This window comes from Rhodococcus sp. RDE2 (assembly GCF_020885655.1).
Taxonomy (GTDB): Bacteria; Actinomycetota; Actinomycetes; order Mycobacteriales; family Mycobacteriaceae; genus Rhodococcus; species Rhodococcus pyridinivorans.
The window spans coordinates 5155295-5268512 of the sequence record NZ_AP025186.1 but is presented as its reverse complement, the minus strand read 5'-3'; the positions used below and the strand labels follow the sequence as shown (position 1 = coordinate 5268512).

Here is a 113218-nt window from a genome sequence, read left to right as displayed (position 1 = left end):
GTCGACGGTCAGTCAGCACGTCGCGCGACTCGAGAAGGAGATCGGACGCCGCCTGTTCGTACGCGACACGCACAACGTCGAGCTCACGGCGGACGGTGCCGACATGGTCGCCTTCGCCCGCGAGATCCTCGATCGCCACGATGCCGCCCGCAGACACTTCTCGGAGTCGCCGCTCAGCGGCCGGCTGCGTTTCGGGGTCTCCGAGGACCTGGTGCTCTACGAGCTGCCGTCGATCCTCGCCGAGTTCCGGCGCAGTCATCCCCGCATCGATCTCGAACTCACCGTGGATCTGAGCGAGGATCTCCAGCGCCGGCTCGACGACAACGAGCTCGATCTGGTCTTCGGCAAGCGCCGACCGGGTAGCCGCCACGGCGAGATGATCTTCCGCGAGCGTCTCGTCTTCCTCTCCGCCCCCGATTACGTCCTCGACCCGGACGAGCCGACACCGCTGGTGTCCTATCCGTCGCCGGCCCTGACGCGCGACATCGCGCTCGAGGTCCTCCAGCGCAGCGGGCGCGGCGTGCGCGTCGCGTGCACGACCGACAGTCTCAACGGCCTGCGCGCCGCGGCGCTCGCCGGACTGGGTGTGGTGCTGCACGCCGAGCGGCTCCCTCCGCCCGGTCTCGTCCCGGTGCGCGATCCCCAGCGCCTGCTTCCCGATGCGGGTGAGATCGAGTTCGTGCTCATGGCCCGTCGTTCCGTACTCAGTGGTCCGGAGGCGGCACTGCGGGCGGCCATCCTCGCGAATGCGGATCGCGTACGCGTGTGACGGTGTCGCGGATGGGTATTCCTGTGCCACGCCCGCTGGGGGCGGCAGTGCTCACGCCGCAGGAGGAACCGTGTCCACAGACGCGATCGTGTTGCTGAAGGAAGACCACAAGGAGATCAAGAAACTCTTTCGCGACTTCCGGAAAGCCGAGGGGGAGAAGGAGAAGGGCAAGATCGTCGACAGGATCATCGAAGCCCTCACCGTGCACACCTATCTCGAGAACGAGTGCATGTACCCCGAGATACGCTCCCTGCTTCCCGATCTCGAGGACGACATCCTCGAGTCCTACGAGGAACACCACGTCGCCGATGTGCTCGTCGTCGAACTGGCCGGAATGAAGCCCGACGCAGAGCGTTTCGACGCGAAGACGACGGTCCTGATCGAGAACGTCGAGCATCACATCGACGAGGAGGAGGACGAGTGGTTCCCCAAGGTGCGCGAGGCACTCGGCCGTAAGCAGTTGCAGGACATCGGTGCCCGCATGCTCGAGATGAAGAGGGACGCCCCGCGGTCGCCCGCACAGCCGTCCGCGCTGAAGAAGACGATCGACGCGGTGATCAGCTGATGGTGTGCTGCGGCCGGGCGAGGGAGGCGCCTCGTCCGGCCCGGCTCGCCCGGTAGGCGTCGCGCCGCGTCTCGACGAGCCACCCCGGCCACGGATCGACGAATCCGGGGCAGTGGACGGTCGGATCGAAGGACGGCTGCTCCGAATCCTTCTCGGACAGGCGACGACTCAGCGTCAGGCGTCCTGCCGCTTCCAGGGGGCCGCGGGCGGAGCCCACCAGGAGGGAGAATTCGAGCGGCGCTTCGAGTGCCTGCACGGAGGTCGTCGAGGACGGATGTCGTCCGCGCGGAACGGCGGTGATCCACCGCGGCGTGGGATCGCTGTCGGTCCGGTAGGCCATGAGCGTGCTGTAGCGGGCACTCGACCACGAGCGGGCCGGCAGCAACGCGACCCGGCCAGGTAGGTAGGCCGACGCGAGCAGGACGTCCCACGGACCGGTCTTCAGGGTGAAGCGCAACGCGAGGCCGAGCACGTCCGGCATCCCGTCCGGTGTGCCGAGGGCCCGCGACACCCGGGCGATCACCGGGACAGGGCGGGGGATCTGCCGCGGCCACCAGGACGAGTCGAGTTCGGCCATCCCTTCGAAGGTCGCGCCGCGGGGATGGAACACGCGTGCTCCGCGCAGCGCGGATCCCACTCGGAACGGCACGGACAGCGCCGACGACAGAGCAGTCATGGGGATGGCGTACCCGCCGGTCTGTCGGTTCAATCGCGTTCGTCACTCCCGACCCCGGCAGCGTCCGATTCGGTCACGATGGAATGTATGCGTTCACCGTTGCCGGACTATCTGACCGAAGTCCTCCGAGGATGTGCCGACAGTTCGGGCGCACTCGCCGATTACATCCCCGAACTGGCGAGGGCCGACCCGGACCGGTTCGCACTCACCCTCGTGACCGCCGAGGGTGCGATGTACTCCGTGGGCGACGACGACACCGAGTTCACGATCCAGTCGATCTCGAAGCCCTTCGTCTACGGTCTCGCACTGCAACAGAGAGGCTTCGACGCCGTACTCGACGTGATCGACGTCGAACCCTCCGGGGAGGCGTTCAACGAGGTCTCCCTCGAACGCAACACGGGCCGTCCGCTGAACCCGATGATCAATGCCGGTGCGCTCGCCGCACACGCCCTGGTGCTCGACGACAGGCCGGTCGAGGACTCGGTGGAGGACATCCGCTCCCTGCTGTCGTCCCTGGCCGGTCGCGACCTGGCGATCGACGAGAAGGTCGCGGCGTCGGAACTCGAGAACTCCTATCGCAATGTCGCCATCGCCAATCTCCTTCGGGGATACGAGGTTTTCGAGGACGATCCCGACGAGATCGTCGAGGGGTACATCCGGCAGTGCTCGGTGACGGTGACGACCAAGGACCTCGCGATGATGGCCGCGACACTCGCGGCGGGCGGCGTGCAACCCGTGACGTGCGAGGAGATCTTCTCGCGCGACGTGGTGCGTCAGGTGTTGTCGGTGATGGCGACCTGTGGGATGTACGACGCGGCGGGGGACTGGCTCTCCACCGTCGGCATCCCCGCCAAGAGCGGCGTATCCGGAGGAATCATAGGAATCCTACCGGGACAGTTGGGTATTGCAGCGTACTCGCCGCGCCTCGACGAGCACGGCACCAGCGTCCAGGGGGTCGCGGCCTTCGGTCGTCTCTCCCGCGACATGAACCTGCATCTGATGGACGCGCCGATGGTCGCACACTCGGTGTTGCGCAGAAGACATGTCATCGGTGAGGGTGACGAGTCTCTCACTCTTCTGGAGTTGCAGGGCGACCTCCAGTTCACCAGTGCCGAGGGTCTCGTGACGGCCGTGGTCGACGATCCGGTGGAGACGAAACGCCTGGTTTTCGACCTTTCCCTCGTCCGCACGGTCCTGCCTGTGGGCCGAAGGATGTTGCTGGAGATGATCGGTCGGCTCCATCGGGACGGTGTGGAGGTCGTCGTGATCGACCCCGAAGGGCATCTGCCCGATCCCGACACCGGCTACGGCTTCCGCCCGCAGGTCCATGCCTCGTGGGATGACCTGGAGGCGCAGGGGTGAAAGGGCATTCGGCACGAAAGTGACGTGAGGGACGGCTGTGAAATTTTCCGGAACCACGGGTGGCGTTCACGCCGAGCCCTGGGCTACGGTGTCGTGCGGTGTGCCTGAGGCCGGCGGCGAAAGACGCTCGTACCCCACGAAAGAAGATCCATCCATGCCGTTCCGTGAATCCCTCGTCGTCCCCGGAATCGTCCGGGTAGGAGGATGATGGCGTTGCTCACACGTTCGCCCTATCGTTGCCCCGGAGACGGCAGCGTGATCCACCACGCGTGCGCAGGACTGCTGACCTACTGGGAGCGGCCCGTCGAGGAGCACGTCGCCCGCACCTCGCTGGGCGACACCTACGTGCTCACCACGGGCCCTGCCACAGCACCGCCGATCGTGATGCTCGCGGGCGGCGATCTCCCGGCGGCCGGGCTGCGTCTGCTCGCCGAGCAGTTCGGCGAGCACCACCGGGCGGTGCTCGTGGACGTCCCGGGCCTTCCGGGTGCGAGCGCGGGCAGCCGGCCCGACAGCCGGATCCACGCCGTCTACGGCCACTGGCTGGTCGAGGTGCTCGATGCACTCGGCGTCGAGCGGGTTCCCGTGATCGGTCTCGGCTGGTCGGCATCGGTGGCCGCCGCAGTGGAGGATCCCGACCGGATCGAGAAGCTGGTGATCGCCGCGCCGCTGGGGCTCGTCCCGCGCGTCCGGTGGAACCGCGCCCTCATCCCCGGTCTGCAGTGGCGCAACGAGCCCAACCTCGAGAACACCGAGCGGTACCTCCGGGCACTCGCCGGGGGCGACTACCGACCCGACGAACAGACCCTGCGATGGTCCTGCCGCGTCGGCGCGTACTGCACGTCGCTGACGAACATGCCCCGCATCGATCGGGCCGTGCTGCGCCGCTGGCGCGGGCGTCCGGTCGAGGTCGTCGTGGGAAGCAAGGACCCCCTCGTACAGGTCGACGCGCTGAACAAGCTGGCAGACGACATGGGCGCGCATTTCGTGGCGCTTCCCGAGGCGGGTCATCTCCTCGCGGTCGAGACGCCGGCAGCCCTGGCGTCGATGGCCGCTGCTGCATCGGTAACAGAGAACTGAGGCCTGGGATCCGGAAAACCGGGTCGAAAGTGGCGATGCCGGGCTGCCCCCGACGGGCGTAGCTATCAGTCCGGCATCGCCACTTCCGGTCACCCTCCCAGTGGAACCCGAGCGTTCGGGTACCCACCTCAGGGCTGCGATAATCCCCGAATTATTACGGTTTGGTCACGGGGACACCTACGACCGTACCACCTGAATGCCGGGTCGTTGCAGATGTGTGTATCGGCGCGTCACACATCCGCGATTACGGGGACGCGATCACATCACGCCACGGCTCTGTCGGATCACGCCACAGCGGGGCTCCAGTCGACCACCACCGACCGTGCTCCGATGTATTCCAGCAGGTCACGGACCGGTCCGCCGAAGCGGAGCTGACGGGCGACCTCCAGTTCGTCGAGGTCGTCGTCCTCCGTGCCGACGAGGATCCCGTTGATCACGCTGCGGGCTGCGGACACGACGAGTGTCTCCTCCTCGGCCACCCGGACCGGTACATCGTTCTCGCCCGCCACCGCGCCGACCGCCACGGCCACGTAGTCCCTGTCCTCGTCCGCGTCGTGATACGCGACCAGACGGCCGTGAAGCACGGACTCGGGCAGGATGCGGTCGAGCGTCACGCCCGAGGGAACGCTCTCGTCCTCGGGACGGACGCTCGGACCGGATGCGGCCGGTGTGGCCGGGGATGCCGTGGGCTGCGCGGCTGCGTACAGGGGTACACGCCGAGACGTCCAGCCGAAGTAGGTTTCGCGTTGCGCATACATCGCACCTGCGCCTCCTCGATAGGACTTCGTCTCTACCTCCAGTGTGCTCCGGGCCACCGACACGTTTTGCAGCCCCGAAGGAGGCGTTCCGAGGGGTCGTACGAGCTAGTCGCGCGAGGCCCGGACGCCGGGTGAGACGAGCAGTCGGCCGAGAACCGCGAAGAGCGCGAGGATCACCAGCGAGCAGATCCCGGCGAGGGCGGCACCGCCCACGACCAGGGCGTAGTCGCTGCGCGCGAGACCGTCCACGATGGGCCTTCCCACCCCGCCGAAGCTCACTGCCGCGGCGATGGTCGCGGTCGCGACGATCTGCACGGCGGCGGTGCGCAGGCCGACAAGGATCAGCGGCAGAGCCACCGGGAGCTGGGCTCGCAGCAGGATCTGGGACGAGGTCATCCCCATCCCGCGGGCGGCGTCGGTCAGCGCCGGGTCGACCCCGCGGATCCCTTCGTAGGAGTTCAACAGGATGGGTGGGATCGCGAGTGCCACCAGCGGCACCATCACCGGAACGAGCCCGATCCCGTACAGCACGACCAGCAACACGAGCAGGCCGTAGGTGGGGAGAGCGCGTGCGGCGTTCGCTGTGAGCGACACGAGCACGCCGCCGCGGCCCGTGTGCCCGGTCCACAGGCCGAGCGGCAACGCGAGGAGCACCGAGATCACGAACGCGAGCAGGGTGTAGGCGAAGTGCTGGGCCAGTCGCGTCGGGATCCCGGACGCACCCGACCAGTTCGCGGAGTCGCCGAAGTACTCGGCCAGATAGTTCAGCAGCGTCGTCATCGGGACACCTTCGAGGTGCGGCGCATCCACGGCGTGGTGAGGCGCTGGACGAGCACGAGCACCGCGTCGACGACCAGTGCCATCACAACGGTCGCGATGATGCCGATGATCGCCAGATCGAGCCGGTCGAGTTGCACCGACGCGGTGAACAGTGCCCCGAAGGCGCCCATGCCGATGAGCGCTCCGACGCTCACCATGCTGATGTTCGCGACCGTCGCGACCCGCAACCCCGCAATGACCGCGGGGATCGCCAGAGGTAGGTCGACGGTGAGCAACCGGCGCGGTGTCGAGAATCCCATCGCCACCGCCGACTGGCGGACACTGTCGGGCACGGCACGCAATCCGTCGACGACGTTCGGGACGAGGCCCGCCAGCGCGTAGACGGCCAGCGGAAGGATCACGGTGGTCCGGCTGATCCCGGTGAACGCGATGAGCAGGACGAAGAAGGCAAGCGACGGAATCGAATACAGGACGCTGCAGACCGCGAGCACCGGGGCGTACACCCGCGGCCACCGCACGCACGCGAGGCCCAGCGGCAGAGCGAGGACGAGGCCCAGCAGCGACGCGCCGAGGGCCATGACGAGATGATCGCCGAGCAGTTCCCAGAACGTCCCGAGATAACCGGGAATCCGCAGGTTCACCGCGACTTCCGCATCTCGAGCGGAGACGGGGTGCCGGCCTCCCTGTGGTTGTGCGCCGCGCGGACCGCCGCGGCCACCTCTTCGCCACTGATCACCCCGAGCGCACGTCCGTCGTCGTCCACCGCCACGGCATGGCCCGACGGTGAGAGCACGGCCGCGTCGAGCACGACGCGCAGCGGATCCCGTCCGGGAACGAACGGCTTTCCGGCCGGCAGGAATTCCGCATCGGCACTGCCGTCGCGCCACCCCGTCGGGCGTCCGTCGTCGTCGACGACGAGAAGCCAGTCGTCGCCGACGGCGAGTTCGGCGGCATCGCGGGTGACGATCGGATCGGTGCGCAGCGGCAGGTCGGCGGACGAGAAGAACGACATGAGTCGCACACCGCGGTCGACGCCGAGGAATCCGGCGACGAAATCGTCGGCGGGGGAGGTGAGAAGCTCCTCCGGGGTCGCGTACTGGGCGAGCACCCCGCCCGGCCGCAGGACGGCCACGCGGTCGCCGAGCTTGATCGCCTCGTCGATGTCGTGGGTGACGAGCACGATCGTCTTGGCCAGCACCGATTGCAGGCGCAGGAGTTCGTCCTGCAGATCCTTGCGGACCACGGGATCGACCGCGGAGAACGGCTCGTCCATCAACAGGATCGGAGGATCGGCCGCCAGCGAGCGGGCCACACCGACACGCTGCTGCTGCCCGCCGGACAGCTGAGCCGGATAACGTTGCGCCAGTTCTTTTCCGAGGCCGACCCGGGTGAGCACGTCCATCGCGGTCGCGCGGGCCTCCTTGCGACTCGCGCCGAGCAACCGGGGCACGGTGGCGACGTTGTCGACCACCGTGCGATGGGGGAACAGCCCGGCGTGCTGGATGACGTATCCGATGCCGCGGCGCAGGATCCGGGGATCCTCGTCTCGGACGTCGCGGCCCCCGACGAGCACACGCCCGCCCGAGGGCTCGACCATCCGGTTGATCATGCGCAACGAGGTGGTCTTGCCACACCCCGACGGCCCGACGAACACCGTCAGGGTGCCCGTCGGGACTTCCAGCGAGAGTCCGTCGACGGCGACGGTCCCGTCGGGATAACGCTTCTCGATGTTGTCGAATGTGATCACGCGGCACCGACTTCCGTCAGTTCAGATCGTTCTGCTGCAGCCACTCCTCGGCGACGACGTCGATGTCGCGGCCGTCGGTGACCACCTGTCCGACCAGGACGACGAGGGTCTCGGTGGTGAGCTTGTCGGACACGGCGTCGATCTTCGCGACGTCGTCGTCGTCGAGATCGGCGCGATGCACCAGCGGGGTGACGTTCTGGGCTCCGAAGACCGACTCCGGGTCCTCCAGTGCCACAAACGGTTCGGTGCTCAACGACGGATCGGTGGTGAAGATGTTCGCGGCCTGCACGGTGCCGTCCGAGAGCGCGCGGATGGTGATGGGTCCGCCGGTGTCGGTGGGGACGAATTCGCGGAACTCGACCCCGTACACCTCACGCAGACCCACGACACCCTGCTGACGCGTCTCGAATTCGGGCGGTCCGCCGAGGACGAGTTCGCCGGCGACCGGCGCGAGATCGGCGATGCTCACCAGGTTGTAGCGCTGCGCGGTCTCCTCGGTGACGACGAGGGCGTCCTTGTTCTCGCCGGGTGCGGAGGCCAGGATCTCGAGCCCGTCCGGAAGGGCTTCGGACAGGCCCGCATTGACGTCCTCGGTCGTCGAGGCTGTGTTGTCGGGATCGACCCGGGCGAGCAGTGCGCCGTTGTACTCCGGGACGAGCGTGATGGCACCCGAGGCGACCTGGTCGTAGTAGATCTCGCGGCTGCCGATGTTGAACTGCCGGGTGACCTCGGCCCCCGTGCTCTCGAGTGCCTGCGAGTAGATTTCCGCGAGCAGGACGTTCTCCGGGAAGTTCGCCGAACCGACGACGATCGCGCCTCCGTCCGCTGTATCCCCGGCGAGGGGATCCTCGTCTCCACCGCCGGAACAGGCGGCCAGGGCGAATGCGGACACGGCGAGAAGTGCGGTGGTGCGTGCGAAGCGTTTCACGGGTTGCTCCCTCGGATGCGGCACGGTCGGTTTTCGACTCTATCCCGGCGGATACCCACTGTGCCGGATTTGTCACGAGTGGATCACCAGTCGTCGCCGGCACGCTCCGAGGTCGCGAGGGTGAGGATGCCGTTCTCGAGACGGTATCGGCTCATCGAGTCCAGTGCGGGGGCATAGGCGTGCACGGTCACCGCCGGGACGGGACCGTCGTTGACGACCTCGTGCACGTGCCGACCGTCGAATCGAGGCGTGGCACCCGCCGACAGATGGGTGCGGGAGAGCGTCACGTGTTGCCCGGGAAGATCTTCCGACCACGGCTGGTCGACGGTGTCCTCCCGGACCCGTCCCTGCGCGACGGCGAACGCACCGGCACTCCCACCGTGATCGTGAATCCCGGTGCGCTGCCCGGGAAGCCAACTCAGCAACCACACCTCGTAGTCGTCGGCGACGGCGAGCCGGGTGTACCAGCGTTCGGTCTCGTCGAAGCGGACGAGCGGCTGCCAGCGGGAGACGTCCGCGGCGATGTCACGGACGATCTCGGCGAGGTCGACGCGCACGGAGGGGGACAGAAGAGCAGCAGGCATCGTGGTTCCTCGAAACGGGAGCCGGACGGGACCGTAGGGTCGTCCGGGCAGAAGAAGTGGGTCGGGCCGGGATCAACGACAGGCGCGACAACCACAGAAACCACCAGCGATGCGGACGTAGTCCACATGAAGCCTGCGATGCCGCAGGGTCGCCGGAAGATGCATGTCGCTCACTTCAGCGGCCGGATGCGGCACTGTCAAGGTTTCCACTCGTGTGACGTTCGAAACAACCGGGCCGGATTGCGTCGCCGTACGGGCTCGTCGCGCTCGTCGCCGAACAGCAACGGTGCTGCGTACGGGCGGTCCGAGCCGAGCACGACGCGGTCGGGGCCGAGTCCGGCCGCCACGGTCTCGACGATCTCGGGACCGTACGACGAGGTGTCGACGAACACTCCGGCCGATGGGATCGTCGCCGGTCCGCCGCGCGCGGCCATCCGGTCGGCGTGCAGCGGCGCGAGTCCGGCGAGCATCGCGAACCCCACGCGCAGTCCGGGGAGGCGAGGGGCCCCGTACTCGTGCCAGGCGAACCACGCGGTGTGCATCTGCGCCACGTACGACACCATCGCCGGCCACCACGGCGGAGCCGACGGATCGGCCGCGGCGGGCCCGGGATGCACGAACAGGGGAGCACCGACGCGGTCGAGTTCGTCGAGGAGCGGGGCGCACCGCGCGTAGCCGTCGGCATCCGCCAACGCGGTGGCGGGAAGCTGGAGACCGACGCAGCCCGCCCCGAGCACCTCGCGCAGCGCTGCGGGATCGGGATCGTCGACCGACGCCGCCGCCCACGCCCCGAACGGGCGCGGCAGCGCCAGCACTCCCTCGTGGTAGGCGTCGAGCAGACCGGCCGCGTCGGCTGCGGGCAGCGATTCGATCCCCAGCGGGCTCGACAACGACACCAGTGCCAGGTCGATGCTGTCCTGCGCCGCGAGCTCGGCCCGCCGGGCGATCGAGTGATCCTCCGGTCGCACCTCGTACGGGGGTTCACCGTCGAGGTACAGCGTCCATCCGACGAGCCGCGGCGCACGGGTGCGTGCCCGTAACGCCGCGACGAGGGGTGCCGGCCAGACGTGCTGGTGGACGTCGACGCGGGGAGCGGTCATGCCGTCAGGATGGCAGACCGCCCGTCCGCTGTCCGCTGCCCGCGCTGCCTGCGTCGCCTACTGTCCTGCGCCGCGGGGAACCCATCGTTCGTGCAGCTGTCCGCGCCGGATACCCGGACTCGTCCCGGGCGTCGCGAGAGCGGGGGTGGGTGCCGAGTGACGGTTTCCGACCACCGGCTGCGATCCGGATGCCGGGTCGGCGTGGAACTGCTCGTCGTACTCCGACGGGGGATCGGGCAGGCGACGCGGCCGATCGATCCGGTACGGATCGTCGTGGTTCCTGCCCGTTCCCTTGAGCAGGCTGGTCGGCAGGTAGATGCTCGCGGTGATGCCGGCATTGGTGGACGAGTCGAAGGTCGGACGCAGACGCACCGTGATGCCGTGACGATCGGCCAGGCGCGCGACCACGAACAGACCCATTCGCCGTGCGGCACCCGATCCGGCTTCGCCGTCCGAACCCAGCCGCATGTTGATGTCGGCGAGTTCGTCTGCGGGAATACCGATTCCGCGGTCCGCGATCTCGAGGAGGAGACCACCGTCGACGGCGCGGGAGAACGCGAACGCCACGGTGCTCTCGGGCGGTGAGGCGCGCAGTGCGTTGTCGAGGAGCTCGGCGATCATGTGGACGACGTCGGTGACGGCGCTGCCGACCAGATTGCCGTCCGGTGCATTTCCGATGTTCACGCGCTGGTAGTTCTCGACCTGGGAGACCGACGCGCGCAGGACGTCGACGAGCGGTGTGTCGGGGACGCGGCCGAGGCGCTGGCGGGTACCGGCGAGGACGAGCAGCGAGTCGCCGGTGCGCCGCATGCGGGCGGCGAGGTGGTCGAGCGCGAACAGGTTCTGCAGACGCGTCGGGTCGCGCTCTTCGTGTTCGAGCGAATCGATCAGCGCCAGTTGCTGTTCCACGAGCGTCTTGTTTCGGCGGGCGAGCGTTTCGAGCATCTCGTTGACCTGGCGGCGCAGCTGGGCCTGTTCGCCGGCCAGACGCAGGGCGCCCTCGTTCATGCTGTCGACGGCGCGCGCCACCTCGCCGATCTCCTCGCGGGTGTGGACGCGGATCGGATCCAGTGTGACGGATTCGATCTCGGCGCCGTCCTTGATCGCAGCGAGTGCGGCGGGCAGATCCTGTTCGGCGGTGCGCAGGGTGTCGTCGCGCAGTCGGCGCAACGGCCGGACGAGCGACATCGCGATCACGATCGCCAGGGCGAGGGCGAGGGCGAGGATGATCGCGACACCGATGGCGTTCTTGAGGGCTTCGGTGCGTGCTTCGGCCGCGAGGTCGTCGAGGGCGGCCACGGCTCGGGTCGCGGAACCGGCGACCTCCTCCTGGTAGATCATGAGGCTCTCGAAGATCGACCCGCGCAGGGCGGCGACGTTGCCCGCTTCGTTGTCGAGGTTGGCCGTGAGGCTGCGGCGGTTCTCGAGCTGGGTCATCAGACCGTCGACCCGGGAGGAGTCGGCGGCCTCGTTCTCGACGAAGGTGTCACGGAGGACGGCCAGTCGCGCGGACTCGACACCGAGGGCGTTGTTCCACATGAGCAGGGCACCGTCGGTTCCGGCGCTCAGCGCGGAGTATGCGAGGACCTGGTCGAGCAGGGACCACTGGGTGTCCCACAGGTCGAGGAGTGTCGCGCTCTCGCGCTGGACGGTGGGGTCGTCCGTGGTGGTGGTGATGGCGCGGTAGGCAGCCTGGGCGCGGCTGACGAATCCTTCGGCGCGCTCGCTGGCCACGGTCGGCGCCAGGGTTCCCGACGACGCGCTGTCGAGCAGGCTCTCGCCCTCGGCGAGCATGCGGTTGATCATCGCCGCGATCTGCGGATCGAGATCCTTCGCGTCGATGTGGTCGCGCAGCGTCGCGGCGGATTCGCGGGCGACCTGGGCGCCGTTGTCGACGGGCAGTGACAGGATCGTCGCTGCGGCGGCGCCGGTGACACTGGTGGCGTAGTCGGCGAGGGTCGGCAGGATGGAGACGTTCTCGGCGGCGGCGCTGTAGGCGTCGTTCTCCTGGTAGAGGTCGTAGACGCGGAGCGAGCCGTACAGGGTCGCGGCGACGATGGGGACGGCGACGACCGCGGTCATCCTGCGCCACAAACGCCAGTTGTCCGGCGTGTGCTGCCGGAATTTCCTCATGAGACTCACAACGTTTCGCCCCCGAACCTCTCTACCTGCCTGAGTCGGCGGCCGGCCGAAACTGGACTTCGGCAAGTAGAGAATTTCGCCTTCGAAATTCGGGCCAGGGCGAATCACGGTTCGCTGCCGTCAGGACGTGGGTCAGAGTAGGTAGTACTTCGCTGCGCTCACAAGATCGCCGTCCAAGTCCGATAGCTGGTATTCGACCTTGCGTATACATCACGGTCGTGCGCTACGATGCCGCCGGAATTTCCCGTTCCGCCGGGTTTCGATGTCAGGGGGGCGCATGGATCTGCGACGGGTCGATCTCAACCTGCTCGTCGTCCTCGAAGTCCTGCTCTCCGAACGCAATGTCACGCGCGCGGCGCGGCGACTGAACATGTCGCAACCGGCGACGAGTACGGCTCTCGCACGGTTGCGCAAGCAATTCGACGATCCGCTTCTCGTGAAGAGCGGCCGCACACTGCGTCCCACCGCGCGGGCCCAGGCGATCGTCGAACCGCTCCGCGAGGTGCTGCGGACCCTCGAGCGTTCGGTACTGGCCGCGCCCGGTTTCGATCCCGCGACGGATTCACGCACCTTCACCATCATGACCGGCGACTACGCGGAGATCACCCTCCTGCGTCTGCTGGTCCGGGGGAGCACCCCGGCCAACATCCGTTTCGATCTGCTGCCGTTCAACGGTGCCGGTCTCGATGCCTTCCGCCGGTTCGAGATCGATCTCGCGGTGCTGCCGGAATACGTCCTCGAATCCCCGGAGTTCGAGAGCTGCCGGAGGCAGGTCGTGCTGACCGACAGATTCGTCGGGGCGGTCTGGTCCGGCCACCCGTACACCGGCACCAAGCTCACCCGCGAAGTGCTCGGCCGCTACCCGCTGCTGTCCTACGTGCAGTACTCCGACGACACCAACCTCGGCCGCGCCCTGCTGCGTGCAGGAGTGGTGGCCCGGATCGGCGCGACCAGCGGCAACCTCGCGGTTCTCCCGTATGCCCTGGAGAACACCCGCATGATCACCTTCCTGCCCGAGCGCATGGCCCGGCACCTCGCCGAGGCGGCGTCCCTGCGCATCCTGGAACCGACCTTCCAGCTGCCGCCCCTGCGCGAATTCGCGGTGTGGCACGCCGAGCGCGATGCGGATCCCGCGCACGCCTGGCTCCGCGCGCAGCTCGACCCGGTCGGGCGTCGCCGCGTCGCAGCACAGGCGGGCTGACAGCGACGAACGCTGCGAACCGGCCCGTTCGACGGGTCCGATCCGCAGCGTTCGAGTGGATCCGGCGAGGTCAGCGTCCCGATCGACGCTGGAGGATCACCGCGATGACCACGACGAGAATCGCGATCACTCCGACTGGCGCGACCCGCGTCGCGACCGATCCCTTCGCGTACTGCATGAGGTCGAGCGGTTCGGCCTCGGGCTGCGGGGGCGCGGCCGGGGAGGGAGTCGTCGACGGCGTGGGAGGCGTCGAGGTCATCGCCGGTGCCGGTGAGGCGCTCACCGGGCTGGGCGGAACCGACTCGTTCGGCCGCGCTTGCGCGGAGTCGTCGTCCCCGGCGCCGGGCCCGACGAATGCTCCACCGGCAGGCTCGTCGCCCGAACCCGCGGCGGTGAGCGGCGGGCTCGCCGGCACGGACTCGTTGGGCTGCGACTCGGCTGCCTCAGCGGTCGCCGCGGAGGAGGCCGCTGCTTCGGGTCCGAGTTTCTTCGACAGGCAGTCCGCGAACTGCTCGAGGATCTTCCCACCGACATCCGAGATCATCCCCCGCCCGAACTGGGCGGGCTTGCCGGTGATCTTCATGTCGGTGTTCACGATGCCGTCGGTGCGGTCGCCGTCGCCGGTGAGGGTGACGGTGATGGTCGCGGCCACCGTGCCGTTGCCCCGGGTGTCCTTCGCATTGGCCTCGATGACCGCCCGGCGGGCGCTCTCGTCCTTCTCGACGTACACGCCGGTGCCCTTGAACGTGAGCGCCACCGGTCCGAGCTTCACCTTGACGGTCCCGGTGAACGTGTCGCCGTCGACCCCGGTGAGCGTCGCGCCCGGCATGCACGGCGCGACCTTCTCCGGATTCAGCAGGGCGGTCCACACCTCGTCGACCGGGGCGGGAACGGACAGTGTGTGTTCGAGTTGCATGAGGTCCTTTCCGAACAAGTGGTCCGGGATCTCGGTGTTCGGCGTGGGAACGCCTAGACCCCGGAGGCAGTGGTGACCGCTCGTCGGGTGAGTACCCGGGCGAGGTGGCTCCGATACTCGGCGTCGGCATTCCCGTCGGTCATGGGAGCCGTGCCGTCGGTGGCGAGCTCGGCGGCCTCGCGGATCGTCTCGGCCGTCGCAGGCCTGCCGACCAGCGATTCCTCGACGCCGCGTGCCCGGACCGGGACAGCCGCCATGTTCGTGAGGGCGATCCTCGCCCGCTCGATGGTGCCGCCGGACGCCTGCAGGGTCGCCGCGACCCCGACGATCGACCACTGCTGGGCCGCGCGATGGAACTTCTCGTAGCGCGCCGACCAGCCCGTGTGCTTGGGAATCCGGACCTCGACGAGGATCTCTCCGGGTTCGACCGCGGTCGTGAAGTAGTCCTGGAAGAAGTCGTCCGTCGCGATGGTGCGACGCCCGGACGGACCGGCCACGGTGAAGGTCGCCTCGAGCGCCACGGCCGGCGCCGCGAGATCCCCGGCCGGGTCGGCGTGCACGAGCGACCCGCCGAACGTGCCGCGGTGCCGGATCTGGGGATCGGCGACGGTCGCCGTCGCCTCGGCCAGCAACCGCGCGTGTTCCGCGACGAGCGGGTCGTGCAGCACGTCGTGGTGGGTGGTGGTCGCACCGATCACCAGGGCGTCGCCGTCGTCGCGGATGCCCCGCAGTTCGGGGATCCTGCCGAGGTCGACGAGCACCGTCGGTGCCGCCATCCGCAGTCGCAGGACGGGCATGAGGCTCTGACCGCCGGCGATGACCTTCGCGTCCTCACCGGCCTCGGTCAGCGCGGCGACCGCTTCGTCGATGCTCGACGGGGCGACGTAGTCGAACGGGGCCGGAATCATTTCGTGCCTCCTCGGGCGTCGCGGAGCGCGTGCCAGATCCGCATCGGTGTACAGGGCATCTCGACGTCGGTGACGCCGAACGGCCGGACCGCGTCGAGTACGGCGTTGACGACGGCCGGGGTGGAGGCGATGGTTCCTGCCTCGCCGACACCCTTGACACCCAGCGGATTACCGGGTGCCGGGGTGTCGGTGCGATCGGTGACGAAGGGCGGCAGATCCACCGCGGTGGGCAGCAGATATTCGGCGAACGACGAACTCAGCAACGTGCCCGACTCGTCGTGCACCGCTTCCTCGTACAAGGCCTGCGCGATGCCCTGGGCGAGTCCGCCGTGCACCTGACCCTCGACGATGAGCGGGTTCACGACGTGCCCGACGTCGTCGACGCACACGTACTTGCGGATGCGCGCATGCCCCGTCTCGGTGTCGACCTCGATCGCGCACAGGTGGGTGCCGTGCGGGAACGAGAAGTTGTCGGGATCGTAGGTCGCCTCGGAGTCGAGGTTCGGTTCGACACCGTCGGGCAGGTCGTGCGCGGCGAACACCGCGAGCGCGACGTCGGTGAGCCCGACGGACTTCGCGGTGCCTTTGACGCGGAACTGCCCGGCTTCGAAATCCAGGTCGTCCTCGGAACATTCGAGCAGGTGCGCGGCGATCGGCCGGGCCTTGGCGACCACCTTCTCGGCGGCCTTCACGACCGCGATGCCACCGACCGCGAGCGAGCGGGAGCCGTAGGTGTCGAGACCGCGCGGTGAGCTCTGCGTGTCGCCGTGCAGGATCTCGATGTCCTCGAACGGGATTCCGAGCCGGTCGGCGACGATCTGGCTCCACGCCGTCTCGTGGCCCTGACCGTGGGCGGACGAACCGGTGACGACCTCCACCTTGCCGGTGGGGAGCATCCGGATGGCGGCGTGCTCCCAGCCGCCGGCGCCGTAGGAGAGCGAACCGAGCACTCGCGACGGGGCCAGGCCGCACATCTCCGTGAACGTGGAGACACCGAGACCGAGTTGCACCGGGTCGTTGCGCTCGCGTCGTTCGGCCTGCTCGCGCCGTAATGCGTCGTAGTCGAACAACTCTCGTGCCTTGGCCGTCGCGGCCTCGTAGTTGCCCGAGTCGTAGGTCAGACCCGCGACGGTGTCGAACGGGAACTCCTCGTGCTTGATCCAGTTCTTCTCGCGGAGCTCGAGGGGATCCATGGACAGTTCGACGGCGAGCTCGTCCATGATGCGTTCGATCGCGAAGGTGGCCTCGGGGCGTCCGGCGCCGCGGTAGGCGTCGGTGGGCACCTTGTTGGTGAACACGTTGGTGCACGCGAACCGGTACGAGTCGAACTTGTAGATGCCGTTGAACATGAACGCGCCGAGGATCGGCACGCCCGGGGTGACGAGGCGCAGGTAGGCGCCCATGTCGGCGAGCAGTTCCACCTTCAGGCCCGTGACGGTGCCGTCGCGGCGCGCGGCGAGGGTCAGTTTCTGGACCTGGTCGCGGCCGTGGTGCGCGGCGAGCATCGACTCGCTGCGCGTCTCGGTGTACTTGACGGGCTTGTGCAGGCGACGCGCGATGAGGAGCGTGAGCACCTCCTCCGGCGTGACCTGCAGCTTGCCGCCGAAACCACCGCCCACGTCGGGGGCGATGACGCGCAGTTTGTGCTCGGGGAGACCGAGGGTCATCGCGAGCATCAGCTTCAGCACGTGCGGGACCTGGGTCGCCGACCACATGGTGATCTGCGAGGCGGTGGGGTCGACGACGACCGACCGCGGTTCCATGAAGGCCGGGATGAGCCGCTGCTGCCGGAAGGTCCGTTCGACGACCACCTCCGCGTCGCGGATCGCGTCCTCGACGTTGCCGCCGCTGCCCGCCTCGGCGGAGTCGAACACCCACGTCGCGCTGACGTTGGTGCCGAGATCGGGGTGGACGAGGTCGCCGCCCTGCGCCGCGCTCTCGAGATCGAGCACGACCGGCAGGTCCTCGTAGTCGACGTCGATCGCGTCGAGGGCGTCGTGGGCCTCGTATGCGCTGCGGGCCACCACGACTGCGACGGCCTCACCCGCGAAGCGCACGGTGTCGACGGCCAGGGCCGGGGCGTTCGGGGTCTTCATGTCCTCGGTGATCGGCCACGCGCACGGCAGGCTGCCCTGCTCCTCGGCGAGGTCGGCCCCCGTGTAGACGGCGACGACCCCCGGCTTGCTCCGGGCCTCGGAGACGTCGAGGCCGGTGATGCGGGCGTGCGCGACCGGGCTGCGCAGGATCGCGGCGTGCAGCATCCCGGGGAGCACGATGTTGTCGGTCCAGCGAGTGCGGCCGGTGACGAGGTGCTCGTCCTCCTTGCGGCGGCGTGCCCGGCCGAGTTCGGATTCGCCGGTTCCCTCGTCGGTGGTGGGATCCACGGTGCTCGTCATCGTCATACCTCCTGCGTGGCGGCCGGGTTCTCGCGCAGTCGCTGGGCGGCGTCACGCGCAGCGGCCACGATGTTCTGGTATCCGGTGCAGCGGCACAGATTTCCTTCGAGGCCGTGCCGCACGTCCTCGTCGCTCGGATCGGAGTTCTCGGAGAGCAGGTCGATGGTCGCCATGATCATCCCGGGCGTACAGAAGCCGCACTGCAGGGCGTGCTTCTCGCGGAACGCCTCCTGGACCGGATGCAGGCTGCCGTTCTCGGAGAGCCCTTCGACGGTGGTGACCGAGTGTCCGTCGGCCTGTACCGCGAGCATCGAGCACGACTTGACGCTGTGGTCGTCGAGCAACACGGTGCAGGCGCCGCAGTTGCTCGTGTCGCAGCCGACCACCGTGCCCACCTTCCCGAGCCGATCTCTGAGGTAGTGGACGAGAAGCAGTCGCGGTTCCACGTCGTCCGTGTACTGCGTTCCGTCTACGGTGACAGTGATGCGCATCGGTCCTCCAAGTACCTCGCGTAGCGCAGTGATACAGATCACTGACACTCTGCTGCATATCGCGCGTAGAAAGGACCCGAATCGCCGAAATCGCCTTCGTGCTCGCGTCGATCGGAGGCGGAAGTCGTCACGAGAGGAACCGCATGACCCGTCGCCTCGAGGACAAGGTCGCCTTCATCACCGGAGTCGCGCGCGGTCAGGGCCGCGCCCACGCGGTCCGGCTCGCGCAGGAGGGCGCGCAGATCGTCGGTATCGATCTCGCCGGTCCGCTGCCGGGCGTCCCCTACGATTCCCCCACGCCCGACGACCTCGACGAGACCCGCCGGCTGGTCGAGGCGGAGGGCGCGAAGGCGCATCTGGTGCAGTGCGACGTCCGTGATCTCGACGGCACGAAGGCGGTGCTCGACGAAGGTGCCGCGCAGTTCGGCGGGCTCGACGTCGTGGTCGCCAACGCGGGTATCTGCATCCCGCAGACGTGGGACGAGATCACCCCCGAGAGCTTCCGCGACACCCTCGACATCAACGTCACCGGCGTGTGGAACACGATCACCGCGGCCGCCCCGCACCTCATCACCCGCGGCGGCGGTTCGATCGTCGTGACCAGCTCGCTCGCCGGCGTGAAGCTGCAGCCGTTCATGGTGCACTACACGACCAGCAAGCACGCCCTCGTCGGGATGGCGCGGGCCTTCGCCGCCGAACTCGGACAGCACGACATCCGGGTCAACAGCATCCACCCGGGCGCGGTGAACACCCCGATGGGATCCGGTTCGATGCGCGAACGCATCGCGCAGACGGCCGAGAGCAACCCCCGGCTCGGCGGCATGACCATGCCCTTCCTGAACAAGTACATGGCCGAGGCGGACGAGATCGCGAACATGGTCGCCTTCCTCGCGTCCGACGAGTCCGCCTTCGTCACCGCCCAGAGCTTCGCGATCGACGGTGGTGCTCAGTACTTCTGAGCGCCGATGTGCTCCTCGTGGGCATGGATCGGTCCGCGTGTCTCGGCGAGGCGGCCGCCGCCCCCGCCCCAGCGCAGCGCGATGATCTCGGCGGCGATCGACACCGCGGTCTCCTCCGGGGTGCGGGCCCCGAGATCCAGACCGATCGGCGACGACAGGCGCGCCAGTTCCTCCTCGGTCAGTCCCGTCTCCCGAAGACGCTCCATCCGGTCGTCGTGGGTGCGGCGCGACCCCATCGCCCCCACGTAGGCCACGTCGAGCCGTAGGGCGACCTCGAGGAGCGGGACGTCGAACTTCGGGTCATGGGTGAGTACCGTGATGACGGTGCGGGCGTCCACCCGTCCGGCTTCGGCCTCGGCCGCGAGATAGCGGTGCGGCCAGTCGACGATCACCTCGTGGGCGCCGGGGAAGCGGGCCTCGGTGGCGAACACCCCACGCGCGTCGCACACCGTCACGGTGTAACCGAGGAACGAGCCGAGCCGGGCCATCGCCGACGCGAAGTCGATCGCCCCGAACACGATCAGCCGCGGTGGGGGCTGGAAGACGTTGACGAACACCGACATCCCCTCGCCGCGACGCTCACCGTCGGTGCCGTAGTGGAGGGTGCCCGAACGTCCCACCTCGAGCAGGCCGCGCGCATCGTCGACGACGGCGTCGTGCATGCGGGACGAGGCGAGCTGTCCGTCGGCGCGGTCGCGCCACACGACCATCCGCCGTCCCCGTACCGCCGGATCGGGATGGGCGGTGACGGTCGCGAGCGCGACGGGTTCGCCCGCGCGGACGGAGTCGAGCAGGTCGGTGAAGGCGGGGAAGGACGCGGCGTCGATCCGTTCGACGAAGACGTCGATGATGCCGCCGCAGGTCAGGCCGACGGAGAACGCGTCGTCGTCGGAGACCCCGTAGCGCTGCAGCACCGGCTGCCCGTTGTCGATGACCGACCGGCCGAGTTCGTAGACGTCGCCTTCGACGCACCCGCCCGAGACACTGCCGGTGACGGTGCCGTCCTGCGCGACCAGCATCGATGCACCCGGTCCCCGGGGCGCCGAGCGGAAGGTCGAGACCACGGTGCCCACCGCGACGGCCTCCCCGTCCCGGTACCGCCGGTCGAGCTCGTCCAGAATTTCACGCACGTCGAACCTCCTCGAGAAGTTCTTCCAGTGTCGCGAGGCTGTGTCCCGCGAGCAGACGATCGATGTGCGGCAGGGCCGCGGAGATACCCGACTGGATCGGTTCGTATCCGGCGCCGCCGGCGTGCGGGTTCACCCACAGCACGCGGTGCGCGAGGCGATGCAGTTGCGCCATCCGTTCCCCGAGCAGCGAGGCATCGCCGCGCTCCCAGCCGTCGGAGAAGATCACGACCACCGCGCCGCGCGCGAATCCCCTGCGCCCCCAACGATCCAGGAACGCACCGAGCGTGTCGCCGAGACGTGTCCCGCCGGCCCAGTCGGGAACCGCACGCGAGGCCCCGGCGAGCGCGATCTGCGGGTCGCGGGCACGCAGCGCCCGCGACAGTCGGGTCAGCCGCGTGCCGAGGGAGAACACCTCGGTGGACGACGGCGCGGCACGCGTGACGACGTGCGCGAACCGCAGGAGCGCGTCGGCGTAGGGAGTCATCGAGCCGGATACGTCGATCAGCAGCACCACCCGGCGCGGTCTCGTCGCCCGTGCCCGGTGCCGCGGCCGGACGGGTTCGCCGCCGTTCGCCAGCATGTCGCGCAGGGTGTGCCGCGGGTCCACCGGCCCGCGGCGGGAGGGCTTCGACCGCAGTCCCCGGCGCGTCGGGGGTCGGGGCTGCAACCGCGCGAGGAGTTCGGAGAGGTGAGCGCGTTCGGCGGTCGTCAGTTCGGCCACGTCGCGGTGCCGGAGGACGTCGGAGTCGTCCGCCGCGACCTGCAGTCGTGGCGCGTCGTCACCGGAGTCGCCGTCGGCTCCCTCACCACGGGTCAGCGCGGCGATCCGCGCGGTGCGGGTGCGTTGCCCGTGGGTGCGCGAGCCGGTGGGGACGGTGTCGCCGAACCAGTGGACGAAGGTCGCGTCGTAGCGGGCCGTGTCGTCCGGGGTGCGGCACAGCGTGGCGCGGCCCGCCCAGTAGATCTGCACGGGATCCCCGACGTCGACGTGCGCGAGGGCGTCGAGATAAGTGGCGGTGGCGTCGAGGGCGACGGGCAGTCCGGCGGCGGCGAGGGCGCGGCAGAAGCCGGCCAGCCCGACGACCGGACCGGGGGCGGTTGTCATCCGGCCCTCGAGAGGTCGAGCCCGGCGCGGGTGACGCGGTCGATGTCCTCGCGGTACTTCAGTACGGCACCGAGTGTCGCTGCGGCGGTCGCCGCGTCGAGGACGTCGCGGTCGAGGGCGACCAGTGCGCGCGCCCAGTCGAGGGATTCGGCGATCCCCGGTGGCTTCAGGAGGTCCTGTTCGCGGAGCGAGCGCACCGCGCGGGCGATCTGTTCGGCGAGCGGGTGCCCCAGACCGGGCAACCGCCGCTGCAGGATCGCGACCTCGCGTTCGAGATCGGGATGCTCCACCCAGTGGTACAGACAACGGCGCTTGAGCGCGTCGTGCACCTCACGGGTCCGATTGGAGGTGAGCACCACCAGCGGGGGAACCTCCGCGCGGATCTCGCCCAATTCGGGGATCGTCACCGCGTTCTCGTCGAGCAACTGGAGCAGGAACGCCTCGAACTCGTCGTCGGCGCGGTCGATCTCGTCGACGAGCAGCACGCACGGCGAGTCGGTGAGCGCCTGCAGCAACGGGCGGACGAGAAGATAGCGCTCCGTGTAGAGGGAACGCTCGGCGGTGTCCGCATCGACCACGCCGTCGCTCGCCGCTTCGAGCGACCGCAGATGGAGCAACTGTCGGGGAAAATCCCAGTCGTAGAGGGCCTGCGAGGCGTCGATGCCCTCGTGGCACTGCAACCGGACCATCGGCAGATCCAGGGCCTGAGCGAGAGCCGCTGCGAGCGAAGTCTTCCCGGTTCCGGGTTCGCCTTCGCAGAAGAGCGGCCGGCCCATACGCATCGCGAGGAAGACGACGGTCGCCAGTCCGTCGTCGGCGAGATATCCCGTGGTCTCGAGAGCAGCCGAAAGTTTCTCGGGTGAATCGATGCGCGTCGCGTCGCCGGTCATGAAGCGAGCCTAGATGCTCACCCGTCTCCCGACCGGCGACTGCGACAACTATCGGCTCAACCGTCGGCGTGCGCGAGCGGCGCGAACTCGCCGGTGAACAGTGTCGCGCATCCGGGGCACAACGTCGTCGGATGGGTGGCCCAGCCGTTCATCCGGGCATGGAGCTCTGCCTGCAGCCTGTTCTGTGCGGCAGTGCGGTAGCAGTGATCGCAATGGTCGCAACGGAAGACCCACCGGCCACCGGAGAGCGGGTCGCGGTGCGGCATCATGTCCACCTCGATATCAATCGGACTCGATATCGGTGATACCGATCGAACTCGGTATCGGCGAATCGATGTCGTGGAATGGTCGGATCGTGCCGGTTCCTCTCAGGGCACCGACTTGCCCATGACGCGGGCCCACCATCCGTCCAGTGGGCTCGGATCGGGCCAGCGGATCGTGTCGTCTGCGATGTGGGTCGGCCGGGATGCCGTGTCCTGCTGTCCCTGTCCGGTATTCGGTGAATCGTGCTGTGCATTGCGCACTGAGGTCACCCCTTATTGCTATCGGTGCGTCACTTGGTGGACGCACTCCTACGCACCTCTGAGGCGTTCTTGAATGTTAGCCCGGTTCTCCTGAACCGGCCCGGTCTTTCTGCTGTTTGCGCAGGTAGAGGAGGTCTAGGAAGTATGTGGCGGGGGAGGGGGCCTGCTGTCCAGAGTGGAGCGCAGACGGTCGTTGTCCTCCCTGAGGGCCGCGTTGTTCGCCTCGAGTTCGAGGATCCGGGCGATTCCGGCGATATTGATTCCGGAGCCCACCAGTTCGACGATCCGTTGGACGATCTCGAGATCGTTGTCGCTGTAGCGGCGCGTTCCGCCTGCTGTGCGTTCGGGGTTCAGCAGCCCTCGGCGTTCGTACAGGCGCAGGGTCTGCGGGTCGAGTCCCGACAGTTCGGCGGCCACCGAGATACCGTAGACCCCGCGCCGGGCGCGTAACGGATCTGGCGTCATCGTTTCCTCCGGAGTCGGTGTTCTCGGGTCGCGCCGCGGTCATCCGCGGCCTTGACCGAACCTTATCACAGGGCCATAATAAATCTGTGTCTACAGACACAGATAATCGAACAGAGTGTGGCCGTCACGAACGGCCGGACAGTCGGAGGTGACAGACCGATGTTGATGCGCACCGACCCGTTCCGCGATATCGATCGCTTCACGCAGCAGGTGCTCGGGACCATGGCACGGCCCGCGGTGATGCCGCTCGATGCATGGCGAGAAGGTGACCGTTTCGTCGCCGAGTTCGATCTCCCGGGCGTCGACGCCGACTCGATCGACCTCGATGTCGAACGCAACGTGCTCACTGTGCGCGCGGAACGTCCGGAAGTCGACCGGGACAAGGAATTCGTCTCCACCGAGAGGCCGCGCGGTGTCTTCACTCGTCGGTTGTTCCTCGGTGACACCCTCGACACCGATCGGATCGAAGCGCAGTATCGCGGTGGTGTTCTGCGCGTGACGATTCCGGTCGCAGAGAAGGCGAAGCCCCGCAAGATCTCCGTGATCGACGCGGAAAGCAACGGACAGGCCGCGATCGAGAAGTGAACCGCTACGGCGAACCGGGCCCGGGAACCATCCCGGGCCCGGTTCGGCTGCGTCCACTACGGTTTGAGTCCGATCTTGATGGCGCCGTCCTGCTTCTTCTGGAAGATCTCGTACGCGTGCGGTGCGTCGTCGAGCGGGAGGCGGTGGGTCGCGAAGTCGTCGACCCCCAGCGGATCCTCGTCGGTCAGCAGCGGCAGGATCTCCGGGACCCAGTTCAACACGTTGGCCTGACCCATGTGGAGACGGATCTGCTTGTCGAACAGGGTGAGCATCGGCATCGGATCCGCCGCCCCGCCGTACACACCGCTCAGCGAGATCGCGCCACCACGCCGCACGACGTCGATCGCGGTGTACAGCGCGTGGAGACGGTCCACTCCGGCCTTCTCCATGAACGGCTCGGCGATCGCCGGCGGCAGGAAACCGGCGGCACTCTGGGCGAGCTTCGCGACGGGCGAGCCGTGCGCCTCCATACCCACAGCGTCGATCACCGAATCGGTGCCGCGCCCGTTCGTCATGTCACGGATCATGTCGCCGGGGTTGTTGTCGACCTCGCGCAGATCGACGACCTCGATACCGCGGGAGGCCGCGCGGGCCAGTCGCTCGGGAACCATGTCCACGCCGATCACGCGGGCACCCTTGTGCGCCGCGATGCGCGCGGCCATCTCACCGATGGGGCCGAGGCCGAGCACCGTGACACTGCCGCCGTCGGGGATCTCCGCGTATTCGACGGCCTGCCACGCGGTGGGCAGCACGTCGGAGAGGTAGACGAAACGGTCGTCGGCCGGTCCTTCCGGGACCTTGATGTGGGTGGCGTCGGCATGGGGGACGCGCAGATATTCGGCCTGCCCACCGGGCACGCTGCCGTAGAGCTTCGAGTAGCCGAACAGTGCGGCACCGGTGCCCTCCTCACGGACCTGAGTGGTCTCGCACTGCGAATGCAGGCCGTGGGTACACATGAAGCACTGGCCGCAGCACACCTGGAAGGGGATCACCACCCGGTCGCCGGGCTTCAGTTTCGTGACGCCGGAGCCGACCTCCTCGACGATGCCCATCGGTTCGTGACCGAGGATGTCGCCGGGAGTCATGAAGGCTCCCAACACCTCGTACAGGTGCAGATCGGAGCCGCAGATGTTGGTGGTGGTGACGCGGATGACGGCGTCACCGGCCTCCTGGATCGTCGGATCGGGCACCGTATCGACGCTCACGTTACGGCGCCCCTGCCATGTCACTGCCTTCATGTCGCTCCTCGGCTCCTCGGGTGCAGGAATGTCGGGCCGTGCCCGGCACGTGTCCCTCGATGCCTACCCCCGCTCGGCGCGGGCAAACGCTGCCCGCGAGCGGGTCCCTGCCGCGCCGCACATGTTTGCGCGTGCCGGAGGAGAGGTATGTCGCCACAGAACCGAATCACCGCGACACATGTCTGTGGCCGCTCTTGCGGGAGCGCAGCCGCACAGAAGGAGGTCAGGTGACCATTTCGGACCCCGAACACCACGGAAGTCAGGATCCCGAACCTTCGCGCACCCCGGATCTCGAGCCCAGTGGCGGCGTGGCGCCCGGATCGACGCCCCCCGATTCGGGGACGACGTCCGGGCTGTCCGCCCCGGAACCCGACACGAGGAAGCGATTCCCCATCAGCGGGTGGCTCACGCTGCTCGCCGTCGCGGTGATCGTGATCATCTTCGTGGTCGCGATCTTCGGCATCCTGTCCTGACGGTTCGGCCGGAGCCGCGCCGCGGAGCTTTTCGTCAGCGTCCGCGACGCGGTAGCCGCACGACCTGCACGAAGAATTCGTCGATCTGCTTCACGGCACCGATGAACTGGTCGAGATCGACCGGCTTGGTGACGTACGCATTGGCGTGCAGCTTATAGCTGCGGAGAATGTCCTCCTCCGCCGACGAGGTCGTGAGCACCACGACCGGGATGTCGGACAGTTCCGGATCGGACTTGATCTTCGTCAGCACCTGCCGGCCGTCGTATTTCGGCAGGTTCAGGTCGAGCAGGATCAGATCCGGGCGCGGCGCACCCTCGTGGGCGCCCCGGCGGTACAGGAAGTCGAGTGCTTCCGCCCCGTCGCGGACGACGTGTAGGGCGTTGCCGATCTTGTTGTCCTCGAATGCTTCACGGGTCATCAGCTCGTCGCCGGGATCGTCCTCGACCAACAGGACGTCCACCGGTCGGGCAGCGGGATAGGTCACGATCGTGCTCCTCATGACGTTGTCCCCTGCTTCTGCTCGACGGGGCGTGATGCGGTTCCGAGGGTGAAGCAGATTCGAGTGCCCTCGGTATGAGTATCGCCATACTCGGTGTCGATCCAGATTCTTCCCGCGTGATACTCGACGATTTTCTTGCTCAGCGCCAGTCCGATACCGGTGCCCTGGTAATCGTCGCGAGGATGCAGCCGCTGGAAGATGACGAACACCTTCTCGGCGTACTCGCTGTCGATCCCGATGCCGTTGTCGGTGACGCAGAAGTGCCACTGCGGACCGTCCGACTCGTCCTCGACTTTTTCGCACTCGATCCTGATCACCGGGGTGCGATCGGGATGCCGGAACTTGATGGCGTTGCCGACCAGGTTCTGCCACAGCATCGTCAGCAGAGTGGGGTCGCCGGTGAGTTCGGGCAGCTCGTCGGGGCGTTCGATCCGCGCCTGCGTCTCCTCGACGGACGCGGAGAGATTGAACAACGCCTTCTCGAGCGGCCGGCCGAGGTCGACCCGGACGTAGGCGTCGTGGACACGTCCGACCCGGGAGAAGGCGAGCAGATCGCTGATCAGCACCTGCATACGTTTCGCACCGTCCACGGCGTATTCGACGTACTGCCGTCCGCGATCGTCGAGGACGTCGCCGTACCGCTTCTCGAGCAGTTGGCAGAAGGACGCGACCTTCCGCAGCGGTTCCTGCAGATCGTGCGACGCGACGTAGGCGAACTGCTCGAGTTCGGTGTTCGAGCGGCGGAGTTCCTCGGCCTGGGAATCGAGATCCTCGGTCTGTTTCGCGAGCAGCGCCTGCTGGTTCCGGGAATCCGCCAATGCGTCCGCGATACGACCGCGCATCGTCTCGACATCGAGGGCGAGTGCCCGGATGTCCTTCGGTCCCTGGGGGTAGATGTGCTGGTAGAAGTTCTCCTCTATCGCGACTCGGCGGCTGGCCCGGCGGAGCCTGGCGAGCGGCACGGCGACGAGGTTGTGGACGAGGACCACCGTGGCGAGGCCGGTGAGGATGAACGTGATCACCATCGCGATCAGCACCGAATTGCGGATGGTGCGGGACTTCGCGAGTTCGTCGAGGTCCTTCGCCAGGACATCGGAGAGCGCGTTGTTCTCCTGGGCGAACATCGACCGGATCTCACCGAAGGCCAGCCGGTCCTGCTCGGCCAGGGCCGGGTCGACGGGACGCGGCTCCCCGGGAACGACGGTCTCGATGATCGGCTCTGCGTACTGCGTCCGCCACTGCACAGCGGCGGCTTCGATGGTGTCGATGTCGGCGAGCAGATCCGGATGCTCGGCGAGGAGCTCGCGAAGACGACCGAGCGCGACCTGCTGGTTCTCCTGACCTGCGCGGTACGGCCCGAGGAAGACGGGTTCGGTCGTGAGCGCATACCCGCGGACCGCGGTCTGTTGATCGAGCAGAGCGGTCTGCAAGGTGAAGGCCTGCGTCATCGCCGGCTGGATCCGCTCCGTCACCTCGTCGGTGATCTGCACGGTGCGCTGGATGAAGATCCCGCCCACGATCGAACCGACGACGGCGAACACCGCCAGGAGCGCGAACGCCAACTGGAACCAGCTCTGCACGGCCAGCCGCGAGGAGATGCGCTCGATACGCGGTTCGGGAACCGAGGGATCCCTCACCGCTGCACCGTCGCTCCGACATCGGCGGAACGCACGAAACCGATCACATCCACCCCAGCTTCCCGGTCCGTGCCCGATTCGCGCCTACGGGTGACGAATCCCGACGGCGGTGCGGTCCCGGACCTGTCGGTCTGCGAACACACGTATGGACGGGCTGTCTGTTGAACCCGAATGCGAACTGTAGCCGACCGGTGGAGCCGTTCCGATCCGGCCACGGGCCGAACCGGCTGCACCGAGTGCCGGAACGCGATTAGGGTCGGTCGCATGACACGACGAGTGAGTGTGTGGGGTGGCGCGTTCTGGCTCAGTCGGAAGGTTCGCGAGCAGGCGCTCGATGCCGCCCGCGAACTGGAGGAGCTCGGGTACTCCCGGTTGTGGACGTCCGGCGGATTCCAGGACGGTTTCCCCTCCGTCTACGGTGAACTGCTCGCGGCGACGACGACGCTCGAGCTGGCGAGCGGCATCATCAGCATCTGGCACGCCGACCCGGAGACCACGGCTGCTGCGGTCGCCGATCTGGAGTCGCGGTATCCCGGTCGTTTCCTGCTGGGCGTCGGAACGAGTCACGCCCCCGTCGTCGACGCGCGGGAGAACACCAGCTACACCAAGCCCTACAGCCGGATGGTCGAGTACCTCGACGGCCTCGATGCGGCGTCGACGCCGGTGCCCACCGATCGCAGGGTCCTCGCGGCGCTCGGCCCGCGCATGCTGAAGCTGTCCGCCGGGCGCGCGGCAGGAGCCCATCCGTACTTCGTTCCGCCCGAGCACACGGCGGTTGCGCGTGAGGCCCTCGGCTCGGAGCCGTTGCTCGCGCCCGAGGTGGCCGTCGTCCTCGAAACCGACGAGACCGTCGCGCGTGGCATCGCCCGCGAGTACATGCGCGGTTATCTCGCGCTGCCGAACTACTCGAACAACCTGCGTCGTCTCGGGTACACCGACGAGGACCTCGCCGACGGTGGCAGCGACGCCCTGATGGACGTGCTCATCCCGTGGGGTGATCTCGACAGCGTCGTCGCCGGCATCGAGAAGCACTATGCCGCCGGTGCCGACGAGGTCGCCATCCAGGTGCTCACCGCGGATCCGTTCACCTTCCCGAGCGAGGGCTACCGGCAGCTCGCGTCCGCGCTGCTGAGCTGAGGCCACCGAACCCCGAGGCCACCGGACCCCGAGGTCACCGGATCGATGCGGCCGCTCAGATCGGCCGCACCGTGAGAATCTGGGACATCGTGCCGATCGGGCCGGTCGCATCGTGCAGCACCGTGCTCGTCAGGCCGATGCCGTCGGCGCCGAACGAGACCGACGTATCGAAGCCGACCCATTCACCACGGGGTTCGGCGAACAGGTGCGCGGTCAGATCGAGATTGGGGAAGGCGACCGTCCTCGGATCGGCACGCACCGCCATGCCGTTGGCAATGTCGAACAGGCCGGCCGTGGCGGCGAGATCGCTGACCTTCTCGCCCTCCACGAGCGGCAGATCGGTACGCACCCAGAACGAGGCCCGTCCGGGTGCGGTCGAGACGCGACGCACCTCCACCGAGTCGATGAATCCTCCCGGCCACAGAGTCGTCGGGTCCCAGGGTTCGCAGTCCTCGGGCGACGGAATCGGCTGCAGCGTGCTGCCGGCGATCTCCGCGGTGGGACGGGTCTGCATCAGCCACGCGCGCGCACGCACGATCGCGCGCCCGTCGTAGGCAAGGGTCGCTTCCACGAGTTCGATGGTGCGTCCGGGCCGCAGGACCTCGACGGTCGTGACGACGGGACCGACGGGCACGGTGCCGAGGATGTCGTACGACAGGCGTCCGATCGCGAGGTCGTCGTCGCGTCGCGCGTCGCGGTCGCATTCGACGACGTGGGCGATCAGCCCGAGGGCGGGCGCGATGTGCTGCTCCGCCTCGTTCCATGCTCCACCGACGTGTTCGGTGGCGCGGAAGGAGGTCTGGCCGAGTCGTTCGAAGTAGTTCATGCGGTCTCCGTTCGTGCCGGCTCTGCCGCGAGAGCCGAGGGGGTCGCGGCGAGAGCTGCCAGTGCCATGCGTCGCAGCACCGCGCGGGTGCCTTCGGGGGAACGCGGGTCGGCACTGTGCGGTGTCGAGTTGATGAGTCCGAAGGTCGCGTGTGCCATCGTGCGCGCGTCGGATTCGGGCAGTGCGGGGTCGATGCGGCGCAGGACGTCGACCCAGATCTCGACGTAGCGACGCTGGGTCACCCTCACCTCCCGCTGCCCCTCGTCCGGGAGGGACGTGAACTCGCGGTCCTGCACGCGGATGAGATCGGGCTCGCCCAGCGCGAAGTCGAGATGGAAGTCGACCAGGCCCTCGAGGGCGTCGCGCGGGTCGGGCGTCGTCTCGGCGACCTGCGTGCCACCTGCGAGGAGGCGGCGGCTGATCTCGACGAGGATCTCGACGAGCAGGGCGTCCTTGTTGGGGAAGTGGCGGTACACGGCGGGACCGCTGATCCCCACGGCTGCACCGAGATCTTCGAGGCGGACCCCGGGGAATCCGCGTTCGGCGATCAGGTGCGCCGCGGCACGCAGGAGGTCCCGTCGGCGTTCCGCCTTGGCGAGGCTACGCCGCGTCGGGCGTCCCGATGCGGTCGAGACGTCGATCGCGGACTCGGTCATGAAAATCTCCGCTCGGTGTGGTCTGGACAACTCGGTTAATCATAACTAACCTAGATTTCAGTTAATGGCGATTAGTCGATCTACCGAGGATGGTGTCCGTGACAACCGCTGAGACGGCCTCGACAGCCAGCCGCGACCAGCACGAACAGCTGGTCGGAGAGCTCCGAGACAAGCTCGCTGCCGCAGCCCTGGGTGGCAGCGAGAAAGCCCGGGAGCGGCATGTCGCCCGCGGCAAGCTGCTTCCCCGCGACCGCGTGGACGAACTGCTCGACACGGGCAGCCCGTTCCTCGAACTGTCGCCCCTCGCCGCCGACGGCATGTACGACGACGAGTGCCCCGGCGCCGGCATGATCGCCGGCATCGGCCGTGTCGCCGGCCGCGAGTGCGTGATCGTCGCGAACGACGCCACCGTCAAGGGCGGCACCTACTACCCGATCACGGTCAAGAAGCACCTGCGGGCGCAGGAAGTCGCGCTGCAGAACAACCTGCCGTGCCTGTACCTCGTCGACTCCGGCGGCGCCTTCCTGCCGCGGCAGGACGAGGTCTTCCCCGACCGCGAGCACTTCGGCCGCATCTTCTACAACCAGGCCACCATGAGCGCCAAGGGGATTCCGCAGATCGCTGCGGTCATGGGCTCGTGCACCGCCGGCGGCGCCTACGTCCCCGCGATGAGCGACGAGGCCGTCATCGTCCGCAACCAGGGCACCATCTTCCTCGGTGGCCCGCCGCTGGTGAAGGCCGCGACCGGCGAGGTCGTCACCGCGGAGGAACTCGGTGGCGGCGACCTGCACTCGAAGGTCTCCGGCGTCACCGATCACCTGGCCGAGGACGACCGCGACGCGCTGCGCATCGTGCGCGACATCGTCTCCACCTTCGGTCCGCGCAACCCGCGCCCGTGGGACGTCGAACCCACCGTCGAACCCGAGGCCGACCCCACCGGGCTGTACGACGTGGTGCCCACCGACTCGCGCATCCCCTACGACGTGCACGAGGTCATCGACCGCGTCGTCGACGGCTCCTCGTTCCACGAGTTCAAGGCCGAATACGGCAAGACGCTCGTCACCGGCTTCGCCCGCATCCACGGCCACCCGGTCGGCATCATCGCGAACAACGGTGTGCTCTTCGGCGAATCCGCCGTCAAGGGAGCGCATTTCATCGAACTGTGCGACAAGCGCTCGATCCCGCTGGTGTTCCTGCAGAACATCTCCGGCTTCATGGTCGGCCGCGACTACGAGGCCGGCGGCATCGCCAAGCACGGCGCGAAGATGGTCACCGCCGTCGCGTGCGCCCGGGTGCCGAAGCTGACCGTCGTCATCGGCGGTTCGTACGGCGCCGGCAACTACTCGATGTGCGGTCGCGCGTATTCGCCTCGCTTCCTGTGGATGTGGCCCAACGCCCGCATCTCCGTCATGGGTGGCGAGCAGGCCGCCTCGGTGCTGGCCACGGTGCGCTCCGACCAGCTCGACGCCTCGGGCAAGCCCTGGACGGCCGAGCAGGAGGAGGAGTTCAAGGCTCCGATCCGCGCCCAGTACGAGGAACAGGGCAATCCCTACTACTCGACCGCGCGCCTGTGGGACGACGGCATCATCGATCCCGCAGACACCAGAAAAGTTCTCGGACTGGCACTGTCGGTGTGCGCCAACGCCCCGCTCGAGCCGGTTTCCTACGGCGTCTTCCGGATGTGAGTGCACCCATGACTGATACGACTCGGATCGACACGGTGTTGGTCGCCAACCGCGGTGAGATCGCGGTGCGCGTCATCCGCACCCTGAAGGCGATGGGCATCCGCTCGGTCGCCGTGTTCAGCGAGGCCGACCGCGACGCCCGGCACGTGCAGGAGGCCGACACCGCGGTGCTGCTCGGACCCGCCGCGGCGCGTGAGAGCTACCTGGTGATCGACAAGGTCATCGACGCGGCGCTCGCCACCGGTGCACAGGGCATCCACCCCGGCTACGGATTCCTCTCGGAGAACTCGGCTTTCGCTGCCGCGTGCGCCACCGCCGGTATCGCCTTTCTCGGTCCGTCCGCCCACGCGATCGAGACCATGGGCGACAAGATCACCGCCAAGGCCGCGGTGTCGGAGTTCGGCGTTCCCGTCGTGCCCGGAATCTCCCGGCCCGGACTGAGCGACGACGAACTGATCGCGGGCGCCGAGGAAGTCGGCTACCCCGTGCTCGTCAAGCCGTCCGCCGGTGGTGGCGGCAAGGGCATGCGCCTCGTCGAGGACCCGAAGGATCTGCCCGCCGCGCTCGAATCCGCCCGTCGCGAAGCGGCGTCGGCATTCGGTGACGACACCCTCTTCCTCGAGCGGTTCGTCCAGCGCCCCCGGCACATCGAGGTCCAGGTCCTCGCCGACGCGCACGGCAACGTCGTCCACCTCGGTGAGCGCGAGTGCAGCCTCCAGCGACGGCACCAGAAGGTCATCGAGGAAGCGCCCTCGCCGCTGCTCGACGAGGCCACCCGCGCCCGCATCGGTGAGGCCGCGTGCAACACCGCGCGCAGCGTCGACTACACCGGCGCCGGCACCGTCGAGTTCATCGTCTCCGCCGACAAGCCGGACGAGTTCTTCTTCATGGAGATGAACACCCGACTGCAGGTCGAGCATCCGGTCACCGAGATGGTCACCGGCCTCGATCTCGTCGAGTGGCAGGTGCGCATCGCCGCGGGCGAGCCGCTCGGCTTCACCCAGGACGACATCACCCTCACCGGCCACGCGATCGAGGCCCGCGTCTACGCCGAGGATCCGGCCCGCGGCTTCCTCCCGACCGGTGGTGAGATCGCTGACGTCGTCGAACCCACCGGCCCCGGTGTGCGCGTCGACTCCGGTATCCGTGCCGGCACCGTGGTCGGCAGCGACTACGACCCGATGCTCGCCAAGGTCATCGCCCACGCCGACGACCGCGCCGGCGCGCTGCGACGCCTCGACCGGGCGCTCGCACAGACCGCCGTGCTCGGCGTCGTCACCAACGTCGACTTCGTGCGGTTCCTGCTCGCCGACGACGACGTCGTGGCCGGTGCGCTCGACACCGGACTCCTCGACCGCCGGGTCGGCGACTACACCGCCCCCACGACCGCCGATTCCACGCTCGTCGCCGCGGCGATCCTGCGGTGGCTCGACCGCTGGGCGGGCGACACCACCGATCCGTGGGCAGTGCCCGACGGATGGCGCGTCGGTGCCCACCGGCCCGTCACGTCGCGGCTCACCTCCGGCGACCGCACCGCACACGTGCGCCTGACCGGAAGCCCGGCGGCCGGTGTCGCCGAGGTCGAGGACGGCGAGACCTACCGGTTCAGCGCCGTGCTGCACGGCGCTGATCTGGCGGTCGTGCTCGACGGCCGGCGTCACAGCTACCGCGTCGGCGAATCCGACGGTGCGGTCTGGCTTTCCGACGGCCACGGCAGCGTCGCCGTCCGCGAGGTGCGCGAGGCATCGGTGCGTGGCGACGACGCGCACGCCGGCGACGCCGACATCACCAGCCCGATGCCCGGCGCCGTCATCGCGGTGTCCGTCGCCTCCGGCGACACCGTCACGGCCGGGCAGACGCTCGTCGTCGTCGAGGCCATGAAGATGGAACATTCGCTCACCGCCCCCATCGACGGCACCGTCGAACTGTTCGCGGCCGCCGGTGAGCAGGTCAAGGTCGATCAACTTCTCGTGCGAGTCACCCCGCACGCCGACACGGAAGAGGCACAGTGATGACGGAATACCTTGCTACGGGTCAACTTCCCGACGAGTACGAGCAGCTGCGCAAGACGGTCGCCGACTTCGCCCGCACGGTGGTCGCGCCGGTCGCCGCCAAGCACGACGCCGAGCACTCGTTCCCCTACGAGGTCGTGCAGGGCATGGCCGAGATGGGCCTGTTCGGTCTGCCCTTCCCCGAGGAGTACGGCGGCATGGGCGGCGACTACTTCGCGCTGTGCCTCGCGCTCGAGGAACTCGGCAAGGTCGACCAGTCCGTCGCCATCACCCTCGAGGCCGGTGTCTCGCTCGGTGCGATGCCGATCTACCGATTCGGCAACGAGAAGCAGAAGGAGGAGTGGCTGCCGCAGCTCGCGAGCGGTCGCAACCTCGCTGCCTTCGGTCTCACCGAGCCGGGTGCGGGCAGCGACGCCGGAGGCACGAAGACCACCGCCAAGCTCGAGAACGGCGAGTGGATCATCAACGGCAACAAGCAGTTCATCACCAACTCCGGCACCGACATCACCTCGCTGGTGACCGTCACCGCCGTCACCGGTGTGCGGGAGAACGGCAAGAAGGAGATCTCCACGATCCTCGTGCCGACCTCCACGCCGGGCTTCACCGCCGAACCCGCCTACAACAAGGTCGGCTGGAATGCCTCCGACACGCATCCGCTCACCTTCGCCGACGCGCGGGTGCCCGAGGAGAACCTCCTCGGCGAGCGGGGCCGCGGCTACGCCAACTTCCTGCGCATCCTCGACGAGGGCCGCATCGCGATCGCCGCGCTGTCGACCGGAGCCGCGCAGGGTTGCGTCGACGAATCGGTGAAGTACGCCAAGGAGCGCGAGGCCTTCGGCAGCCCGATCGGCAACAACCAGGCCATCGCCTTCAAGATCGCCCGCATGGAGGCACGTGCGCACGCCGCACGCACCGCCTACTACGACGCCGCCGCCGCGATGCTCGTCGGCAAGCCGTTCAAGAAGCAGGCCGCGGTCGCCAAGCTCGTCGCGTCCGAGGCCGCGATGGACAACGCGCGCGACGCGACGCAGATCCACGGCGGCTACGGCTTCATGAACGAGTACGCCGTGGCGCGCCACTACCGCGACAGCAAGATCCTCGAGATCGGTGAGGGCACCACCGAGGTGCAGCTCATGCTCATCGGACGGGAGCTGGGACTGTGAGCGAGACCGACACCACCGTGGAGAAGCGGATCGTCCAGCGCGGCCTGTGGTTCGAGGAATTCGAGCTCGGCGCGATCTACGAGCACCGCCCCGGCCGGACGATCACCGAAGCCGACAACACGCTGTTCACGACGCAGACGATGAACACGCAGGCGCTGCACCTCGACGCCGCCTACGCCGCCGAGACCAGTTTCGGTGAGCGTCTGGTCAATTCGATGTTCACGCTCTCGACCATCGTGGGATTGTCGGTCGCCCAGCTCACGCAGGGCACGATCGTCGCGAACCTCGGGTTCTCCGAGATCTCCTTCCCCAAGCCGCTCTTCCACGGCGACACGCTCTACGCCGAGACGAAGATCGTCGACAAGCGCGAGTCGAAGAGCCGGCCGGGGGAGGGCATCGTCACCCTCGAACACACCGGTCGCAACCAGCACGGCGACGTCGTCGCCGTCGCCGTGCGCAAGACTCTCGTCCAGAAGAGGCCCACGACATGACCTGGGAACTCCCCGGCCCCGCATGGCTTTTCTGTCCCGCCGATCGTCCGGAGCGCTACGCCAAGGCAGCCGAACGCTCCGACGTGGTGATCATCGACCTCGAGGATGCCGTCGCGCCGGCCGACAAGCAGGCCGCCCGTGAGGCGCTGATCGCCACCCCGCTCGACCCCGAACGCACCGTGGTGCGGGTCAACCCGGTGGGCACGGCCGACCACGAGGCCGATCTCGAGGCGCTGCGCCGCACGTCGTACACGCGGGTCATGCTGCCCAAATGCGAGAGCGGCGACGAGGTGCGCTCGCTCGCACCGCTCGAGGTGGTCGCGCTCATCGAGTCGCCCCTCGGGGTGCTCGCGGTGGAGGACATCGCCGTCGCCGAGAACACCCTCGGAATGATGTGGGGTGCCGAGGATCTCGTCGCCGGACTCGGTGGCAACGCGAGCCGTCGCGCCGACGGGACGTACCGCGCGGTCGCGCAGCACGCCCGGTCGGTGACCCTGCTCGCCGCGAAGGGTCACGCCCGCTGGGCGCTCGACTCGGTGTATCTGGACATCAAGGACACCGACGGTCTCCACGAGGAGGCCCTCGACGCCGTGGCGGTCGGATTCGACATCAAGGTGTCGATCCATCCGAGCCAGGTCGACGTCGTCCGCCGGGCGTACGCGCCCACCCCCGAGGAGGAGGCGTGGGCGCGACGCGTTCTCGAGGCCGCCGAATCGGAACGCGGCGTCTTCGATTTCGAAGGGAGGATGGTCGACGCCCCGGTGCTGCGCCACGCCGAGCGCGTGCTGCAACGAGCGTCGGCCGCTGCCTCGGCATGACCGCGCCTCACCGGGGACGGTGACGCAACAACTGAGTGAGACGGTGGGCGCTGTCGAGCAGCGCCTCACCGAGTTCGGGCACACGATCGGGCCGGAACCGGCTCTCCACGCCGGTCAGACTCAACGCCCAGGTCGGGGCGCCGCGGTGATCGAACACCGCGGCGCCCATTCCCCAACTGCCCTCGACGATCAGCGCCGGATTGACGGCGTAGCCGGCCAGCCGTGTCGCCTCGATCCGCTTCTCCAGTGCGGGTCGCGCATGGTCCGGTCCCCAATTCTCCGTGAGATCCACCCGCGACAGATACGCCTCGATGTCCTGATCGGGCATGTGCGCGAGGATCGCCAGCCCCGCCGACGCCACTCCGAGCGGGAACCGGATCCCGATGTGGAGCACGTGCGAACGCAATGGGAAGCTGCCCTCCTCCATTGCCAGGCACACCGTCTCGTCGCCTCGCCGCGCGGAGAGGAAGACGCTCTCGCCGGTCGCGCGCGCCAGATCGCGCAGCACGTCGCCCGCGAGATCGGTGATGTCGTAGCGCACGGAGGCGAGCGATCCCAGCAGGTAGAGCTCGGGTCCGAGGGTCCAGCGTCCCGAGGCCGGATCCCGGTCGACGAGTCCCTCGTCGGCGAGCGAGCTGAGCAGCCGGTGCACCGTGGGCCGGGCGAGATCGGTGGTGCGGGCGACCTCCGAGGTCGTCACCCCTTCCGGTTCGTGCGACGAGACGGTGCGCAGCAGGGCGGCGATCCGCGTGACCAGTTGACCCCGTGCATCGGACGACATGCCTCGATTCTACGTCCACTCAGTGAACGCATATGGGGTCTCCGTTCGATGAACGACCAATTTCCGAGAGATTACGGCAGGTACTTGTGTTCGCCACCTGCAGACTCTTTAGTAGAAACCGAGAATGTGACCGCGTTCATCCAGTGGACGTGATTGGTCCAGCGGGGCCCCGCGGCTCCCCCGGAAACCTGAGAGGTGAGAGTTGGCAACGAAAGTGTTCGAGACGGCGGCGGAGGCCGTCGCCGACATCCGTGACGGTGCGACGCTCGCGGTGGGCGGATTCGGACTGTGCGGTATCCCCGACATCCTGATCCAGGCCATCGCCGACACCGGGGCGACAGACCTCGAGGTGTTCTCCAACAACTGCGGCGTCGACGGCCACGGCCTCGGAATCCTGCTGGGCAGCAAGCGCATCCGCCGGGTCACTGCGTCGTACGTCGGGGAGAACAAGGAATTCGCCCGGCAGTACCTCTCGGGTGAGCTCGAGGTCGAGCTGACCCCGCAGGGCACTCTCGCCGAGAAGCTCCGCGCCGGTGGCGCGGGCATCCCCGCCTTCTTCACCCCCGCCGGCGTCGGCACGCCCATCTCCCAGGGCGGACTGCCGTGGAAGTACAACGTCGACGGTTCGATCGCCGTGGCGTCGCCGGCGAAGGAGATCCGCGAGTTCCGCGGCAAGCGGTACGTGCTCGAGGAGTCCATCACTGCCGACTTCTCGCTCGTGCACGCCCTCAAGGGCGACACCGAGGGCAACCTCGTGTTCAACAAGGCCGCGATGAACTTCAACCCGCTCGCCGCGATGGCCGGTCGCGTGTGCATCGCCCAGGTCGAGGAACTCGTCGAACCCGGCGAGATCGATCCGGGCGAGGTGCACCTCCCGGGAATCTTCGTGAACCGGGTCGTGCACACCGGTGTCCAGGACAAGCAGATCGAAAAGCGCACCGTCAGCGCCGCGAAGGGAGCGTAGAACATGACCACAGCTGTCGAGACACAGGGTTGGACGCGCACGCAGATGGCCGCGCGCGCCGCGCAGGAACTCTCGCCGGGGGAGTACGTCAACCTCGGTATCGGCCTGCCGACGCTGATCCCCAACTACCTGCCCGAGGGTGTGCACGTCACCCTGCACAGTGAGAACGGCATCCTGGGCACCGGGCCGTACCCGACCGAGGACGCGGTCGATCCCGATCTGATCAACGCCGGCAAGGAGACCGTGACCGTCAACCCCGGTGCTGCCTTCTTCGATTCGGCGCTGAGCTTCGGCATGATCCGCGGCGGCCACATCGACACCGCGGTGCTCGGTGGTATGGAGGTCTCGGCCACCGGCGACCTCGCCAACTGGATGGTGCCCGGCAAGATGGTCAAGGGCATGGGCGGAGCGATGGATCTCGTCCACGGCGCCCGCAAGGTCATCGTGCTCATGGAGCACACCGACAAGCAGGGCAACCCGAAGATCGTCTCGGAGTGCTCGCTGCCGCTCACCGGCGAGGGCGTGGTGCAGCGCATCATCACCAATCTCGCGGTGATCGACGTGACCGCCGACGGCCTCGTCCTCACCGAGTGCGCCCCCGGCGTCACCGAGGAACAGGTGCGCGCCGCGACCGGAGCACCGCTCACCCTTCCGTGACGACCGGCCGGTTCCGCCTGCGGAACCACCGGAAGATCCATCTTCTCCGCGCGACCCCGGTCTCGGACTCCGTCTCGAGCCGGGGCCGCGTCGAGTTCAGGGCCGTGCGGGCCTCCTCGCGACGACGGGCCCGTTCGAGCTTCCACACCTCCACCATCTCCTCGGCGTCGACCTTGTGGATCGGTACGGGCAGGCCGCTCGGGAAACGCAGGCAGTCGGCGATCCGCCGGTTGAGATCGGTGACGATCTCGCGCACCACCTTCTCGCTGGGAGCCGAACCGACCGTGTCGGGCAGCCGCTCGATCTCGCGCCGCAGCTGCAGTTCGGGCGGCAGCAACGCTTCCGTCGACAGACCCTCGCGCGCCAGATAACTCTTCACCCACCACAGCTCGTCGTCGCCGTGATCGGGGATGGGTTTGCCGTAACCGGGCAGATCGTCGAAATCGCCCCGGTCCTGCGCCACGCGGATCTGCCGTTCGATCCACGTCTCGAACGTCAGATCCCACCGCTTGCGCTCGGTCACACATCCAGGATGCCAGCGCGGGCGCCCGTCACGCGTGCGGAGCGAGGTGTCCTAACCTGAGCCACGTGGAAGGACAGCGCGAGTCGCCGGTGCATGCCCGCCCGCCGGGCGACGGGGTGGACACCAACACGGTGCTCGGCAAGGTCGTCACCGTGCTGTGGGCGTTCACTGCCGACGACCACGTTCTCACCCTCGCCGAACTGGGCCGACGCACCGGTCTGCCGAAGGGGACGCTGCACCGCGTCGTCACCGATCTCGTCGCCGTCCGGCTGCTCGACAAGGATCCCGCGGGCTACCGCCTGAGCGGTCAGCTCTTCGAACTGGGTCTGCGCGCCTCCCTCGAGCGGGGACTGGTCGAGGTCGCCATCCCGTTCATGGAGGACCTGTACGAACGCACCCACGAGACCGTGCACCTCGGTGTCCCCGAAGGCGTCGAGGTCGTCTACGTCTCGAAGATCGGCGGACATCGCCCCGCGTCCACGCCGTCCCGGATCGGTGGGCGAATGCCCATGTACTGCACCGGGATCGGCAAGGCTCTTCTCGCGTTCTCCCCGCCGGAGCTGCTGGCCGAGGTGGTCGAGGCAGGGTTGGCGCGCAAGACTCCCCGCACCATCACGACCCCCGGACGACTCGGGGCGAATCTCGCGACCGTGCTCGAGCGCGGGGTGGCGTTCGAATTCGAGGAGTCCGCGGTCGGTCTCGCCTGCGTGGCCGCTCCGATCCTCGATGCGGACGAGCGCCCCATCGCGGCCGTGAGCGTCACCGGTCCCGTCACCCGGTTCCGTCCGGAGAAGCACGAGGGCGCGGTGAAGGCCGCCGCCGCGGGGATCGCCGCCACCCACGCCCGCCGCGAGGCCATCCGCAAACTCTGAGCGCGCACGTTCCACTCACCGGAACGCACTCCTGTACGGGGGCGGACCTCGCCGCCACGATGGTCGTAATCCATCGAACGACGAGGACGTGATGACTACCAGCTCCAACACCACATCAGCGGCGGATCGCACCCGCATCGCCGGTGCGGCGGCCGATCGTCTCATCGAGGCCACACGCAGCTCCGCACCGTGCGGTCCGGTCCGCGACCTGCTCGGGGAGACCGACATCGACCTGGCGTACGCGGTGCAGCAGCAGCTCACCGACCGCAGGCTCGCCGAAGGTGCCCGCATCGTCGGACGCAAGATCGGCCTGACCTCCCCGGCGGTGCAGCAGCAGCTCGGTGTCGACCGCCCCGACTTCGGTGTCCTCTTCGAGGACATGGACGTCACCGCTCTCGACGAGGTGCCCAGTGAGCGCCTGCTGCAGCCGAAGGCCGAGGCCGAGATCGCGTTCGTCCTCTCCGCCGATCTCGACTCGGACGATCTCGACCTCGCGACCGTCCGCGCCGCCGTCGGGCACGCGGTCGCCGCTCTCGAGATCGTCGACAGCCGCGTCGCCGGCTGGGACATCAAGATCACGGATACGGTCGCGGACAACGCATCCAGCGGCCTGTACGTGCTCGGCTCGCAGACGCTCACCCTCGACGAGTTCGAGCCGATCGACGCCACCATGCGGATGTACGTCGACGACGAGCTCGTCTCCGAGGGCAACGGCGCAGCCTGCCTCGGCGATCCGCTGAACGCCCTGCTGTGGCTCGCACGCACAGCACGCGAGTTCGGGCAGCCCCTGCGCGCAGGGCAGGTCGTGCTGTCGGGGGCACTCGGCCCGATGGTTCCGGCGCCGCCCGGCGTCACGGTCCGCGCCGAGATCTCCTCGCTCGGCACCGTCACCGCGCGTTTCTCTTCCGAAAGCTCCACCGCACAGGAGAACTCATGACCACCAAGGTTGCCATCATCGGGTCGGGCAACATCGGCACCGACCTGCTCATCAAGATCAAGCGACTGGCCGACGCCGAACTCGAGACCGTCGCCCTCGTCGGCATCGATCCCGAATCCGACGGCCTCGCACGGGCGAAGCGCCTCGGCATCGACGCCATCTCGACCGGTGTCGAAGGACTCGTCGAGCACCCGCGCTTCGACGAGATCGAGATCGTCTTCGACGCGACCTCGGCGAAGGCCCACGAGTACAACGAGAAGGTCCTGCGCCCGCACGGGAAGATGCTCATCGACCTGACGCCGGCCGCGATCGGCCCGTACACGGTGCCGCCGGTGAACCTCACCGAGCACCTCGACGCTCCGAACGTCAACATGGTCACCTGCGGTGGCCAGGCCACCATCCCGATCGTCGCGGCCATCTCGCAGGTCACCAAGGTGCACTGGGCCGAGATCGTCGCCTCGATCTCCTCGAAGTCGGCCGGCCCCGGCACCCGCGCCAACATCGACGAGTTCACCGAGACCACCTCGCAGGCCATCGAGAAGATCGGTGGCGCCACGCGCGGCAAGGCGATCATCATCCTCAACCCGGCCGAGCCGCCGATGATCATGCGCGACACCGTGCTCGCGCTCGTCGGTGAGGACCGCAAGGACGAGATCGTCGCGTCCGTCGAGGCGATGGTCGCGAAGGTCCAGGAATACGTGCCCGGCTACACCCTCAAGCAGGAGGTGCAGTTCACCGAGGTCACCGAGTCCATGGAGACGCTCACCGACCACACCGGCCCCCTGTGGAAGGTCGCGGTGTTCCTCGAGGTCAAGGGCGCAGCGCACTACCTGCCCGAGTACGCGGGCAATCTCGACATCATGACCTCCGCGGCGCTGCAGGTCGCACGCGCCGTGGCGGCACGCAAGAAGGATCAGGTGACGGCATGACCGCGGCAACGACGACGACTCGCGAATTCGCAAGCGACGGAACGGCTCTGTACATCCAGGACGTGACCCTGCGCGACGGCATGCACGCCATCCGTCACCGCATCACGCCGCAGGATGTCGCGAAGATCGCCGGTGCGCTCGACCGTGCCGGTGTGGACGCCATCGAGGTCTCCCACGGCGACGGCCTCGCCGGTCACTCGCTGACCTACGGTCCCGGCAGCAACACCGACTGGGAGTGGCTCGAAGCCGCTGCCGGAGCGATCAATTCGGCCACGCTCACCACGCTGCTCCTGCCCGGTATCGGAACCGTCCACGAGCTGAAGCGTGCCTACGAGATCGGCGTGCGGTCGGTGCGCATCGCGACGCACTGCACCGAAGCCGACGTCTCCGCGCAGCACATCGCCGCGGCGAAGGAACTGGGCATGGACGTGTCCGGCTTCCTCATGATGTCGCACATGGCCCCGTCCGAGGAGCTCGCCCGCCAGGCGAAGCTCATGGAGTCCTACGGCGCCGACTGCGTCTACGTCACCGATTCCGGCGGACGCCTCACGATGGACGGTGTCCGCGAGCGTGTGCGTGCCTACCGTGAGGTCCTGAACGAGACCACCCAGATCGGCATCCACGCGCACCAGAACCTGTCGCTGTCGGTCGCCAACTCCGTGTGTGCCGTCGAGGAAGGTGTCATCCGCGTCGACGCCTCGCTGGCCGGACACGGTGCCGGTGCCGGCAACTGCCCGATCGAGCCCTTCGTCGCGGTCGCCGATCTGCTCGGCTGGAAGCACTCGTGCGATCTGTTCGGGCTGCAGGACGCCGCCGACGATCTCGTGCGCCCGCTGCAGGACCGTCCCGTCCAGGTCGACCGCGAGACCCTCACCCTCGGCTACGCCGGCGTGTACTCGAGCTTCCTGCGTCACGCCGAGACCGCCGCGAGCATCTACGGTCTCGACACCCGCGACATCCTCGTCGAGATCGGCCGTCGCGGCCTCGTCGGTGGACAGGAGGACATGATCACCGACGTCGCACTCGACCTGCGCAACCGCACGGGTAACTGACCACCGGCCGCACCGAGCCGGAACAATCGCGTCGGGCGCGGCACGACCCACCAGGTCGTGCCGCGCCCGCGTGCATGTCTAGTCGGTCAGATCCCGGTAGTCCGGGTGCTTCTCGATGAACTTGTCGACGTACGAGCAGATCGCGACGATGCGCTTGCCGCGTTCGCGGACGTCGTCGAGGGCGAAGCCGACGAGCTTGCCTCCGAGTCCCTGACCGGAGTAACCCTTGTCGATCTCGGTGTGGTCGAAGACGAGGCGGCCGTCGTCGTCGAGGTGGTACTGGGTGTATCCGACGACGACGTCCTCATCCCGGACTTCGTACCTCTGCTTCTCGGCGTTGTGCACCATGGTCACGGACGAATCGCTCATGGTCTTCCTCTCACCGTCGACAAGCTGGTGTGTCCCACAGCATAGAGAACGGGCCGCGGCGAGGTGCCGCGGCCCGTTCTGCTGTGCCGGGTTATTCCGGCGGAGAGATGTGCTGGGCGAGGTACAGCGGCTCGCCGAGCTGCTCGATCAGATCGAGCTGGGTTTCGAGATAGTCGATGTGTTCTTCCTCGTCGGCGAGGATCTCCTCGAAGATGTTGGCCGAGGTGATGTCGCTGACCGAGCGCATGTACTCGGCTCCCTTCCGGAGCCGGTCGCGGGCCTCGATCTCCACCTGCAGGTCGGCCTCGAGCATCTCCTTGACGGTCTGACCCAGACGCAACGCGCCGAGGCGCTGGTAGTTGGGGAGTCCGTCGAGATAGAGGATCCGATCGGTGAGTCTCTCGGCGTGACGCATCTCGTCGAACGACTCGTCGCGAGTGTGCTTCGCGAGTTTCGCCCATCCGCGATTGTCCTGCATCTTCGAATGCAGGAAATACTGATTGATCGCGGTGAGCTCGGCGGTGAGTTGTTCGTTGAGCAACTCGATGACCTTCTTGTCGCCCTTCATGGCACCTCCCGGGGTGAACCATCAGGTTTACCGCCGGGTAGGGGCTGGCTACACGGCGGTCTCGAGTTCGATCGTCTCATTCCGCTCGCGAGCCTGCCGGATGATCGCCGAGATGTTCCGGACGCAGCTGCCACAATCGGTGCCGGCGCGGCACTTGGCGCTCACCTCGCGGGTACAGCGTGCTCCCGCAGCCACCTCTGCCTCGATGTGGTGGTGGGTAAGAGCGTGGCAACTGCAGACGATCATCAGAGCCACCTTTCTGCGACTGAGGGAACACTCACTTAGGTTGTCCAAACCTTACATCGGCTTAGGCTAGCCTAGCTTGTGATCGTAGTCACAGAAAGAGGGGGTCGGATCCGTGTTATACCCAGGTCCGTCCCAGGGGGTGTTACCGCAGCTACTGCTGTTGCAGGTGTTGCGAGACCACCTGGTTGATCCGGTGCAGACCGGGCGAGGTGAGGCCGGGGATCTGGTTCTCGATCGTGCGCACCAGCGACGAATCGTCGAGGACCTTCTCGCTCGACTGGATCAGGACGGTGCCGGCACCGGTGAAATCGAACTGCCGTTCCTCACCGGACTGCACACCGAAACGCCGCGCCCCGGCCGAGACGAATCCGGTGATCCACGATTCGTCGTAGTGATGGCTGGGGGACGGACAGTCGGCCCAGCCGACGAGCGCCTCCGGGTCGACCCGCAGCGGCGGTTCGGCGAACATCACCGGCCCGTTCGACGACGCGAGGAAGCGGCCCGTACCGATGAGGGTGAGGAAACCCGGAACGATCGACTGGTTGAGCGACAGCCCCGGTTCGAAGGCCAGCAGATTGGCCTGCCGGATCGTGAGGTTGCCGTCGTCGAGGTCGTACGAGTTGATGTCGTATCCGCGGTCGCCGATGATCAGCTTCCCGAAGCCTTCGGCCACGACGTAGTCGCCGAGATAGAGCGGAGCGGAGAACTGCTGGGCCACCATGTGCAACAGATGTCCCTGCAGTCCGTGGGTGAGTGCCGAGAACTGCACCTGGCCGTAGTACGCGATCATCGCGCCCTTCGACAGGAACCAGGGCGTCTGCAGATCGATGCAGTAGGCGTAGGGATTGCCCGGCACGTTGTCGCTGCCGCCGAAGCTCGACGGGTTCAGAACGGTACTCACAGCTTCTCCTCCGATGCCTGCACGTAGACGATGCCCTGTCCGCTGCATTCGAGTTGCATGGCCTCCCCGCCGGTGCGACCGACGTTCCGCCAGCTCATCGACGACTTCAGTTCGGTGCGGACCGGGCCGTAGGACGCCACGAACGCCTGCGGGTCGACGACCACCGGTGTCGGACCGCCCACCTGCAGCTCGAACACGCCGCCGTGGGCGAGCAGCACCGCCGCACCCTGGCCGGTCAGCTGGGTGGTGAACATGCCGGTGCCGGTCATCGCGCCCGTGGCGGCGCCGCGCAGCGCCCCGAGCAGACCGCCGCCGCCACCGCCACCACCGGAGGCCGCGGCCACCGAGACGACCGTGGACTGCAGACCGGTGGTGTGAGCGAGCAGGCGCGACGCCTCCACGCGTAGTTCCCCGCCCGCGGACATGTCGACGATGTGCGTCTCCAGACCCCGGAAGCCGTAGTGCACGACACCGTCGCCCTGCGCGAGCATCGTGGCCTCGTGTTCACCCTGCAGCATGCGTCCCGCCATACCGGCGAGACCGCCGAGACCGGGAGCGCCTCCCGTGCCGCCGGGAACGCCGTGGGGGGAGAACCGGACATTGCCGGTGTAGAACAGCATCGCGCCGCGACGCGCCACGACGGAACCGGACTGCCGCAGGTCGACGCGCACGACCTTGCCGTTGATCTTCGTGAAGCTCATCTGTTCCTACCGTTCCGCCGGCTGGATGGAGACCACGCCCACGCCGTCCCATTTGAGGGAGAACGCCTCGCCGCTGCCCTGACCGATGGCCGAGCGCCACGACACGTCGGTGACGAACGACTGCGTGAGCTGACCCTTCGCGCACACGAAGGCGTCGGGATCGACGACGAGGGGATATTGCGGCGACACCTCGAGATGGATGAGCGGGCCACCGGCCGAGAGCAGCGCGACCTGCCCGGTCCCCGTCACCGTCGTGGTGAACAGGCCCTGGCCGCTCATGCCGCCGCGCAGACCCGCGAACGTCACGTTCGTGTTCAGGTTCCCGCTCAGCGCCAGCAGCTGCTCGGACTCGACCTGCAGGGTCTCGTTGTTCAGCTCCAGCACCGTGACGTCCTGCGCCTGGTGCGCGAAGTAGACGACGCCCGTGCCGCTGCACTCCATGAGCGAGAGCCCCTCACCCGTCGCGCGCTGCCGCAATCCGGAGAGAACACCCTCGCCACCACCGAATCCGGCGGACTTGAAGCCGACCTGCCCTTCGTACGCCACCATCGACCCCGACAAGGCACGGACGGACGAATTGCTCAGGTGGGCTTCGATCACCCTCTTGGTCTTCACGACTAACCGCATGGCGGGAAACGATAGTCGGAAACGACTTCGGTGGAGTAGACCCCGGATAGCGGGGCCCACTCCACCGAAGAACTACAGAAGACCTACAGCCCCAGATCCTTGGCGATGATCGTCTTCATGACCTCGTTGGTACCGCCGTAGATGCGGGTCACGCGGGTGTCGGCGTAGAGGCGGGCGATGGGGTACTCGGTGATGTAGCCGTAGCCGCCGTGCAGCTGCAGGCACTTGTCGATGATGCGGCCGGCGGCCTCCGTCGCGAACAGCTTCGCGCGGGCGGCGTCGGGCACCGTCAGTTCGTCCCGGTCGTTGAGCTCGATCGCGTTGTCGACCATGATCTGCATGGCCTGCAGTTCGGTCGAGCACTCGGCGAGCACGAACTTGGTGTTCTGGAAGGACGCGACCGGCTTGCCGAAGACCTTGCGGTCCTTGGTGTATGCGATGGCGTGCTGGATCGCCGCGGCCGCGGTGGCGGCAGCTCCGAACGCGATGGTGAGACGCTCCTGCGCGAGGTTCTGTGTCAGGTACGAGAACGCCTCGCCCTCCTTGCCGAGCAGATCGGCGACCGGCACCTTCACGTCGTCGAACGACAGCTCGGCGGTGTCCGAGGTCTTGAGACCGATCTTGTGGAGCTTGCGTCCGACCGCGAAGCCCTCGCTCTTGGTGTCCACCACCAGGATCGACAGGCCGCCGCGGCGGTCCTCGGGGTTGTACGGCGAGGTGCGTGCCACGACGAGGATACGGTCGGCGAGAGCGCCGCCGGTGATGAACGTCTTCGCGCCGTTGAGGACGTAGTGGCTGCCGTCCTCCGAGAGCTTCGCGGTGGTCGCGATGTTGGCGAGGTCGGAACCGGTGCCCGGCTCGGTCATCGCGATGGCGAACATCAGCTCACCCGAGGCGAATCCGGGAAGCCAGCGCTGCTTCTGCTCCTCGGTGGCGTTCTGCATGATGTACGGCAGGATCAGGTTCGAGTGCACCGACGACGAACCGAACGACACACCGGCCGCCGACGCCTCCTCGGCGAGGATCACGTTGAACTTCAGCGAAGTCTCGCCGCCGCCGCCGTACTCTTCCGGAACCTGGATGCCGAGGAGCCCGAGTTCGCCCATGCGGTTGTAGAACTCGCGCGGAGGATGGCCGGCCTCTTCCCATTCGGGGTAGACGGGCACGACCTCCTTCGCGATGAAGTCGCGGACGGTCTGCCGGAACGCCTCGTGATCCTCGTTGTACAGCGTGCGCTTCACGCGTTGTCCTTCCAGGGATGGATGTGATTGTGGGGGTGCACCTTACAGTGCGTAGCTGCGCAGCACACCCTTGCTGATGATCGTCTTCTGGATCTCGCTGGTGCCCTCACCGATGAGCAGGAAGGGAGCCTCGCGCATGAGGCGCTCGATCTCGTACTCCTTCGAGTAGCCGTAGCCGCCGTGGATGCGGAAGCTGGCCTGGGTGACCTCGGAGCAGTACTCGCTGGTGAGGTACTTGGCCATACCGGCGGCGACGTCGTTGCGTTCACCCGAGTCCTTCAGACGCGCGGCGTTGACCATCATCAGGTGCGCGGCCTCGACCTTGGTGGCCATCTCCGCGAGGGAGAACGAGATCGCCTGGTGCTGGGCGATGGGCTTGCCGAAGGTGGTGCGCTGCTGGGCGTAGCGGGCGGCGAGCTCGAACGCGCGGATCGCGACACCGCACGCGCGGGCCGAGACGTTGACGCGGCCGACCTCGACACCGTCCATCATCTGGAAGAAGCCCTTGCCGGGCTCGCCGCCGAGGATCGAATCGGCCGAGGCCTTGTAGTTGTCGAAGACGAGCTCGGTGGTGTCGATGCCCTTGTACCCCATCTTGTCGATCTTGCCGGGGATGGTGACACCCGGGACGACCTCACCGAAGCCGGCGGGCTTCTCGACCAGGAAGGTGGTCAGATTCTTGTGGGGCTTGTCGGAGCCCTCCTCGGTCTTGACCAGGGCGGCGACGAGGGTGGAGCTGCCGCCGTTGGTCAGCCACATCTTCTGGCCGTTGATGACGTAGTTGCCGTCGGCGTCGCGCTTGGCCTTGGTGCGGATGGCGGCGACGTCGGAGCCGAGTTCGGGCTCGGACATCGAGAACGCGCCGCGGACCTCACCGGTGGCCATGCGCGGCAGGTAGTACTGCTTCTGCTCTTCGGTGCCGTGCTGGCGGATCATGTACGCGACGATGAAGTGCGTGTTGATGACGCCGGAGACGCTCATCCAGCCGCGGGCGAGTTCCTCGACGCACAGCGCGTAGGTCAGCAGCGACTCGCCGAGTCCGCCGTACTCCTCGGGGATCATCAGCCCGAACAGGCCCATCTCGCGCATCTGGTCGACGATGGCCTGCGGGTAGGTGTCCGAGTGCTCGAGTTCCTGAGCGTTCGGGATGATCTCGCGGTCGACGAAGGTGCGGACCGTGTCGAGGATCTCGGACTGGAATTCCGTCAGACCGAGGGTCTGGGCGAGGCGGGTCATGCGTGCTCTTTCTGGGAGATGCGGATGGTGCCGGAAGCTGCGAGGGCGTCGATCTCGTCGTCGGTCAGCCCGAGATGTTCGGTGAGCACCTCGGCGGTGTCGTCGCCGTTGGCCGGCGCGGGGCGGACCTCGGGGTACCGGCCGTCGAAGGACATCGGGGTGCTCGGGGCGTGGTAGCTGCCGATGCGCGGCTGGTCGAGCTTGTGGAACATCGGGTTGTCGGTCACGCGCGGGTCGGCGGCGAGCTCGGCGAAGGTGCGGTAGCGCTCGTGCAGGACCGACGTGCCGCCCAGAGCCTTCTCGACCTCGTCGGCGGTGTGGCGCGAGAACCAGGCGCCGAACAGGCTGTTGAGCACGTGGCGGTGCTCGAACCGGGTGCCCTCGTCGCGGAAGTCGACGCCCAGGGCGGATTCGAGTGCGGCCACGGCCTCGGCGGTGCCGGTGAGCTCGGTGAGATCGCGGAAGTGGCGCGGCGTGAGGGCGACGAGCATGAAGCGCGCGCCGTCGCTGGTAGCGAAGTCGGCGCCGTAGGTGCCGTAGACGGAGTTGCCGACCTTCTCCCGGACGGGACGGCCGAGCTGGGCCTCGGCGATGTAACCGAGGTTGCCGACGGTCGCGAACGCGACGTCCTCGAGCGGGAGCACGACCTTCGTTCCGGCACCGGTGATCTCGCGGCGGTAGACGGCCGAGGCGACCGACAGTGCCGCGTACAGACCGCACGAGACGTCCCAGGCGGGCAGCACGTGGTTGACCGGGGTCGAGACGTTCTCGGCGCCGGTGACCTGCGGGAAGCCGGCGGCGGCGTTGACGGTGTAGTCGACAGCACCGGTGCCGTCGGCGCGGCCGAGGACCTGCACGTGGATCAGATCGGGGCGGATCGCGGCGAGCTCGTCGTAGTCGAGCCACGAACGACCGGCGGCGTTGGTGACCAGCACTCCTGCGTCGATGATCAGGTCGCGGATCAGGTTCTGCGCGTCCGGGTTACGGAAGTCCGCCGCGAACGACCGCTTGCCCTTGTTCAGGCCGGCCCAGTAGATCGACTCGTTGTCGTCGGTGACCGGCCAGCGGCGGTAATCGGCAGCGCCGCCGATCGGGTCGACCCGGATCACGTCGGCGCCGAGCGCGGCCAGGGTCATGCCGCACAGGGGTGCGGCCACGAAGCTGGACACCTCGACCACGCGCACTCCCGCGAGGGGCGCAGTGGACGAGGGCAGCTCGTCGGTGGAAGCGGTGGAGTTCATGCTGGGCTCGCTCGTCGTCGCAGATTGTTTCGGGCACAGTCAGCATGCCCAGGTTTTGCCGCCGGGAACAGCACCGATCGGCTATCGCTCGGTTAGCGCAGACCAATACTCGATGAGGCCTCAATCTGCCTTGTGATGGGTCATAGGTTTCAGTGATCGATTCGTTCGCCTTCCGCTCTTTGCGTCAGGTGACATGGCTCACGTTCAATGCATGCAGACGCCAGGCGTGACGTTCTTCCGACAACGACATGCAGATTGTTCGTAAGTCGGCCATCCCGCTCGAGTTCTGAAGGGACTCCCCGTGACCACAGGCGAAATCGCGCACGACAAGCCGGCAACCGCCGGCGGACCCAGCGGGCCGGCGACCGGCTCGACACCTCTCGTGACCCCCGGCCGCGCGTGGAGCATGACCGGTCTGGTCATCTTCCTCTACGTCGTCAACTACGCCGACAAGGCCGTCCTCGGCATTATCGCCCAGCCTCTGGCGCGTGAGCTCGGCATGAGCTCCTCCCAGATCGGCCTGGTCGGTTCGCTGTTCTTCGTCACATTCACCGTCGGCGGATTCTTCGCCGGGCCGCTGAACAAGTACTTGACCCTCCGCTGGGCCCTGCTGGCTCTCGGCCTGATCTGGTCGGTGGTCATGCTGCCGCTGGTCGTCAGCGCGAGTTTCACGATGCTGGTGGTCACTCGCATGCTGCTCGGTCTCGCCGAAGGACCGAGCTCGGCTCTCATGCACACCGCCGCGTACTCGTGGCACCCGCCGGCCAAGCGCGGTCTGCCCGGCGCATTCCTGGCCGGTTCCGCCTCGGTCGCCAAGATCGCCCTCGCTCCCGTCCTGACCTTCATCACCGTCGAGTGGGGCTGGCGTGCCGCGCTGATCTCGCTGTCGATCCTCGGTGCGGTCTGGATGGGCTTCTGGCTCCTCGGCTGGAAGGAAGGCCCCTACACGACCAAGGCGGTCAAGGGCGCCGAAACCTCCGCTTCCGCCGCGCAGACCGAGCCGTCCGTGCCGTGGCGCAAGATCTTCCTCACCCGCACGTTCGTCAGCTGCGCGATCCTGATCATGGTCGTCTACGCGCTCACCACCGTCGTCCTGACCTGGCTGCCGTCCTACTTCGAGGTCGGCCTCGGCTACAGCGCCCTGCAGGCCGGCTCGATGTTCGCCCTGCCGTCCATCATCGGCCTGTTCCTCATGATCAGCTCGGGTACGGTCACCGACCGTCTCAGCGCCAAGGGTTACCGTTCGCGGGTCGTCCGCATCATCGTGCCCGCCGTCGGCGTGCTCATCTGCGGTGCCATCCTGGTCTTCCTCCCGTCCATCGGTACGCCGGCCCTCGCCGTCGCGGTCGTCTCCATCGGCTACGGCTTCGGTGCCATCGCGTTCCCGCTGATCAACGCCGCGATCTCCGAGCTGTGCCCGCCGCAGCAGACCGCCGGCACGATGGGTGTCTTCCTCGCCCTGATGGCCGTCGGCGGCCTCGTCGCCCCCTACGGCACGGGTGTCCTCGTCGACAACGCCGCCACTGCGGCGGAGGGCTACGCAACGGCCTTCCAGGTCATCGGTGCACTCGGTGCGCTCGCCGCGATCCTGGTCCTGTTCCTGGCGAACCCGGAGCGTGACCGCAAGATCATCCGGGCTGCGGCCTGACCAGTTCGGCATAGCTTCCGCCTAACGGACGCTTCCGCCGAAAGACTTTCCCCTACCGGCCGGGTGCATGGTCTCCTCGAATGTGAGGACCACCACCCGGCCGGTCGTCGTTTCCCACCACGGTTGCCCGGCAACCGTGTCCCGCAACAGCAAAGGACCGATTCGCATGCGCGATGCCGTGATCGTCGACGCCGTCCGTTCCCCCATCGGACGTCGCGGTGGTGCACTGTCCGAGATCCATCCCGTCAACCTGTCCGCACACGTGCTGACCGTACTGGCCGAGCGGACCGGCCTCGATCCCGCCACGATCGACGACGTCCAGTGGGGTTGCGTGAGCCAGGTCGGCGACCAGGCCGGAATCGTCTCGCGCAGCGGCGTGTTCGCGGCCGGATGGCCGGTCACCGTGCCCGCCACCACCATCAACCGGGCGTGCGGATCGAGCCAGCAGGCCGTGTCCTTCGCTGCCGCGACCGTCATCTCCGGTCAGAACGACGTCGTGATCGCCGGTGGTGTCGAGTCCATGAGCCGCGTGCCGATGGGCAGCTCCAGCAAGGACGGTCAGCACTTCCCACAGAACGTGCTCGACCGCTTCGAGGTCGGAGGCTTCAGCCAGGGCATCGGCGCCGAGATGATCGCCGAGAAGTGGGGCTTCTCCCGCACGCAGCTCGACGAATTCTCGTTGCGCTCGCACGAACTGTCCGCGGCCGCCACCGACGCGGGCGCGTTCACCGGTCAGATCGCCCCGGTCGGCGACTTCGCCACCGACGAGGGCATCCGCCGCGGCGGCACCGTCGAATCGCTCGCCAAGCTCAAGACCGTCTTCAAGGAGGACGGCGTGATCCACGCCGGCAACTCCTCGCAGATCTCCGACGGTGCCGGCGCCCTGCTCATCACCACCAGCGAATACGCTGCGGCACAGGGCTGGACCCCGCTCGCGCGCATCCACACCGCAGTCGTCGCCGCCGCCGATCCGGTCATCATGCTCACCGGCCCGATCCCCGCCACCGAGAAGGCCCTGAAGCGTTCCGGTCTGTCCATCGACGACATCGGCGCCTTCGAGATCAACGAGGCCTTCGCGCCGGTGCCGCTCGCATGGCAGGTCGAGACCGGCGCGAAGCCCGACCGTCTCAACCCGCTCGGCGGCGCGATCGGTGTCGGCCACCCCCTCGGCGGCTCCGGCGCGATTCTCATGACCCGCCTCGTGCACCACATGCGCGACAACGGTATCCGCTACGGCCTGCAGTCGATGTGTGAGGCCGGCGGCATGGCCAACGCCACCATCCTCGAACTTCTCTGAGCCGAAGGCTCTCCAAGATCTACTGATCTCACCTCACCCAAGCTGCTACGAATCCGAAGGAAACACCATGGAACTCAAGGGTCTGTCCGTCGCCGTCACCGGTGGAGCGTCCGGTCTCGGTCTCGCCACGGCACGTCGCGTCCTGGCTGCCGGTGGCAACGTCACCCTCATCGACCTTCCCGGCTCGAATGGTGAGGAGATCGCCAAGGAACTCGGCGACGGCGTCGTCTTCGCGCCGGGTGACGTGACCGATTCGGAGCAGTTCGCTGCGGCTCTCGACGTCGCGCACGAGCGCGGCGGCCTGCGCGGTGTCGTGCACTGCGCCGGCGCCGGACGCAAGATGCGCGTCCTCGACAAGGAGGGCAAGGCCGGTTCGCTCGAGGACTTCGAGTTCGTGATCCGCCTCAACCTCATCGGCTCGTTCAACGCGCTGCGTCTCGGTGCCGAGCGCATGGCCGAACTCGATCTCATCGAGGACGAGCGTGGCGCCGTGGTCATGACGGCCTCCGTCGCGGCCTTCGAGGGCCAGATCGGCCAGATCAACTACTCGGCGTCCAAGGCCGGCATCGTCGGAATGACGATCGTCGCCGCACGCGACCTCGCCAGCAAGGGCATCCGCGTCAACACCATTGCCCCCGGCATCATGGACACCCCGCTGCTCGCCCGCCTGCGCGAGGACGTCCGCAAGTCGCTCGAGGCGACCGTGCCCAACCCGTCGCGTCTGGGTCGACCCGACGAGTTCGGTCAGCTGGCCACGAACATCCTCGAGAACGGCTACATCAACGGCGAGACCATTCGCCTCGACGGCGCCATCCGTATGGCACCGCGGTGAGTCGGGCGTCGACGATGACTTCCGATTTCGCGTGGACGCAGCGCACGCTGTCGTACCCGGCGACGTCGATGGCGGTGTGGGCACCGAGTCTCGCCGCCGTCTACGGCGACCGGCCCGCAGTGGTCGACGGTGACCGTGTCCTCACCTACAACGACCTCGACGCGCGATCGGCGCAGTTCGCCGGTGTACTGCACGAGGCAGGTGTGCGCGCACGCGACGTCGTGCTCCTGCACCTGGGCAACTGCGTCGAGTTCCACATCGCCTACTACGGTGCACTCCGCGTAGGGGCGGCGGTCACGCTGGTCAATCCGCTCCAGCCCGAGCCGGGCCTGCGCCGCCAGATCGAGGAGACCTCCGCGGTGGCGGCGGTCACGCAGTCCACGCAGGCGGACACGCTGCTGCGGGCCGCGGAGGGGACGAGTGTCCGGTTGATCGCCGTCGTCTCCGACGCGGCGGTCACTGCGACGGGTGCCGTGCACTTCGGTGATGCGCTCGAGGGTCGTCCCCCGACCTTCGAACCGGTCGTCACCGGACCGGACGACATCGCACACATCGCGTACACCGGTGGCACGACCGGCATTTCGAAGGGTGTGCGGGTACTGCACCGCAACGTCGTCGGCAACGTCACCCAGATGTGCGCGTGGCGGTCCGGTCATCAGCTGGTTGCCGACGTCGACGGACGGATCTCGCTCGAGCCGATCGACGATCTGGACATTGCCGGCGTCATCCCGGGCCACGGATCGACGATCGTGGTATCCCCGCTCTTCCACGCGCACGCGCTGATCAACACTTCGTTCCTTCTCGCGTGCGGCCTGACCCAGGTGCTCGCAGGACGCTTCGAGCCAGCGCGGATGCTCGAGCTCATCGAGCGGTACGAGGCGAGTTACATCACCGGCAGCCCGGCTATGTGGCATGCGCTCGCAGAGCATCCGGATGTCGGGGTTCGGGATCTGTCGACGGTGCGAGTCGTGGCGTCCGGTGCGGCACCGATCGATCGGGTGACGCTCGAAGCGCTCGGCCGGGCATTCCCCAATGCGCGGATTGCGGAGGGTTATGGTCTGACCGAAGGCACCTGTGTCGTCACGTCGGCCCCGCTCGTCGCCGACGGGGGATACCGTCTCGGCAGCGTCGGATTGCCGATCTTCGACACGGAGGTGCAGATCCGTGCGCAGGGCGACCCGTCGGTCGTCCTCGGGCCGGACGAGCGCGGGGAATTGTGGGTGCGTGGCCCCCAGGTCACCGGTGGATACCTCGGGCACCCGGAGATCACCGCCGAGCAGTACGTCGACGGCTGGCTCGCGACGGGCGATATCGCATATGCGGATGCCGACGGCTTCGTGTTCATCGCCGATCGCGCGAAGGACATGCTGATCTACAAGGGCTACAACGTGTATCCGCGTGAGCTCGAGGAGATCCTGGTGACACACCCGAAGGTGTCCACCGCCGCAGTCGTCGGCCGTGAAGTGGGTGCGATCGGTCAGGAGCCGGTCGCCTTCGTCGTCCCCGTCTCCGGCGAGGAGCCCGACGAAGAGGAGCTGAAGGCATACGTCGCCGAACGGGTCCTGCCGTACAAGAAGATCCGCGAAGTGGTGGTGGTCGACGCACTGCCGACCTCCGCCGCGGGCAAGATCCTCAAGACCGATCTGCGATCGCGCCTGACGGTCTCCTGACCCGCACACGAGAAACCCCCGGCATCGGATGCCGCGGGTTTCTTCGTATGCGGTGGAAGGCGATTCGAGAGAATCGCTTCGGGCGCGGTTCCGGATGTACCCGTTCCGGGACCGCGCCGCGAAGATCAGGAGTTCTTCTTCTGTTCCTGCTTGACGAGTCCGCCGCCGATGATCAGACGCTGGATCTCGCTGGTGCCCTCGTACAGACGCAGCAGACGCACGTCGCGGTAGATCCGCTCGACAGCGACCTCGCGCATGTAGCCGCTGCCGCCGTGGATCTGCACGGCGAGATCGGCGACCTTGCCGACCATCTCGGTGCAGAACAACTTCGCCACCGACGGCGCGATGCGGCGGTCGGTCTCCTCCACCCAGGCCTTCGCGGCGTCGCGGACCAGGGCGCGGCCGGCCATCACACCGGTCTGCTGGTCGGCGATCATCGCCTGCACCAACTGGAAGTTACCGATCGGGGTACCACCCTGGGTCACCGCGGCCGCATAGGCCACCGATTCGTCGAGCGCACGCTGGGCCTGACCGACCGACAGCGCGGCGATGTGCACGCGACCACGGGCGAGGGAGACCATCGCGGCCTTGTAGCCGACGTCCTCGCTGCCGCCGACGAGCGCGGAGTTCGGCACCCGTACCCCGTCGAAGTGCACATCGGCGGTCCAGGCACCTTCCTGGCCCATCTTCGCGTCCTTGTTGCCCACCGTCAGACCCGGGGTGTCGGCGGGGACGAGGAAGACCGCGATGCCGGTGCCGTTCTCGTCCGCGGGGCGGGTGCGGGCGAAGACGACGAACAGGTTCGCCAGCGGCGCGTTGGTGATGAAGCGCTTCTCGCCGGTGATGATCCAGTCGTCGCCGTCGCGCACGGCCTTGGTGCGCAGACCCGACGGGTTCGAGCCGGCTCCCGGTTCGGTGAGGGCGAAGGAGGCGACGACCTCGCCGGAGGCGATGCCTTCGAGCCACTGCTTCTTCTGCTCGTCGGTGCCGAAGTTGACCAGCACTTGACCGGCGATGCCGTTGTTGGTGCCGAACATCGAGCGCAGAGACAGGGTCGTGTAACCCAGCTCCATCGCCAGTTCCGCGTCCTGCTGCAGGTTCAGGCCGAGACCTCCCCATTCCTGCGGGATGGCATATCCGAACAGGCCCATGTCCTTCGCGGCCTGGCGGATGTCCTCGGGAATCGCGTTGGTCTCGGCGATCTCCTGCTCGCGCGGCACGACCACGTTGCGCACGAACGCGCGGGTCTGCGCGAGGATCTCGCGGAAGTCGTCTTCGTCGACCTCGGGGGCCGGGATGGAGAGTGTCATGTCTACAACCTTCGTGCGGCCGCCGGGAGGTGTCCAATACGAATGGCGCCATTCCCGTATAGGCATTGTCGATGGATCGAGGCCGTTCCGCGGGCCGGATCGCCGTTATATTCGGAGCATCGACTTGTCTGGGGCCGTCCCGAGCCCCGCCGAAAGGAATCGTAGATGTCTCTGTTGGAGAACCGCACTGCCGTGATCACCGGTGGCGCTCAGGGAATCGGCTTCGCCATCGCACAGGAGTTCGTCGACGCCGGCGCCCGCGTCGTGATCGGCGACCTCGACCTCGATGCCGCCACCGCCGCCGCCGAAAAGCTCGGTGGCCGCGACGTCGCCCGGGCCGTGCGCGCCAACGTCGTCGAGTCCGCCGACTGGGACACCCTCCTCGCCGAGGCCGTCGACGGGTTCGGTTCGCTCGACGTGGTGGTCAACAACGCCGGTATCACCCGCGACGCGACGATGCGCACGATGACCGAAGAGGACTTCGACCTGGTCATCTCGGTGCACCTCAAGGGCACCTGGCACGGCACCCGCAAGGCTGCCGCGATCATGCGTGAGGCAAAGCGCGGCGCGATCGTCAACATCTCCTCGCTGTCCGGCAAGGTCGGCATGGTCGGCCAGACCAACTACTCCGCCGCCAAGGCGGGCATCGTCGGCCTGACCAAGGCCGCCGCCAAGGAGATGGCGCACCACGGCGTCCGGGTCAACGCGATCCAGCCCGGCCTGATCCGTTCGGCGATGACCGAGGCCATGCCGCAGAAGGCATGGGACCAGAAGATGGCCGAGATCCCCATGGGTCGCCCCGGTGAGGTCGACGAGATCGCCTCCGTCGCACTGTTCCTCGCGTCCGATATGTCCTCCTACATGACCGGCACCGTCCTCGAGGTCACCGGCGGCCGCTTCATGTGACGGTCCGCCCGTCACCTCACTCTCTTCCCGAAAGGTCATCATGCGCGAAGTAGTCATCTGCGAGCCGGTCCGTACCCCGATCGGCCGCTACGGCGGAATGTTCAAGTCCCTCACCGCAGTCGATCTCGGTGTCGCGGCACTGAAGGGTCTGCTCGAGCGCACCGGTGTTGCGCCCGAACAGGTTCAGGACGTCATCCTCGGCCACTGCAACGGCAACAGCGAAGCCCCGGCCATCGGTCGCGTCGTCGCCCTCGACGCCGGTCTGCCGATCACGGTGCCCGGCATGCACATCGACCGCCGCTGCGGTTCGGGTCTGCAGGCCGTCATCCAGGCCGCCTTCCAGGTCGGTAACGGCGACCACGATCTCGTCGTCGCCGGTGGCACCGAGTCGATGAGCAACGCGGCGTTCTACTCCACCGACATCCGCTGGGGCGGCGCCCGCACCGGCGTGCAGATGCACGACGGTCTGGTCCGCGCCCGCTCGACCGCCGGTGGCCGCTTCTACCCGGTGCCCGGCGGCATGATCGAGACGGCGGAGAACCTGCGTCGCGAGTACTCGATCTCCCGCGACGAGCAGGACGAGCTCGCCCTGAACTCGCACCTGCGTGCCGTCCACGCCCAGAAGAACGGCATCCTCGCCGAGGAGATCATCCCCGTCACGGTCAGCAGCCGTAAGGGCGACGAAGTCATCGACACCGACGAGCACCCGCGTCCCGACATCAGCCTGGAGACCCTCGCCAAGCTGAAGCCGATCATGGGCAAGCAGGACCCCGAGGCCACCGTCACCGCCGGCAACGCCAGCGGCCAGAACGACGCCGCGTCCATGGCGATCGTCACCACCCCGGAGAAGGCCGCCGAGCTGGGCCTGACCCCGCTGGTGCGGTTCGTCTCGTGGGGCGTCGCGGGTGTCCAGCCCAAGATCATGGGCATCGGCCCCGTGCCGGCCACCGAGGTCGCCCTCGCCAAGGCAGGCATCACCCTCGCCGACGTCGACCTCATCGAGCTCAACGAGGCGTTCGCCGCGCAGGCCCTCGCCGTGACCCGCGAGTGGAAGTTCGGCAAGGCCGACTTCGAGCGCACCAACGTCCACGGCTCCGGCATCTCGCTCGGCCACCCGGTCGGCGCGACCGGCGGACGCATGCTCGCCACCCTCGCCCGCGAGCTGCACCGTCGCGAGGCCCGCTACGGCCTCGAGACCATGTGCATCGGCGGCGGCCAGGGTCTGGCAGCGATCTTCGAGCGCGTCGCGTAAGCAGACAGCTCCCGGGTTCGGGGAGGTTGTGTCCGGTTTTCTTGAAAAACCCGGACACAACCTCCCCGAACTTCTTTCGTCGCAGGTGACCGACCTGGGGATGACCTCGCTTCGTCCACAACCGGGCCCCGACGCGGCGTCCTCGCGGGAGTCTCTGCCGCTGCCGTGCACGGCACTCGGTGGCTCGACCCGGATGTGGCGGCCGAACTGGTGCGCTCCGATCACGTCCGGTCGGTGCCGGGCATCTCGGTCCGGCGCGCTCCGAAGTTCGAAATCTGCATGGTGGACGGGATGGTCGCGACCACACCCGCGCAGACGGCCTTCGATCTCGCCCGACGAACGCCGCTCGACCGGGCTGTCGAAACGATCGACGCGCTCTGCAACGCGACCGGCCTGAAGGTTCGTGAGATCGAGGAACTCGCGACGAGAAGCAAGGGCGCACACGGTATCGGTGCCGTGCCGCGGGTGCTCACCCTCGTCGACGGGGGAGCTGCATCACCGCCCGAGACCCACACACGTCTGCTCCTCGTCCGTGCCGGTCTCCCCCCGCCGGAGACCCAGATCGAGATCTTCGACGGCGAGGCGTTCGTGGCACGAGCCGACATGGGATGGAAGCAGTGGCGGGTCCTCGTGGAGTACGACGGCGTGCAGCACTGGACCGACCCCACTCAGCGCACCCGCGACATCGACCGGTACGCGGTGCTGCCCGAACTGGGGTGGACGGTCATTCGGGTCGGCGCCGACCTCCTCTACCGGCGCCCCGAGGTCTTCGTCGAACGGGTGCGTCGTGCTCTGGGAGCGGCCGGGGCGCCCGTCTGAGCAGGACTTCGGGGAGGTTGTGTGCGTGCATTTCGAAGAACGCGAACACAACCTCCCCGAAGTTCCGGCGGGGCAACGCTATTCGGCGCGGAGGAGGTAGAAGCGGAAGAAGCCGAAGTCCTCGATGGGGAGCACGTCGACCTCGGTGAAACCGGCGTCGAGGGCATAGCGGCGCAGGGTCGCGGCACGCATGACGGTGCCCGTCGCGGCGCTCGGTGTGTGGCTCATACCGTCGGGGAGGCAGATGGTGAGGCTGTAGCCGTACATGAGCCGTTCGACGTCGTCTCCGGGTGCGGTGAAGGTGTCGGCCACCGCTTCGTCCATGACGATCATGAACCCGCCGGGTGCGAGCGAACGCCGCACGGCAGCCAGCACCTCGACCGGTTGCGGCATATCGTGGACGCACTCGAACGCGAAGGCCGCGTGGAAGTTTCCACCGGGCAGTTCGGACGCGTCGCACTGCGTGAACGTGACGCGCTGCGCCACATCGGCATTCTCCGCGAGGTTCGACCTGGCCATCTCGACCGACGGAGCGTCGATGTCGAAGCCCTGCACCTTCGCCTCCGGGTAGGTGCGGGCGATCGTGATCGTCGACCATCCTCCGCCGCAGCCGATGTCGGCGATCTGCGCGCCCGGCTGTCCGAGCACCTCGTCGACCTCCGGGACCGACCGCAGGGCATCGGGCAGCGCCTTCTCGAACAGGGGCCTGTTCGCGTCGGCCTGCGACTCGCACACGTCGCGGCCGAACTGGCTCCAACTCACTCCGCCGCCGCTGCGGTAGGCCTCGATCAGGCCGGGTAGTTGCATGGTCGCGCCGACGATCATCCGGGCGAGCGGCGCCATGTACGCCAGGTTGCGCGGATCGGTGAGCACCTCGCGACCGGCCGACGACAGAGCGAAGCGCGGGGGATCGCCGTCGTCGACATCGAGCAGACCGGTCACGGCCTGCTGTTCGAGCCACTCTCGGGTGTACCGCGGGTGGGTGCCGGTGCGTTCGGCCAGTTCGTCGGCGGTCACGGGTCCGTCGTCGGCGAGACTTCGGTACCAGCCGAGACGGTCGCCGATCAGGATCATGAGGGTGTCCATGGTGCCGAGGACGGAATCGAGGACGCGCTGCGCGTAGGCGTCGACGGAGTCGAGGTGGACGGGGGAGGTCGCCGAAGCGGACATACGGATCATCTCCCGAGGGCGGAAGTGGACGTCGTCCCCACTATCGTCGCGCCCGGATCCCCGGGTGTCCCCGCTTCGAGGAAGCCGATTATCACCGCTCCGACGAAACTACTCCTCCGAGCCGGACTTCTCGGACGCCCGCACGAAGTCGACGAAGGCACGTCCGGCCTTGGACAGCGAGGCCGGATCGAACACCAGTCCGTACGACTGCGCGAAGGTCGGTTCGCACGGGCGGACCACCGCGACATCCTGTACCGATTCGGCGAGCGACCGCTCGACGAACGAGCCGCCCAGACCGGCGAGCACCATCGGCAGGCGGGCCTCGCGATGATCGGTGAGCACGGAGATGGGCCGGCGCACCTCGGCCTGTCGCATCGCGTAGTCGATCGCGTCGCTCACTGAGCCACGACCGCGCGGCACGAATACCATCGGGATGTCGGGGAGTTCGGCCAAGGACAGCGGCCCCGGTGGCAGGTCGGTGCCGGGGGGATAGGCGAGCCAGTATTCGGTCTGTCCGAGTTCTATGATCTCGAGGCCGACCTCGTCCTCGACGGGCAGATGGGTGACGACGAACTCGCAGTGGCCGTCGTGGATAACCGATGCGGTGAACTCCTCCGCACGCAGATCACCGAGGCGCGCGGTGACCTTGGGATGGAGGCGGCGGAACTCGGAGACCAGGTCGACGATCGGGCCGGTCGCGAGAGCGGGGAAGACCATCAGATCCAGTCGGCCCGTCACCTCGGTCGTCGACACGGTGAGCAGCTCCTCGACTGCGGTCACATCGCGAAGGATCTGCCGGCTCGGGCCGATCAGTGCCTTGCCCGCCGCGGTGAGCACCATGCCGCGCCCGATGCGGTGGAACAGCTGTACACCCAGCTCGCGCTCGAGGCTGCGCAGTGCCTGGGAGACGGTGGGCTGGGCGACGCCGAGCTCGGCGGCTGCGCCGTTGATGCCGTCGTTCTCGACGACGGCGAGGAAGTACTCGACCTGACGGAACTCCATGTCGTCACGCTTCCCAGGAGGTGCCGGTGGTGGTCGCCACGAATGCGGCGGCAGCGGGGGACAGATCGCCGGGTCGCATCACCAGCCCGACCGGACGTCGGAACGGCGGGTCCAGCGGCCGGACGACCGCACCGGGGATCTGCTTCTCGGCGACGCGACGCGGAACGATCGTCCCGGCGGTGCCACGCTCGACGAACTGCCACAGAGCAGCCTGGTTGGCGCAGTCGACGACGACATTCTGCTCGCCGAGCAGTTCACCGGTGCGTGCGGCGCTCGCGCGGGAACCGAGGTCTAGGACCAGCGGGAAGTCGCGGACCTGGGCCCGGGTGACAGGGTCGGGAACGTCGGCAGCGAGATCGGGGTGCAGGGCGAGCACCATCTCCTGCTCGAGGACCGGGACGGTGATCATGCCGGCGTGCTCGACCGACAGGTCGGTGATGCCGATCTCCGCCTCGCCGCGGCGCAGCGCGGCGTGGACCCCGGGAGGTCCTTCGGCGTCGTTCACCCGTACGGTCAGGTTGGGGTAGCGCTGACGGAAGCGCTGGACGAACTCGATGACGGGGTGGATCGAGAACGTCGCGAAGGTGACGATCTCGACGCGGCCGGCCTCGAGGTCGCGCACCGCCGCGACCTTCTGTTTCGCCCGCTCGACGTCGGCCAGGATGCGCCGCGCGGCGACCTCGAGGACGCGACCGTCCTCGGTGAGGGTGAGCCGTCGGCCGGTGCGGTCGAACAGGGTCGTGTCGAGGCGCCGTTCGAGGGTGCGGATGGCCTGCGACAACGAGGGTTGCGAAATATAGAGTGCCTGAGCAGCTTTCGTGATCCCGCCGTGGTCGACGACGGCCACGAAGTAGGTCACGAGGTGCAAGTCCACCCGGTTATCGTAGGTGACGCCCCGAATCGTCCCGCACGGAACCGTCAGGAAGGGGTGTCGACCGGGCGCGGTACCTGCCATCCGCCGGTGAACGACGGCTCGCGTTTCTCGACGAAGGCGCGCATCGCGTCGGGCGCGTCGGTGGCGTGGTTGACCGCCTGCGAACGGGCCTCGTTCTCGAGGGCCTCGCGCAGTGTGAGCGACGACCCCTGCTCGAGCATCCGCGCCGACATGCTCACCGCGACCGGCGGGGCGGCGGCCAATCGCGCGGCCAGTTCGGCGGCCCGGCCGGCGAGGGCGTCGGGCTCGACGAGCTCGGTCACCAGACCCAAGTCGTACGCTTCCTCGGCGCTCACGACGTCGGCGAGCATGACCAGACGCTTCGCCTGGTGCAGTCCGACGAGACGCGGCAGGATCCACGACCCGCCGAAGTCGACCGACAGTCCGCGCCGCGCGAAGATCTGACTGAACTTCGCCGTCCGGGAGGCGACGACGACGTCGCACAGCAACGCCATGTTCCATCCGGCGCCCACCGCATACCCCTCGACCTGCGCGACCAGCGGCTTGGAGAACTCCGCGACGGCGAGCGCCGTCGCGTTGATCTGCCGCATGCGGTCGAGGGGATGGGTGGAGTCGCGCCGTTCCATGTCGGCGCCGGTGCAGAAGTCGCCCCCGGCGCCGGTGAGGATCACGGCGCGGACGGAGTCGTCGTGCTGGAGCGCGCCGAACGTCTCACGCAACGACCGCCACGCATCGAGGGTCATCGCGTTCTTGCGCTCCGGTCGACTCAGCGTGACCGTGGCGACCGAGCCGTCCTGCGCGACCAGCACGTCCGACATTTCTACTCGCCCTTCCAGACCGGTGCGCGCTTCTCGGCGAACGCCCGGGCGCCTTCCTTGGCGTCGGACGACGCGAAGACCGGGTCGATGAACTTGCGCTGCGCGACGAAGGCGTCGGGATCGGTGTAGTTGGCGGCCATCGCGACGACCTGCTTGGTGGCCTTCACGGCGAGCGGACCGTTCGCCGCGACGCGGGCGGCGAGTTCCTTTGCCACGGTGAGTGCCTCACCGGGCTCGGTGACGCGGTTGACGAGACCGTGCTGGTGGGCGACCTCGGCGGTGAGCGGATCACCGGTGATGGCCAGTTCCATCGCGAGCGGGTAGGGCAGGATCTTCGGCAGGCGCAGCAGGCCACCGGCCGCCGCGGCGAGTCCGCGCTTGACCTCGGGGATACCGAACTTCGCTTCGCGCGATGCGACGATCAGGTCGGCGGACAGCGCGAGCTCGCATCCACCGGCCAGGGCCCAGCCCTCGACGGCGGCGATGAGCGGCTTGCTCGGCGGTGCCTCGGTGAGGCCACCGAAACCGCGGCCGGGGATCGACGGGCGCTCCCCGCGTGCGAACGCCTTCAGATCCATTCCGGCGCAGAACGTTCCGCCGGCACCGGTGAGGATGCCGATGGTCAGGTCGGGGCGTGCCTCGAACTCGTCGATGGCCGCGGCCAACGCCTCCGAGACCTCCAGGTTCACGGCGTTCTTGGCCTCGGGGCGGTTGAGGGTGAACACCGCGACGCCGTCGGCGAATTCGGTGAGGACAACGCTCATGTCAGTTTTCCTTCGTATGGGTCGGAGTGGAGAGAGTCCAGTGGGCGGGAGTTCCACCGTCGGAACGGATGTCGCCTCTATCGGCGAGAACGAGCAGATGGGCCTGGGTTTCGCGGACGGCGAGTCGCTGCAGCCGGGGATCCATCACATCGATAGGACGCGACCACGTGACGCGGGTCGTGATCTCCCACGCCGTCGACTCGGGCCTGGACGCGATGGCATCGCGGATCTCGTCGAGACGGACCTCGTGGTGGTCCATGAGTTGGCGTGCGCGTTCGGTGACTCCGCGGAACCGGTACTCGTGGGCGGGCAGCACCTCGCAGTCCGGCAGAGCCGTCGTCGCATGCAGCGACAGCAGGTAGCGGTGCAACGGGTCGCCCAGTTCGCCGGGGCCGGAGGAGATGTTGGGGCTGATGCGCGGGAGCATGTGGTCGCCGCTGAACAGCAAGTCGCGGTCGCGGTCGACGAAGGCGAGGTGACCGGGCGTGTGGCCGGGGGTCCACACCGCTTCGATGTTCCACCCGGGCAGATCGAGTCGATCACCATGAGCGAGAACGACATCCGCGCTCTCGCCTCGGGGGAAGCGGACGAGTTCGAAGCGGGCGGCCTCGACGACCTCGGGCGGTGCGCCGAGTCCGGTGAGGTCTACGCGCCATGCTTCCTTGTCGGCGGCGACGTCCTCCGGGGTGAAGTGCCCGAGGGCGGCGGCGTCGGCGGCGTGCATCGCGATCACAGCGCCGGTCGTTTTCTTCAACCGGGGTGCCAGACCGAAATGGTCGGGATGCAGGTGAGTGATCGCCGCGTAGCGCACCTCGGTGATGTGGTGGCCGGTCGCGGCGACACCGGCCACGAGGGTGTCCCACGACTCCTCGGTGTCCATGCCGAGATCGATCAGGGCGAGACCGTCGTCGAGTGCGAGCGCGTACGAGAGTACGTACCGCAGCGGGTTCTTCGGCATCGGGACGGGGATCGACCACAGTCCCGGGCGTACCTCTTCCACGGGCGGCAGAACTCCGGCGGCCCATGCTTCGCGCTGGACGGTGCCGAGGTCCTCGGTGACGATCATGGTGTCGTTCCCTCCTGCACGGGAGCGAATTCGTTGCGCAGTGTGCGCTTGAGGATCTTTCCGCTCGCGTTGCGGGGCAATTCGTCGACGAAGTGGATGTGCCGGGGCTTCTTGTAGGACGCGAGTCGCTCCACCGTGAACTGGAGGAGTTCGTCCTCGGTCGGGCGGGATGCGCCCGGCGCGACCCGCACGACGGCTGTGACGGCCTCGCCCCAACGGTCGTCGGGAACACCGACGACGGCGACCTCGGCGACGGCCGGGTGTTCGGAGAGGACGGATTCGACCTCGATCGGGTAGACGTTCTCGCCACCCGAGATGATCATGTCCTTCACACGGTCGGTGACGAACAGGTAGCCGTCGGAGTCGATGTGTCCGGCGTCGCCGGTGCGCAGAAAACCGTCGGCCGTGAACAGGGCCGCGTTCTCGGCGTCGCGACGCCAGTAGCCCGACGTGTTGTTCCGCGACCGGCAGACGATCTCGCCGGTCTGGCCGTCGGGAAGCGGTTCGCCCGTGGCGATGTCGCGGATCTCGACCTCGACGCCGGGGAGCGGGCTGCCTGCCGAACGCAGCAGGTACGAGCGGGATCCGTGCGGGTCGTGGTCGTCGGCGCGCAGAGCCGTGAGGGCACCCATCGTCTCGGTCATGCCGTAGCGCTGCACGAAGCGGCAGCCGAGAGTGTCCATGGCGCGGGCGAGCTGGGTGGGCGTGATGGGGGAGGCGCCGTAGGCGACCAGGCGCAGTGTCGACAGGTCGTAGTCCGACAGGTCGGGCATCTCGACGAGCATGTTGATGACCGACGGCACGAGGAATGCGTGGGTGATGCCGTGCTCGGAGATGGCTGCCGCCACGAGGTTCGGGCGCATCTCGCCGAGCAGCACCAGGTGCAGGCCGGCAGAGAGCGACGTGCTCATCCACCCTGCGCCGGCGATGTGGAACAGGGGCAGTGCGTCGAGCGACACCGAGTCCTCGGTGAATTCGTACAGCGCGAAGTTCTGCGGCTCGTTGAACAAGTTGTGATGCGTCGCCACAACACCTTTGGGACGTCCGGTGGTGCCCGAGGTGTAGAGCTGCAGCAATTCGGTCCCCGCGTCGTCACCGAAGCCGGGGTCGATGCCGTCACCGGAGGCCACGAAGTCCTCCCACGAGCGTGCGCCGGGAACGGTGGAGGCGTCGCCGACCACGACGATCTGTGCGTCGGGCAGGACCGCGGCGGCAGCGCGGGCCGATGTGGCGAACTCGTCCTCGACGATCAGGACGTCGAGCTGCGCGTCGTCGGCGATGTCGGCGATCTCGCCCGGGTTCAGGCGCCAGTTGAGGGGGGTGAACACCAGTCCGGCCTTGGCGCAGCCGACGAACGAGGCCGCGCCGGGAAGGCCCATGCGCAGGAGCGCGCCGATGCGCCCGGAGGTGACCGGAACCGTCGTGAGTGCCGAGGCGACCCGGCTGGTGAGGGTGTCGAACTCCGAGTAGGTGAGTGTCGTGCTGCCGGAGCTGACCGCCGCGCGATCCGGATGCTCGACTGCCAGCTGCCGAATTCGGTTGGGAAGGTGCAACTCGCTCACATCACGCTCCTGATCGACACGGCCGACGCGCGGACATGCCGTCCACGCCGGTCCAGTCGATCACGACCGTGACTGCTGCCACAAAGACCTGCAGCCGTACGAAACGTTAGGACAAACCTATGGGCGCATATCGAGACCGACGTCGTGTGCGAGGTCCGGTGGGAATCTCGCACACGATGCCGGTCTCGATGCGGTCGATCAGTCGATCTGCAGTTCGCCCATCCGGGCCCACTCGGTGCCCGGGATCTCCGTGTTGAGGATGCGCGGGGTCTCGCTCAGTGCGGGCCGCATCGCGTCGAGTCCCTTGCGGAAGTGATCGGACTTCACGTGCTCGGCTCCGGCGTCCCCGTCGCGGAACGCCTCGACGAGAACGAACTCGGACGGATCGTCCACGCTGCGGGACCAGTCGAACCACAGGTTCCCGGGTTCGCTGCGAGTCGCCTCGGTGAACTCCGCGGTGGTCTCGAGCCAGCTGTCCTGGTACTCGGGCTTCACCTTGAAACGGACCACGATGAAGATCATCTTGCCTCCGGTCGGTAGATGTTGGAGGGACGGATCGTCCCTTCGTCGAACATATCGCCGTACTCACCGGTGAGGGCGTCGAATCCGTGACCGAGCGGCAGACCCCCACGAGGCAACCCGACACGTCAGCGACGTTCCGTCAGCCGCTCGTAGGACACCCGCCACACCCATTCGACCGGTCCCTGGCGGAATCGGCCGAGCCACCAACGGGATCCGACGACCATCACCGCTCCCACCGCGATGTACACCGCGATCGTGAACGGGACCCGCATGGCGGGGTCCACGGTCTTCGCCAGACCGAATCCCCAGTCGTAACAGAGCACCGACGCGACGATGTTCTGCAGGATGTAGCAACTCAGCGCGGTCCGCCCGATGCGTTCACAGGCGGTGCCGACCGTGCCGGTGGTGGACCTGCCGATGTAGAAGTGGGCGATCCACGCCAGCAGGCCGAGCGCGACGAACGGGGCGATGCCGTAGCGCGCTGCGAATACACCTGCGGCACCGCCGAACAGACCCACGGCGAGGTCGAGCGGTGCTGCGATCGCCCCGACCACCATCAGCCGCCGGCGCAGCACCGCACCTCTGCTGTCGAACAGCCCGGAAGAATACAGTGCGGCGCCGGTCAGGAACAGCGCGACCGTCATCGGGATCACGAAGATCACCTCGGCGCGGAACGCAGCGGCGTTGTCCACGCGGAAGACGATCATGTCCCACCAGGTGGCGGTGGTCAGCTCGGGGATCTCCGCATTCGGCGGTGAACTGGCGAGCGCCACGACGAGCGCGGTCACGGCCAGCGCGTGAACAGCGACGGCCGTACCCGCGACCCACAGCCGCACACGACGGGAGGAGATCACGAGCCCGCACACGAGCATGGACGTCAGCGCATACCCCATGAGGATGTCGAACTCGGCGACGAGCAGGTAGTGCACGACCCCGTCGACGAAGAGCAGGGCGGCGCGTACCCGGTAACCGCCGGGCCACGGCCGCCCCGCTCGCTGAGCGGACGCCGCCTGCACGGCCAGGCCGATCCCGAACATCAGTGTGAGCAACCCGAGGAACTTTCCCTGCGCGAGTTGCATGAGGATGCGTTGCGGCCACGGATCGGTGCCGATCGAGGCGAGATATCCGACGATCCCGGCGGGGTCGGTGAAGATCCAGACATTGGCGGCGAAGGTGCCGAGGATGGCGATCCCCCGGGCCACGTCGAGGGCGAGGATACGTTGCTGTCGCGTCGTCGAACCGGTGACCGTCATGATCCTCACCATGCGATGCGGCGGGGTCGGCGCGCGTCGGCCGACCGGGGGATGACGGGTCCTCCATGCGGGTGACCCGCGTTCGGTGATCTCCCCGAGAGCAGACATCGGCGAGGAGAACAGAGCAGGAACTGTCGGGTCCCGTGAGCCTCGGTGATGTGAACATGGAGCCATGCACGAAACCCCCACCGAACTCGCCGAACTCCAGGTGCTCCTCGACACGTCGCTGTCCCGGTCCACATCCCATCTGAGGTCGATCGTCGACGCGTCGCGGACCCTGACGGCCGAGCAGCTCGTCGAGGTGCTCACGGGCATGTGCGTCCTCTCGCTGGCGACGGTCACCGCCGGCGGGGAACCGCGCATCAGTGCTGTGGACGGACATTTCCTGCACGGCAAGTGGTACTTCGGCACGGCCCGCAACGCCGCCAAGGCCCGGCATCTCGCCGCGCGTCCCGCGGCCAGCGCGGCGCACATGCGCGGGGAGGACCTCGGCGTGTTCACACACGGCCACGTGGAGATTCTCAACCCGCGCGGCGGTGAGCCGGCCGACGACTGGCCCGAACTGCTCGCCTACCTTCAGTCGTTCTACGGCGGGGACGCGTTCGACTGGAGCGAGGAGGTGGTCTACTACCGCCTGAACCCGCACTGGATGACCGTGTACGCGCCCGATGTCACGACACTCGTCGATCGGCGCTGATCCCTCTGTGCGAGGGGACGATCAGTCCGGAAGCGAACTACCACCCAGCGCGCCGCGCAGATGCTCGGTCTCGGTGGGCAGGCTGTCGGGAACGAACGTCCATCGGCCTCCCGTCCACGGATCGGCCAGCTCCCCGTCGACGGGAAGCTTCTGCGCCTCGTCCCACAGGATCTCCGCGACCCGATCGTCCGGGGGATCACCCGCGAGGACGACCGAGACCCGGCCGGCACTGCCGGTACGCGCGATCCGGACGATCTCGAGCAGGCCGTCGTGGTCGTAGCCGTAGGGGAACCCGGCGAGGACCAGCAACACGGGTGAGGCGGTCTCCGCGTCGACCTGCCGGGCGAGCGCGTCGAGGTCCGCCGCGTCGGCCAGCCCCCGGAGTCTGGCGGGGACCCGCGACCGGTCGTGGACGGGCGGTCCGGCAAGTCGGGCTGCGGTGAGGGGTTCGAGTGCGGGCAGCGTCCGCCCGGGATCGACGAGGTGCAGCAGGGTGTCGGGCCGGGCCGTGAGCAGCCGCACGACCACGGACGACACGACGGGACCGAGGTCGGCGGGGTCGCCGTCGATCCACAACGGTCGCGTGAGCGGTGCCGGCAGGCACAGGGGGATGCGCAGCGGACCCAGATCGGGCGCCGTCACCTCACCCACCCGCACGCCGTCGCTCGGCAGGTGCACGTGCATCCAGGCCGGGGAGATCCAGGATGCGAGTGCGGGCGGCAACGTCGCGTCGACGGTGAGCAGTTCGGCGGCGAGCACCGCGCTGTCGTCGCGGTAGCGGGCCTCGGCGACACCGACGAGCTCGTCGTAGCGCTGCTGCGCACGCGCCCGGGCACGGTCGGCCTCGGGCTCCATGCGCCGGGCGGGATCGGCCACCGCTGTCGAGAGTTCGTCGTCGAAACGGTGCTGGGCGAACTCCGCACTCGACGTGTACGCGGCGGCCGATCGGGCGGCGTCCTCGAAGATCCGCCACAGCACCTCGAGAGGTGAGAGGCCGATGACCGGGCCGGGCCCTGGAGCGGCCACCTTCTCCGCGTCGGAGGGTGACTCGACCTCCACCCCGTGCGCGGTGAACATCTCGGCGAGTCCACCGGCGTATCCCTGGCCGAGGGCGCGGATCTTCCATTCGTCGTGACGACGGTAGATCTCCCAGCACAGCAGCGCCGTCTCGGTACCGACCGCCGGTTCCACGTGAAACGACGCGAGGACGGTGCCCGCCGCGTCGGACAGCGAGGTCGACACCGCTGCGGGTCGCTCGCAGCCGACCGCACACAGCACGCGTGCGCCGGGACGGACCGCGTCGACGTCGAGGACGATCACCTTGCCCTCGAGCCGAACGCCCGCCGTCGTCGGTTGGTTGTAGAACACGACGTCGTCGGAGGACGCCACCTGCAGGCCGTCGTCCACGACGAACGCGCACACGTCCAGAGGGACGGATGCGGTCGCCGTGAAACGGGCCGTGCGGGTCGGCAGCGGGGCGTTGCGCCCCGCTGTGAAGAGTTCGCCCACCGGTCAGACGGCCAGGAACCGGCCCAGTTGCGGCGCGGCCTCACCGGGATGCTTCGCCTGCATGCCCTCGCCGATGGCCTGCAGCTTCCATTCGCTGCCCTGGCGGTAAACCTTCGCCATGACCATGCCCGTGAACGGCATGCCGCCCTGCAGCGTGTAGCGGGCCAGCTCGGTGTCGATCGTGCCGTCGACGAGACGGCAGAACGCGTTCTGCACCTGCTCGAAGGTGTGGCCCTTGTAGGAGGTCACGATGAACATCACCGTCGTGACATGGGCGGGGACCCGCGTGAGGTCGACGAGCATCACCTCGTCGTCGCCCTCACCGGCACCGGTGAGGTTGTCGCCCTGGTGCTGGACCGAGCCGTCCTTCGACTGCAGCTGGCCGTAGTACACGACGTCGGCGATCTGGTTGTCGGCGAACATCACGGCCGAGGCGTCGAGGTCGATGTCGGCGGAACGGTTGCCGAACAGGCCACGCTTCTCCACCGGATCCCAGCCGAGCCCCATGCGCAGGAAGGTCAGCGCGACGCCGCCGTCCTTGCGGAGGGTGACCTTCTGGCCCTTCACCAGGCTTACCGGGCGGTTCTTCGTGAGGCTGACCTCCGCAGGCTGTGCCGGAGGTGTCTGCTGTGCCGGAGGTGGTGTCTGCTGCACGGGCGGTGTCTGCTGCACGGGCGGAGCCGGAGCCGGCGTGGGAGCGACGGGCTGAGGTGCGGCAGCAGGCTGGGCGGGTGCGTCGTCGACGCTGACCCCGTGATCGGTCACCAACGCCGCGAAACCGCCCGCATATCCCTGGCCCACGGCGCGGACCTTCCACGCGCCCTGGCGCCGGTACAACTCCAGCGCGATCACGATGGACTCGGAGCTCAGTCCGTCGATCCGGTACTCGTACAACACCGTTCCCGCACTGTCGGACACGCGCGCGGTGGGCGGTGCGAACCGGCCGAAGCTGCTCGACGCGTCGTCGAGGGTGATCACGGCACGTACCTGATCGATGTCGGCGGGAACCTGCGCGAGCGACACCGCAAGCGAGGCCGCCTGTCCGGGCACGCCGGGAACGAGACGCACACCCGGCCCGGTGGGCTGGTTGAAGAACACGAAGTCGGCGTCGGAACGCACCTTGCCGTCGGCCTTGACGAGCAGTGCGGACAGATCGGCGGGCGTGGTCAGCTCGAGCGAGACGACGACGTCGGACGCGGTGAGCGGTCCGTTCTGACCCTTGGAGAGCGGAGTCGGCAAGAGATGTGTCCTCACTGTGTCGGTGACCGGGCACCTTCTACTCTACGAAGCGACCGGAAGACGAGCGGATCGGGCGAACCAGGCGAGGATCTCCTCCCCGGCGGTGACGCCCGCGGCGTCGGTCACCGAGACGGTCGGGTGACGCCAGTCCATCAGTTCGAGTTCGCCGTGGCGAGGCCGGATCGCGGCGTCGGCGGCCTTCAGCATCTCCGCATCGAGCGCACCGTCGCCTGCGGCGAAGACCGGAGCGTCGTCGGCGAGCACCCCGCGGTCGCGGAGCCTGCGGTGCACCTCGGCCACCGCGCGGCTCTTGCACACACTGTTCGGCATCGTGTAGATCTTCCGGCCCTGCTGCGAGGCGTTCCAGCCGCGCGTCGAACACCACTCGTGCCAGTCGTCGAGAAATCCCGCCGGTTGCGCTGCGACATCGACGACGAGGTAGCAGAACAACTCGTCGGCGATGCGGAACTTCGACACCCAATCCTCGGAGATACGGCGACGCAGTTCGGTCGTCACCTCGTCGAGGCTCGCACCCCCCTCGCGTACCGCTGCTTCCACGGTCCTGCGCCAGTGCGGGTCGAGATGCCCGTCCTCGAGGATCGACCCACCGTTGCTCGCGATTGCATAAGGCCACGGACCACCGGGGAGGTCGATGCGGCGGAACTGTTCGGGTGTGCGCGTGGTCGTCGGCACCAGCGCGACCTCGTCGGCTAGCGTCCGAAGCTGTTGTGCCGCAGCGTCGGTGACGTACGACAGCGGTGCGCTCTCGTAGTACTCGACACAGAGTAGATCCTGCGTGTCGAACTGGTCGCCGGTCATCGCGGCGCGCGAATAGATGAGGGTGCGGTCGAGATCGGTGGCGACCAGTGCGGGCGCGGTGCCGGTCACGGGCGGGGTGTTCACGGCAGGTCCTTGATCAGTCCCATGCAGGAGTAGGCCAGGTCGGGAACCTCCTCGACGGGAACGTCGCGAGCGGCCGCGAGCATCCGGATATGGGCGTGCTCGTCGGCGGTGATGTCGCGCACCAGAACCTTCCAGGGAACGCGGCGCAACAGCACGCGGGTGGTCTCTCCGACACCGGGTTTGACGAAGTTGACGCTCGAGATGCCGTACTGCGCCCGCACCCGCTCGACGGACTCCCAGCCGGCCCAGGTGGGGGTGCGGTCGGATTCGAGCACTGCCTGCGCGGCCGATGCGACGTCGCCGCACGTGTCGAACTCCGCGGCGACGGCGTCCAGCAGATGATTCGACACGTCGTCCGCGGCCAACTCGGCGTAGAACTTGGCGCCGTGGAACTCCCCGGGGCCGATCAGGCTGTCGTTGAGGACCGTTCGTGAGACCAGTCCGGAGACGGTGGAGTTCAGGCAGGCGGAGGCGATGAGAAAGTCGTCGCGCGTGCCGTAGGTGCGGACGCAGTGGCCGGGGTCGGCGAGTACCGCGAGATCGTCGGACAGGACAGGACCGCCTCGCGCGGTGTATTCGGCGAGCGCAGCGGACAGTTCACGCGCGATCGCGCCTTTGCCCGTCCAGCCGTCGACGAAGACGACCGACGCGGGAGCGTGCCGCGCGGTGATGTGGTCGAGAGCGGCGGAGTCGATTCCGCGGCCCCGGACGATCGACACGGCGTAGTGCGGCAGCGTCAACCCGTGGTGGTGCAGCGCCCACCGGCGGATCAGGATGCCGATCGGGGTGCCCGCCCGCGCGAGCGACACGAGGGTCAGGTCGGTTCCGCGTTCGGAGAGAAGCAGTTCGGTGACCGTGCCCACCGCGTGCGCCAACCGGCTCGCTGTGCCGGCCAGTGCCTTGTCGAACAGTTCGCGGTAGGCGGCGTCGGGTTGGTACTCGATCGGCAGGGACTCCGCGTAGTGCGCGAGACCCGCCTGGATCCGTGCCTCACGTTCGGCGATATCGCCCTCGAGGTCGGCGTGGGAGAGGTCCTTGAGCAGCCACGTCACCTCGTCGGGCGCGTAGGAGCCGAACTCGGGTCCGGTCAGTGGCACGGTCATACGGTCTCCCTGTGGGTGCGCAGCACCGTCGGATCGGTGGCGGGCACGATCACGACGAGGACGTCCTCGCCGGCAGCGGTGAGCACGTCGAGAACACCTCCCGGTGCGCGCAGACGGTCGGTGTCGGCGGGCGAATCGATGACGAGGATCAGCTCGGCGCGGACCTCGGTCGGCGTGGGCCACTGCGCGTTGTAGAGGAAACGCGGCACCTCGTTCTCGAACTCGCTGTCGATGTGTTCGGGGGCGGTGAAACGGAATCCGCGGCGCAACGGATATCCGTCGACGTCCATCACGTGGACGGGGGAGCGGGTCGTGGTCTGGAACCGGGCGGGGGTGCCGCGTTCGACGAGTGCCTCCGCGAGTCGCAGCGGCAGGTACATCAGTTCCTCGTGTCCGACGACGACGGCGGGTCGCCGGGCGTCGCGTACGTCCGCGATCGTGTCGGCGAGCGTCGACAGAGCCGCATCGAAGGCCGCCGCGTCGGTGCGCAACATCCCGTGCCGCCCGCCGTCGGGCACATGGGACGGCCACGTCGCGTGGAGGAACCGGACGTCGCCGCGTCGGTCGTCCACCGGATTGAGGAGAGGGTCGGGCAATGCTGCGACCCGCGCGACGAGATCGTCGGGGACGACGGATCGTCCGGCGGCCAGGCTCACGTGCTCGATGCTCGTGCCGAGTTCCGCCGCGACCTCCGCTGTCCGGCCCCGATCCTGTTCCGAGCGCATGTCGACGAGGGAGGCGAGCACGTAACGATCACGCGGATGATCGCGGTGCAGCGCGCGGATGGCATCGAGGGCTGTTGCTCCCGTGGAGATTTCGTCGTCGACAAGTACGAGCGGCGCGGCGTTGGCGAACAGTGCGCCGGAGGTCGGCTGGAGCAGATGGAAGGTCGCGTGCGAGTGCCCCTCCTCGAATCCGGTGAGCACCTCCGCTCCGGGGACCTGGCGTCGCGTCGAGTGCAGACAGCATGCGGCGTCGAGGGCGTCGGCCACACAGTGACCGAGACCCGTTGCGGTCTCGGCGAATCCCATGACGACGGCGTCGGATGCTGCATCACCGAGAAGGTCGGCGACGAGCCGGCCGAGCCGGCGGCCGGCACCGCGGACCGCGGCAGGCTCGGTGGGGATGTGCTTGCCGAGAACTGTGGAGACGAGCAGGTGCGCACGTCGTGGATTGCGTCGCAGCCCGGGCCGGACGAGCTCGGGAACCGTGTAGCCGCACGACGACTCCACATGTTCGAGAGCGAAACCGAGCTCTGCGGTGGCCCAGGGAATATCGAGAATGTCGGTCATCGGTCCACCAGCGCCGTCAGCAGGTCGACGAAGGTGATCCCCTTACGGGTGACACCGAACACCGAGGCGCGCAACAGGGTCTGCTCTGCCCACGTGCGGTGGGGTCGCCGTTCGTTCATCTTGTTGCCGTATCCCGAGGCCTGTACACCACCGGTGTCGCGATCGAGGATGTCGGTCGCATCGTGGAACTCCTCGTGGGTCACGGCCGACAGGGCATGCACCGCAGCGACATGCGACGGATGGATGACGGTCTTGCCCTGAATGCCGTTGGCACGGTCGAGGGCGATCTCGCGCAGCAGACCGTCGAGGTCGCGGCTGACGAGCTGCTGACGGAACAGCACGGCGTCCTGCTCCTCGAAGGGCGTCGAACGCAGCATCGGACGGAACATGCGTTCGTGATCGGCGAAGTACTCCCAGACGGGCCCGGTGATGACGAAACCCGTTCCGTCGGTGCGTCCGAGGTGGTTGACGACGTCGGCGATCACGTCGACGACGACCCGCACGTCGTAGATCGTCAGGTCGCGGTCGCGCCGGATACCGAAGGTCGCGCACATGTCGGTCGCACCGATCCGGACGGCGAGGACGCGGTGGCGATGTTCGGCGAGGATGCCGGAGATCGCGCGCAATTCACCGTCGCGGGTCTCGCGGTGGACGACCTCGGCCGACTCGATGACGGGCATCGCGTAGAGGTGACGGCCGAGCAGTTCAGACGCCGCGGCCACCGCCTCGAGGAAGGCGGGGCCGGTGTGTGCGGTGAACTTGGGCACCACGAATCCGGTCAGCACGGCCTTGCCGGCGCCGAGCATCGACGCGATCCGCCCGACGCCGTCGGCGGTGCGGACACGGACGAACAACATCACCGGCGACGGTCCGCGTTCGGCGAGCGCATCGAGCGTCGCGACTGCGTTCTGCAGGCCCTGCTCGACCTCGTCGTCGGCGACGGCGTCCTCGAGGTCGAGCACCATCGACGTCACACCCTCGGTCGCACGCTTCGAGATGGTCGCGACGAGATCGCCGCGCGTCGCGGGTACGTAGAGCGTGGCGCCGAGAGCGGTCGCCAGGCGGTCGCGATCGTCGCTGTGCCCGAACGGCTCGGGACGGTGCAGGAACAACTCCTCCATCGTCGCGCCGTCGAGATGCCGAAAGTGCTGCATGGCGCGCACTTCGGTAAGCGTGGCCCCCCTCATGCGTTCTCGGTCCGTCCTCTCATCCGATCGACCACTCCTGCGATGAAGGTAGACACCGCATCCAAATCTCTGACGTAGGCCCAGTAGTCGGGGTGCACACCGGTGAGTGCGTCGACGGCCCTGTCGATCCGGCTCAACTGCGAGTCGAGAACCGAACCCCATTCTGCGGTGAGACCGCGTTGCACGGCCAGGTGTTGTGCGTCACGGAGGCGGAACCGTACCTCGTCGACCTTGGCCCCCGGATTCTGCCGGACGGAACGCAGCGTGGCGAGTCGTGCGGTCACGGCGTCGACGAGTTCCTCGGCGCGCGACAGTTCGGCGCGGATCGCCGCGACCAGCTCGAGCGCTTCCTCGGGGCGGCCGTCCTTCGCCGCCGCCCGTGCGCGTCCGAGCTGGTCCTCGGCGCGAGCGAGCAGTTCGGCGGCCTGTTTCTCGTTCCCGGACAGGTCGGCGGAGCTGGCCGCATTGAACTCGCGCAGCAGCGCGGAGAAGGCCGGGGCGAGACCTTCCGCGCGGGTCCGGACCGCTCCGATCCTGGTGGTGACCGAGGCGAGGGTGCGAGCGGCCTCGTCGCGGCGCCCCGGTGCTGCGGCGAGCGCGTCGAGCAGAGCAGTGGTCGCCTCCTCGACTCGGAGGGCCGCCGTGCGGATCGCGCCTACGCTGTGCGCTGCATCAAGGCTGTTCAGGGCCTTCTCGAGCGCTTCGGTGGCGGATCGGACCGACGGATAGTTCACAAAGGCAACAAAATCCGGGGTCTGCGCCGCGGCGAGGGTGTTGCGCGCTTCGGTACGCATCCGGTGCGCCAGCTCGGGCACCGTGTTCGCCACGGCCGTCATGTGCTCGAGGTGCCCCCGGTTGTTTCCGAAGAATTCATCAAGTGTTCGTGTTGCTTCGGTTATCTGCCGCAGTGCCTGCTCGTAGGCCGGAGCAGGTGCGAGCGGTTGTTCCGGATCCGTTACTGCCAGTTGGAGATACGTCTCACCGGCGCGATAACACGCCTGACGGATGGGATCCCACTGACGGAGCAGGTGCCGTTCGGGTTCGAGCTCGTAGGACGCGGCCACACCGGCCTCGATGACGGACTGGCGCTTGTCCATGTCGAGGAACGCCGCGACCATCGCATCGTGTGCACGACGAGCCGCGGGATCTTCCGTGTTTCCCCCGCCGAACAGGCGGCGCGTCCATCGGCTCGCCACAGAACCGAATGGTACTGGGCGCACGTCCACCGGGCCGATCCGTCACCTTTCCGCCGGTCGGAACTGTGGTTCGTGCGGGTCACGGAAGTAAGGCGCGGGACCGGGCATAGTGGATATGGGCGTACCCCACGGCAACAACTAGTGTGGGGAGAAACGCACACCGGGCGTGCCCTATACCGGTACGTCGACCGTTGGAACGATCGAAAGGACCCCGCATGGGCGTCAGCTTGACCAAGGGCGGAAACGTCTCCCTCACCAAGGAAGCTCCGAACCTGACGGCAGTTTCCGTCGGCCTGGGCTGGGACGTTCGCACCACCACCGGCACCGACTTCGACCTCGATGCCAGTGCCATCGCCACCGGGGCCGACAAGAAGGTCGTCTCCGACCAGCACTTCGTCTTCTTCAATAACCTCAAGTCGCCCGACGGTGCCATCGAGCACGCCGGCGACAACCGCACGGGTGAGGGCGAAGGCGACGACGAGATCATCAACGTCGACCTCGCCGCCACACCGGCGAACATCGAGAGCATCTTCTTCCCGGTCTCGATCTACGATGCCGATTCCCGCAGCCAGTCGTTCGGCCAGGTCCGCAACGCGTACATCCGCGTCGTCGACCGCGCGAACGGCAACGAACTCGCTCGTTACGACCTGTCCGAGGACGCCTCGACCGAGACCGCCATGGTCTTCGGCGAGCTGTACCGCAACGGTGCGGAGTGGAAGTTCCGCGCCATCGGCCAGGGTTACGCGTCCGGTCTCGCGGGTATCGCCCGCGACTACGGCGTCAACGTCTAGTTCGTTTCTTCCGGGTTCCGGCTTCGGTCGCAGTACCGAAGCCGGAACCGACGTGCAGTAACCACCCTGCAACGCCCTGATTTCGATTAGAAAGGCCACGCTTCGTGGTTCTGCGAATATTCGGTGCATCCTTCGCGGTCACCGTCGTCTCCCTCGTGGTCGCCTTCCTCTACGGCGGCCCGCAAGCTCTGTTCCTCTGCGTGATCCTCGGCATCCTCGAGGTCTCGCTGTCGTTCGACAACGCGGTCATCAACGCGACCGTGCTGCGGCGGATGAGCGAGTTCTGGCAGAAGATCTTCCTCACCATCGGCATCCTCATCGCCGTCTTCGGTATGCGTCTGGTGTTCCCCCTCGCGATCGTGTGGGTGGCATCCGGGCTCGGCCCGATCGCCGCACTCGACCTGGCACTCAATCCGCCGCCGGACGGAGCCGCCTACTTCCCGAACGGCGATCCGAGCTACGAGACCCTGATCACCGAGGCGCACCCGCAGATCGCAGCGTTCGGCGGCATGTTCCTGCTGATGCTGTTCCTGCACTTCATCCTCGAAGAGCGCGAGATCAAGTGGCTCGAATGGCTCGAACGGCCGCTGGCGAAGGCCGGGAAGCTCGAACAGCTCGAGGTCGTCGTCGCGACGGTGCTGCTGCTCATCACGGCCACCGTCATTGCTCCGGACGACAAGGTCTCGACCGTCATGATCGCCGGCGCGCTCGGCATGATCACCTACATCGCGGTCAACGGACTCGGCGAGATGTTCCACATCCCCGAGGAAGGCGAAGAGTCCAGCGGCGGTCCGAGCGGCCTCGCGAAGGCCACCGGTAAGGCCGGCTTCTTCCTGTTCCTCTACCTCGAGGTCCTCGACGCGTCGTTCTCGTTCGACGGTGTCATCGGCGCCTTCGCCATCACGTCCGACCCGATCATCATCGCCCTGGGCCTCGGCTTCATCGGCGCGATGTTCGTCCGCTCGATCACGATCTTCCTGGTGCGCAAGGGCACGCTGTCCGACTACGTGTACCTCGAGCACGGCGCTCACTGGGCCATCGGTGCGCTGGCACTGATCCTGCTGTACTCGATCGGCACCCACGTGCCGGAGGTCATCACCGGCCTCGTCGGTGTCGCCCTGATCGGTGCGGCATTCGCCTCGAGCATCTACCGCAACCGCAAGATCGCGGCGCGGGAAGGCGAAGATGCTGTGAAGACCAGCATCCCCTGATCCTCGACAGTTCGAACCACATGCCGATGGGAGCCCTCGATCCGACACCTCGGATCGGGGGCTCCCGTCGCTTTCCCATCCCGTGCGCAACCGCGCGCAGCCACTCCGACGAAAGGCTCGACATGGCCATCGACTACAACAAGAAGCCCGAGCAGAACGCCGGCGGCGTCAACCTGAGCAAGATCAACCTCACCAAGGAATCCCCGACCGTGAGCCTGTCGAAGGCCGGGTCCGGGCAGGGCGTCACGCGGGTGAACCTCAACTGGTCGCGCGGTGAGCAGAAGAAGGGCTTCCTCGCGAAGCTCACCGGTGCGAGCGGCGGCGTGGACCTCGACCTCGGCTGCCTGTTCGAACTCGCCGACGGATCCAAAGGTGTCATCCAGGCGCTCGGCAACAGCTTCGGCGCGCTGAACACCCCGCCGTACATCCACCTCGACGGCGACGACCGCACCGGCTCGAACACCGGCGGCGAGAACATGCACATCAACCTCGAGCGCCCCGAACTGTTCAAGCGGGTGCTGATCTTCGCGATGATCTACGAGGGTGCGCCGAACTGGGCTGCCGTGGACGGCGTCGTGACGCTGACCCCGCCGTCGGGTCCGCAGATCGAGGTGCGCCTGGACTCGCCGAACAACGGCGCGCGCATCTGCGCGATCGCGATGCTGCAGAACACCGGGCAGGGCATCACCGTCGAACGTCTCGTGCAGTACATCGACGGCAGCCAGTCCGACCTCGACCGCGCGTTCGGGTGGGGCATGCAGTGGCAGGCGGGGCGTAAGTAGGCGCACCCCAGAAATCGTTCCGGCCTGGTGGCCGGTCACGGGAGATCCCGTCGGCGTATGCCGGCGGGATCTCGGTGGTTCCGACCCCGCTCAGCGGGGTCGAAGACACCGAAGTACGTGCCCGCTCCTACGAGGCGAGATGTCGGCTGTCGGAGTCTCTGCTCGTACTTGCTTCACTGCGTGGTGCAGTGACCTTGATCGGCGGCACAGCGGCCGCCGGTTCGTCCCTCCACAACCGTGCGACCTTGCGCCGATAGATGCGGCCGAAGGTCTGCATGATGATGAACCGTGGGACCGTGGGGACGACGTGAAGGATCACGTCGCGATCCTCCGGGGTCGCGCCGTCGACGATCCAGGGTGCTTCGGCGCCCAGTTCGGCGACGCCCTTCGGCTTCACGAAGTACTCGTTCTCGACGTCGCGGTATTCGGATGTGGTGATGGTCGCGGCGACGACCGGCATCATCTCCGATTCCTCACGCTGCAGATGGGGCAACAGGACTTCGTTCAATCCGGCCAGGGCGTCGAGTACGTGTGTCCGTGCAGACGCGTCCCGACCGTATGCTCGGGCAGCTTCTTCCAGGACGCTCATAGCGGGGGTGATCTGCCCGTGATCGGTCTCCATTCGGTCGAGCAGAGCCCTTGCGGAGGGATTCTTCGCACGGATCAGCGGCCACAGTCCGGCGTCCTCCGCGCTGTGATGCAGGTGCAGAGCGTGCATCAGCCATCCGATGTGCTCGGCGAGTGCTCGTCGACGTTTCCCGTCCGGAAACGGTTCGGTTTCCAGTGTCAGCCGGAGTCGTTCCAGGTCGCGGCGCAGAGCGCTGTGGACGATTCCCATGCTCCGTGTATCGGCGGGCTCATGCTGATCGACGTTCATGGCCCTCTCCTGTTCGTCGTGTGTGTCGAATGGTCGATGGGTGGATCTGATTGGGATTCAGTGGATTACATTCCAATCCGATGTTCTCCGATGATCTGTATGTACATCGCGGTCGCACTGTCGTGCGAACGGAACCGGAGCGCTTGTTGCTTCACGACCCGACGACATTCGGGATGCGATGGCGTGCTGCGCGGTAGCAATCCTGATATATTCGGTTCAATCAGGTTGTACTCAAAGTATCGGAGTGTGAGTGGCCGAAGTCAAGAGGCCGTACGACGCCTCCGGCAGGCGCGAACAGGCCCGTGTTCGACGCCGTGCTGTGGTCGTGGCTGCCAAGGAATTGTTCGAACGCGACGGATTTCGAGCCACCACCCTCGCCACGGTCGCCGACCGTGCGGGCGTCTCGGTGAAGGGTCTGTACAAGACTTTCGGGAGCAAGGCGGCTCTGGCGAAGGCAGTTTTCGATTTCGTGATCGCCGGTGACGACGAGCCGGTATCGGTTGCCGAACGTCCGGAGCAGCAGGCGATGCTTGCCGAGCCGGATGTGCGCCGCAAGATCGACATGTTCATTCACGCACTGGCACACCGGCAACACCGCTCGGCGAAGGTGCAGATCCTCATCCGCGACGGACGACACGTGGACGACTCCCTCACCCCGGTCTGGCAGCAACTGAGCGAGGAGGGGCTGGCCGCGGCGACGATGGTCGGCAGGTACCTGATGGCGACGGGTCAGCTCCGCGACGACATCGAACACGACGAGGTCCGCGATGTGCTGTGGAACTACCTGGTGATCGACACCTACGAACGCTTGGTCCTCGAACGGGGATGGACACTCGACCGGTACGCGGACTGGTTGGCGCGCACGGTTATCGCCGCACTCTGCCCGCAGGGTTAGGGCATTTCGAAGGGGACTCTGTCGGTACTTTGGTCTGGGGAGGTCAGCTTCGGTGGAGAGCGAGGACCGGAATGGTCCGCACGCCACGGGTCTTCTCCTCGTACTCGGCGAAGCCGGGGTAACGACGGGCCTGCTCGGCATAGATACGGTCGCGCTCGGCGCCGGTGATCTCTTCTACCGTGACCTCGAAGGTCTCGGTGCCGATCTCGACCTCTGCCCGTCCCGCGGTGGTGAGGTTGTAGTACCAGGCCGGATGGGAGGGGGCACCCCCTTTGCTTGCGAAAACGTACATCGTCGCGGCATCCTCAGGATCCGGCAGATACAGCGTAGGAGTCACCGTCTCCCGGCCGGTCTTGCGGCCACGATGGTGCACGAGCGCCATGGGCGCTCCCTCGAAGTTGCCGCCGACGCGGCCTTCGTTGGCCCTGAATTCGGCGATCACCTGCGCGTTCCAGTCGTCGGACGTACTCATGGGACGAATCCTCCTGGCTACTGCGGTCGGCTATGCACCACCGTAATGATGTCGAAAGCCACGGGGTCCGGAACGAGGAACTATGAGCGATCGGCGGTCGCTGCAAGTCCCTCAACAGGCGGAGTTCGTCGTCACCGGGAGAACTGGCAGAGGCCTGGTACACGACCAACTGATGCCCGAGTGCGCTGCGAACGTCGGATGCGTTGTACTCGGGGACGAGATCGTCGATGGCGGCATGTCGGAACTCCGTGGCCTCGTGCGCTTTCCCTCGCGCATCATGCCGACTCCACAGTTCGCGGAATCCCGGCCCGCATCGTGTATCTCGAGAACGAGAGCACGGACGCCGTCGACCGAACCAGTGTGACTGGAAGCGAGTTAGAGATTCGCGACGCAGAGCGAGGCCGTAAGAGGGCCGATCTGGACAAGGGTCATGCCGACCTGTCGGTCGCGGCCAAGAGTTCGCGCAACACGCCTTCCTGGAACGTCCGCGCTTGCCGGCCCGAGGGTGGCGACTCACCGGAGCGTGCTGTGATGGACTGCTCGATCGTCTCGGCGGGCTGGTAGCCGCCCTCGAGTAGCCGCCGGCCGGCGTCGACTTTGGACAACCACCTTCCGTAGCGGTGTCGGACCAGCGCGCGGCAGGCTCCGAGGACCGCGTCATCGGAGCCGGGTGCAGGTTGGTCGTCGGCCGGGCCGGGCAATGCCATCCACCAGTCCAGCGAGTCGACCAGTAGGCTCCGTAGCTCCTCCGGCGGTAGCTCGGCGAATGTCTCCGAGGCCGGCGGCCCCGCCAGGACTCGGCCGCTCTGGCGCAGGATGCTGCGGTCCAGTCCGTACCAGAACGTCCCGTCGGCTGCCGGGCGGTCTGCAGGTCGAAGGGTCTGCCGGAAAGCCATGGCCGGACCGTCGTTCAACTCGAGTTCGAAGCCCGGTTCTCCGGTGCCCGACTGTGCGGTAGCCACGGTGTGGACGACCAGTTCCAATCCCCGGGCCGGACATGGCAGGGCGTTGTGCCGCAGTCGAGCGATCAACTCCCGCTTGACCGCTTCGCTCAGCGGGTCGCGGCAGAGCAGGGCGATGTCGATGTCACTGCGGCCGGGGTGGAAGGCGTTCAGGGCTAGTGATGGCGCTCTTTGATCCTGGATCTGGCGCACTTTGTGTGAAGGCACTGCCGCGCTGCATCATTCGAGGTGGATAACGCGTTTCCGCAGCAGGTCCAGGTTCGCCCGCCCGTACATCTGCCGTTTGAGCATCTTGATCCGGTTCACATGGCCCTCGACCGGACCGGAGTTGTGCACGAGCGTCAGACCGGCAGTGACCGCCTCAAGGTCTCGGCGTAACCCGGTGACGAACGACCGAAGCGCAGGTGATCCGGTGGCATCGACATCGGTCATCCACTCCGTGAGATCGTGTCCACGACGTTCGACCATGATCCCGGCGAAACAACGAATGTGCTCACGCACGGTCGCCAGTGCAGGACTGCGTTCACAGATCTCTGTGAGGAGCTGACTGTCCTTGTCGGCGAGGTCGTCCGGCCGGCAGGTCAGCCACATGGTGACCTGCCGGATGCTCGGCGTCCGCGATAGAGTCGGACGGGCTCGTTCTGCTGTCCGAAGCGGCTGAAGAAACCGGCGGACGGTCTGCGCGCTGCCCCGATAGCCGCGTTCGGTGATCTCCCGGGTCAGCTGCGCAGCATCGGTGCATCCGGCGGCGAAGCGTTCCCGTAAGTAGGGCTCATACCCAGTGAGCAGCGTCGCTCCGGACATTCGGCTGGTGGCCAACAACTCGTCGATGTCGGGTGCGTGGACGAAACGACGCACGGTCCTGCGATTGAGATTCAGCTTCCTAGCAATGCCCGAAATCGACATTCCCTGGGTGTGCAGCTCATGTACGGCCGCGTGGCGTTCGCAGGTCCGGACCACCAATCTGCCGTCGGGCGCCTCGGCGATGACCGCGTCGTCGCCGAGGCGGTCGGTCGGCGCAGAAAGTTCTTTCCTGTGCCGGATCACGGTCTTCTCCACGGCGCCGATCAGGTTGCGCCACAGGTGCCATCGGTCGGCGACCTGCACCGCATCGGGTGCCCCGATGCGGACGGCGTCGGCGTAGGCACCGGCCCTGTCCCGGCACACGATCTCGGCCCCGGGATGGGCCTGCAGCCAGGTCGAGACGGTGTCGCTGGTTCGATCGGGCAGCAGATCAATCGGTCGGCCCGAGGTCAGATCCACGACGACGGTTCCGTAGACGTGGCCACGGCGCAGCGCGAAGTCGTCGATCCCCAGGATCGGTGTGGTCTCGATCGGCCGATCTGGGATCGCCCGCACGACACGCAACAGCGTGTCCCTGCTGACGTGTATCCCGAGTCGGGCGGCGAGGCGGGCACCGGCGCGGCCGGCCACCGCCAGTCCGATCGCCTCGATCATCGTGTCGAGCACTGTCGTCCGTCGAGCCCAGCGCTGCGTCAGTCCTGGTACCTGCTCGGCGAATGTCGTTGCATCACAGCTGTCGTAGTCGCAAAAGAATCTGCGGACGACAAGATCGAGGATGACCGGATGTGCGCCTATCGCCGTGTCTGCGGGGCGGCGCCGATAGCGTGAGTGCACCCGGCGCGACGCAGTGCCGCACTTCGGGCACCACCCCTCGTTGCCTCGTGGATGCGCCGTGATCCGGATCGTGGAATCGGTCCGGTGAACGGCGTCGATGACGATGTTGTTCAGGTGCGGTAGGAGGGATGTCAGGGTCGCGAGGTCACACCGAAATGATCTTGGTGCATCGTTGATACTCGCTGATCAGCGGTATGTCGTCGCCTTCACGCAAAGTGCGCCAGATCCTTGATCCTGCTCAGACCTGCTCACCGAAAGTGCTCACCCGTGTGGCTCCGCCGATGAGGGCGGGTCTCCTTCGATGCTGGTGGTCTCTGACCACGCACCAGCACCCCGAAGGAGACCGCTTTCTCATGTTGACATGGGAGGAAGACGTGGAGATCCACGCACTGCACAAACGAGGCTGGACGATCTCGGCGATCGCCCGGCACACCGGCCGAAACCGGCGCACGATCCGCAACTATCTGAACGGCACCACCACCCCCGGCATCCGTAAACCCGCTGGTGAGGATCCGTTCGAACCGTTCGTCGACTACGTCACCGCTCGTCTGACCGAGGATCCGCATCTGTGGGCACGGACCTTGTGCGACGAACTCGAAGACCTCGGCTACACCGCCTCGTATCAGACGCTGACCCGCCAGATCCGGCAACGCAAGCTCCGGCCCGTCTGCCAAGCCTGCGCGTGCGCGACCGACCGCCCCAACGCGGTCATCGACCATCCGGCGGGGGCGGAAACCCAGTGGGACTGGGTCGAGCTGCCGAACCCACCCGCCTCGTGGGGCTGGGGCAAGACCGCATATCTGCTGGTCGGATCGCTCGCGCATTCGGGTCGGTGGCGCGGGGTGCTCGCCCCGGCCATGACCCAGCCGCATCTGATCGACGGCCTCGACCGGATCTGCCGAAAACTCGGCGGCCTGACCCACACCTGGCGATTCGATCGAATGTCGACGGTCTGTTACCCCGACAGCGGAAAAGTCACTGCCTCCTTCGCCGGGGTCGCCAAGTATTACGGCGTGTTGGTGGCGATCTGCCCACCGCGGTCCGGCAATCGCAAGGGTGTCGTCGAGAAGTCCAATCACACTGCGGCCCAGCGATGGTGGCGCACCGTGGCGGACGAGCTCACCGTCGAGCAGGCCCAGGCGAGCGTGGACAAATTCTGTAGTCGACGCGCCGATGCCCGGATGCGGGCCACCGCCGACGGCAAGGCCCCGGTGCGCACCGTCGCCGACCGGGAACCGTTGACGTCGATGCCGAGCAGTCCGTATCCGGTGGTGCTCAGCGAACCGCGCACCGTCTCGAGGCAGGCGTTGGTGGCCTACCGCGGCAACCGCTACTCGGTGCCCCCGGAACTGGCCGCAGCGCAGGTCACCGTCACCCGGCAGCTCGGCGACGAGGTGATCGACATCGTCACCGCCTCGCAGATCACCGTCGCCCGCCACCGGTTGGCGCCGGACGGGGCCGGCGCCGTGGTGCGCGATCACGGCCACGTTCACGCCCTTGAACAGGCCGCGATGGCCGGTGCCGCGGCCGGAGGCCGACCGCACCGCCGCAAAGAACGCATCCCACCCGGACCCGAGGCGCTCACTGCGGCAGCAGCATTGCGCACCAACACCACGGACCGCCACCCACCGTCGACGACACCGCGATCGACGGTGGTCGACCTGGCCGCCTACGAGCGCGCAGCCCGCGGAAGGAACACCCTCGTATGACCACCACCCCCGACACCACCGCGACCTCGGCAAGTCTTTATCAGCGTCTGCGAGGACACTTGGCGACGCTCAAGTTGCACGACGCTGCCGAAGCGCTGCCGTCGGTGCTCGACCGAGCCCAGAAGGACGGTCTGTCGATGACCGCAGCGCTCGAACAGCTGCTGTCGATCGAGGTCGACGCCACCGAAGCCCGCCGCCTCGCCGGGCGGTTGCGGTTCGCGTGCCTGCCCACCCCGGCCTGTCTCGAGGACTTCGACTTCGACGCCGCCCCCGGCCTCGATCGGGCATTGATCGCCGAGTTGGGCACCTGCCGGTTCCTCGAAACCGCGACGAACGTCCTGCTCATCGGGCCGCCGGGGGTCGGAAAGACCCACCTGTCGGTGGGCTTGGCGCGGGCGGCCGCGCATGCCGGTTATCGCACCTACTTCACCACCGCCGCCGATCTGGCCGCCCGCTGCCATCGCGCTGCGATCGAAGGCCGGTGGGCGACGACGATGCGGTTCTACGCCGGCCCGACGCTGCTGGTGATCGACGAACTCGGCTACCTACCCCTGCCCGGCGAGGCCGCCTCCGCACTGTTTCAGGTTGTCGCGCAACGCTATCTGAAGACCTCGATCATCATCACCACCAACCGGGGTGTCGGAGAGTGGGGTGAGGTCCTCGGCGATACGACCGTCGCCGCCGCGATGCTCGACCGGCTTCTGCACCGATCGGTGGTACTCAACCTCGACGGGGATTCCTACCGGCTGCGTGATCACCACGCCCGGTCGGAAAAGCTCCGTCAAGCCACCACCGGCACCCGGCAACCGCTACAGTGAACCCGCCCACGAGTGGGCACTTTCGACGAGCACAAGCGAGCACCTTCGCTGAGCCTCATCATGGATCGTGGATCACTCCGATTATCCGTCAAGATCATGCCGGGAAGCGATTTACGGCACAGAGGCCGTCGCGTGCTGGGCCGGCGTGCTGCCACCCGGGAAGGTCCTGTCGTCGGCACGAGGGGTCGGCCATCTCCCGGAACCCGCGTCATCAGGTCGGGGAGATGATCGGCATCCGCCGACGACTGTAGATATCCGGGAGCCATGGTTCGTGTCGATAGGCCGCGCGAGCAGGCCACCGAAGCGCCTCGATCCGCAGTCCGAGGGAAGCGACCAAAATTACTGATTGACACAACAAGTTCTTAGCCTGGATGCACCGATCAGGCTGATGTGATGGGCGAGTCGTAACGGCGAAATGCCCTGTCGTAGTGAAAGAATTGAACTTCTCACAGAAACAATTCGGCCACAACGAAGGGCATCTCGTAGATGCAACTCTCTCACACCCGGCCCGTCGCTGCGGCGAGGTTCGACGATCCGAATCTCGTGTCGACCGCTGGGCTGGTTCCGATCATGGGTCTGGCGCAGAACTGCGGCCTGCAGGCTCTCGCCGACGAACACCTCAGCGTTCCCACCGACAAGGGTGCTCACTCCGGCGACAAGATCGGAGCACTCGTCGCGGGAATGGTCGCCGGCGCGGACAGCATCGCCGACATGGCATTACTACGGCACGGGGCGATGGGAACACTCTTCGACCGCCCGTACGCACCGTCGACGCTGGGGTCGTTCCTGCGCACCTTCACCTTCGGGCACGTTCGGCAACTCGACGCCGTTGCCTCCCGGTTCCTGCGCGGACTGGCCACCAGAACTCCGCTGGTGGCCGGGATCGACACCGAACGCGTGCTGGTCGACATCGACGATTCGATCATCGAAGTGCACGGGCACGGCAAACAGGGTTCCGGATACGGCTATTCCGGGGTCCGCGGACTGAACGCGCTGATCACCACGGTCACCACCGACACCGCGGCCCCGGTGATCGTCGGACAGCGTCTGCGCAAAGGGTCCTGCGGATCAGCGCGTGGAGCAGCCCGGATGATCGCCGACACCCTGACCACCGTCGCGCACCTGCACACAGCTACCGCCGGCCCAGGGGCGCGAACCACGGCACAGGCCACGCCCAGACCGCTGGTGCGGGCCGACTCGGCGTTCTACGGATATCCCACCATCGGGGCGGCGCTGCGCGGCGGCGCCGACGTCTCGGTCACCGTGCGCCTGACCTCACCCATCAAGACCGCGATCGCCTCGATCGACGAGGATGCGTGGACTCCGATCGAGTACACCAACGCGATCTACGACCACGACACCGAACGCTGGATCTCGGCTGCCGAGGTCGCGGAGATACCGTTCACCGCGTTCGCCTCGAAGAAGAAGACCCACCGGGTTCCGGGGCGGTTGATCGTACGGCGTATCCCCGACCTGCGGCCGAAGAAGGACCAGGGCCAGGGCGAATTGTTCGACGTCTGGCGGTTTCATGCCTTCTTCACCACCGTCGACGCCACCGATCTCGATGCCGTCGCCGCCGACAAGCTCCACCGCCATCACGCGATCATCGAGCAGGTCCACGCGGACCTGAAGAGCTCCGCGCTCGCTCATTTGCCGTCGTCTCGGTTCACTGCCAATGCTGCGTGGCTGGTCTGCGCGGTGATGGCGTTCAACCTCACCCGCGCCGCGGCTACCGTCACAGGCGATCCGAAGCTGGTCAAGGCCACCACCGGAACTGTCCGGCGGACCATTGTGTCGGTCCCTGCTCGGATCGCGTCGTCGGCGCGCCGGTTGACGTTGCATCTACCCCAACAGTGGCCGTGGGAATCGGGGTGGAACGCCCTGTTCGACACGGTGTTCGGACGAAACCGACCGATTCTCGGCTAACAGACACTCCCTGCCCGCCAACGACTCGAAAGACCAGTGGAACAACCCGACATCGAAGGTCGGAAGATCGTCCATGTCCACACCCTGTCCCAAGTCGTGCAATGGAAGCCACGACGACAGCATCAGACGCTCGGTGCATTGAGGCTTAGTTCTTGGCGCAGTACATCGACCGTCTGATCCACCGTACGTTCGGCAAGGAATGGCGCGGCACGTGTGCCGAAACCTGTTGACAGAGAACGAATTTAACATTGTGGCTTCGTCTCGATGCATCTGATGTGGACCGACCGGTTCGGATGGGGACTGGAGGAGTTGGGGCGCTCTATTTCCGGGGGGAAGAACTGGGTCAGGAATAAGCGTTGGAGTTTGGCTGCTTACGTCAAATCCGTTCGGTGGTGCGCTAATTGCCATTAGCGCACCATCACCGTCGAAACCGCTGCTGAACGCGTTTTCCGGTGGGAACCTGTCCGAACGGGACGGTAGGCTCCCGAATCGTGCCCGATGACCTGCTGATGCGCCGCCCGGACCCCTCCGATGTCCCTGCGTCGACCTCGTCGGACTCGGCCGCGCCGCGCAGGCCGGCTACGACCCCGACATCGTCCAGCGGCTCGGTGGGCATTCATTGCGGGCCGGGTTCGTTACCCAGGCCTTCCGCAACGGCGCGAGCGCGCACGCGATCATGCGCCAGACCGGACACAGCACCCCCGCCATGCTCGAAACCTACGCCCGCGAACACGCCCCACTCATCGGGAACGCCGTGACAAATCTCGGATTGTGACCGCGATGACCAGCACCGACCGAATAGTCCACGGCCGCGACGAGCTTCACGATGCCACCCTGGGCCTACGCGTCCCGAGTCGCTACCGCCACGACTGGGCGCTGTTCGCCGACTGGTGCGCCGCTGCCGACCACCCGCCCATCCCCGCCACGCCCGACACCCTGGCGCTGTTTCTGCATGAGCACCCTGCCGCGGTCGCGACGCAGCGGCGCCGGCTCTCAGCCATCAACGCCGTCCACACCGGGCACGGCTACCCGCCGCCGGGGAGGACCGAGACGGTGCGCCGGCACCTCGACACCACCCGCACTTCGCGCCTCGACCGGCTCGCCCGCCTGTTACTGCAGCGAGCGACCGAACTACCCACCGAAGGGTGGCCGAGTGGACTGTTCGGCCGCCGCGATGCCCTGCTCCTGGTTCTCGCCGCCACTGGGATGACCTTCACCGACATCACCCGGCTGTGCCGCTGCGACATCCGATTCGACGGGGATACTCTCGTGGTCACCACCCGTGCTGGCGAACGCTTCCGTCTCACACCGGATCCCGAGACCGGCGACAACTACGCGGTCGAGATCTATCGGCGGTGAGCGGAGATTCAGGCGTTTCTCGACCAGTACCCGGGCACGCATCTGTTGCGTCATCACCTCACCGACCCGAGCGAGATCGTCACCGATCCGCTCGATACACAGCAGACCCGGCAACCGCTGCTGTGTCCGCTCGACCGATGGGGACACCTGCCGCACGCGCAACCGATGACCCCGCAGTCGGTATCGATGTCGGTACGGGCACACCTGTCGGGTCGCGCCCCGACGCGCCGGGTGCTACCTGTTCCTCCGCAGGAGGATGTCGACGCCTGCGTCGAGCCGGACATCGCCCTCGACCCCGACTACTACGATCGCGGCACAGCCGCCCGCCGCCGCGACCACGAAAGCCTCGACGACCTCACCGACGTCTTCGACGACATCGAAGCCCGCGCCGATGCACTACTTCAGGATCTGATGGAAGTGCTGGAGGGCCTGTAAGACGCCACCGGTCGGCCGGCCTCAGATCGGCTCTGGCGCAAGGGTTGCGGATCGTCCAGGTACCGGACGAGTTCGAACAGAGCGCTTACTCGCTCAAGCACGGTTACGGAAGGTACGCACGCGATTGCGCATTACGCACCGGGTTGCGCCTGTTCGTGGGCTCTGGCATCGTAGATGAAGCCCAGGGCAGTAGCTCTGGTGAAGTGAACCCGGCAGCCTTCCGGACGGTTGGTGAGCCGGGTTTCGCGTTTCTACCGCACCGTCACGGTCTTGGTAATCAACGGGCGGACCCGATCGGGCCACTCACCGCCTTTGGCCAGGCACCATGCGACCGCATCGGGAATCCACAGCATCGGTTCCTGCTTGGCGCGCAGATGGTGATAGGTCAGCTGCTCGCGGATCCCGTGCTTGCCGGCCGCCTCGAACAGGACCCGCCGGTCGGACTTGACGGTCGAATCGTCCTGCTCGAGGACCAGTCGAGACACCGGCAGCTCGGCAAGGTCCCCCACCAATGTCTCGAGGCAGCGCGGACGTCCGAGCCTGGGTGTAAGACCAGCAGCGTGATAGACGCGTACCTGCACATTCAAGGTCACCAATGCCGAGCAGATCGCACGCCGCCGAGAATCTCGTTCGGACTTGAAGTGGATCCGCTCCTGGCCTTTCATCCGTAACCCCGCCAGGGTGCGGCGGGCGTGCTCGAGGGACGACGGGTCCGCGACCGCAGCGACGACCATGATGCCGCGGACGGTGTTCTCGTCGATGAAGGCCTGCACGGGTACCGAGCCTGGAACGGACGCAACCGCCCCCGGCAGAAGGTCGGGCCCGCCTCCGATTCGGGGTAGTCGGCTCAGAAATGTCAGGGGGCTGCTCGCCCTCTACCGGTATGAGGCCAGCGCACCTACCGTCTGCCCCCGGGTGCCCTCACTCATCCCGGAATGTCATCGGCTGCGGGATATGCCGTGCCCCGGCGCGAGATATCCGTGCAGGTCACTCATCATGTACCCGACCTGCATCGACCGTACGGTGACGGCTGACGTAACGAGATCTCATCGGTCGGGGTGCTCTCGATCGCTTGATCCCCAAGTGATTACGACGTCGCTGTCGACGCCTCAGTCCCACCCGGCGTCGTCACCGCTTCCGCGGTCATCAGCCGCGCGATCTCCTCCCGATCGGCCTCCGACGGCAGGCCCCATCCGTCCCGGTAGCCGTACATCTCGCGCAGGGTGATCGCGTGCCGGTTGCCGTCGGCGATCTCGATGTCGTCGACGGTGATCAGGCCAGGATGCGCCACTCCCGTGGCCTGCGCGATCTTGAACACGTCTCGGCGTAGGGCTTCGATGTAGTCGGCGACGCGGTCGGCCTTGGTCGGGACGTCGAGTCCTCGGGTGAGCCAGCGGTTCTGTGTGGCGACGCCGGTGGGGCAGCGGTCGGTGTGGCATTTCTGGGCTTGGATGCATCCGATGGAGAACATCGGTTCGCGGGCCACGTTGACCATGTCGCAGCCGAGTGCCATGGCGACCACCGCGTTGTCGGGTAGGCCGAGTTTGCCGGCGCCGATGAAGGTGACGTCGTCGGTCAGGCCGGCCTCGGCGAACGTCGCGTAGACCCGGGCGAAACCGCTGCGGAACGGAAGCGAGACCGCGTCGGCGAACACCAATGGTGCTGCGCCGGTTCCACCTTCGCCGCCGTCGATGGTGACGAAGTCGACGCCGCGGTCGGTCTCGCTCATCCGCCGGGTGAGTTCGTCCCAGAAGGTCGTGTCGCCGACGGCGGATTTGATGCCCACGGGAAGGCCCGTCTCGGCGGCGAGCAGTTCGACCCAGTCGAGCAGGCTGTCGATGTCGCGGAACTCCGTATGCCGGGACGGGCTCACACAATCCTTGCCGACGGGGATTCCGCGGACCTCGGCGATCTCCGGGGTGACCTTGGCTCCGGGGAGCAGTCCGCCCAGTCCCGGCTTGGCGCCCTGGCTGAGTTTGATCTCCAGAGCACGGATGGGTGCCGATTCGACGACCCGCTTCAGCCGTGCGAGGTCGAAGTGGCCGTCCTCGTCGCGGCACCCGAAGTAGCCGGTGCCGATCTGGAAGATCAACTCTCCGCCGTTGCGGTGGTAGTTCGTCAGACCACCTTCGCCGGTGTTCTGCAGGCACCCGGCCGCGCCGGCACCTCGGTTGAGCGCCTCCACGGCGGCACCGGACAGCGAGCCGAAGCTCATCGCGGAGATGTTGACGAACGATTCGGGTCGGAAGGCGTGGGCACGCCCGCGCGCGGCGCCGAGGACCTTCGCGGACGGAATGGAGACCTTCTCGCCACCGTGCGGAGCGGCCGACGGTGGCAGGTCCGAGAAGGTGCGGTGCTTGATGATCGTGTACCCGTCGGTGTACTCGATGTCGTTGTCGCTGCCGAAACCGAAGGTGTTCGTGACGTTCTTCGACGACGCGTAGATCCACCTGCGCTGGTCGCGGTTGAACGGACGTTCCTCGTCGTTGTTCGTCGTGATGTACTGTCGCAGTTCGGGTCCCAGCGACTCCAGGGCAAAGCGCGCATGCCCGAGAATCGGGAAGTTCCGCAGCAGCGAATGTCGTTTCTGCACAAGATCGTAGGCACCGACGGCGGCCGCCGCAGCGGCCGGGATACCGAGCGTTTTCGACCATCCCATTCTCCGAGGGTACGTCCGATCAGTGGTCTCGGAGCGGGAACCGATTCGGGTTTGGCCGGGCGGACATCACGGGTACCCACCACGCAGAACTGTGCTCGGTGAGAGGTGAGCGAATGCAGAAGAGCGAACTGCAGTCCGACTACGACGAGGCAGACCTCGAGGTCGGGGACCGCAAGAAGGCTGCCGCCGGCGTCACCGGCGTCGCCGTGGCGATGAAGCGATCCCTCGAGCAGATGGGGCTGGTGCGTTCGGCCGAGACGCTGCTCGAGCTGAACCAGGCCGAAGGGTTCGACTGCCCGAGCTGTGCGTGGCCCGACCCGGATCCCGGTCATCGCAAGATCGCCGAGTTCTGCGAGAACGGCGCCAAGGCCGTCGCCGAGGAGGGTACCAAGCGACGCGCCGACCCCGAGTTCTTCGCCAGGTACAGCATCGACGAGCTCGCTTCCCACAGCGAACTGTGGCTCGGCAAGCAGGGCCGCATCACGCACCCGATGGTCAAGAGGTCCGGCGCCACGCACTACACCCCGATCGAGTGGGACGAGGCCTTCGCCCTCATCGGCGAGCAGCTGAAGTCGCTGGACAGCCCCGACCAGGCCACCTTCTACACGTCCGGACGCGCGTCGAACGAAGCAGCTTTCGTGTACCAGCTGCTCGCGCGGGCGTTCGGGACCAACAACCTGCCCGACTGCTCCAACATGTGCCACGAGTCCACGAGCATCGCGCTGCAGGAATCGATCGGCATCGGCAAGGCCAGCGTGACGCTCGACGACGTCCACAACGCCGAGCTGATCATCCTGCAGGGGCAGAACCCCGGCACGAACCACCCACGCATGCTCACCGCGCTCGAAGAAGCCAAGCAGAACGGCGCGAAGATCCTGACGATCAATCCGCTGCGCGAGGCGGGCCTGGTCAACTTCCGTAACCCGCAGACACCGCGCGGTGTGCTCGGGCGGGGAACGGACCTGTCCGATCTGCATCTGTCGATCAAGGTCAACGGTGACCTCGCGTTGCTGCAGGCGTTCGGGTCGCTGCTCGTCGAATGGGACGCGCTCGACCACGACTTCGTGCAGAACCACACCCGGGGATTCGACGAATGGGTCGAACACGTCCGGGACATCGACTGGGACGAGGTGGTCGCCGCGACCGGCCTGTCGCGCCAGCTGATCACCGAGGCAGCCCAGATGCTGCGCCGCTCGAAGGCGACGGTCTTCTGCTGGGCCATGGGAATCACCCAGCACCGCAACGCCGTGGCGACCATCAAAGAGATCTGCAATCTCGCGTTCGCGCAGGGCAACATCGGCGAACGCGGTGCCGGGCTCATGCCGGTGCGCGGACACTCGAACGTCCAGGGCGACCGCACGATGGGGATCTGGGAACGCGCGCCACAGAGTTTCCTCGATGCGATCGAGAAGGAGTTCGGTTTCGATCCTCCTCGTGAGAACGGTTACGACACGGTCGATTCGATCAAGGCGATGCGCGACGGCAGGGTGCGGTTCTTCCTCGGTCTCGGCGGCAACTTCGTGCAGGCGGCACCCGACACCGCTGTCACCGCCGAGGCGATGGCCGGCATCGACATGACCGTGCACATCTCGACGAAACCCAATCGTTCCCATCTGGTCTGCGGCAGAACGGCATTGATCCTTCCGACGCTCGGGCGCACCGACAAGGACGTCCAGGCCTCGGGCCCGCAGTTCGTGTCGGTCGAGGACACGACGTGCGCGGTCCATGCTTCCCGAGGACCGTTGAAGCCACCCTCCGAGCACCTTCGTTCGGAGGTCGCGATCATCACCGGCATCGCCGAGGCCACGCTCGGTGACCGTTACGGGATCGACTGGAAGGCGATGCGCGACGACTACGCGAACATCCGCTCGCACATCTCCCGCGTCGTCCCGGGCTGCGAAGGCTACGAGGTGAACGTCCGGCGTCCGGGAGGGTTCATCCTGCCGCATCCGCCCCGCGACACCCGGACTTTCGATACCGATTCGGGTAAAGCGGAATTCGCTGTCTCACCGGTGGAAGTGGTCCAGGTTCCGCCGGGGCATCTGCTGTTGCAGACGATGCGCAGTCACGACCAGTTCAATACGACCATCTACGGCCTCAGCGACCGCTACCGCGGCATCGAGGGCGGCCGTCGCGTCGTGTTCATGCACCGGGACGACATCGCCGCACTGGGTTTCGACGACGGAGACTTCGTCGACCTGTTCACACGATGGGACGGCGACGACCGCGAACGGTGCGCCACGAGGTTCCGGATCGTCGAGTACGACCTGCCGAGGGGAAGTGCGGCCGCCTACTATCCGGAGACCAACCCTCTCGTCCCGCTCGATTCGACTGCGCTGAAGAGCAACTGCCCCACCTACAAGTCGATCGTGATCTCCCTGACGCCCGCCGGAAGTCGCGACGACGAGTGCCCGGATGTGCTCGGAACCGCGCCCGCGGGATCGGACTGGTCGCACAAGACGACCCCGGAGCCGAAGCACCTGTCCTGACCGGCGGTCAGGACGCCTCGAATGCTCCTTCGCGCAGCAGTGTTTCGGCCGCGATGAAGGCTGCGACGCGACGTGTGACGGTGGGCGGCGCCGGTGGGTTGCCGTTCCACTGGTCGAACAGCGTGCTCAGGCTCAGTGCGATGCGCTCCGGCGACTCCCAGTGACGCCACGCATCGAAATCTTTCGTGAGCAAGAGTTTCCGCGCTGTTTCGAGCGGGGTGAGTCCGGCCCGGTGATGATCCTGGGCGGCATCGCGCAGCCACAGCCAGTAGTCGCGCAGTGCTCGGATCTCCGCCGCACCGCAGGTCGGCCCGTGCCCGGGTACGTACACGTCGGCGTCCCAGCCGAGCAGCCGATCGAGCGCCGACAACCAGTTGTCGAGCGGGCCGTGCCACAGGATCGGCGTCGACCCGATGAACAGCAGGTCGCCGGTGAAGACGACCCCGGCATCGGCCACACGGATGGCGAGGTCGCCGGCCGTGTGGCACGGTCCGAGTTGCTCGAGTTCGATCGTGCGGCCACCGATGTCGAGTGAGGTGGCGGTCGCGAAGGTGGTGTCGGGCATCCGTGGGGTGCGGTGCGGGAAGCGGGCGCCGCCGCGGACCCGCGCCATGTAGGCGCCGGCCGCACCGATCGGTCCGGGGACCTTCCGGATCAGGGAGCCCGTGCCGGCCAGCACCGTGAGGGCGCGCGGCGAAAGATCCTCGCGCATCCCCTCCAGTGCGGCGGCGCTGGTGGTGATCCGCGCATCGGGCGGCAGCGTGTCGTTACCCCACCAGTGGTCACCGTCGTTGTGGGTGTTCACCGCGTCGGTGATCGGAGCATCTGCGACGAGCGGTGCCTGCGCCTCGGCGATGCGTTGCGCCCACGCGACGTCCCATGCGGTATCGACGACCAGCGACGCCATGCCCGGTGCGACGACCAACCCGGTGTTGGCCTCACCCCAGCCGCCGGGGGTGCGCACGAACGCCCAGACCCCGTCGCCGACCTGCTGCAATCCACTCATGTCGACCTCCCGGCCCGCCACCCTACCGAGGTGTCCGTTTCGTGCGCCTTCGGCTCGGGTAGCCGACGATCAACCGTTATCCACAGGAGCCGACAGATATGAGACTCAGTACCGTCCTCGCGACCGCAGCTGCCACCACGACCACCGCGATCGTCGGATCGATCGCCTCCCAGGACACGAACTCCCGGTGGTACCGCAAGCTGCGCAAGCCCGGTTTCCAGCCTCCGGCCGCGGCGTTCCCGATCGTCTGGACGGCACTGTACGCCGATATCGCTGTCACCTCGGCTGTCACGATCGACGAGTACACCGACGCCGACGACTACGCCGGTCGTCGCAACTACATCGCCGCGCTCGCCACGAATCTCGCCCTCAACGCGTCGTGGTCGTGGGTGTTCTTCAAGTGGCATCGGTTGATGCCGGCCACCGTGGTGGCCGCACTGCTCGCCGCCAGTACCGCGGATCTGACGCGCCGGACGGCCGAGGCGAATCCGACTGCGGGGGCTGCGCTGGCTCCGTACTCGGCGTGGACGGCGTTCGCCACGCTGCTGACCGGACGGATCACGCAGCTCAACCGCTGATCCGCCGGCGCCGCGGGCGGCAGTGAGACAGTTCTTCGCAATCGGTCTCATCTATGCGACCGTCGGTAGATGACCGTTGCAACGGGGGCGTCGGAACAACAACCGCAGGAACTCGGGGCGTCACCGTGGGACTCCCAGCACCGGGAGTTCGACTACGACCTGGACGACATCGAGGGCGCGATCCCCGAGTGTCTGCGGGGCACGCTCTACCGGATCGGGCCCGGCCGCCTCGACGTCGACGGTCATCCGCTGAGTCATATCTTCGACGGTGACGGCATGGTCTCCCGCATCGACATCGGGCCGGAGGGGGTCCACTACCGGAATCGATACGTGCGGACGAAGAGCTTCGCGAGGACGAACGAGACACGTCGTCCGGCAAAAGGATTCAGCACACAGAGGATCGGCGGGTCGCTCGCCAACGCGCTGAGGTTCCCTGAGAATCTCGCGAACACGAGTGTGTTGTTGCACGACGACGTGCTCTACGCCCTCTGGGAATGGGGGCGACCGCACCGGCTCGACGCCGAGACCCTGCAGACCTACGGACCCGAATCCTTCGATGGCGCGTTGAAACGGCTCGGAGCATTCTCCGCGCATCCGAAGACCGACCCCGCGACGGGCGAGGTGTTCAACTTCGGGCTCGACTTCTTCCCGCGACCGATGATCCGCTGCTATCGACTCGATCGCGGCCGTCGCCTTCACGGACTCGCGACCATCCCGATTCCGAAACTCGGATTCGTCCACGACTTCGCGTTGACCGAACGGCACCTGGTGTTCGTGCTCGGGCCGTTGGTGGTCCGGAATCCGATCCCGGTCGCCCTGGGTCTTCGTCCCTTCGACGATGCGTTGTCCTATCGGCCGGAGCTCGGCACCACCATCGTCCTGGTCCCGCGCGACGGCGGCAGGCCGACCACCGTCGAACACGATGCGCTGTTCCATTTCCACGTCACCAATGCCCACGAAGACGGGGACCGCACTGTCGTCGAACTTGTCGCACACGATCCCACCGATGGCTGGAAAGGGTGGAACGGGCACCTACGCAACTATCGCGAGTCCGCGGGGCCGGCCTTCGGGGGCACCCTCACCCGGCTGTCCGTCGACCGGCGGACCCGCCGCGTCACTACCACCGAACTCGACGATCACGGATGTGAGTTCCCCCAGCTCGACCAGCGGTTCGCCACCGCCGAGCATCGCTACAGCTACACCGCATCGGCGTCGGCCCCGGAAGGCGATCCCGACTCGGTCACCACGATCGATCACCGCACGGGCATGGTGAGCCGGTACGCGGCCGCCGCCGGCGACACCGTCTGCGAGCCGTTGTTCGCACCGGGCGGCGACGCCGAGGGCGACGGCTGGTTGCTGACACTCGAGCACCAGCCCGCGCGCAGAGCCAGCAGACTCGTCGTCCTGCGCGCCGATCGGCCGGGTGACGGGCCCGTCGTGGCGGTGAACCTGCAGCACCACGTGCCGATGACCTTCCACGGCGCCTTCCGGATGGAAGGCACCGTGGCACCCGGCCGCCGGCGTTGAACCGTAGGCTGTTGCCTCTCGCACTGTCGAGAAACATCCCGGCTCCCCTCCGTTCGAGTGTTCCGGGGTGGGTATCACCAGCTGCAAATGTGTTGCACTTATAAGTGAAACTGGCTACGGTCGGAGTGGATGCAGGAGGTGTGGGCGATGGACGCAGTGATCGATCGTGGCGTGGGAAAGACGACGTTGACGGTGACATCGGATCAGGTGTCGCAGGCCGGAGCGTTCGACCCTGCGGATCTACTCTCGGTGGTGCCCGCGGAGCTGGCCGCAATTCTCACCGAAGTTGTGCAAATCGTCGCTGCGGGGGGCACGGTAACCATCGGTTCGATGCCGGAAGAGCTGACCACTACATCAGCGGCAGATCTACTCGGCATTTCTCGCCCGACGCTGATGAAATTGATCCGCGAGGGACAGATCCCAGGGCACAAGGTCGGGACCCACACGCGACTCCATACCGCTGATGTCCTCGCCTACAGAGATCGGCTGCGCGAGCAACAAAGGGCCGCATTGCAGGATCTGCGCGACTTCGAAGAAGCCGAGGGACTGGATTACTGACAGCCGGGAGACTCGTATGTGTATGTGGCGGTGGGGAGCCTATTGTCACACGCGTGAGTTCACGAGTGCCGAACGTGCTGCCGGACGCGAACGTGCTGTATTCGCGGACTTTGAGGGACTGGCTCTGTCTGCTGGCCAACAGATCGGGCCCTCCATTGTTCCACCTGCGTTGGACCGAGGACATCCTTGCGGAGTTGATATATCACTTGCGCAAGAAGCACCCACACTTCTCCGATCGCCAGATCGGAGGGGTGCGGGACAACATCATCAGAGTGGCTGTACACGGCCGAATCAAGGGATACGAGATCGATCCGGATCTGGCATATACAGACGAGTACGACGCGCACCTGCATGCCGCTGCCGAGCATGGTGATGTCCAATATGTCATCACCAGCGACAATGGATTCCACGACTTTGCGGTAGCTCATGACGAATTTCTCGGCTATGAGGTCTATACCCCGGACGACTTCTTGATGCTCGTCCACCGGGACGCGATCTCCACTGTCCGTGAAGCCCTGCTCGAACAGATCGTCTATCACCGCAGGCTCGGTCGACCCTTCAATCTGGCGGCTCGTCTCGAAGACGCACAGGCTCCAAACTTTGCTGCAGCGATCCGCAAGATGATGCAAGCACCGGCGGTGGCTAGAGCCCTCTCGTGTGTCCCTGAAGGTAGCTGAGACGACTCGGCTGATGCCGATCGGTTCTCACAGCCGCTACCGTAGCGTGAACCGGTGATGGGCGATGATGGAGGCATGCTGGAAACACCCGTCGTCATCGGTATCGGATCTATCTGCGTGGGGTTCGTCTTCTTCATGCTCGCCGCGACGGGCACGCGATCGCGCTGGGACAAGAAGATCACCATCACGCTCTTCGCGATCGCCATCGTCTTCATGACGATCATCCCGGTCATCGGGGCTGTGGGGTTCGCCGCCTGACACTCCGCGACGTCGCGGTGGAAGTGCTCGCACACCGCGGATCACCGTGGGAGTATCCACCGCAGGAAACCGAACAGGGGAGGTCGCGGTGGGTGGCGTCAGCGGTGAATTGAAAGACGAACTGACGAAGCGTCTTTCGTCGGTACTCGACGGCAGTTGGACGCTGCGGCGCATCGAACGGCTCACCGGCGGTGCCAGCCGCGAGACGTGGGCGATCACCGCGGCGTCGGCCACCGGCGACACCCGGGAGTTGATCCTGCGCCGCGACCCGCCGGGACGCGAGGACGCACGCAGGATCGCCATGGAAGCGGCGTCCTTCGACGAGGCCGCCCGCGTCGGCGTGCCCGTGCCCGACGTGATCGACCGCAGCGGCGACGAACCGCACCCCGGGATCGGCGCCTACCTCGTGATGTCGAAGGTGCCCGGCGAGGCACTGCCGCAGAAGTTGTTGCGCGACGAGAATCTGGCCGAGGTCCGCGCCGCACTGCCCTACGAACTCGGACGCATCCTCGCCCGGATCCACCGCATGGACATCGAGGCCGTACCGAACCTGCCGGAACACGACCCGCTGACCTCCCTGTTCGACGAGTACCTCACCAACGGCGACCCCGTGCCGACGCTCGAGGCCGCGTTCGCGTGGCTCCTCCGCAACCGTCCACCGGCGACCGGGAAGGCGTTCGTGCACGGCGACTTCCGCAACGGGAACCTCCTCGTCGACGCGGAGGGCGTGCGCGGGGTGCTCGACTGGGAACTGGCGCACGTCGGTGATCCGATGGAGGACCTGGGGTGGCTGTGCACCCGGACGTGGCGTTTCGGTTCGCCGCATCCGGTCGGCGGGTTCGGTTCCCGCGACGACCTGTTCCGGGGGTACGCCGACGAGTCGGGCGAGAGTCCCGATCCCGAGGTCGTCCACTGGTGGGAGGTCTACGGCTCGCTGCGGTGGGCGGTGATCTGCCGGATGCAGGCCACCGCTGCGGCGACGGGAGGCGACAACACCCTCGAACTGCTCGCCATCGGCCGCCGCGTCGCCGAGTGCGAACACGACTTGCTGGACCTGCTCGACGTCCCTCCCCACGACGAGACGGAGACTCCGCCCGCCACCCCACAGTTCCTCGGGGCACCGCCCATCGAGGAGCTGCTCGGGGCAGTGCGCGAGTTCGTCCTGGAGGTCGGGGCGGGCGCCGATGCGAAGACCCGCTACCGGAGCCGGGTGGCGGCGCACGTCCTCGGCATCGCCGCGCGGGAGGCCATCTTCGCCCCGGCGGTGCGGGAGACCTATCGGGTGCGGCTCGCCGGGCTCGGCTACCGCTCCGAAGCCGAACTCGCCCTCGGTGTGCGTGCAGGACGAGATCACCTCGACGACCCGCAGGTCGCCGAGGTGATCAGGGGGTTGGCCGCGAACCGGCTGAAGGTCGCGAACCCGAAATATCGCTGACGGATCAGTGCGTGGCGGCGACCTCCGCGCCGATGCCGGTCTCCGCGCGCACCAGCATCTCCGCGAACTTCTCGTCCTCGAGGCGGCCTCGTCCCCGACGCTTCTCGCCGACGATCGATCCGATCACGCACGCTGCAATGCCGAGCGGCATGGTGACGATCACCGGGAGCTGGATGGTCAGGGGAGCGGGGCCGCTGCCCATCCACAGGGCCTCGGTGAACATCAGGCTCACGACCGTCGAGACGAGACCGGTGAGCACACCCCAGACCGCGCCGGTGGCGTTGAAGCGCCGCCAGTTCAGACTCAGCACGAGAGCGGGCAGATGTGCACTGCCGGCCACCATGAACGCCATGCCCATGAAGAAGGTGATGTTGGTGTCGTCGCCGATGAGCATGGCCAGGCCGATGGCGAGGACGCTGAAGGACACGGCCCCGTACCGGGCGATGCGGGCCTGGGCCTGGTCCTCCCGGGCCTGCTCGTCCGCGTCGAGATTCTCGATCGGTTCCTTCCGCGTGACCGCCGGCCACACGTCGCGGGCGAAGGTGCCGGCCGCGGAGATCACGACACCGGCGACCACCGCGACGATGGACGCGAAGGCGACCGCGGCGACGAGTGCGAGCGCGATGGACCCACCGACCGTGCCGGCTCCGCCACCGAGTTCGGTGACGAGCACGGGTGCTGCGAGGTTGCCGCCGGGCCCGACGAGATCGGTGCCGTTCGGTCCGAGCACGGCCGCGGCGCCGAAGCCCATCACGATGACGATCAGATAGAACAGGCTGCACAGCGCGACGGTCCAGCCGAGCGAACGCCGTGCGGTCGTGGCCTCTGGGACGGTGAAGAACCGGATGAGGATGTGCGCCATCCCGGCGGTGCCCAGGGCGAACGCGAGCGCGTAGGAGACGAGGTTGATCGCGCTGGTCTGGCCGAAGATCAGGCCGGGGGACAGGATCGCGTCGCCCGCGACGGCGTTGTCGGTCGCGGCGTCGAGGACCTTCGGGAATGCGAACCCGAACTGCGCCAGGATGCCGAAGCACACGATGATCGCGAGCACCGACAGGATCGTCGACTTGATGACCTGCACCCAGGTGGTGGCGAGCATGCCGCCCACGAAGACGTAGATGCCCATGAGCGATCCGGCGACCACCACCGACAGCCAGAACGGGATGCCCGAGACGGATTCGAGGAGCACACCCGCGGCGACGAGCTGGGCGAGCAGCACGAAGGTGCCGGTGGCGATCGTGCTCAACGCGACCGCGACCCGCACGTTCCGTGAGTCGGTCCGGAAGACGAGGACGTCGGCGAGGGTGTACTTGCCGAGATTGCGCATCTTCTCCGCGAGGAGGAACAGCACCGGCAGGAACGAGATGACGGACGTGAACAGGATGACGGTGCCGTCGACGCCCTTGGAGAAGATCAGGCCGGTGGTGCCGAGGAAGCTGCCGGCGGAGATGAATTCGCCCGCGATGGCGAATCCGTTCTGCCAGCTCGAGATCGAGCGACCCGCGGCGAAGAACCCGTCGGCGCTCTTCGCGCGCCGGGACGCAGCGAAGGTCACCCACAGCGTCAGAGAGATGACGGCGCTGCAGATCGCGATGGCGAGATAATCGGCGTCACCGGTCATGATGCGACCTCCTCGGATGCGGGACGGTTCCGTTCGACGGCTGCGACGGCGTCGTCGACGGCAGGGCCGATGTAGGTGCGGGAGAGACGGAAATATGCCCAGACCAGCACCCAGGTTCCGGCGAACTGGGAGAACACCACCCACAGCGACAGCGGGATGCCGAGGACGTCGGTGGTTCCCAACTGGTCGGGGAATCCGATGAAGGCGACGAGGAAGGACGTGAACAGCACGACGGTGATGCCACCGAGCGTGTTGGTCACACGGGCGCGTCGGCGACGCAGTTCCGCGATCTCGGGAAGGTGGAGCATCCGCGTCCAGACGAACTCGTCCGTCGAGGATGCGGGGACGGCGCTGTTCACGGTGTCGGTCATGCCCGCACCGCCGCGCCGCGGGCGCTGTCGAGCGCGAAGAGGTTCTCGTCCCAACCGGCCTCGAGCGGGCCGAAGAAGTGGAAGCGCACCTGCTTGACCTTGTAGAGCCAGCGGCCGTCGATCTTGACGACCTCGTCGTTGTAGCGACCGGCCGCGATCGCGGGTGCGCCGTCGGTGACGCACGGCTGCCACAGGAACGAGCGCACGGTGGCGCGATCACCGTCGAGGTCGATCTCGAGGTTCGTGATGAAGTGCCAGAAGGAGGTCAGTCCGCCGTCGGCGAGTCCCGCGAAGAAGGTGCGCATCTCCTCCTTTCCTCGCGGGTGGGACAGGCCGTCGAACTCGCCGTCGTCGGTGAACAGCTCCATGAGCGCGTCCCAGTTGCCGTCGTCGAGGTGGCGGCAGTATTGCGCGTCGAGCTTCCGAATCGCCTCGAGGTCTTCGAGGCGGGTGATGCGGTCGAGCAGGGACGGTTCGGGATGGGGACTGGACACAGCAGATCCTCCGTTGTGCGTGGTTATTAACAACCGTTCATGTGAGCTGGACCATAACAAGGGCGGACATGCCCGTCAACGGGAGGGTTCTTGCTGGTCGGCGCGATGTGTGCCTACTGTGCAGGGATGAACAGCCGGTCGAACGGTGCCTCCTCGTCCATTCGGGAACGGATTCTCGAGACCGCGCTCGACGAGTTCTACGAGTGCGGATTCCACGGGGCGACGATGCGCAATATCGCCAACGCCGCAGGTTGCAGCGCTGCCAACGTCTACAACCACTTCGAGAACAAGTCGGAACTGCTCGTGGAAATTCTCCGTCGCGCGAGCGACGAGCAGTTCACGGCGACCCGCAACGCCCTGCGCAAGGTCGGCGACGATCCGGCCGAGCGGTGGCGCGCGGCGGTCGCGGCCCACGCGCTGTACACCGCGCGGAATCCGCGGGCCTGCCTCGTGGCGAATTCGGAACTGCGTTATCTCGGTCCGCTCGATCGCAAGCGTGTGGTGGGCTCGCGCGACGCGCAGGAACAGCTCTTCGTCGACATCGCGGAAGATGGTGTGGAGCAAGGACTTTTCACACTCGAGCGGGTACATCAGGGGGTCACCGCGGTGCTGACGATGTGCGCCGGCATTCCCCTCTGGTTCCGGGAGGACGGCCCTCTCTCGGCGCAGGAAGTCGCCGACGATTTCGCCGGATATGCGCTCAATCTGGCCGGATATTCGCGTTGAACCGTTGACGAGTCATAGGTGCCGTGCTGTACTGGGTGAACAAGCGTTAATGACCTACTCCGGTCCATCGAAGGAGTGCACCTCCCATGACTCACCGCCCCTCGCAGCCGCGCACCGATTCCCCGCGCTATCTCACCGAGGAACGCCTCGCGATCCGCGACCTCGCCCGCGACTTCGCAATGACGAAGGTGCTGCCCGTCGCCAACGAACTCGATCCGGTCCAGGGCACCATCCCCGACTCCCTCAAGAAGGAGATGGCCGAGATCGGCTTCTTCGGGATCATGATCCCCGAGGAACACGGCGGGCTCGGTCTCGGCGTCTTCGAGTACTGCCTCGTGGCCGAAGAGCTGTCGCGGGCATGGATGAGCGTGTCGGGTCTGCTCGCCCGCGGCAACGGCATGGGCGGTGGCTTCACCCCCGAGCAGGAGGCGGCACTGCTGCCCAAGGTCGCGCGCGGTGAGTACCTCGGCGCGTACGCCCTGTCGGAGGCCGAGGCCGGATCCGACGTCGCGAACATCTCGTGCCGGGCCGTGCGCGACGGCGACGAGTGGGTCGTCAACGGCACCAAGATGTGGTGTACCTACGCCGACGAGGCCGACTATCTCGTGCTCTTCGCCCGCACCGATCCGAACAAGGACCCGGCCAAGCCGCACCGCGGTATCAGCGCCTTCCTCGTCGAGAAGGAACGCGGCGTGTTCCCCGAGGGCATCTCGGGCACCAAGGTCCGCAAGATCGGGTACTTCGGGTGGAGCACCTGGGAACTGTCGTTCGACAATTTCCGCATCCCGGCGGACAAGATGCTCGGCGAGGAGGGCAAGGGGTTCTATCTCGCCGTCTCCGGCCTCGAGGTGGGGCGCGCCCATACCGCCGCCCGCGCGATCGGTCTCGCTCGCGCCGCACTCGAGGATTCGATCGAGTACGTGCACACCCGCCGCCAGTTCGGTCGTCCCATCGGTGATTTCCAGCATCTGAGGTTCAAGATCGCGAAGATGGCCGCCGACATCGAGGCCGCACGCCAGCTGATGTACTCGGTCGCCACCGACATCGACACCGGCCGGCGGTGCTCACTCGAGGCGTCGATGTGCAAGCTCGTCGCCACCGAGATGGCCGAGCAGGTCACCAGCGAGGCCGTGCAGATCCACGGCGGTGCCGGTTACACCACCGACTTCCAGGTCGAACGCCATTGGCGCGACGCGCGTCTGACGAAGATCTTCGAGGGCACCAGCGAGATCCAGATGCGCATCATCTCCGACGAACTCCTGGGAAGGCCCGAGCAGGCATGAGCGCACACACCGTCACCCGCCCGCTCACCGTCGGGGACCGCACCGCCTCGGAACCCCGTGCCGTGGCCGATGTCCTGACCGGCTCCGGTACGGTGGCACCGCCGAGCTCACCCGTCCTCGGTGCCCTGGCCGTCGCCTCGCTCGTCCCGCCCGTTCCCGGTGGCATCCCGTCCGGATTTTCCTGGAACGCACACGATCCGGTCTCCGACTCGGACGTCGTGTCCGCGGACACCGTGATCACCCGCGTATCCGGACGGACCGCGCGCCGCTACGTCCGGCTCGTGGACGCGACCGGCACGGTACGCGAATCCGGCACCGAGGCATGGGCCTTCGACGACGAACTGCCGTGGGTTCCCGAACTGGACTTCTGCACACCGGCCTGGGGTGCCCTGCTCGCCGAGAGCCTCTCCGAGGACCCGGAATTCACTTCGTCGCTGTCCACCTGGGACGGCACCATCGGACTGCGCAGCGGCGAGACCGAACTGCACCTGCGCATCTACAAGGGACGCATCGTCGACGTCACCCGGCGCACCCCGCACGGCGCGACGTTCACCTTCGTCGCACCCGATCACGCCTGGGCCGATCTCGTCCTGTCCGAGGAGAACGACTTCATGCGCCGCGCCATCCGCGGCGAATTCTCCTCCACCGGGGATGGATACGAGTACCTGCGCCTGACCAAGCCGCTCAACACGATCATCGGGCACGCCCGTGCCCTCGCCCGAAAGGCCCGCTCATGATCGAGGCCCGCTACCTGGAGATCGGCGGAGCACTCGGCTTCGTCGAGATCGTCACTCCCGACGCACGATCCGGCAACGCGCTCGACGCGACCGACCTGCCCGCCGTCCTGTGCATCCACACCGCCGGTCAGAGCGGCGTGCAGTGGCGCCATGTGGCCCGTGATCTCGCCGACCGCGGCTACCGGGTGATCGTCCCCGACCTGCCCGGCCACGGACGTTCCGAACCCGCACTCGGTGGTCCCGTCACGAGCCTGATCACCTACGGCGACTGGCTGTGCGAGGTGCTCGACGCGCTCGGCATCGACCGGCCGTTCGTCATGGGCTGCTCGATCGGCGGCAAACTCACCCTCGAACTCGCGACGCGCCCGGACCGTCCGCTGTCCGGCGCCGTCGCGATGGAAGCCGAACCCGGCCCGGGCCGCGTCAACGTCGCCGGTCTGCGCCGCGAACTCGAGGACGTCGCCGGACCGTCGCGCTCCGAACGCACCTATCTGGGAACTCTTGCATCCGTGGGTCGTTCGGTCCCGGAGGCGAAGGCGCACACGATCGCGCTCATGCACAAGCGGGAGGATCCGGAGATCTCGTCGTCCGACTTGATCGGCTGGGGAACCCACGACGTGCGCGACCGCCTCGACCGGGTGACCGCACCGATCCACCTCGTCGCCGGCGTCGACGACCCGTGGATCGACCCCGACGCCGTGGCCCGGGCCGCGGGCACCATCAACGACGCACTTCCCGGACGCGCCCGCTTCACAGCACTGGCCGGTATCGGGCACTATCCGATGGAGGAGATCGACGACTTCGCCGCGCTCGCCGACACCTGGATCGGTGAGCTGTGCCGGGTCGCTGTTCCCGAGGAGGCAGCGCTGTGACCACCACCCGCACCGACACCCTGCCCGCACTGCTCGACGGGCTCGTCGCCGCGAACCCGGATGCCCCGATCGCGTACGACATCGTCGACGACGTGGCGGTGGCCCGTAGCCGCGGAGAGTTCCGCGACCGGGTCGAGGCCGTGCGCAGCGAACTCGACGGTATCGGCCTGCGCGCCGGCCAGTGCATCGCGGTGATGTTGCCGAACTGGTCCGATGCACTCGTGTGGCAGTTCGCGGCGTCCGCGCTCGGCGCCCACGTCATCGGTGTCAACACCCGCTACAACACCCGCGAGGTCGCGCACATCCTCACTGCCGCGCGACCTGCCGTCGTGGCCGTGCCGGCCGCCTTCCACGGACTCGACCTGTTCGGCCGGCTCACCGAGGCCGCGGCGTCCGTCCCCGACGTGGCCACCCCGGTGGTCGCGGTGGTGCCCGGACCGGCGAACGCCTCGGCGTCCCCGGCCGACTTCGACCTCGGCGGCGGCGCATGGACGGCCGGTAGCGGCGACACGCGTGGCGCGAGCGCACCCGAGACACCCGATACCGCGACACTGACCCCGGCCGGGATCGACGACGATCCCGAGGACCGGATCGCGGTGGCGTTCACGACGTCCGGTTCCACCGGTGTGCCCAAGCTGGCCGCGCACCGCGGCAACGCGGTCGTCCGTCACGGACGCGCCGACGCCGTGATCATGAAGGTCGTCGAGGGCGACGTGGCGCTGTGCGTGCTCCCGGTCTCGGGTGTCTTCGGTTTCAGTACCGCGATGGCCGCGCTCGCCGGTGGGGGAGCGCTGCTCATGGAGACGGTCTTCGACCCGGATGCGGTCCTGCGCCGGATGCACGAGGTCGGGGTCACGCACGCGGTGGGCGCCGACGACCTGTTCGGCCGTCTCTACGATGCCTGGCACGACGGTGAACGCGTCGACCTGTCGGCACTGCGCTGGGTCGGTATCGCCGACTTCCTCGGCCGCTCCCACGAGATCGCCCGATGGCTGCGCGACGAATTCGGCACCCACACCTCCGGGGTGTTCGGTTCGTCGGAAGTGTTCGCTCTCGCGATGCTGTGGAACGCCGACGATCCGGAATCGGTGCGCTGGAACGGTGGCGGACGCGCGGTCGACACCGCGATCGAACTGCGGGTCGCCGATCCCTACGACGATCGGGTCCTCCCGGCCGGTGAGCAGGGCGAACTGCAGTTCCGCGGCCCGAACGTCGTCGACGCCTATCTCGGCAACCCCGACGCCGCCGCGCGCGCGTTCACGGCCGACGGCTGGTTCCGCAGCGGCGACCTCGCCGTCGACCTCGGCGACGGGGGTTTCCGTTACGTCTGCCGGATGGGCGACGTCCTGCGCCTACGCGGCTTCCTCGTCGACCCCGCCGAGATCGAGACGCGTCTGGCGGAGCATCCAGGCGTGGCCACGGCCAAGGTCGTCGGAATCACCGGCGACGGCGGCTACACCGAGGCGATCGGTTTCGTCGTCCCCACCGACGACGCACCCGCAGACACGACCTCGGAGACCCTTCGGGCCTGGTGCCGCGAGACCCTCGCGGCCTTCAAGGTGCCCACGGCGATCCACGTCATCGAACGGATGCCCACCACGGTCGGTGGCAACGGATCGAAGATCCGCGCCGTGGAACTGCGCGAGTGGGCCCGCGAGTGGGCGGGTTCCGAACGCGACTTCCGAACCGGATAGCGCCCTGCGTCGTCACGATCCGCACGCGGTCGCATCGCTCAGTTGCGGCCCATCGGTGCGGTCGTGGCGACGCGGCCCCTGGTGAGGATCGACAGCGACGCGGCGACCGCGCACAGGGACGCTCCGGCCCACCACGCGTAGGTGTAGGTGCCGAGGTTGTCGCGGATGACGCCGGCTCCGAAAGCGGCCGCCGCGGCACCGATCTGGTGGGAGGCGAACACCCAGCCGAACACGATGGTTCCGCGGTCGCCGAAGATCCGGCGGCACAGCATCGCGGTCGGCGGCACGGTGGCGACCCAGTCCAGGCCGTAGACCACGACGAACAGGATCATGCTGGGGTGCACGGACTCCTGCAGCAACCAGGGCAGCAGGAGCAGTCCCACGCCGCGGAAGGTGTAGTAGAAGGCCAGGAGTTTGCGGGGGTCGAACTTGTCGGTCAGCCATCCGGAGGCGATGGTGCCGACGATGTCGAAGATCCCGACGGCGGCCATGAGGCTCGCCGCGGTGGTCGTGGGCATGCCGTGGTCGTGGGCCGACGGGATGAAGTGGATGCCGACGAGTCCGTTGGTGGTGGCTCCGCAGATGGCGAAGGCGATCGCGAGGGCCCAGAACGCCCGGTGTCGCACCGCGAAGGCCAGCCCTTCGAGAGCCCGGGCGACGGCACCGCCGGTCGCTCGTGCCGGCGGCAGATAGGTCTCGGGGTCGGCTCCGTAGGGCAGGACGCCACGCTCGTCGGGATGATCGCGGATCACCGCCCACACCAGCGGGACGACGACGAGCGCCGCCGTGGCGATCACGAGGGAGGCCTGCCGCCACCCGACGTTCTCCGCGAGCGCGGCGACGGGAGGCAGGATCACCAGCTGACCGGTCGCGGAACCGGCCGTGAGGATGCCCATCACCAGACCGCGACGCTCGACGAACCATCGGTCGGCGATGGTCGCCGCCAGGACCAGGGCCATCGACCCCGTGCCGGTACCGATGAGCAGTCCCCAGAACACGAGCAACTGCCACGAGGCGGTCATGGCGACGCTGCCGGCGGCGCCGAGCGCCACGAGGAACAGTGCGGACGAGATGACCCGGCGCATGCCGAACCGATCCATCAGGGCGGCGGCGAACGGTGCGACGAGTCCGAACAGGACGAGATTGATGCTCACCGCGAGCGACATGACGCTCGTCGACCAGCCGAACTCGTCGTGCAGCGGCACCATGAGCGCGCCGGGTGCAGCCCGGAAGCCGGCGGCGCCGAACAACGCGAGGAAGGCCACCGCGGCGACCCACCATGCCGGGTGGATCCGGGCCGGGCGGCGGTCGCTGCGCTGGGCCGGGCGCACACTCATCACGAATTCACTTTCTTCGAGAAAGCAACAGGATGAGCAGACGATACCCAGCAGCTCGTCGTGGGAGACGAGCGGTCAGCTGCCCGAGCTCCCCGGCGTCCGGTAACTCGCGTCGCGGCCCGCGGCCTCGTCGACCTGTTCGGGGGTGAGCAAGGCGATCGGCGTGGAGCGCGCGGCGCCGGATGCGATGGTGCGGAGTTCGAGTGTCGCGGCCGCGATCTCGTCGGGCACCTCGCCGAGCACGTACAGATCGTGACCACCGAGCGCGAAGTGCACTGAATCGACCGTCCCGCCCACGCTTTCGACCATCCGGACGATGGCGTCGCGCCGGGACGTGCCACCGTCCGTGAGCAGACCGCGGGCACCGTCCGCGGTGTAGTTCACCTGCCAGAGATATCGCGGCATGATCGTCTCCTTTTCGGGGGATGTCGACCTCCATGGTCGGTCCTCCTCACGTCGTCGCGGACGGTTTCGCCGGTAATCGAGGCCTAGTCTCGATACGAAAGACCGCATCCGTCATCGAAAGGGAGTGCCGTGCCGAAACGACCCATGCCCGAGGCCGTCGCCG

At 67.4% G+C, this 113218-nt stretch carries 112 protein-coding genes and 3 pseudogenes (2 of these 115 cut by a window edge); 50 read left to right on the top strand and 65 right to left on the bottom strand.

Annotated features, from left to right (window positions below; all coding sequences use genetic code 11):
- Positions 1-769, top strand: partial view of a LysR family transcriptional regulator gene (locus LPH33_RS24585; RefSeq protein ID WP_060652732.1) — the 3' portion only. It extends 89 nt beyond the left edge of the window; the window shows 769 of its 858 coding nt (coding positions 90-858); its start codon lies off the left edge, out of view; it ends in the stop codon at positions 767-769.
- Between the two features lie 70 nt (positions 770-839).
- Positions 840-1334 carry a hemerythrin domain-containing protein gene (locus LPH33_RS24580; protein WP_060652533.1) on the top strand — a complete coding sequence of 165 codons (495 nt, stop codon included), beginning with the start codon at positions 840-842 and terminating at the stop codon, positions 1332-1334.
- Here the strand turns inward: LPH33_RS24580 and LPH33_RS24575 are convergent.
- Positions 1327-2010 carry a phosphodiesterase gene (locus LPH33_RS24575; protein ID WP_229566507.1) on the bottom strand — a complete coding sequence of 228 codons (684 nt, stop codon included), beginning with the start codon at positions 2008-2010 and terminating at the stop codon, positions 1327-1329. The genes LPH33_RS24580 and LPH33_RS24575 overlap by 8 nt on opposite strands.
- 87 nt (positions 2011-2097) lie before the next feature.
- Here LPH33_RS24575 and LPH33_RS24570 point away from each other — a divergent pair, with 87 nt between their 5' ends.
- Entirely contained in the window at positions 2098-3372 is a 1275-nt protein-coding gene (locus LPH33_RS24570) for a glutaminase (RefSeq protein WP_229566506.1), read from the top strand.
- 207 nt (positions 3373-3579) lie between these two features.
- Positions 3580-4452 (top strand): alpha/beta fold hydrolase, encoded by an 873-nt coding sequence (locus tag LPH33_RS24565; RefSeq protein WP_229566505.1) that lies wholly within the window; start codon positions 3580-3582, stop codon positions 4450-4452.
- A 284-nt stretch (positions 4453-4736) separates the two neighbouring features.
- Here LPH33_RS24565 and LPH33_RS24560 read toward each other — a convergent pair whose 3' ends face one another.
- The 8 genes from LPH33_RS24560 to LPH33_RS24525 form a co-directional block, all read right to left on the bottom strand.
- Positions 4737-5210 (bottom strand): hypothetical protein, encoded by a 474-nt coding sequence (locus tag LPH33_RS24560; RefSeq protein WP_060652535.1) that lies wholly within the window; start codon positions 5208-5210, stop codon positions 4737-4739.
- 105 nt (positions 5211-5315) lie between these two features.
- The gene (locus LPH33_RS24555; protein WP_229566504.1) at positions 5316-5990 is read right to left on the bottom strand and encodes an ABC transporter permease; all 675 of its coding nucleotides are present in this window, start codon (positions 5988-5990) and stop codon (positions 5316-5318) included.
- A complete protein-coding gene (locus LPH33_RS24550) occupies positions 5987-6631 on the bottom strand; it encodes an ABC transporter permease (protein ID WP_229566503.1) in 645 nt (214 codons plus the stop codon). The genes LPH33_RS24555 and LPH33_RS24550 overlap by 4 nt, the downstream gene beginning before the upstream one ends.
- The gene (locus LPH33_RS24545; RefSeq protein WP_229566501.1) at positions 6628-7737 is read right to left on the bottom strand and encodes an ABC transporter ATP-binding protein; all 1110 of its coding nucleotides are present in this window, start codon (positions 7735-7737) and stop codon (positions 6628-6630) included. Before LPH33_RS24545 ends, LPH33_RS24550 begins: the two co-directional genes overlap by 4 nt.
- Positions 7738-7753: 16 nt before the next feature.
- Entirely contained in the window at positions 7754-8665 is a 912-nt protein-coding gene (locus tag LPH33_RS24540; RefSeq protein WP_229566500.1) for an ABC transporter substrate-binding protein, read from the bottom strand.
- An 83-nt stretch (positions 8666-8748) separates the two neighbouring features.
- The gene (locus LPH33_RS24535) at positions 8749-9249 is read right to left on the bottom strand and encodes a cysteine dioxygenase (protein ID WP_229566498.1); all 501 of its coding nucleotides are present in this window, start codon (positions 9247-9249) and stop codon (positions 8749-8751) included.
- A gap of 197 nt (positions 9250-9446) precedes the next feature.
- Positions 9447-10349 (bottom strand): amidohydrolase family protein, encoded by a 903-nt coding sequence (locus LPH33_RS24530; RefSeq protein WP_229566497.1) that lies wholly within the window; start codon positions 10347-10349, stop codon positions 9447-9449.
- Between the two features lie 57 nt (positions 10350-10406).
- Positions 10407-12431 carry a sensor histidine kinase gene (locus LPH33_RS24525; RefSeq protein WP_229566496.1) on the bottom strand — a complete coding sequence of 675 codons (2025 nt, stop codon included), beginning with the start codon at positions 12429-12431 and terminating at the stop codon, positions 10407-10409.
- A gap of 337 nt (positions 12432-12768) precedes the next feature.
- On the opposite strand from LPH33_RS24525, the gene LPH33_RS24520 reads away from it, so the two are divergent.
- The gene (locus LPH33_RS24520) at positions 12769-13692 is read left to right on the top strand and encodes a LysR family transcriptional regulator (RefSeq protein ID WP_060652542.1); all 924 of its coding nucleotides are present in this window, start codon (positions 12769-12771) and stop codon (positions 13690-13692) included.
- A 70-nt stretch (positions 13693-13762) separates the two neighbouring features.
- Here LPH33_RS24520 and LPH33_RS24515 read toward each other — a convergent pair whose 3' ends face one another.
- The 4 genes from LPH33_RS24515 to LPH33_RS24500 are packed head-to-tail and all read right to left on the bottom strand — an operon-like array spanning position 13763 to position 18403.
- Positions 13763-14608, bottom strand: coding sequence for an SRPBCC family protein (locus LPH33_RS24515; protein ID WP_060652736.1), 846 nt, complete (start codon positions 14606-14608; stop codon positions 13763-13765).
- Positions 14609-14661: 53 nt separating this feature from the next.
- A complete protein-coding gene (locus tag LPH33_RS24510; RefSeq protein ID WP_229566495.1) occupies positions 14662-15516 on the bottom strand; it encodes an FAD binding domain-containing protein in 855 nt (284 codons plus the stop codon).
- Positions 15513-17912: a xanthine dehydrogenase family protein molybdopterin-binding subunit gene (locus tag LPH33_RS24505; protein WP_229566494.1), complete on the bottom strand. Its 2400-nt coding sequence runs from the start codon at positions 17910-17912 to the stop codon at positions 15513-15515. Before LPH33_RS24505 ends, LPH33_RS24510 begins: the two co-directional genes overlap by 4 nt.
- A gap of 2 nt (positions 17913-17914) precedes the next feature.
- Complete coding sequence (locus LPH33_RS24500; protein ID WP_060652545.1) at positions 17915-18403, bottom strand: (2Fe-2S)-binding protein; 489 nt, start codon at positions 18401-18403, stop codon at positions 17915-17917.
- Positions 18404-18546: 143 nt separating this feature from the next.
- Between LPH33_RS24500 and LPH33_RS24495 the strand changes: the two genes are divergently transcribed.
- A complete protein-coding gene (locus LPH33_RS24495; RefSeq protein ID WP_229566493.1) occupies positions 18547-19362 on the top strand; it encodes a mycofactocin-coupled SDR family oxidoreductase in 816 nt (271 codons plus the stop codon).
- On the opposite strand, the gene LPH33_RS24490 is transcribed toward LPH33_RS24495, so the two are convergent.
- From LPH33_RS24490 to LPH33_RS24465, 6 genes are all read right to left on the bottom strand, one after another.
- The gene (locus LPH33_RS24490; RefSeq protein WP_229566492.1) at positions 19350-20492 is read right to left on the bottom strand and encodes an XdhC family protein; all 1143 of its coding nucleotides are present in this window, start codon (positions 20490-20492) and stop codon (positions 19350-19352) included. The two genes, LPH33_RS24495 and LPH33_RS24490, sit on opposite strands and share 13 nt — an antisense overlap.
- A complete protein-coding gene (locus tag LPH33_RS24485) occupies positions 20485-21597 on the bottom strand; it encodes a vWA domain-containing protein (RefSeq protein WP_229566491.1) in 1113 nt (370 codons plus the stop codon). The genes LPH33_RS24490 and LPH33_RS24485 overlap by 8 nt, the downstream gene beginning before the upstream one ends.
- Positions 21594-22487, bottom strand: a complete 894-nt coding sequence (locus LPH33_RS24480; protein WP_229566490.1) for an AAA family ATPase — start codon at positions 22485-22487, stop codon at positions 21594-21596. Before LPH33_RS24480 ends, LPH33_RS24485 begins: the two co-directional genes overlap by 4 nt.
- Before the next feature lie 56 nt (positions 22488-22543).
- On the bottom strand, positions 22544-22756 hold the full coding sequence (locus tag LPH33_RS24475) for a hypothetical protein (RefSeq protein ID WP_229566488.1): 213 nt from the start codon (positions 22754-22756) through the stop codon (positions 22544-22546).
- Between the two features lie 99 nt (positions 22757-22855).
- Positions 22856-23020 (bottom strand): hypothetical protein, encoded by a 165-nt coding sequence (locus LPH33_RS24470; protein ID WP_229566487.1) that lies wholly within the window; start codon positions 23018-23020, stop codon positions 22856-22858.
- A gap of 126 nt (positions 23021-23146) precedes the next feature.
- On the bottom strand, positions 23147-23476 hold the full coding sequence (locus LPH33_RS24465; protein ID WP_026061371.1) for a MerR family transcriptional regulator: 330 nt from the start codon (positions 23474-23476) through the stop codon (positions 23147-23149).
- A 159-nt stretch (positions 23477-23635) separates the two neighbouring features.
- Here LPH33_RS24465 and LPH33_RS24460 point away from each other — a divergent pair, with 159 nt between their 5' ends.
- On the top strand, positions 23636-24061 hold the full coding sequence (locus LPH33_RS24460) for an Hsp20/alpha crystallin family protein (protein WP_064852052.1): 426 nt from the start codon (positions 23636-23638) through the stop codon (positions 24059-24061).
- Between the two features lie 56 nt (positions 24062-24117).
- Here the strand turns inward: LPH33_RS24460 and LPH33_RS24455 are convergent, their stop codons facing one another.
- Complete coding sequence (locus LPH33_RS24455) at positions 24118-25299, bottom strand: zinc-dependent alcohol dehydrogenase (RefSeq protein WP_229566485.1); 1182 nt, start codon at positions 25297-25299, stop codon at positions 24118-24120.
- A gap of 227 nt (positions 25300-25526) precedes the next feature.
- On the opposite strand from LPH33_RS24455, the gene LPH33_RS24450 reads away from it, so the two are divergent.
- The gene (locus LPH33_RS24450) at positions 25527-25772 is read left to right on the top strand and encodes a DUF6480 family protein (protein ID WP_229566484.1); all 246 of its coding nucleotides are present in this window, start codon (positions 25527-25529) and stop codon (positions 25770-25772) included.
- Between the two features lie 34 nt (positions 25773-25806).
- Here LPH33_RS24450 and LPH33_RS24445 read toward each other — a convergent pair whose 3' ends face one another.
- Positions 25807-26271 carry a response regulator gene (locus tag LPH33_RS24445; protein ID WP_229566482.1) on the bottom strand — a complete coding sequence of 155 codons (465 nt, stop codon included), beginning with the start codon at positions 26269-26271 and terminating at the stop codon, positions 25807-25809.
- Entirely contained in the window at positions 26268-27908 is a 1641-nt protein-coding gene (locus tag LPH33_RS24440; protein ID WP_229566481.1) for a sensor histidine kinase, read from the bottom strand. Before LPH33_RS24440 ends, LPH33_RS24445 begins: the two co-directional genes overlap by 4 nt.
- A 264-nt stretch (positions 27909-28172) precedes the next feature.
- Between LPH33_RS24440 and LPH33_RS24435 the strand changes: the two genes are divergently transcribed.
- On the top strand, positions 28173-29045 hold the full coding sequence (locus LPH33_RS24435) for an LLM class F420-dependent oxidoreductase (RefSeq protein ID WP_229566479.1): 873 nt from the start codon (positions 28173-28175) through the stop codon (positions 29043-29045).
- 55 nt (positions 29046-29100) lie between these two features.
- On the opposite strand, the gene LPH33_RS24430 is transcribed toward LPH33_RS24435, so the two are convergent.
- On the bottom strand, positions 29101-29871 hold the full coding sequence (locus LPH33_RS24430; protein WP_229566478.1) for a thioesterase family protein: 771 nt from the start codon (positions 29869-29871) through the stop codon (positions 29101-29103).
- Positions 29868-30527: a TetR/AcrR family transcriptional regulator gene (locus LPH33_RS24425; protein WP_059384396.1), complete on the bottom strand. Its 660-nt coding sequence runs from the start codon at positions 30525-30527 to the stop codon at positions 29868-29870. Before LPH33_RS24425 ends, LPH33_RS24430 begins: the two co-directional genes overlap by 4 nt.
- Positions 30528-30616: 89 nt before the next feature.
- On the opposite strand from LPH33_RS24425, the gene LPH33_RS24420 reads away from it, so the two are divergent.
- Genes LPH33_RS24420 through LPH33_RS24400 form a run of 5 tightly spaced genes read left to right on the top strand, consistent with a single transcriptional unit; the run spans position 30617 to position 36696 of the window.
- A complete protein-coding gene (locus tag LPH33_RS24420; RefSeq protein ID WP_229566476.1) occupies positions 30617-32212 on the top strand; it encodes a carboxyl transferase domain-containing protein in 1596 nt (531 codons plus the stop codon).
- Between the two features lie 8 nt (positions 32213-32220).
- On the top strand, positions 32221-34224 hold the full coding sequence (locus LPH33_RS24415) for an acetyl-CoA carboxylase biotin carboxylase subunit (protein WP_229566475.1): 2004 nt from the start codon (positions 32221-32223) through the stop codon (positions 34222-34224).
- On the top strand, positions 34224-35387 hold the full coding sequence (locus LPH33_RS24410) for an acyl-CoA dehydrogenase family protein (protein ID WP_229566473.1): 1164 nt from the start codon (positions 34224-34226) through the stop codon (positions 35385-35387). The genes LPH33_RS24415 and LPH33_RS24410 overlap by 1 nt, the downstream gene beginning before the upstream one ends.
- Positions 35384-35878 carry a MaoC family dehydratase gene (locus tag LPH33_RS24405; RefSeq protein WP_006550752.1) on the top strand — a complete coding sequence of 165 codons (495 nt, stop codon included), beginning with the start codon at positions 35384-35386 and terminating at the stop codon, positions 35876-35878. The genes LPH33_RS24410 and LPH33_RS24405 overlap by 4 nt, the downstream gene beginning before the upstream one ends.
- The gene (locus LPH33_RS24400; RefSeq protein ID WP_229566472.1) at positions 35875-36696 is read left to right on the top strand and encodes an HpcH/HpaI aldolase/citrate lyase family protein; all 822 of its coding nucleotides are present in this window, start codon (positions 35875-35877) and stop codon (positions 36694-36696) included. The genes LPH33_RS24405 and LPH33_RS24400 overlap by 4 nt, the downstream gene beginning before the upstream one ends.
- 7 nt (positions 36697-36703) lie before the next feature.
- Here the strand turns inward: LPH33_RS24400 and LPH33_RS24395 are convergent, their stop codons facing one another.
- The gene (locus LPH33_RS24395) at positions 36704-37477 is read right to left on the bottom strand and encodes an IclR family transcriptional regulator (protein ID WP_060652559.1); all 774 of its coding nucleotides are present in this window, start codon (positions 37475-37477) and stop codon (positions 36704-36706) included.
- Between the two features lie 202 nt (positions 37478-37679).
- Between LPH33_RS24395 and LPH33_RS24390 the strand changes: the two genes are divergently transcribed.
- Together LPH33_RS24390 and LPH33_RS24385 are read left to right on the top strand one after the other, a co-directional pair.
- Positions 37680-38441, top strand: a complete 762-nt coding sequence (locus tag LPH33_RS24390) for a CoA transferase subunit A (RefSeq protein WP_081314610.1) — start codon at positions 37680-37682, stop codon at positions 38439-38441.
- A 3-nt stretch (positions 38442-38444) separates the two neighbouring features.
- Positions 38445-39098, top strand: a complete 654-nt coding sequence (locus LPH33_RS24385) for a CoA transferase subunit B (RefSeq protein ID WP_060652561.1) — start codon at positions 38445-38447, stop codon at positions 39096-39098.
- Here LPH33_RS24385 and LPH33_RS24380 read toward each other — a convergent pair.
- Positions 39085-39621, bottom strand: a complete 537-nt coding sequence (locus LPH33_RS24380; protein ID WP_229566470.1) for a DUF1992 domain-containing protein — start codon at positions 39619-39621, stop codon at positions 39085-39087. The genes LPH33_RS24385 and LPH33_RS24380 overlap by 14 nt on opposite strands.
- 116 nt (positions 39622-39737) lie before the next feature.
- On the opposite strand from LPH33_RS24380, the gene LPH33_RS24375 reads away from it, so the two are divergent.
- The 4 genes from LPH33_RS24375 (at position 39738) to dmpG (ending at position 43411) form a co-directional block, all read left to right on the top strand.
- On the top strand, positions 39738-40493 hold the full coding sequence (locus tag LPH33_RS24375) for an IclR family transcriptional regulator (protein ID WP_229568502.1): 756 nt from the start codon (positions 39738-39740) through the stop codon (positions 40491-40493).
- A 91-nt stretch (positions 40494-40584) separates the two neighbouring features.
- Positions 40585-41430: a 2-keto-4-pentenoate hydratase gene (locus tag LPH33_RS24370; RefSeq protein WP_059384406.1), complete on the top strand. Its 846-nt coding sequence runs from the start codon at positions 40585-40587 to the stop codon at positions 41428-41430.
- On the top strand, positions 41427-42359 hold the full coding sequence (locus LPH33_RS24365) for an acetaldehyde dehydrogenase (acetylating) (RefSeq protein WP_229566469.1): 933 nt from the start codon (positions 41427-41429) through the stop codon (positions 42357-42359). The genes LPH33_RS24370 and LPH33_RS24365 overlap by 4 nt, the downstream gene beginning before the upstream one ends.
- Positions 42356-43411, top strand: coding sequence for a 4-hydroxy-2-oxovalerate aldolase (dmpG, locus tag LPH33_RS24360; protein ID WP_229566467.1), 1056 nt, complete (start codon positions 42356-42358; stop codon positions 43409-43411). Before LPH33_RS24365 ends, dmpG begins: the two co-directional genes overlap by 4 nt.
- Positions 43412-43489: 78 nt before the next feature.
- Here dmpG and LPH33_RS24355 read toward each other — a convergent pair whose 3' ends face one another.
- The 9 genes from LPH33_RS24355 to LPH33_RS24315 form a co-directional block, all read right to left on the bottom strand.
- Positions 43490-43780, bottom strand: a complete 291-nt coding sequence (locus tag LPH33_RS24355; protein WP_229566465.1) for a GNAT family N-acetyltransferase — start codon at positions 43778-43780, stop codon at positions 43490-43492.
- A 91-nt stretch (positions 43781-43871) separates the two neighbouring features.
- Entirely contained in the window at positions 43872-44348 is a 477-nt protein-coding gene (gene bfr / locus LPH33_RS24350) for a bacterioferritin (RefSeq protein WP_016693088.1), read from the bottom strand.
- Between the two features lie 48 nt (positions 44349-44396).
- Positions 44397-44594, bottom strand: a complete 198-nt coding sequence (locus tag LPH33_RS24345) for a (2Fe-2S)-binding protein (RefSeq protein WP_019290600.1) — start codon at positions 44592-44594, stop codon at positions 44397-44399.
- 151 nt (positions 44595-44745) lie between these two features.
- Positions 44746-45495, bottom strand: coding sequence for an AIM24 family protein (locus LPH33_RS24340; RefSeq protein ID WP_016693090.1), 750 nt, complete (start codon positions 45493-45495; stop codon positions 44746-44748).
- The gene (locus tag LPH33_RS24335; protein WP_229566464.1) at positions 45492-46196 is read right to left on the bottom strand and encodes an AIM24 family protein; all 705 of its coding nucleotides are present in this window, start codon (positions 46194-46196) and stop codon (positions 45492-45494) included. Before LPH33_RS24335 ends, LPH33_RS24340 begins: the two co-directional genes overlap by 4 nt.
- 6 nt (positions 46197-46202) lie before the next feature.
- Entirely contained in the window at positions 46203-46823 is a 621-nt protein-coding gene (locus LPH33_RS24330) for an AIM24 family protein (RefSeq protein WP_085468585.1), read from the bottom strand.
- A gap of 83 nt (positions 46824-46906) precedes the next feature.
- Positions 46907-48064, bottom strand: a complete 1158-nt coding sequence (locus LPH33_RS24325) for an acyl-CoA dehydrogenase family protein (RefSeq protein WP_016693092.1) — start codon at positions 48062-48064, stop codon at positions 46907-46909.
- Between the two features lie 42 nt (positions 48065-48106).
- On the bottom strand, positions 48107-49300 hold the full coding sequence (locus LPH33_RS24320) for an acyl-CoA dehydrogenase family protein (protein ID WP_016693093.1): 1194 nt from the start codon (positions 49298-49300) through the stop codon (positions 48107-48109).
- Positions 49297-50541, bottom strand: coding sequence for a CoA transferase (locus LPH33_RS24315; RefSeq protein ID WP_229566462.1), 1245 nt, complete (start codon positions 50539-50541; stop codon positions 49297-49299). Before LPH33_RS24315 ends, LPH33_RS24320 begins: the two co-directional genes overlap by 4 nt.
- A gap of 301 nt (positions 50542-50842) precedes the next feature.
- Here LPH33_RS24315 and LPH33_RS24310 point away from each other — a divergent pair, with 301 nt between their 5' ends.
- The 4 genes from LPH33_RS24310 (at position 50843) to LPH33_RS24295 (ending at position 55988) form a co-directional block, all read left to right on the top strand.
- Positions 50843-52189 (top strand): MFS transporter, encoded by a 1347-nt coding sequence (locus LPH33_RS24310; protein ID WP_229566461.1) that lies wholly within the window; start codon positions 50843-50845, stop codon positions 52187-52189.
- A gap of 166 nt (positions 52190-52355) precedes the next feature.
- Positions 52356-53486, top strand: a complete 1131-nt coding sequence (locus LPH33_RS24305) for a thiolase family protein (RefSeq protein WP_229566459.1) — start codon at positions 52356-52358, stop codon at positions 53484-53486.
- A gap of 67 nt (positions 53487-53553) precedes the next feature.
- Positions 53554-54318, top strand: a complete 765-nt coding sequence (locus LPH33_RS24300) for an SDR family NAD(P)-dependent oxidoreductase (RefSeq protein WP_229566458.1) — start codon at positions 53554-53556, stop codon at positions 54316-54318.
- Between the two features lie 68 nt (positions 54319-54386).
- The gene (locus LPH33_RS24295) at positions 54387-55988 is read left to right on the top strand and encodes an AMP-binding protein (RefSeq protein ID WP_420714505.1); all 1602 of its coding nucleotides are present in this window, start codon (positions 54387-54389) and stop codon (positions 55986-55988) included.
- A 125-nt stretch (positions 55989-56113) separates the two neighbouring features.
- Here LPH33_RS24295 and LPH33_RS24290 read toward each other — a convergent pair whose 3' ends face one another.
- Complete coding sequence (locus LPH33_RS24290; RefSeq protein WP_060652573.1) at positions 56114-57298, bottom strand: acyl-CoA dehydrogenase family protein; 1185 nt, start codon at positions 57296-57298, stop codon at positions 56114-56116.
- Positions 57299-57463: 165 nt separating this feature from the next.
- Here LPH33_RS24290 and fabG point away from each other — a divergent pair, with 165 nt between their 5' ends.
- From fabG to LPH33_RS24275, 3 genes are all read left to right on the top strand, one after another.
- On the top strand, positions 57464-58204 hold the full coding sequence (gene fabG, locus LPH33_RS24285) for a 3-oxoacyl-ACP reductase FabG (RefSeq protein ID WP_016695803.1): 741 nt from the start codon (positions 57464-57466) through the stop codon (positions 58202-58204).
- 40 nt (positions 58205-58244) lie between these two features.
- Positions 58245-59456, top strand: a complete 1212-nt coding sequence (locus LPH33_RS24280) for an acetyl-CoA C-acetyltransferase (protein ID WP_016695802.1) — start codon at positions 58245-58247, stop codon at positions 59454-59456.
- 165 nt (positions 59457-59621) lie between these two features.
- The gene (locus LPH33_RS24275; protein ID WP_229566454.1) at positions 59622-60275 is read left to right on the top strand and encodes an endonuclease domain-containing protein; all 654 of its coding nucleotides are present in this window, start codon (positions 59622-59624) and stop codon (positions 60273-60275) included.
- A 78-nt stretch (positions 60276-60353) separates the two neighbouring features.
- Here LPH33_RS24275 and LPH33_RS24270 read toward each other — a convergent pair whose 3' ends face one another.
- From LPH33_RS24270 to LPH33_RS24230, 9 genes are all read right to left on the bottom strand, one after another.
- Complete coding sequence (locus tag LPH33_RS24270) at positions 60354-61454, bottom strand: class I SAM-dependent methyltransferase (RefSeq protein WP_229566453.1); 1101 nt, start codon at positions 61452-61454, stop codon at positions 60354-60356.
- Positions 61455-61553: 99 nt separating this feature from the next.
- A complete protein-coding gene (locus tag LPH33_RS24265) occupies positions 61554-62447 on the bottom strand; it encodes a LysR family transcriptional regulator (RefSeq protein ID WP_229566452.1) in 894 nt (297 codons plus the stop codon).
- A 4-nt stretch (positions 62448-62451) separates the two neighbouring features.
- Complete coding sequence (locus LPH33_RS24260) at positions 62452-63321, bottom strand: LysR family transcriptional regulator (RefSeq protein WP_229566450.1); 870 nt, start codon at positions 63319-63321, stop codon at positions 62452-62454.
- A gap of 44 nt (positions 63322-63365) precedes the next feature.
- Complete coding sequence (locus LPH33_RS24255) at positions 63366-64160, bottom strand: enoyl-CoA hydratase/isomerase family protein (RefSeq protein WP_229566449.1); 795 nt, start codon at positions 64158-64160, stop codon at positions 63366-63368.
- Positions 64161-64162: 2 nt separating this feature from the next.
- On the bottom strand, positions 64163-64924 hold the full coding sequence (locus tag LPH33_RS24250) for a crotonase/enoyl-CoA hydratase family protein (RefSeq protein WP_229566447.1): 762 nt from the start codon (positions 64922-64924) through the stop codon (positions 64163-64165).
- 1 nt (position 64925) lies between these two features.
- Positions 64926-65990: an MBL fold metallo-hydrolase gene (locus LPH33_RS24245; protein WP_229566446.1), complete on the bottom strand. Its 1065-nt coding sequence runs from the start codon at positions 65988-65990 to the stop codon at positions 64926-64928.
- The gene (locus tag LPH33_RS24240) at positions 65987-67552 is read right to left on the bottom strand and encodes a long-chain-fatty-acid--CoA ligase (RefSeq protein ID WP_229566444.1); all 1566 of its coding nucleotides are present in this window, start codon (positions 67550-67552) and stop codon (positions 65987-65989) included. Before LPH33_RS24240 ends, LPH33_RS24245 begins: the two co-directional genes overlap by 4 nt.
- 198 nt (positions 67553-67750) lie before the next feature.
- Positions 67751-68074 (bottom strand): putative quinol monooxygenase, encoded by a 324-nt coding sequence (locus tag LPH33_RS24235; protein WP_229566442.1) that lies wholly within the window; start codon positions 68072-68074, stop codon positions 67751-67753.
- Between the two features lie 125 nt (positions 68075-68199).
- Positions 68200-69339, bottom strand: a complete 1140-nt coding sequence (locus LPH33_RS24230; RefSeq protein WP_229568500.1) for a DUF418 domain-containing protein — start codon at positions 69337-69339, stop codon at positions 68200-68202.
- Positions 69340-69499: 160 nt separating this feature from the next.
- Here LPH33_RS24230 and LPH33_RS24225 point away from each other — a divergent pair, with 160 nt between their 5' ends.
- Positions 69500-70024, top strand: a complete 525-nt coding sequence (locus LPH33_RS24225; protein ID WP_229566441.1) for a pyridoxamine 5'-phosphate oxidase family protein — start codon at positions 69500-69502, stop codon at positions 70022-70024.
- 21 nt (positions 70025-70045) lie between these two features.
- On the opposite strand, the gene LPH33_RS24220 is transcribed toward LPH33_RS24225, so the two are convergent.
- From LPH33_RS24220 to LPH33_RS24190, 7 genes are all read right to left on the bottom strand, one after another.
- Positions 70046-71533, bottom strand: coding sequence for a TerD family protein (locus LPH33_RS24220; protein WP_229566439.1), 1488 nt, complete (start codon positions 71531-71533; stop codon positions 70046-70048).
- 3 nt (positions 71534-71536) lie between these two features.
- Positions 71537-72772 (bottom strand): TerD family protein, encoded by a 1236-nt coding sequence (locus LPH33_RS24215; protein WP_229566438.1) that lies wholly within the window; start codon positions 72770-72772, stop codon positions 71537-71539.
- Positions 72773-72814: 42 nt separating this feature from the next.
- Entirely contained in the window at positions 72815-73591 is a 777-nt protein-coding gene (locus LPH33_RS24210; RefSeq protein ID WP_229568498.1) for an HAD family hydrolase, read from the bottom strand.
- Between the two features lie 80 nt (positions 73592-73671).
- The gene (locus LPH33_RS24205; protein ID WP_229566436.1) at positions 73672-74778 is read right to left on the bottom strand and encodes a cysteine protease StiP family protein; all 1107 of its coding nucleotides are present in this window, start codon (positions 74776-74778) and stop codon (positions 73672-73674) included.
- Positions 74775-76070 carry a phosphoribosyltransferase family protein gene (locus LPH33_RS24200; protein WP_229566435.1) on the bottom strand — a complete coding sequence of 432 codons (1296 nt, stop codon included), beginning with the start codon at positions 76068-76070 and terminating at the stop codon, positions 74775-74777. The genes LPH33_RS24205 and LPH33_RS24200 overlap by 4 nt, the downstream gene beginning before the upstream one ends.
- Positions 76067-77224, bottom strand: a complete 1158-nt coding sequence (locus LPH33_RS24195) for an HpcH/HpaI aldolase/citrate lyase family protein (protein ID WP_229566433.1) — start codon at positions 77222-77224, stop codon at positions 76067-76069. Before LPH33_RS24195 ends, LPH33_RS24200 begins: the two co-directional genes overlap by 4 nt.
- A 29-nt stretch (positions 77225-77253) precedes the next feature.
- Complete coding sequence (locus LPH33_RS24190; protein ID WP_229568495.1) at positions 77254-78375, bottom strand: hypothetical protein; 1122 nt, start codon at positions 78373-78375, stop codon at positions 77254-77256.
- A gap of 293 nt (positions 78376-78668) precedes the next feature.
- On the opposite strand from LPH33_RS24190, the gene LPH33_RS24185 reads away from it, so the two are divergent.
- The 3 genes from LPH33_RS24185 (at position 78669) to LPH33_RS24175 (ending at position 81237) form a co-directional block, all read left to right on the top strand.
- Positions 78669-79244, top strand: a complete 576-nt coding sequence (locus LPH33_RS24185) for a TerD family protein (protein WP_229566432.1) — start codon at positions 78669-78671, stop codon at positions 79242-79244.
- 104 nt (positions 79245-79348) lie between these two features.
- Positions 79349-80455 (top strand): DUF475 domain-containing protein, encoded by a 1107-nt coding sequence (locus tag LPH33_RS24180; protein ID WP_229566431.1) that lies wholly within the window; start codon positions 79349-79351, stop codon positions 80453-80455.
- 122 nt (positions 80456-80577) lie between these two features.
- Positions 80578-81237 carry a TerD family protein gene (locus tag LPH33_RS24175; protein ID WP_229566430.1) on the top strand — a complete coding sequence of 220 codons (660 nt, stop codon included), beginning with the start codon at positions 80578-80580 and terminating at the stop codon, positions 81235-81237.
- A gap of 127 nt (positions 81238-81364) precedes the next feature.
- On the opposite strand, the gene LPH33_RS24170 is transcribed toward LPH33_RS24175, so the two are convergent.
- On the bottom strand, positions 81365-82075 hold the full coding sequence (locus LPH33_RS24170) for a hemerythrin domain-containing protein (protein WP_229566428.1): 711 nt from the start codon (positions 82073-82075) through the stop codon (positions 81365-81367).
- Positions 82076-82364: 289 nt separating this feature from the next.
- Here LPH33_RS24170 and LPH33_RS24165 point away from each other — a divergent pair, with 289 nt between their 5' ends.
- A complete protein-coding gene (locus LPH33_RS24165; RefSeq protein ID WP_229566427.1) occupies positions 82365-83009 on the top strand; it encodes a TetR/AcrR family transcriptional regulator in 645 nt (214 codons plus the stop codon).
- Positions 83010-83052: 43 nt separating this feature from the next.
- On the opposite strand, the gene LPH33_RS24160 is transcribed toward LPH33_RS24165, so the two are convergent.
- The 4 genes and pseudogenes from LPH33_RS24160 to LPH33_RS24145 form a co-directional block, all read right to left on the bottom strand.
- Positions 83053-83481 carry a nitroreductase family deazaflavin-dependent oxidoreductase gene (locus LPH33_RS24160; RefSeq protein ID WP_229566425.1) on the bottom strand — a complete coding sequence of 143 codons (429 nt, stop codon included), beginning with the start codon at positions 83479-83481 and terminating at the stop codon, positions 83053-83055.
- Between the two features lie 172 nt (positions 83482-83653).
- Positions 83654-83998 (bottom strand): annotated as a pseudogene (locus LPH33_RS24155) (hypothetical protein); the annotation flags it as partial.
- On the bottom strand, positions 83910-84650 hold the full coding sequence (locus LPH33_RS24150) for a nucleotidyltransferase domain-containing protein (protein WP_229566424.1): 741 nt from the start codon (positions 84648-84650) through the stop codon (positions 83910-83912). The gene LPH33_RS24150 and the pseudogene LPH33_RS24155, both read right to left, overlap by 89 nt.
- 12 nt (positions 84651-84662) lie before the next feature.
- Positions 84663-86216, bottom strand: a complete 1554-nt coding sequence (locus LPH33_RS24145) for an ISL3 family transposase (protein WP_420714504.1) — start codon at positions 86214-86216, stop codon at positions 84663-84665.
- Positions 86217-86434: 218 nt separating this feature from the next.
- Here LPH33_RS24145 and LPH33_RS24140 point away from each other — a divergent pair, with 218 nt between their 5' ends.
- From LPH33_RS24140 to LPH33_RS24120, 5 genes and pseudogenes are all read left to right on the top strand, one after another.
- Positions 86435-87790: a Mu transposase domain-containing protein gene (locus LPH33_RS24140; protein WP_068158111.1), complete on the top strand. Its 1356-nt coding sequence runs from the start codon at positions 86435-86437 to the stop codon at positions 87788-87790.
- Positions 87787-88608 carry an IS21-like element helper ATPase IstB gene (istB, locus tag LPH33_RS24135; protein ID WP_068158116.1) on the top strand — a complete coding sequence of 274 codons (822 nt, stop codon included), beginning with the start codon at positions 87787-87789 and terminating at the stop codon, positions 88606-88608. Before LPH33_RS24140 ends, istB begins: the two co-directional genes overlap by 4 nt.
- 486 nt (positions 88609-89094) lie before the next feature.
- The gene (locus tag LPH33_RS24130) at positions 89095-90534 is read left to right on the top strand and encodes an IS1380 family transposase (RefSeq protein WP_071934730.1); all 1440 of its coding nucleotides are present in this window, start codon (positions 89095-89097) and stop codon (positions 90532-90534) included.
- Positions 90535-91096: 562 nt separating this feature from the next.
- Positions 91097-91309, top strand: a pseudogene (locus LPH33_RS24125) (tyrosine-type recombinase/integrase); the annotation flags it as partial.
- A 5-nt stretch (positions 91310-91314) separates the two neighbouring features.
- Positions 91315-92328: pseudogene (locus LPH33_RS24120) on the top strand (hypothetical protein).
- Positions 92329-92579: 251 nt separating this feature from the next.
- Here LPH33_RS24120 and LPH33_RS24115 read toward each other — a convergent pair.
- Both LPH33_RS24115 and LPH33_RS24110 read right to left on the bottom strand, forming a co-directional pair.
- Positions 92580-93101 (bottom strand): hypothetical protein, encoded by a 522-nt coding sequence (locus tag LPH33_RS24115; protein WP_229566422.1) that lies wholly within the window; start codon positions 93099-93101, stop codon positions 92580-92582.
- 314 nt (positions 93102-93415) lie between these two features.
- Positions 93416-94987 (bottom strand): FMN-binding glutamate synthase family protein, encoded by a 1572-nt coding sequence (locus LPH33_RS24110; RefSeq protein ID WP_229566421.1) that lies wholly within the window; start codon positions 94985-94987, stop codon positions 93416-93418.
- A 113-nt stretch (positions 94988-95100) separates the two neighbouring features.
- Here LPH33_RS24110 and LPH33_RS24105 point away from each other — a divergent pair, with 113 nt between their 5' ends.
- On the top strand, positions 95101-97476 hold the full coding sequence (locus LPH33_RS24105) for an FdhF/YdeP family oxidoreductase (RefSeq protein WP_229566419.1): 2376 nt from the start codon (positions 95101-95103) through the stop codon (positions 97474-97476).
- A gap of 7 nt (positions 97477-97483) precedes the next feature.
- Here the strand turns inward: LPH33_RS24105 and LPH33_RS24100 are convergent, their stop codons facing one another.
- Complete coding sequence (locus LPH33_RS24100; RefSeq protein WP_229566417.1) at positions 97484-98482, bottom strand: MBL fold metallo-hydrolase; 999 nt, start codon at positions 98480-98482, stop codon at positions 97484-97486.
- Positions 98483-98580: 98 nt separating this feature from the next.
- Between LPH33_RS24100 and LPH33_RS24095 the strand changes: the two genes are divergently transcribed.
- The 6 genes from LPH33_RS24095 to LPH33_RS24070 all read left to right on the top strand — a co-directional run bounded on the left by LPH33_RS24095 (position 98581) and on the right by LPH33_RS24070 (position 103515).
- Positions 98581-99060 (top strand): TspO/MBR family protein, encoded by a 480-nt coding sequence (locus tag LPH33_RS24095; protein WP_229566415.1) that lies wholly within the window; start codon positions 98581-98583, stop codon positions 99058-99060.
- Between the two features lie 69 nt (positions 99061-99129).
- Positions 99130-100587: a carotenoid oxygenase family protein gene (locus LPH33_RS24090; RefSeq protein WP_229566414.1), complete on the top strand. Its 1458-nt coding sequence runs from the start codon at positions 99130-99132 to the stop codon at positions 100585-100587.
- A gap of 147 nt (positions 100588-100734) precedes the next feature.
- A complete protein-coding gene (locus LPH33_RS24085) occupies positions 100735-101145 on the top strand; it encodes a helix-turn-helix domain-containing protein (RefSeq protein WP_229566412.1) in 411 nt (136 codons plus the stop codon).
- Positions 101146-101219: 74 nt separating this feature from the next.
- Positions 101220-101822: a PIN domain-containing protein gene (locus tag LPH33_RS24080; protein ID WP_420714503.1), complete on the top strand. Its 603-nt coding sequence runs from the start codon at positions 101220-101222 to the stop codon at positions 101820-101822.
- A 75-nt stretch (positions 101823-101897) separates the two neighbouring features.
- Positions 101898-102080 (top strand): hypothetical protein, encoded by a 183-nt coding sequence (locus tag LPH33_RS24075; RefSeq protein ID WP_026061210.1) that lies wholly within the window; start codon positions 101898-101900, stop codon positions 102078-102080.
- Positions 102081-102168: 88 nt separating this feature from the next.
- Positions 102169-103515 (top strand): phosphotransferase family protein, encoded by a 1347-nt coding sequence (locus tag LPH33_RS24070; RefSeq protein WP_229566409.1) that lies wholly within the window; start codon positions 102169-102171, stop codon positions 103513-103515.
- A gap of 4 nt (positions 103516-103519) precedes the next feature.
- Here the strand turns inward: LPH33_RS24070 and LPH33_RS24065 are convergent, their stop codons facing one another.
- The 3 genes from LPH33_RS24065 to LPH33_RS24055 are packed head-to-tail and all read right to left on the bottom strand — an operon-like array spanning position 103520 to position 106001.
- Positions 103520-105136, bottom strand: a complete 1617-nt coding sequence (locus LPH33_RS24065) for a cation acetate symporter (RefSeq protein WP_016692584.1) — start codon at positions 105134-105136, stop codon at positions 103520-103522.
- Positions 105133-105507 carry a DUF485 domain-containing protein gene (locus LPH33_RS24060; RefSeq protein ID WP_060652599.1) on the bottom strand — a complete coding sequence of 125 codons (375 nt, stop codon included), beginning with the start codon at positions 105505-105507 and terminating at the stop codon, positions 105133-105135. The genes LPH33_RS24065 and LPH33_RS24060 overlap by 4 nt, the downstream gene beginning before the upstream one ends.
- Positions 105504-106001: a nuclear transport factor 2 family protein gene (locus LPH33_RS24055; RefSeq protein ID WP_060652600.1), complete on the bottom strand. Its 498-nt coding sequence runs from the start codon at positions 105999-106001 to the stop codon at positions 105504-105506. Before LPH33_RS24055 ends, LPH33_RS24060 begins: the two co-directional genes overlap by 4 nt.
- Before the next feature lie 126 nt (positions 106002-106127).
- On the opposite strand from LPH33_RS24055, the gene LPH33_RS24050 reads away from it, so the two are divergent.
- From LPH33_RS24050 to LPH33_RS24030, 5 genes are all read left to right on the top strand, one after another.
- The gene (locus LPH33_RS24050; protein ID WP_229566408.1) at positions 106128-106727 is read left to right on the top strand and encodes a TetR family transcriptional regulator; all 600 of its coding nucleotides are present in this window, start codon (positions 106128-106130) and stop codon (positions 106725-106727) included.
- A gap of 86 nt (positions 106728-106813) precedes the next feature.
- Entirely contained in the window at positions 106814-108010 is a 1197-nt protein-coding gene (locus tag LPH33_RS24045; RefSeq protein WP_059382647.1) for an acyl-CoA dehydrogenase family protein, read from the top strand.
- Complete coding sequence (locus tag LPH33_RS24040; protein WP_060652603.1) at positions 108007-108747, top strand: hypothetical protein; 741 nt, start codon at positions 108007-108009, stop codon at positions 108745-108747. Before LPH33_RS24045 ends, LPH33_RS24040 begins: the two co-directional genes overlap by 4 nt.
- Positions 108744-109619 carry an alpha/beta fold hydrolase gene (locus tag LPH33_RS24035; protein WP_229566406.1) on the top strand — a complete coding sequence of 292 codons (876 nt, stop codon included), beginning with the start codon at positions 108744-108746 and terminating at the stop codon, positions 109617-109619. Before LPH33_RS24040 ends, LPH33_RS24035 begins: the two co-directional genes overlap by 4 nt.
- Entirely contained in the window at positions 109616-111313 is a 1698-nt protein-coding gene (locus LPH33_RS24030; RefSeq protein WP_229566404.1) for an AMP-binding protein, read from the top strand. The genes LPH33_RS24035 and LPH33_RS24030 overlap by 4 nt, the downstream gene beginning before the upstream one ends.
- Positions 111314-111351: 38 nt before the next feature.
- Here LPH33_RS24030 and LPH33_RS24025 read toward each other — a convergent pair whose 3' ends face one another.
- Both LPH33_RS24025 and LPH33_RS24020 read right to left on the bottom strand, forming a co-directional pair.
- Complete coding sequence (locus LPH33_RS24025) at positions 111352-112650, bottom strand: MFS transporter (RefSeq protein WP_060652606.1); 1299 nt, start codon at positions 112648-112650, stop codon at positions 111352-111354.
- A gap of 75 nt (positions 112651-112725) precedes the next feature.
- Positions 112726-113055, bottom strand: a complete 330-nt coding sequence (locus LPH33_RS24020) for a GYD domain-containing protein (RefSeq protein ID WP_229566402.1) — start codon at positions 113053-113055, stop codon at positions 112726-112728.
- Positions 113056-113184: 129 nt separating this feature from the next.
- Between LPH33_RS24020 and LPH33_RS24015 the strand changes: the two genes are divergently transcribed.
- Positions 113185-113218: the start of a PPOX class F420-dependent oxidoreductase gene (locus tag LPH33_RS24015; protein WP_229566401.1), read on the top strand. The gene runs 374 nt beyond the window's last position; only the first 34 of its 408 coding nucleotides appear in the window; the start codon lies at positions 113185-113187; its stop codon lies beyond the right edge, outside the window.

Coding starts and splice junctions, on each gene's coding strand:
- LPH33_RS24495 (WP_229566493.1), top strand. CDS start 18,547: ATGACCCGTCGCCTCGAGGACAAGGTCGCCTTCATCACCGGAGTCGCG.
- LPH33_RS24075 (WP_026061210.1), top strand. CDS start 101,898: ATGCTGGAAACACCCGTCGTCATCGGTATCGGATCTATCTGCGTGGGG.
- LPH33_RS24250 (WP_229566447.1), bottom strand. CDS start 64,924: ATGAGCGTTGTCCTCACCGAATTCGCCGACGGCGTCGCGGTGTTCACC.
- LPH33_RS24095 (WP_229566415.1), top strand. CDS start 98,581: ATGAGACTCAGTACCGTCCTCGCGACCGCAGCTGCCACCACGACCACC.
- LPH33_RS24435 (WP_229566479.1), top strand. CDS start 28,173: ATGACACGACGAGTGAGTGTGTGGGGTGGCGCGTTCTGGCTCAGTCGG.
- LPH33_RS24425 (WP_059384396.1), bottom strand. CDS start 30,527: ATGACCGAGTCCGCGATCGACGTCTCGACCGCATCGGGACGCCCGACG.
- LPH33_RS24565 (WP_229566505.1), top strand. CDS start 3,580: ATGGCGTTGCTCACACGTTCGCCCTATCGTTGCCCCGGAGACGGCAGC.
- LPH33_RS24415 (WP_229566475.1), top strand. CDS start 32,221: ATGACTGATACGACTCGGATCGACACGGTGTTGGTCGCCAACCGCGGT.
- LPH33_RS24110 (WP_229566421.1), bottom strand. CDS start 94,987: ATGGGATGGTCGAAAACGCTCGGTATCCCGGCCGCTGCGGCGGCCGCC.
- LPH33_RS24485 (WP_229566491.1), bottom strand. CDS start 21,597: ATGACAACCGCCCCCGGTCCGGTCGTCGGGCTGGCCGGCTTCTGCCGC.
- LPH33_RS24205 (WP_229566436.1), bottom strand. CDS start 74,778: ATGACCGTGCCACTGACCGGACCCGAGTTCGGCTCCTACGCGCCCGAC.
- LPH33_RS24270 (WP_229566453.1), bottom strand. CDS start 61,454: ATGATCCGTATGTCCGCTTCGGCGACCTCCCCCGTCCACCTCGACTCC.
- LPH33_RS24560 (WP_060652535.1), bottom strand. CDS start 5,210: ATGTATGCGCAACGCGAAACCTACTTCGGCTGGACGTCTCGGCGTGTA.
- LPH33_RS24300 (WP_229566458.1), top strand. CDS start 53,554: ATGGAACTCAAGGGTCTGTCCGTCGCCGTCACCGGTGGAGCGTCCGGT.
- LPH33_RS24235 (WP_229566442.1), bottom strand. CDS start 68,074: ATGATCTTCATCGTGGTCCGTTTCAAGGTGAAGCCCGAGTACCAGGAC.
- LPH33_RS24475 (WP_229566488.1), bottom strand. CDS start 22,756: ATGATGCCGCACCGCGACCCGCTCTCCGGTGGCCGGTGGGTCTTCCGT.
- LPH33_RS24520 (WP_060652542.1), top strand. CDS start 12,769: ATGGATCTGCGACGGGTCGATCTCAACCTGCTCGTCGTCCTCGAAGTC.
- LPH33_RS24185 (WP_229566432.1), top strand. CDS start 78,669: ATGGGCGTCAGCTTGACCAAGGGCGGAAACGTCTCCCTCACCAAGGAA.
- LPH33_RS24480 (WP_229566490.1), bottom strand. CDS start 22,487: ATGACCGGCGACGCGACGCGCATCGATTCACCCGAGAAACTTTCGGCT.
- LPH33_RS24265 (WP_229566452.1), bottom strand. CDS start 62,447: ATGGAGTTCCGTCAGGTCGAGTACTTCCTCGCCGTCGTCGAGAACGAC.
- bfr (WP_016693088.1), bottom strand. CDS start 44,348: ATGAAGGGCGACAAGAAGGTCATCGAGTTGCTCAACGAACAACTCACC.
- LPH33_RS24160 (WP_229566425.1), bottom strand. CDS start 83,481: ATGAGTACGTCCGACGACTGGAACGCGCAGGTGATCGCCGAATTCAGG.
- LPH33_RS24460 (WP_064852052.1), top strand. CDS start 23,636: ATGTTGATGCGCACCGACCCGTTCCGCGATATCGATCGCTTCACGCAG.
- LPH33_RS24510 (WP_229566495.1), bottom strand. CDS start 15,516: ATGATTCCGGCCCCGTTCGACTACGTCGCCCCGTCGAGCATCGACGAA.
- LPH33_RS24200 (WP_229566435.1), bottom strand. CDS start 76,070: ATGACCGACATTCTCGATATTCCCTGGGCCACCGCAGAGCTCGGTTTC.
- LPH33_RS24385 (WP_060652561.1), top strand. CDS start 38,445: ATGACCACAGCTGTCGAGACACAGGGTTGGACGCGCACGCAGATGGCC.
- LPH33_RS24225 (WP_229566441.1), top strand. CDS start 69,500: ATGCACGAAACCCCCACCGAACTCGCCGAACTCCAGGTGCTCCTCGAC.
- fabG (WP_016695803.1), top strand. CDS start 57,464: ATGTCTCTGTTGGAGAACCGCACTGCCGTGATCACCGGTGGCGCTCAG.
- LPH33_RS24570 (WP_229566506.1), top strand. CDS start 2,098: ATGCGTTCACCGTTGCCGGACTATCTGACCGAAGTCCTCCGAGGATGT.
- LPH33_RS24230 (WP_229568500.1), bottom strand. CDS start 69,339: ATGGTGAGGATCATGACGGTCACCGGTTCGACGACGCGACAGCAACGT.
- LPH33_RS24355 (WP_229566465.1), bottom strand. CDS start 43,780: ATGAGCGATTCGTCCGTGACCATGGTGCACAACGCCGAGAAGCAGAGG.
- LPH33_RS24345 (WP_019290600.1), bottom strand. CDS start 44,594: ATGATCGTCTGCAGTTGCCACGCTCTTACCCACCACCACATCGAGGCA.
- LPH33_RS24100 (WP_229566417.1), bottom strand. CDS start 98,482: ATGAGTGGATTGCAGCAGGTCGGCGACGGGGTCTGGGCGTTCGTGCGC.
- LPH33_RS24105 (WP_229566419.1), top strand. CDS start 95,101: ATGCAGAAGAGCGAACTGCAGTCCGACTACGACGAGGCAGACCTCGAG.
- LPH33_RS24370 (WP_059384406.1), top strand. CDS start 40,585: ATGACTACCAGCTCCAACACCACATCAGCGGCGGATCGCACCCGCATC.
- LPH33_RS24060 (WP_060652599.1), bottom strand. CDS start 105,507: ATGACCGACACCGTGAACAGCGCCGTCCCCGCATCCTCGACGGACGAG.
- LPH33_RS24430 (WP_229566478.1), bottom strand. CDS start 29,871: ATGAACTACTTCGAACGACTCGGCCAGACCTCCTTCCGCGCCACCGAA.
- LPH33_RS24455 (WP_229566485.1), bottom strand. CDS start 25,299: ATGAAGGCAGTGACATGGCAGGGGCGCCGTAACGTGAGCGTCGATACG.
- LPH33_RS24035 (WP_229566406.1), top strand. CDS start 108,744: ATGATCGAGGCCCGCTACCTGGAGATCGGCGGAGCACTCGGCTTCGTC.
- LPH33_RS24515 (WP_060652736.1), bottom strand. CDS start 14,608: ATGCAACTCGAACACACACTGTCCGTTCCCGCCCCGGTCGACGAGGTG.
- LPH33_RS24295 (WP_420714505.1), top strand. CDS start 54,387: ATGGCGGTGTGGGCACCGAGTCTCGCCGCCGTCTACGGCGACCGGCCC.
- LPH33_RS24500 (WP_060652545.1), bottom strand. CDS start 18,403: ATGCGCATCACTGTCACCGTAGACGGAACGCAGTACACGGACGACGTG.
- istB (WP_068158116.1), top strand. CDS start 87,787: ATGACCACCACCCCCGACACCACCGCGACCTCGGCAAGTCTTTATCAG.
- dmpG (WP_229566467.1), top strand. CDS start 42,356: ATGACCGCGGCAACGACGACGACTCGCGAATTCGCAAGCGACGGAACG.
- LPH33_RS24065 (WP_016692584.1), bottom strand. CDS start 105,136: ATGACCGGTGACGCCGATTATCTCGCCATCGCGATCTGCAGCGCCGTC.
- LPH33_RS24190 (WP_229568495.1), bottom strand. CDS start 78,375: ATGGTCGCGGCGTTCCTCGACATGGACAAGCGCCAGTCCGTCATCGAG.
- LPH33_RS24170 (WP_229566428.1), bottom strand. CDS start 82,075: ATGGGAATCGTCCACAGCGCTCTGCGCCGCGACCTGGAACGACTCCGG.
- LPH33_RS24525 (WP_229566496.1), bottom strand. CDS start 12,431: ATGACCGCGGTCGTCGCCGTCCCCATCGTCGCCGCGACCCTGTACGGC.
- LPH33_RS24290 (WP_060652573.1), bottom strand. CDS start 57,298: ATGACACTCTCCATCCCGGCCCCCGAGGTCGACGAAGACGACTTCCGC.
- LPH33_RS24575 (WP_229566507.1), bottom strand. CDS start 2,010: ATGACTGCTCTGTCGTCGGCGCTGTCCGTGCCGTTCCGAGTGGGATCC.
- LPH33_RS24465 (WP_026061371.1), bottom strand. CDS start 23,476: ATGACGCCAGATCCGTTACGCGCCCGGCGCGGGGTCTACGGTATCTCG.
- LPH33_RS24315 (WP_229566462.1), bottom strand. CDS start 50,541: ATGAACTCCACCGCTTCCACCGACGAGCTGCCCTCGTCCACTGCGCCC.
- LPH33_RS24210 (WP_229568498.1), bottom strand. CDS start 73,591: ATGACCGGCGACCAGTTCGACACGCAGGATCTACTCTGTGTCGAGTAC.
- LPH33_RS24395 (WP_060652559.1), bottom strand. CDS start 37,477: ATGTCGTCCGATGCACGGGGTCAACTGGTCACGCGGATCGCCGCCCTG.
- LPH33_RS24445 (WP_229566482.1), bottom strand. CDS start 26,271: ATGAGGAGCACGATCGTGACCTATCCCGCTGCCCGACCGGTGGACGTC.
- LPH33_RS24040 (WP_060652603.1), top strand. CDS start 108,007: ATGAGCGCACACACCGTCACCCGCCCGCTCACCGTCGGGGACCGCACC.
- LPH33_RS24305 (WP_229566459.1), top strand. CDS start 52,356: ATGCGCGATGCCGTGATCGTCGACGCCGTCCGTTCCCCCATCGGACGT.
- LPH33_RS24410 (WP_229566473.1), top strand. CDS start 34,224: ATGACGGAATACCTTGCTACGGGTCAACTTCCCGACGAGTACGAGCAG.
- LPH33_RS24045 (WP_059382647.1), top strand. CDS start 106,814: ATGACTCACCGCCCCTCGCAGCCGCGCACCGATTCCCCGCGCTATCTC.
- LPH33_RS24085 (WP_229566412.1), top strand. CDS start 100,735: ATGGACGCAGTGATCGATCGTGGCGTGGGAAAGACGACGTTGACGGTG.
- LPH33_RS24505 (WP_229566494.1), bottom strand. CDS start 17,912: ATGACGAGCACCGTGGATCCCACCACCGACGAGGGAACCGGCGAATCC.
- LPH33_RS24255 (WP_229566449.1), bottom strand. CDS start 64,160: ATGTCGGACGTGCTGGTCGCGCAGGACGGCTCGGTCGCCACGGTCACG.
- LPH33_RS24330 (WP_085468585.1), bottom strand. CDS start 46,823: ATGCGGTTAGTCGTGAAGACCAAGAGGGTGATCGAAGCCCACCTGAGC.
- LPH33_RS24535 (WP_229566498.1), bottom strand. CDS start 9,249: ATGCCTGCTGCTCTTCTGTCCCCCTCCGTGCGCGTCGACCTCGCCGAG.
- LPH33_RS24090 (WP_229566414.1), top strand. CDS start 99,130: ATGACCGTTGCAACGGGGGCGTCGGAACAACAACCGCAGGAACTCGGG.
- LPH33_RS24365 (WP_229566469.1), top strand. CDS start 41,427: ATGACCACCAAGGTTGCCATCATCGGGTCGGGCAACATCGGCACCGAC.
- LPH33_RS24245 (WP_229566446.1), bottom strand. CDS start 65,990: ATGATCGTCACCGAGGACCTCGGCACCGTCCAGCGCGAAGCATGGGCC.
- LPH33_RS24140 (WP_068158111.1), top strand. CDS start 86,435: ATGTTGACATGGGAGGAAGACGTGGAGATCCACGCACTGCACAAACGA.
- LPH33_RS24530 (WP_229566497.1), bottom strand. CDS start 10,349: ATGACCGCTCCCCGCGTCGACGTCCACCAGCACGTCTGGCCGGCACCC.
- LPH33_RS24420 (WP_229566476.1), top strand. CDS start 30,617: ATGGTGTCCGTGACAACCGCTGAGACGGCCTCGACAGCCAGCCGCGAC.
- LPH33_RS24400 (WP_229566472.1), top strand. CDS start 35,875: ATGACCTGGGAACTCCCCGGCCCCGCATGGCTTTTCTGTCCCGCCGAT.
- LPH33_RS24280 (WP_016695802.1), top strand. CDS start 58,245: ATGCGCGAAGTAGTCATCTGCGAGCCGGTCCGTACCCCGATCGGCCGC.
- LPH33_RS24025 (WP_060652606.1), bottom strand. CDS start 112,650: ATGAGTGTGCGCCCGGCCCAGCGCAGCGACCGCCGCCCGGCCCGGATC.
- LPH33_RS24320 (WP_016693093.1), bottom strand. CDS start 49,300: ATGACCCGCCTCGCCCAGACCCTCGGTCTGACGGAATTCCAGTCCGAG.
- LPH33_RS24175 (WP_229566430.1), top strand. CDS start 80,578: ATGGCCATCGACTACAACAAGAAGCCCGAGCAGAACGCCGGCGGCGTC.
- LPH33_RS24050 (WP_229566408.1), top strand. CDS start 106,128: ATGAACAGCCGGTCGAACGGTGCCTCCTCGTCCATTCGGGAACGGATT.
- LPH33_RS24335 (WP_229566464.1), bottom strand. CDS start 46,196: ATGAGCTTCACGAAGATCAACGGCAAGGTCGTGCGCGTCGACCTGCGG.
- LPH33_RS24020 (WP_229566402.1), bottom strand. CDS start 113,055: ATGCCGCGATATCTCTGGCAGGTGAACTACACCGCGGACGGTGCCCGC.
- LPH33_RS24195 (WP_229566433.1), bottom strand. CDS start 77,224: ATGCAGCACTTTCGGCATCTCGACGGCGCGACGATGGAGGAGTTGTTC.
- LPH33_RS24555 (WP_229566504.1), bottom strand. CDS start 5,990: ATGACGACGCTGCTGAACTATCTGGCCGAGTACTTCGGCGACTCCGCG.
- LPH33_RS24130 (WP_071934730.1), top strand. CDS start 89,095: ATGCAACTCTCTCACACCCGGCCCGTCGCTGCGGCGAGGTTCGACGAT.